General features: G+C 34.6%; 111 protein-coding genes, 1 pseudogene, 1 riboswitch and 1 other annotated feature (2 of these 114 running past the window's edge). Of the genes and pseudogenes, 21 read left to right on the forward strand and 91 right to left on the reverse strand.

All coding sequences use genetic code 11. The annotated features are described in order from the left end of the window. Both ACK3CR_RS02925 and ACK3CR_RS02930 read right to left on the reverse strand, forming a co-directional pair. On the reverse strand, positions 1-1,131 hold the 5' portion of the coding sequence (locus tag ACK3CR_RS02925; protein ID WP_243520238.1) for an acetate--CoA ligase. It extends 837 nt beyond the left edge of the window; the window shows 1,131 of its 1,968 coding nt (coding positions 1-1,131); it begins with the start codon at positions 1,129-1,131; its stop codon lies off the left edge, out of view. A gap of 46 nt (positions 1,132-1,177) precedes the next feature. After that, a complete protein-coding gene (locus ACK3CR_RS02930) occupies positions 1,178-2,317 on the reverse strand; it encodes an acyl-CoA dehydrogenase (protein ID WP_243520236.1) in 1,140 nt (379 codons plus the stop codon). A 782-nt stretch (positions 2,318-3,099) separates the two neighbouring features. On the opposite strand from ACK3CR_RS02930, the gene ACK3CR_RS02935 reads away from it, so the two are divergent. Continuing rightward, on the forward strand, positions 3,100-3,546 hold the full coding sequence (locus ACK3CR_RS02935) for an RDD family protein (RefSeq protein ID WP_243520234.1): 447 nt from the start codon (positions 3,100-3,102) through the stop codon (positions 3,544-3,546). A 292-nt stretch (positions 3,547-3,838) separates the two neighbouring features. Here the strand turns inward: ACK3CR_RS02935 and ACK3CR_RS02940 are convergent, their stop codons facing one another. From ACK3CR_RS02940 to ACK3CR_RS02990, 11 genes are all read right to left on the reverse strand, one after another. Next, positions 3,839-4,435: a class I SAM-dependent DNA methyltransferase gene (locus tag ACK3CR_RS02940; protein WP_488974726.1), complete on the reverse strand. Its 597-nt coding sequence runs from the start codon at positions 4,433-4,435 to the stop codon at positions 3,839-3,841. Positions 4,436-4,824: 389 nt separating this feature from the next. After that, positions 4,825-6,393, reverse strand: coding sequence for a 2-isopropylmalate synthase (locus ACK3CR_RS02945; protein ID WP_243520229.1), 1,569 nt, complete (start codon positions 6,391-6,393; stop codon positions 4,825-4,827). Positions 6,394-6,450: 57 nt separating this feature from the next. Next, positions 6,451-6,685: a binding site (T-box leader), on the reverse strand. A gap of 308 nt (positions 6,686-6,993) precedes the next feature. Continuing rightward, on the reverse strand, positions 6,994-7,818 hold the full coding sequence (locus ACK3CR_RS02950) for an STAS domain-containing protein (protein ID WP_328123746.1): 825 nt from the start codon (positions 7,816-7,818) through the stop codon (positions 6,994-6,996). Between the two features lie 827 nt (positions 7,819-8,645). Continuing rightward, on the reverse strand, positions 8,646-9,311 hold the full coding sequence (locus ACK3CR_RS02955; RefSeq protein ID WP_488974727.1) for a cyclase family protein: 666 nt from the start codon (positions 9,309-9,311) through the stop codon (positions 8,646-8,648). A 290-nt stretch (positions 9,312-9,601) separates the two neighbouring features. Further along, entirely contained in the window at positions 9,602-10,888 is a 1,287-nt protein-coding gene (locus tag ACK3CR_RS02960; RefSeq protein WP_488974728.1) for a four-carbon acid sugar kinase family protein, read from the reverse strand. 175 nt (positions 10,889-11,063) lie between these two features. Next, positions 11,064-11,726 (reverse strand): class II aldolase/adducin family protein, encoded by a 663-nt coding sequence (locus ACK3CR_RS02965; RefSeq protein ID WP_488974729.1) that lies wholly within the window; start codon positions 11,724-11,726, stop codon positions 11,064-11,066. Positions 11,727-11,832: 106 nt separating this feature from the next. Beyond that, a complete protein-coding gene (locus ACK3CR_RS02970) occupies positions 11,833-13,149 on the reverse strand; it encodes a CitMHS family transporter (protein WP_488974730.1) in 1,317 nt (438 codons plus the stop codon). Positions 13,150-13,483: 334 nt separating this feature from the next. Then, complete coding sequence (locus tag ACK3CR_RS02975; protein WP_488974731.1) at positions 13,484-14,248, reverse strand: SDR family NAD(P)-dependent oxidoreductase; 765 nt, start codon at positions 14,246-14,248, stop codon at positions 13,484-13,486. Between the two features lie 45 nt (positions 14,249-14,293). Continuing rightward, a complete protein-coding gene (locus ACK3CR_RS02980) occupies positions 14,294-15,481 on the reverse strand; it encodes an iron-containing alcohol dehydrogenase (RefSeq protein WP_488974732.1) in 1,188 nt (395 codons plus the stop codon). Between the two features lie 12 nt (positions 15,482-15,493). Next, on the reverse strand, positions 15,494-16,942 hold the full coding sequence (locus ACK3CR_RS02985; RefSeq protein ID WP_430238361.1) for an aldehyde dehydrogenase family protein: 1,449 nt from the start codon (positions 16,940-16,942) through the stop codon (positions 15,494-15,496). Then, a complete protein-coding gene (locus ACK3CR_RS02990; protein WP_243520213.1) occupies positions 16,939-17,619 on the reverse strand; it encodes an aspartate/glutamate racemase family protein in 681 nt (226 codons plus the stop codon). Before ACK3CR_RS02990 ends, ACK3CR_RS02985 begins: the two co-directional genes overlap by 4 nt. A gap of 202 nt (positions 17,620-17,821) precedes the next feature. Between ACK3CR_RS02990 and ACK3CR_RS02995 the strand changes: the two genes are divergently transcribed. Together ACK3CR_RS02995 and ACK3CR_RS03000 are read left to right on the forward strand one after the other, a co-directional pair. Next, the gene (locus tag ACK3CR_RS02995) at positions 17,822-18,685 is read left to right on the forward strand and encodes a LysR family transcriptional regulator (protein ID WP_243520211.1); all 864 of its coding nucleotides are present in this window, start codon (positions 17,822-17,824) and stop codon (positions 18,683-18,685) included. 369 nt (positions 18,686-19,054) lie between these two features. Beyond that, entirely contained in the window at positions 19,055-20,134 is a 1,080-nt protein-coding gene (locus ACK3CR_RS03000) for an isocitrate/isopropylmalate dehydrogenase family protein (protein ID WP_488974733.1), read from the forward strand. A gap of 227 nt (positions 20,135-20,361) precedes the next feature. Here the strand turns inward: ACK3CR_RS03000 and ACK3CR_RS03005 are convergent, their stop codons facing one another. From ACK3CR_RS03005 to ACK3CR_RS03045, 9 genes are all read right to left on the reverse strand, one after another. After that, positions 20,362-20,685 carry a helix-turn-helix domain-containing protein gene (locus ACK3CR_RS03005; protein ID WP_243520207.1) on the reverse strand — a complete coding sequence of 108 codons (324 nt, stop codon included), beginning with the start codon at positions 20,683-20,685 and terminating at the stop codon, positions 20,362-20,364. A 350-nt stretch (positions 20,686-21,035) separates the two neighbouring features. Beyond that, positions 21,036-22,013 (reverse strand): zinc-dependent alcohol dehydrogenase family protein, encoded by a 978-nt coding sequence (locus ACK3CR_RS03010; RefSeq protein WP_488974806.1) that lies wholly within the window; start codon positions 22,011-22,013, stop codon positions 21,036-21,038. 596 nt (positions 22,014-22,609) lie between these two features. After that, on the reverse strand, positions 22,610-23,314 hold the full coding sequence (locus tag ACK3CR_RS03015) for an MBL fold metallo-hydrolase (protein WP_488974734.1): 705 nt from the start codon (positions 23,312-23,314) through the stop codon (positions 22,610-22,612). 204 nt (positions 23,315-23,518) lie between these two features. Further along, complete coding sequence (locus tag ACK3CR_RS03020) at positions 23,519-23,974, reverse strand: VOC family protein (protein WP_243520202.1); 456 nt, start codon at positions 23,972-23,974, stop codon at positions 23,519-23,521. A gap of 319 nt (positions 23,975-24,293) precedes the next feature. Then, positions 24,294-24,659 (reverse strand): cupin domain-containing protein, encoded by a 366-nt coding sequence (locus ACK3CR_RS03025; RefSeq protein ID WP_488974735.1) that lies wholly within the window; start codon positions 24,657-24,659, stop codon positions 24,294-24,296. 78 nt (positions 24,660-24,737) lie between these two features. Continuing rightward, positions 24,738-25,505: an ABC transporter permease gene (locus tag ACK3CR_RS03030; protein ID WP_488974736.1), complete on the reverse strand. Its 768-nt coding sequence runs from the start codon at positions 25,503-25,505 to the stop codon at positions 24,738-24,740. Next, positions 25,505-26,428 (reverse strand): ABC transporter ATP-binding protein, encoded by a 924-nt coding sequence (locus ACK3CR_RS03035; protein WP_488974737.1) that lies wholly within the window; start codon positions 26,426-26,428, stop codon positions 25,505-25,507. The genes ACK3CR_RS03030 and ACK3CR_RS03035 overlap by 1 nt, the downstream gene beginning before the upstream one ends. Before the next feature lie 11 nt (positions 26,429-26,439). Further along, the gene (locus ACK3CR_RS03040; RefSeq protein WP_061804144.1) at positions 26,440-26,754 is read right to left on the reverse strand and encodes a DUF1048 domain-containing protein; all 315 of its coding nucleotides are present in this window, start codon (positions 26,752-26,754) and stop codon (positions 26,440-26,442) included. Next, positions 26,747-27,076, reverse strand: a complete 330-nt coding sequence (locus ACK3CR_RS03045) for a PadR family transcriptional regulator (RefSeq protein ID WP_243520194.1) — start codon at positions 27,074-27,076, stop codon at positions 26,747-26,749. The genes ACK3CR_RS03040 and ACK3CR_RS03045 overlap by 8 nt, the downstream gene beginning before the upstream one ends. Before the next feature lie 432 nt (positions 27,077-27,508). Here ACK3CR_RS03045 and ACK3CR_RS03050 point away from each other — a divergent pair, with 432 nt between their 5' ends. Further along, positions 27,509-28,312 carry a glycoside hydrolase family 16 protein gene (locus ACK3CR_RS03050; protein WP_488974738.1) on the forward strand — a complete coding sequence of 268 codons (804 nt, stop codon included), beginning with the start codon at positions 27,509-27,511 and terminating at the stop codon, positions 28,310-28,312. Between the two features lie 395 nt (positions 28,313-28,707). Here the strand turns inward: ACK3CR_RS03050 and ACK3CR_RS03055 are convergent, their stop codons facing one another. Further along, entirely contained in the window at positions 28,708-29,232 is a 525-nt protein-coding gene (locus ACK3CR_RS03055) for a GNAT family N-acetyltransferase (protein ID WP_488974739.1), read from the reverse strand. A gap of 134 nt (positions 29,233-29,366) precedes the next feature. Then, positions 29,367-29,903: a hypothetical protein gene (locus ACK3CR_RS03060; protein ID WP_488974740.1), complete on the reverse strand. Its 537-nt coding sequence runs from the start codon at positions 29,901-29,903 to the stop codon at positions 29,367-29,369. A 301-nt stretch (positions 29,904-30,204) separates the two neighbouring features. Between ACK3CR_RS03060 and ACK3CR_RS03065 the strand changes: the two genes are divergently transcribed. Then, on the forward strand, positions 30,205-30,453 hold the full coding sequence (locus ACK3CR_RS03065) for a hypothetical protein (protein ID WP_488974741.1): 249 nt from the start codon (positions 30,205-30,207) through the stop codon (positions 30,451-30,453). Positions 30,454-30,628: 175 nt separating this feature from the next. Here ACK3CR_RS03065 and ACK3CR_RS03070 read toward each other — a convergent pair whose 3' ends face one another. Further along, entirely contained in the window at positions 30,629-31,747 is a 1,119-nt protein-coding gene (locus tag ACK3CR_RS03070; RefSeq protein ID WP_488974742.1) for a GerAB/ArcD/ProY family transporter, read from the reverse strand. 361 nt (positions 31,748-32,108) lie between these two features. On the opposite strand from ACK3CR_RS03070, the pseudogene ACK3CR_RS03075 reads away from it, so the two are divergent. Continuing rightward, positions 32,109-33,187 (forward strand): annotated as a pseudogene (locus ACK3CR_RS03075) (helix-turn-helix domain-containing protein). A 63-nt stretch (positions 33,188-33,250) separates the two neighbouring features. Here ACK3CR_RS03075 and ACK3CR_RS03080 read toward each other — a convergent pair. The 3 genes from ACK3CR_RS03080 to cuyB all read right to left on the reverse strand — a co-directional run bounded on the left by ACK3CR_RS03080 (position 33,251) and on the right by cuyB (position 36,334). Further along, positions 33,251-34,423 (reverse strand): sulfite reductase subunit alpha, encoded by a 1,173-nt coding sequence (locus ACK3CR_RS03080; protein WP_488974743.1) that lies wholly within the window; start codon positions 34,421-34,423, stop codon positions 33,251-33,253. 268 nt (positions 34,424-34,691) lie between these two features. Continuing rightward, a complete protein-coding gene (locus ACK3CR_RS03085; protein ID WP_488974744.1) occupies positions 34,692-35,561 on the reverse strand; it encodes a LysR family transcriptional regulator in 870 nt (289 codons plus the stop codon). A gap of 80 nt (positions 35,562-35,641) precedes the next feature. After that, entirely contained in the window at positions 35,642-36,334 is a 693-nt protein-coding gene (gene cuyB, locus ACK3CR_RS03090; protein ID WP_243520186.1) for a cysteate racemase, read from the reverse strand. A gap of 406 nt (positions 36,335-36,740) precedes the next feature. On the opposite strand from cuyB, the gene ACK3CR_RS03095 reads away from it, so the two are divergent. Further along, positions 36,741-37,076 (forward strand): thioredoxin family protein, encoded by a 336-nt coding sequence (locus ACK3CR_RS03095; RefSeq protein ID WP_243520185.1) that lies wholly within the window; start codon positions 36,741-36,743, stop codon positions 37,074-37,076. 584 nt (positions 37,077-37,660) lie between these two features. Here ACK3CR_RS03095 and ACK3CR_RS03100 read toward each other — a convergent pair. Together ACK3CR_RS03100 and ACK3CR_RS03105 are read right to left on the reverse strand one after the other, a co-directional pair. Beyond that, positions 37,661-38,218 carry an HPP family protein gene (locus ACK3CR_RS03100; protein WP_488974745.1) on the reverse strand — a complete coding sequence of 186 codons (558 nt, stop codon included), beginning with the start codon at positions 38,216-38,218 and terminating at the stop codon, positions 37,661-37,663. A gap of 554 nt (positions 38,219-38,772) precedes the next feature. Then, positions 38,773-38,967: a hypothetical protein gene (locus ACK3CR_RS03105; protein WP_243520183.1), complete on the reverse strand. Its 195-nt coding sequence runs from the start codon at positions 38,965-38,967 to the stop codon at positions 38,773-38,775. A 342-nt stretch (positions 38,968-39,309) separates the two neighbouring features. Between ACK3CR_RS03105 and ACK3CR_RS03110 the strand changes: the two genes are divergently transcribed. Next, positions 39,310-39,960, forward strand: a complete 651-nt coding sequence (locus ACK3CR_RS03110; RefSeq protein WP_488974746.1) for a DUF6198 family protein — start codon at positions 39,310-39,312, stop codon at positions 39,958-39,960. A 341-nt stretch (positions 39,961-40,301) separates the two neighbouring features. On the opposite strand, the gene ACK3CR_RS03115 is transcribed toward ACK3CR_RS03110, so the two are convergent. Then, positions 40,302-40,859: a helix-turn-helix domain-containing protein gene (locus ACK3CR_RS03115; protein WP_488974747.1), complete on the reverse strand. Its 558-nt coding sequence runs from the start codon at positions 40,857-40,859 to the stop codon at positions 40,302-40,304. Positions 40,860-41,232: 373 nt separating this feature from the next. On the opposite strand from ACK3CR_RS03115, the gene ACK3CR_RS03120 reads away from it, so the two are divergent. Continuing rightward, complete coding sequence (locus ACK3CR_RS03120) at positions 41,233-41,712, forward strand: GNAT family N-acetyltransferase (RefSeq protein WP_243520180.1); 480 nt, start codon at positions 41,233-41,235, stop codon at positions 41,710-41,712. A gap of 222 nt (positions 41,713-41,934) precedes the next feature. On the opposite strand, the gene ACK3CR_RS03125 is transcribed toward ACK3CR_RS03120, so the two are convergent. The 5 genes from ACK3CR_RS03125 to ACK3CR_RS03145 all read right to left on the reverse strand — a co-directional run bounded on the left by ACK3CR_RS03125 (position 41,935) and on the right by ACK3CR_RS03145 (position 45,864). After that, positions 41,935-42,273, reverse strand: a complete 339-nt coding sequence (locus ACK3CR_RS03125) for an antibiotic biosynthesis monooxygenase family protein (protein WP_243520179.1) — start codon at positions 42,271-42,273, stop codon at positions 41,935-41,937. A gap of 514 nt (positions 42,274-42,787) precedes the next feature. Next, the gene (locus tag ACK3CR_RS03130; RefSeq protein WP_243520178.1) at positions 42,788-42,946 is read right to left on the reverse strand and encodes a hypothetical protein; all 159 of its coding nucleotides are present in this window, start codon (positions 42,944-42,946) and stop codon (positions 42,788-42,790) included. A 426-nt stretch (positions 42,947-43,372) separates the two neighbouring features. Beyond that, positions 43,373-44,506: an NADH:flavin oxidoreductase gene (locus ACK3CR_RS03135; RefSeq protein WP_488974748.1), complete on the reverse strand. Its 1,134-nt coding sequence runs from the start codon at positions 44,504-44,506 to the stop codon at positions 43,373-43,375. Between the two features lie 163 nt (positions 44,507-44,669). Beyond that, the gene (locus tag ACK3CR_RS03140; RefSeq protein ID WP_243520176.1) at positions 44,670-45,101 is read right to left on the reverse strand and encodes a VOC family protein; all 432 of its coding nucleotides are present in this window, start codon (positions 45,099-45,101) and stop codon (positions 44,670-44,672) included. A gap of 298 nt (positions 45,102-45,399) precedes the next feature. Beyond that, entirely contained in the window at positions 45,400-45,864 is a 465-nt protein-coding gene (locus ACK3CR_RS03145) for a YoqH family protein (RefSeq protein WP_328123769.1), read from the reverse strand. A gap of 215 nt (positions 45,865-46,079) precedes the next feature. On the opposite strand from ACK3CR_RS03145, the gene ACK3CR_RS03150 reads away from it, so the two are divergent. Further along, positions 46,080-46,388, forward strand: coding sequence for an RNA polymerase alpha subunit C-terminal domain-containing protein (locus tag ACK3CR_RS03150; protein ID WP_488974749.1), 309 nt, complete (start codon positions 46,080-46,082; stop codon positions 46,386-46,388). Positions 46,389-46,639: 251 nt separating this feature from the next. Here ACK3CR_RS03150 and ACK3CR_RS03155 read toward each other — a convergent pair whose 3' ends face one another. The 7 genes from ACK3CR_RS03155 to ACK3CR_RS03185 all read right to left on the reverse strand — a co-directional run bounded on the left by ACK3CR_RS03155 (position 46,640) and on the right by ACK3CR_RS03185 (position 51,817). Next, on the reverse strand, positions 46,640-47,083 hold the full coding sequence (locus ACK3CR_RS03155) for a cell wall hydrolase (RefSeq protein ID WP_243520173.1): 444 nt from the start codon (positions 47,081-47,083) through the stop codon (positions 46,640-46,642). 189 nt (positions 47,084-47,272) lie between these two features. Next, entirely contained in the window at positions 47,273-47,950 is a 678-nt protein-coding gene (locus tag ACK3CR_RS03160) for an alpha/beta fold hydrolase (RefSeq protein WP_488974807.1), read from the reverse strand. Between the two features lie 372 nt (positions 47,951-48,322). Next, the gene (locus ACK3CR_RS03165) at positions 48,323-48,832 is read right to left on the reverse strand and encodes a DoxX family protein (RefSeq protein ID WP_328123772.1); all 510 of its coding nucleotides are present in this window, start codon (positions 48,830-48,832) and stop codon (positions 48,323-48,325) included. A 569-nt stretch (positions 48,833-49,401) separates the two neighbouring features. Further along, a complete protein-coding gene (locus ACK3CR_RS03170; RefSeq protein ID WP_488974750.1) occupies positions 49,402-49,716 on the reverse strand; it encodes a DMT family transporter in 315 nt (104 codons plus the stop codon). Then, a complete protein-coding gene (locus ACK3CR_RS03175) occupies positions 49,716-50,057 on the reverse strand; it encodes a DMT family transporter (RefSeq protein ID WP_488974751.1) in 342 nt (113 codons plus the stop codon). The genes ACK3CR_RS03170 and ACK3CR_RS03175 overlap by 1 nt, the downstream gene beginning before the upstream one ends. Before the next feature lie 60 nt (positions 50,058-50,117). Further along, positions 50,118-50,219, reverse strand: a riboswitch (guanidine-I (ykkC/yxkD leader). Positions 50,220-50,484: 265 nt separating this feature from the next. After that, positions 50,485-51,483, reverse strand: coding sequence for an HAAS signaling domain-containing protein (locus ACK3CR_RS03180; RefSeq protein WP_488974752.1), 999 nt, complete (start codon positions 51,481-51,483; stop codon positions 50,485-50,487). After that, a complete protein-coding gene (locus ACK3CR_RS03185; protein WP_243520167.1) occupies positions 51,470-51,817 on the reverse strand; it encodes a PadR family transcriptional regulator in 348 nt (115 codons plus the stop codon). Before ACK3CR_RS03185 ends, ACK3CR_RS03180 begins: the two co-directional genes overlap by 14 nt. A gap of 224 nt (positions 51,818-52,041) precedes the next feature. Between ACK3CR_RS03185 and mleCBF the strand changes: the two genes are divergently transcribed. Together mleCBF and ACK3CR_RS03195 are read left to right on the forward strand one after the other, a co-directional pair. Continuing rightward, complete coding sequence (gene mleCBF, locus ACK3CR_RS03190; RefSeq protein WP_488974753.1) at positions 52,042-52,881, forward strand: CBF family alpha/beta fold macrolide esterase; 840 nt, start codon at positions 52,042-52,044, stop codon at positions 52,879-52,881. Positions 52,882-53,063: 182 nt separating this feature from the next. After that, positions 53,064-53,459 carry a DUF3224 domain-containing protein gene (locus ACK3CR_RS03195; RefSeq protein WP_243520165.1) on the forward strand — a complete coding sequence of 132 codons (396 nt, stop codon included), beginning with the start codon at positions 53,064-53,066 and terminating at the stop codon, positions 53,457-53,459. Positions 53,460-54,084: 625 nt separating this feature from the next. Here the strand turns inward: ACK3CR_RS03195 and ACK3CR_RS03200 are convergent. From ACK3CR_RS03200 to ACK3CR_RS03225, 6 genes are all read right to left on the reverse strand, one after another. Beyond that, entirely contained in the window at positions 54,085-54,381 is a 297-nt protein-coding gene (locus ACK3CR_RS03200) for a hypothetical protein (protein WP_243520164.1), read from the reverse strand. A gap of 590 nt (positions 54,382-54,971) precedes the next feature. After that, positions 54,972-55,490, reverse strand: a complete 519-nt coding sequence (gene speG, locus ACK3CR_RS03205; protein ID WP_488974754.1) for a spermidine N1-acetyltransferase — start codon at positions 55,488-55,490, stop codon at positions 54,972-54,974. Between the two features lie 100 nt (positions 55,491-55,590). Next, the gene (locus ACK3CR_RS03210; protein WP_243520162.1) at positions 55,591-55,905 is read right to left on the reverse strand and encodes a DMT family transporter; all 315 of its coding nucleotides are present in this window, start codon (positions 55,903-55,905) and stop codon (positions 55,591-55,593) included. After that, positions 55,905-56,240: a DMT family transporter gene (locus ACK3CR_RS03215; RefSeq protein ID WP_124050794.1), complete on the reverse strand. Its 336-nt coding sequence runs from the start codon at positions 56,238-56,240 to the stop codon at positions 55,905-55,907. Before ACK3CR_RS03215 ends, ACK3CR_RS03210 begins: the two co-directional genes overlap by 1 nt. Positions 56,241-56,320: 80 nt before the next feature. After that, positions 56,321-56,905 (reverse strand): TetR/AcrR family transcriptional regulator, encoded by a 585-nt coding sequence (locus ACK3CR_RS03220; protein WP_328123773.1) that lies wholly within the window; start codon positions 56,903-56,905, stop codon positions 56,321-56,323. 181 nt (positions 56,906-57,086) lie between these two features. Beyond that, positions 57,087-57,242, reverse strand: coding sequence for a DUF1540 domain-containing protein (locus ACK3CR_RS03225; RefSeq protein ID WP_082023575.1), 156 nt, complete (start codon positions 57,240-57,242; stop codon positions 57,087-57,089). A gap of 299 nt (positions 57,243-57,541) precedes the next feature. On the opposite strand from ACK3CR_RS03225, the gene ACK3CR_RS03230 reads away from it, so the two are divergent. Both ACK3CR_RS03230 and ACK3CR_RS03235 read left to right on the forward strand, forming a co-directional pair. Continuing rightward, complete coding sequence (locus ACK3CR_RS03230; RefSeq protein ID WP_488974755.1) at positions 57,542-58,546, forward strand: DUF3231 family protein; 1,005 nt, start codon at positions 57,542-57,544, stop codon at positions 58,544-58,546. Between the two features lie 66 nt (positions 58,547-58,612). Next, on the forward strand, positions 58,613-59,083 hold the full coding sequence (locus ACK3CR_RS03235) for a hypothetical protein (protein WP_243520159.1): 471 nt from the start codon (positions 58,613-58,615) through the stop codon (positions 59,081-59,083). 158 nt (positions 59,084-59,241) lie between these two features. Here ACK3CR_RS03235 and ACK3CR_RS03240 read toward each other — a convergent pair whose 3' ends face one another. The 8 genes from ACK3CR_RS03240 to ACK3CR_RS03275 form a co-directional block, all read right to left on the reverse strand. Next, positions 59,242-60,747, reverse strand: coding sequence for a subtype B tannase (locus ACK3CR_RS03240; RefSeq protein WP_488974756.1), 1,506 nt, complete (start codon positions 60,745-60,747; stop codon positions 59,242-59,244). Positions 60,748-61,131: 384 nt separating this feature from the next. Beyond that, on the reverse strand, positions 61,132-61,788 hold the full coding sequence (locus ACK3CR_RS03245) for a 2OG-Fe(II) oxygenase (protein WP_488974758.1): 657 nt from the start codon (positions 61,786-61,788) through the stop codon (positions 61,132-61,134). 157 nt (positions 61,789-61,945) lie between these two features. After that, positions 61,946-62,818 (reverse strand): alpha/beta fold hydrolase, encoded by an 873-nt coding sequence (locus tag ACK3CR_RS03250; protein ID WP_488974760.1) that lies wholly within the window; start codon positions 62,816-62,818, stop codon positions 61,946-61,948. 227 nt (positions 62,819-63,045) lie between these two features. After that, positions 63,046-63,624: a TetR/AcrR family transcriptional regulator gene (locus ACK3CR_RS03255; RefSeq protein ID WP_488974761.1), complete on the reverse strand. Its 579-nt coding sequence runs from the start codon at positions 63,622-63,624 to the stop codon at positions 63,046-63,048. Between the two features lie 115 nt (positions 63,625-63,739). Then, positions 63,740-65,386, reverse strand: coding sequence for an amidohydrolase (locus ACK3CR_RS03260; RefSeq protein WP_430238324.1), 1,647 nt, complete (start codon positions 65,384-65,386; stop codon positions 63,740-63,742). Between the two features lie 52 nt (positions 65,387-65,438). Then, positions 65,439-66,794 (reverse strand): APC family permease, encoded by a 1,356-nt coding sequence (locus tag ACK3CR_RS03265; protein ID WP_488974762.1) that lies wholly within the window; start codon positions 66,792-66,794, stop codon positions 65,439-65,441. Between the two features lie 470 nt (positions 66,795-67,264). After that, entirely contained in the window at positions 67,265-68,383 is a 1,119-nt protein-coding gene (aguA, locus tag ACK3CR_RS03270; protein ID WP_488974763.1) for an agmatine deiminase, read from the reverse strand. A 104-nt stretch (positions 68,384-68,487) separates the two neighbouring features. Further along, positions 68,488-69,885, reverse strand: coding sequence for a sigma-54 interaction domain-containing protein (locus ACK3CR_RS03275; RefSeq protein WP_328123780.1), 1,398 nt, complete (start codon positions 69,883-69,885; stop codon positions 68,488-68,490). Positions 69,886-70,043: 158 nt separating this feature from the next. Here ACK3CR_RS03275 and ACK3CR_RS03280 point away from each other — a divergent pair, with 158 nt between their 5' ends. The 4 genes from ACK3CR_RS03280 to ACK3CR_RS03295 are packed head-to-tail and all read left to right on the forward strand — an operon-like array spanning position 70,044 to position 75,519. After that, on the forward strand, positions 70,044-71,291 hold the full coding sequence (locus tag ACK3CR_RS03280) for a M20 family metallo-hydrolase (protein ID WP_328123781.1): 1,248 nt from the start codon (positions 70,044-70,046) through the stop codon (positions 71,289-71,291). An 18-nt stretch (positions 71,292-71,309) separates the two neighbouring features. After that, positions 71,310-72,680 carry an aminotransferase family protein gene (locus ACK3CR_RS03285; RefSeq protein ID WP_488974764.1) on the forward strand — a complete coding sequence of 457 codons (1,371 nt, stop codon included), beginning with the start codon at positions 71,310-71,312 and terminating at the stop codon, positions 72,678-72,680. Then, a complete protein-coding gene (locus ACK3CR_RS03290) occupies positions 72,640-74,163 on the forward strand; it encodes an aldehyde dehydrogenase family protein (protein WP_243520149.1) in 1,524 nt (507 codons plus the stop codon). Before ACK3CR_RS03285 ends, ACK3CR_RS03290 begins: the two co-directional genes overlap by 41 nt. Before the next feature lie 15 nt (positions 74,164-74,178). Beyond that, positions 74,179-75,519, forward strand: a complete 1,341-nt coding sequence (locus ACK3CR_RS03295) for an APC family permease (RefSeq protein ID WP_488974765.1) — start codon at positions 74,179-74,181, stop codon at positions 75,517-75,519. Between the two features lie 348 nt (positions 75,520-75,867). On the opposite strand, the gene ACK3CR_RS03300 is transcribed toward ACK3CR_RS03295, so the two are convergent. Then, positions 75,868-77,481 (reverse strand): FAD-dependent oxidoreductase, encoded by a 1,614-nt coding sequence (locus ACK3CR_RS03300; RefSeq protein ID WP_488974766.1) that lies wholly within the window; start codon positions 77,479-77,481, stop codon positions 75,868-75,870. Between the two features lie 440 nt (positions 77,482-77,921). Between ACK3CR_RS03300 and ACK3CR_RS03305 the strand changes: the two genes are divergently transcribed. After that, positions 77,922-78,917 carry a DUF3231 family protein gene (locus tag ACK3CR_RS03305; protein ID WP_488974767.1) on the forward strand — a complete coding sequence of 332 codons (996 nt, stop codon included), beginning with the start codon at positions 77,922-77,924 and terminating at the stop codon, positions 78,915-78,917. A 171-nt stretch (positions 78,918-79,088) separates the two neighbouring features. Here ACK3CR_RS03305 and ACK3CR_RS03310 read toward each other — a convergent pair whose 3' ends face one another. The 28 genes from ACK3CR_RS03310 to ACK3CR_RS03445 form a co-directional block, all read right to left on the reverse strand. Further along, positions 79,089-79,979: an AraC family transcriptional regulator gene (locus ACK3CR_RS03310; RefSeq protein WP_488974768.1), complete on the reverse strand. Its 891-nt coding sequence runs from the start codon at positions 79,977-79,979 to the stop codon at positions 79,089-79,091. A gap of 673 nt (positions 79,980-80,652) precedes the next feature. Next, positions 80,653-81,294, reverse strand: a complete 642-nt coding sequence (locus tag ACK3CR_RS03315) for a restriction endonuclease (RefSeq protein WP_488974769.1) — start codon at positions 81,292-81,294, stop codon at positions 80,653-80,655. Positions 81,295-81,839: 545 nt separating this feature from the next. Then, a complete protein-coding gene (locus ACK3CR_RS03320; RefSeq protein WP_488974770.1) occupies positions 81,840-82,595 on the reverse strand; it encodes a type IV secretory system conjugative DNA transfer family protein in 756 nt (251 codons plus the stop codon). Between the two features lie 18 nt (positions 82,596-82,613). Next, positions 82,614-82,871 carry a helix-turn-helix domain-containing protein gene (locus tag ACK3CR_RS03325; protein WP_488974771.1) on the reverse strand — a complete coding sequence of 86 codons (258 nt, stop codon included), beginning with the start codon at positions 82,869-82,871 and terminating at the stop codon, positions 82,614-82,616. 322 nt (positions 82,872-83,193) lie between these two features. Further along, positions 83,194-83,820, reverse strand: a complete 627-nt coding sequence (locus tag ACK3CR_RS03330; RefSeq protein WP_019391033.1) for a response regulator — start codon at positions 83,818-83,820, stop codon at positions 83,194-83,196. 5 nt (positions 83,821-83,825) lie between these two features. Then, positions 83,826-85,190 (reverse strand): sensor histidine kinase, encoded by a 1,365-nt coding sequence (locus tag ACK3CR_RS03335; RefSeq protein ID WP_243520141.1) that lies wholly within the window; start codon positions 85,188-85,190, stop codon positions 83,826-83,828. Then, entirely contained in the window at positions 85,187-85,822 is a 636-nt protein-coding gene (locus ACK3CR_RS03340; RefSeq protein ID WP_488974772.1) for an HAD-IA family hydrolase, read from the reverse strand. Before ACK3CR_RS03340 ends, ACK3CR_RS03335 begins: the two co-directional genes overlap by 4 nt. Positions 85,823-86,299: 477 nt before the next feature. Continuing rightward, the gene (locus ACK3CR_RS03345) at positions 86,300-86,470 is read right to left on the reverse strand and encodes a glycine zipper domain-containing protein (protein ID WP_328123790.1); all 171 of its coding nucleotides are present in this window, start codon (positions 86,468-86,470) and stop codon (positions 86,300-86,302) included. A gap of 171 nt (positions 86,471-86,641) precedes the next feature. Beyond that, entirely contained in the window at positions 86,642-86,959 is a 318-nt protein-coding gene (locus ACK3CR_RS03350; protein WP_488974773.1) for a YfzA family protein, read from the reverse strand. Positions 86,960-87,485: 526 nt separating this feature from the next. Beyond that, positions 87,486-88,643: a UxaA family hydrolase gene (locus ACK3CR_RS03355; protein WP_243520135.1), complete on the reverse strand. Its 1,158-nt coding sequence runs from the start codon at positions 88,641-88,643 to the stop codon at positions 87,486-87,488. A gap of 53 nt (positions 88,644-88,696) precedes the next feature. Further along, positions 88,697-89,017, reverse strand: a complete 321-nt coding sequence (locus ACK3CR_RS03360; protein ID WP_243520133.1) for a UxaA family hydrolase — start codon at positions 89,015-89,017, stop codon at positions 88,697-88,699. 21 nt (positions 89,018-89,038) lie between these two features. Then, positions 89,039-90,163 (reverse strand): UxaA family hydrolase, encoded by a 1,125-nt coding sequence (locus tag ACK3CR_RS03365; RefSeq protein ID WP_488974774.1) that lies wholly within the window; start codon positions 90,161-90,163, stop codon positions 89,039-89,041. Between the two features lie 70 nt (positions 90,164-90,233). After that, a complete protein-coding gene (locus ACK3CR_RS03370) occupies positions 90,234-91,364 on the reverse strand; it encodes a 2-keto-3-deoxygluconate permease (protein ID WP_488974775.1) in 1,131 nt (376 codons plus the stop codon). 119 nt (positions 91,365-91,483) lie between these two features. Further along, positions 91,484-92,425, reverse strand: a complete 942-nt coding sequence (locus ACK3CR_RS03375) for a fumarylacetoacetate hydrolase family protein (protein ID WP_243520127.1) — start codon at positions 92,423-92,425, stop codon at positions 91,484-91,486. An 87-nt stretch (positions 92,426-92,512) separates the two neighbouring features. Next, complete coding sequence (locus ACK3CR_RS03380; RefSeq protein WP_243520125.1) at positions 92,513-93,460, reverse strand: U32 family peptidase; 948 nt, start codon at positions 93,458-93,460, stop codon at positions 92,513-92,515. 180 nt (positions 93,461-93,640) lie between these two features. After that, positions 93,641-94,423: an IclR family transcriptional regulator gene (locus ACK3CR_RS03385; protein ID WP_243520123.1), complete on the reverse strand. Its 783-nt coding sequence runs from the start codon at positions 94,421-94,423 to the stop codon at positions 93,641-93,643. Positions 94,424-95,486: 1,063 nt separating this feature from the next. After that, a complete protein-coding gene (locus tag ACK3CR_RS03390) occupies positions 95,487-95,744 on the reverse strand; it encodes a ferredoxin (protein ID WP_243520121.1) in 258 nt (85 codons plus the stop codon). An 88-nt stretch (positions 95,745-95,832) separates the two neighbouring features. Further along, positions 95,833-96,627, reverse strand: coding sequence for an alpha/beta fold hydrolase (locus tag ACK3CR_RS03395; RefSeq protein ID WP_243520119.1), 795 nt, complete (start codon positions 96,625-96,627; stop codon positions 95,833-95,835). Positions 96,628-96,736: 109 nt separating this feature from the next. Beyond that, complete coding sequence (locus tag ACK3CR_RS03400; RefSeq protein ID WP_328123797.1) at positions 96,737-97,525, reverse strand: SDR family NAD(P)-dependent oxidoreductase; 789 nt, start codon at positions 97,523-97,525, stop codon at positions 96,737-96,739. Between the two features lie 42 nt (positions 97,526-97,567). Beyond that, positions 97,568-98,077: an aromatic-ring-hydroxylating dioxygenase subunit beta gene (locus tag ACK3CR_RS03405; protein WP_328123798.1), complete on the reverse strand. Its 510-nt coding sequence runs from the start codon at positions 98,075-98,077 to the stop codon at positions 97,568-97,570. A gap of 22 nt (positions 98,078-98,099) precedes the next feature. After that, positions 98,100-99,401: an aromatic ring-hydroxylating oxygenase subunit alpha gene (locus ACK3CR_RS03410; RefSeq protein WP_243520113.1), complete on the reverse strand. Its 1,302-nt coding sequence runs from the start codon at positions 99,399-99,401 to the stop codon at positions 98,100-98,102. Positions 99,402-99,430: 29 nt separating this feature from the next. Further along, positions 99,431-100,216 (reverse strand): aspartate dehydrogenase, encoded by a 786-nt coding sequence (nadX, locus tag ACK3CR_RS03415; protein ID WP_243520111.1) that lies wholly within the window; start codon positions 100,214-100,216, stop codon positions 99,431-99,433. A gap of 16 nt (positions 100,217-100,232) precedes the next feature. Beyond that, on the reverse strand, positions 100,233-101,678 hold the full coding sequence (locus tag ACK3CR_RS03420) for an aldehyde dehydrogenase family protein (RefSeq protein ID WP_243520109.1): 1,446 nt from the start codon (positions 101,676-101,678) through the stop codon (positions 100,233-100,235). Between the two features lie 14 nt (positions 101,679-101,692). Further along, positions 101,693-103,381 (reverse strand): thiamine pyrophosphate-binding protein, encoded by a 1,689-nt coding sequence (locus ACK3CR_RS03425; RefSeq protein ID WP_488974776.1) that lies wholly within the window; start codon positions 103,379-103,381, stop codon positions 101,693-101,695. A 31-nt stretch (positions 103,382-103,412) separates the two neighbouring features. Next, on the reverse strand, positions 103,413-104,222 hold the full coding sequence (locus ACK3CR_RS03430) for an SDR family oxidoreductase (protein WP_243520105.1): 810 nt from the start codon (positions 104,220-104,222) through the stop codon (positions 103,413-103,415). Positions 104,223-104,383: 161 nt separating this feature from the next. Continuing rightward, a complete protein-coding gene (locus ACK3CR_RS03435) occupies positions 104,384-105,307 on the reverse strand; it encodes a VOC family protein (protein ID WP_488974777.1) in 924 nt (307 codons plus the stop codon). 119 nt (positions 105,308-105,426) lie between these two features. Further along, positions 105,427-105,960 (reverse strand): cupin domain-containing protein, encoded by a 534-nt coding sequence (locus tag ACK3CR_RS03440; protein WP_243520101.1) that lies wholly within the window; start codon positions 105,958-105,960, stop codon positions 105,427-105,429. 463 nt (positions 105,961-106,423) lie between these two features. Beyond that, complete coding sequence (locus ACK3CR_RS03445) at positions 106,424-107,221, reverse strand: IclR family transcriptional regulator (protein WP_019391008.1); 798 nt, start codon at positions 107,219-107,221, stop codon at positions 106,424-106,426. A 739-nt stretch (positions 107,222-107,960) separates the two neighbouring features. Here ACK3CR_RS03445 and ACK3CR_RS03450 point away from each other — a divergent pair. Next, the gene (locus ACK3CR_RS03450; protein WP_243520099.1) at positions 107,961-109,265 is read left to right on the forward strand and encodes an MFS transporter; all 1,305 of its coding nucleotides are present in this window, start codon (positions 107,961-107,963) and stop codon (positions 109,263-109,265) included. Between the two features lie 424 nt (positions 109,266-109,689). Beyond that, entirely contained in the window at positions 109,690-109,869 is a 180-nt protein-coding gene (locus ACK3CR_RS03455) for a small acid-soluble spore protein H (RefSeq protein ID WP_019391006.1), read from the forward strand. Between the two features lie 168 nt (positions 109,870-110,037). Here the strand turns inward: ACK3CR_RS03455 and ACK3CR_RS03460 are convergent, their stop codons facing one another. From ACK3CR_RS03460 to ACK3CR_RS03480, 5 genes are all read right to left on the reverse strand, one after another. Beyond that, positions 110,038-110,526: a hypothetical protein gene (locus ACK3CR_RS03460; protein ID WP_243520097.1), complete on the reverse strand. Its 489-nt coding sequence runs from the start codon at positions 110,524-110,526 to the stop codon at positions 110,038-110,040. A gap of 48 nt (positions 110,527-110,574) precedes the next feature. Further along, positions 110,575-111,243, reverse strand: a complete 669-nt coding sequence (gene fsa, locus ACK3CR_RS03465; RefSeq protein ID WP_488974778.1) for a fructose-6-phosphate aldolase — start codon at positions 111,241-111,243, stop codon at positions 110,575-110,577. A gap of 45 nt (positions 111,244-111,288) precedes the next feature. Continuing rightward, positions 111,289-112,182 carry a phosphogluconate dehydrogenase (NAD(+)-dependent, decarboxylating) gene (gnd, locus tag ACK3CR_RS03470; RefSeq protein WP_243520093.1) on the reverse strand — a complete coding sequence of 298 codons (894 nt, stop codon included), beginning with the start codon at positions 112,180-112,182 and terminating at the stop codon, positions 111,289-111,291. A 365-nt stretch (positions 112,183-112,547) separates the two neighbouring features. After that, positions 112,548-114,035 carry a glucose-6-phosphate dehydrogenase gene (zwf, locus tag ACK3CR_RS03475; RefSeq protein ID WP_243520091.1) on the reverse strand — a complete coding sequence of 496 codons (1,488 nt, stop codon included), beginning with the start codon at positions 114,033-114,035 and terminating at the stop codon, positions 112,548-112,550. 479 nt (positions 114,036-114,514) lie between these two features. Further along, positions 114,515-115,343: the 3' portion of an NADH:flavin oxidoreductase/NADH oxidase gene (locus ACK3CR_RS03480; RefSeq protein WP_243520089.1), read on the reverse strand. The gene runs 200 nt beyond the window's last position; 829 of the gene's 1,029 nt are visible here — the last part of the coding sequence; its start codon lies beyond the right edge, outside the window; the stop codon is at positions 114,515-114,517.

Raw genomic sequence — 115,343 nt, forward strand, 5'->3', positions numbered from 1 at the left:
TTCTAATGGTTTTTCTCCCATACTTTTTAACATTCTCAATGCAGTTGGAGCGGTAAATAACTTATTCACCCGGTATTTTTCAATAATTTGATAAAAGCGATTTTTTTCCGGATAATCAACTGCTCCCTCATAGACAACGGTTGTTACACCATTCGCTAAAGCACCAGTAATACCCCAAATATGCATCGTTAACCACCCAATATCAGCAGTACACCAGAAAACATCATCATTGTGGTGATCCATATGATACTTGGCATATGTGTAATTTTGAATAACAAAAGCCATTCCAGAATGGACGACACCTTTAGGTTTTCCTGTCGTACCACTTGTATAGAACACAATCCCACTCTCATTCGCTTCTATTCTCTCAGGTTCACAAACGATGCTTGCTGTTTTTGTAAGCTCGTGCCACCAGTAATCACGCCCTTCTTTCATTTGAACCTCTAAACCTAAGCGGTTGACAACAATGACTGCTTCAACAGATGGAATAGTTGGTACAACTTGATCAACTTTTTCTTTTAATCGAAGGGCTTTGCCCCGACGTTCTGTTGCATCCGCAGTTACCACTACTTTTGGGCCAAAGCTGATAAGACGGTCTTTCAATGACTTTTCGGAATAACCTGAGAAAATAGTATTGTAAATAGCACCAATACGAAAACACGCTAATACGGCAATAAATGCTTCTGCCAGATTTGGAAGAAAAATAGCTACACAATCACCTTTTTTCACCCCAAATGAACGAAGAACATTCGCAAATCGATTCACTTCCGCAAGAAGCATATTGTAGGTATAAAATTTTGTCTCTCCGTTTTCACCCTCCCAAATGAGAGCTGTCCGGTTACCTGCTCCATTAACTATATGCCGGTCAAGTAAATTGATACTTGGGTTGCTAATGCCGTCGACAAAAAAACGAAAATCAGGGAGTTGTCCACTAATGGTTTCTTTCCAAGGTTCATACCACACAAGGTCACGGGCTGTGCTATCCCAAAAGGCAGCAGGATCTTCTTGGGATTGTCGAAGAAGTTCTTGAAAAGCTTCTATGCTTCCAATGGAGGTAGAGCGTACCTTTTCTTTATTAGGAAACATAAGTTTACTGTTTGCAACTACTTGTGAAATTCCATTGATATCCATGGAGTTACTCCTTTATCATTTTTTGAAAGTCATTACAAAAATGGATTTAGCATCCTAGTTGTTTTGCGATTACCATACGCTGAATTTCAGATGTTCCTTCCCCAATTTCCAGAAGCTTCGCATCACGGAAGAACCGCTCAACTTGATATTCTTTCATGTATCCATAACCGCCATGAATTTGAACAGCTTGATCACATGCGCGCATGCATATTTCGGAAGCAAATAATTTTGCGTATGCTGCCTCTTTTTTAAAGATTCGGCCTTGCTCCTTCAACCAGGCTGCTTTGTAAACCATATTCCGGGCAATTTCAATATTCATTGCCATATCGGCCAATTTAAATTGGATTGCCTGAAAGTTCGATAGACTTTTTCCAAACTGTTTCCTTTCCTTTGCATACTGAAGTGATTTTTCATAAGCGCCCTGTGCAAGTCCAACGGCCATTGCCCCGATTCCAATTCTTCCGCCATCAAGGGTTGCTAAAAATTGCTTGAAACCCTCTCCTTCTGTTCCCAGCAGATTATATTTGGGAACCCTTACATTTTCCAAGATTAATTCTGTTGTATTTGAAGATTGAAGACCCATTTTTTCGTAATTATTGATAACAGTAAATCCTGGTGCGTTCGTTGGAACGATAAATGCGCTAATTCCATTAATTCCTTTTGAGCGATTTGTTACGGCCGTAACGGCAAGATGTTTGGCATAGCTTGCATTAGTAATAAAACATTTTGATCCATTAATGACCCACTCATCCCCATCAAGAACTGCGGTTGTTTGTGTTCCCCCAGCATCAGAGCCTGCATTTGGTTCAGTCAAACCAAATGCTCCAAATGACTCTCCTGTACAAATTGGCGTTAAGTATTTCTCTTTTTGCTCATGGGTACCAAACAAATTAAGAGGTTCTCCCCCTAATGAAATATGAGCTGAATATGTGATTCCTGCTGATGCACAAACACGGCTTAACTCTTCAACGACAATGGCAAAGCTGATCGTGTCAGCATCACCACCACCGTATTGTTCTGGGAATGGAAGACCCATGATTCCTAACTCTGCTAATTTTGAAAACATTTCATAAGGAAATGCTCCCGTCCGATCTCGTTCATCTGCTCCAGGAGCAACTTCTGCTTCCGAAAAATCCCGAATTAACTTACGTATCATCTCTTGTTCTTTCGTTAAATCAAAATTCATTTTTCAACGACCTCCATTTATTGTCGTAACATTCCGGTTATTATTGATGAATTTTTTCGCCTTCAAAAATATACATAATCGACTTTCTATTTTAATAACTATCAAAATAACAACAAAACTTTATGCACCGACCTCCTTTCGTTATTTTTTAATATTTATAATTATCAATATTAAAAAAATATAAATCTATGTATACTTCTATGAAAAAATTGTGTGTTTTACACCAATAAACATAAATATAATAAGTTCTAAAAGTAAGAATAATAAATGAGGCAAGATACATGAACTCACCGGAAGCTAAAATTCCTCACTAGATATTGATACGAGCTTTGATTCTATCAATAAATGAAACGATTTCTACCATAGAAGTTGCAGGCAGGAAGGTCTATTTAGATATTCGACAAAAATCAAAATTGATGAATTATGAAGTCAGCTTAATGATTATTTTATCCATATATTTTTAAATCTATTAAACTACATAGTAGTGAATCAATGACTAGCATGACTTTTACTGCAAAAAATGTCTTATTTTTTGGGATGAGAAGGAAATAAAACAGCCCTAGATACGTTAACTTTATATAATAGAGCCTTATTAGACAGATCAATATCAAATAACTTTCATTTTACATCTGTCATTTCTTCACCCCTTTTACAAAAGAGAAAATATGAATAAATTTTAAATATTTTATATTTTTTATCTACACGTATATCCATGTTACGATCATGTACGAGCCTATTTATATTGATAAATGGGTATTGTACAAAAAAGGAGGAAATATGAAATGAATGATGTGATAAAACCAGCGGGATTTTGGATACGCTTTTTAGGCAACCTATTAGATGGTGTAATTGTCAGTATTCCTTTAACCCTTATTGTTTTTTTACTTACAGGAGAATTCAATGAAAATGACCCTGTTATCTCAATTTTAGGGGTTATCTATACCGTTGCTGTACCTATTTTATGGTCAGGGTATACAATTGGAAAACGAATCGTTGGTGTTAGAATCGTAAAAGTAAATGGAAAGAAGCTTGGAATTGGAGCGATGCTATTACGAGTTCTTGTAGCCGGAATTGTTTATAGTCTTACCTTAGGTATTGCTTTAATTGTGAGTCTTTTTATGGTTGTTTTCCGTCAAGATAAGAGAAGTCTGCATGATTTGATGGCAGGTACCTATGTTACATATGCACAACCTGACGAAATGGAAGATAAACATACAGCTGCAAGTTAAGCAGGTACCAATTCTAAGGATCACAAAATGGAGGTTTTTACCTTACTTAATCTGTACAATTCTGATGCGGAATTTCACAATAAGAACACCAAAAAAATAAGACTCCCTCACAAACAAGGGGCAGTCTTATTTTTTTGATGGCATATATTATGAAGTTTTATTTCCAACATCCTTTAGGCGCTCAAGGGAATTCATCTTTATACACATAGATAAAAAGTGACTTAATTCCTTAATATGACTGCTTCCTTTACTAAGCGAGATTATATGAACTAAGAAATTTAAAAAACAAAAATCACTTTATACTGCTAGATATAAACATTGAAGCATCTTGATTCATAAAGATACGATTACCGTGATAGAATGTCTTAATTTTAATTGATTTAAATCCAACTTCGGATAACATTTTTTTCAGTTCTTCATGTAAAAAACCGTTGTGAACTTTCGGATGATTTATCTTATGATTTTTATCAAAATCAATAATGATTAGCTTGCCCTCATCATTTAAAACGTTAAACAATTCTTGTAAAATTTTTTTAGTATCTGGAATATGAAGAAGGACTAGTGACATTAAAACTATATCTGCTTTGAGGTCAGGAGTTCCTTGAGTAAAATCTGAATAAAGTACTTTTGAGTTAGTAATTTCTTTTTGAGAAATTTTAGCTTTCGCAACCTCCAACATTTGTTTTGATGAATCAACCAACAAAATAGAATCTACTAAATCTGATAATTCTAAACCAATTAGACCAGTACCACTCCCATAGTCTATTAAAGACTTTGATTTACTATTTGGTAATTCTGTTCTTACTTCCTTAACTATAATTTTAGCTAATTCAATTCTTTTTTCTGTATCATATCTTTTTGCCATCTGTTCAAAAACATTATTTTCCATACCTCACTCTACTTTCCTCTTTATTAAAGAATAAGATCTACATAGTGGTCATTATAGCAAAAAACAAAAACCTTAAAAATCACAAAACAGTTAAAAGAATATAAGGTAATCTAATTGTTTTTCTGTAAAGTAGCTATTGTATCATATACATTAGATCAAATTATTCAAGGGGCCACATAGTATCATTGGACTCCTATTTTAGTGAATAGAAAAACCTACTAAATATAGGAGTAGGTTTTCCTGTTCATGAATGTATACGATACCCAAAGTTAGTTGTTAAATATTGCTTAATTATTCTTTATTGGTAATAGTTTAAGCAAAAATATAGTATGGACCTACATTTTACGGAAAATTAAAAGAATCTATTTTGAGAAAATTTTATTAAGTCTTTAGTTAATTGGAAGTAAACTATCAACCTGAATAATATTGATTACATTGATATATGCTAACGCGCTTGCTTTCATAATATCCGTGTCTGTTGCCTTGGCAGTATATTTCTCCCCTTTATATTCTACCTGAATTTTTACTTTCCCTAATGCTTCTTTACCTCTTGATACACTGCTAATATTATATTCAATCAATTTAATATCTAAATCACTAATTTCTGTAATAGCAGAATATAAGGCATCAATAGGACCAGAACCAACCGCACTACTTTTCAGTATTTGATTAGCCTTTTTAATTTTCACACTTGCAGACGGAAAAATTGGATTGCTAATCACTTGTATATCCATTAGTTCATAGAAATTATCACTATACTGTACCATACCTTGATTGTGAATATTGTGTCTGGTGTAATAGTTCTCAACTAAGACATATAAATCATGATTATACACTTCTTTTTTTGTGTCCGCTAATTCAAGAAAAGCTTCAAATATTCCTTCAAATTGTGTTTCGGTCAACTGATTAAAACCTAATTTCTTGAGTGCATTTTTTACTGCATGGCGACCAGAACGAGCCGTTAAAATTAGTTCCATATTATCTAACCCCACTTCACATGGAGATATGATTTCATAGGCATCCCTAGATTTCAATAAACCATCTTGATGTATACCCGAAGAATGTGCAAAAGCATTATCTCCTGTAATTGCTTTATTTACTTGCACATCAAGACCCATAAAGCTACTTACCAATCTAGACGTATTCATAATCTCTTTTGTATTTATATTTGTAAATGCCTTATAGACTGATGAGCGTGTATTGACCGCCATCACAACTTCTTCTAGGGCCGCATTACCTGCACGTTCACCAATCCCATTAATCGTACATTCAACTTTATCCGCACCATTTTTAATTGCAGCTAACGTATTGGCAGTCGCCATACCAAGATCATTATGACAATGGACGCTTAACAGTACTTTATCATTCAAATTTTTCAAGCGATCATTTAGTTTAAAGATTAATTCACCAAACTCTTCTGGCTCTGCATATCCTACTGTATCCGGTACATTAATAATAGTCGCTCCTGCTTTTACAACGGCTTCAATCGTCGACCATAAGTATTCAAAGTCAGAGCGAGACGCATCTTCTGTTGAATATTGAACATCTGGTAGTAATGTTTTGGCGTATTTTACTGCATCAACACCAATATCCAATATTTCACTTTTCGATTTCCCAAACTTCTTTTCTACATGAATATCTGAAGTACCTAAAACAATGTGAATTAAGGGATTTTCAGCATATTTCACACTATTATAAACAGCATCAATATCAGATTTTACTGCCCTAGCTAAAGCTGTGATCATCATTTCGTCTGTATTTCCTACTTTCATAGCAATCTCTTTCACAGCATTAAAATCACCAGTGGAGGATGAAGGAAAACCGGCTTCAATAATATCGACTTGTAGCCTCTTTAGTTGCTGTGCTACCTCAAGTTTCTCATATAGATTTAACTTTGCTCCTGGAACTTGTTCTCCATCCCTTAAAGTCGTGTCAAACACCAAAATTTTCTTCATCATTTCAGAAACACTCCTTTATTATATTAATTAATAAAAAAAGCCTCGTCTCTATAAAAATATAGAGACGAGGCTTTGCTCGCGGTACCACTCTAATTGACTAATTGATTAATCCACTCTTTTTCGGCAGCTATCACCACCTATCCTTGTAACGGTAGAAAACCGACGTCCCCTACTTGTTATGTTCAGGGAGTAGCTCTTGGATGAGTTCAAAGGGAATAACTACCGGTTCTCACCAACCACCGGCTCTCTGAAAGTTTATAAACCTTCTACTATTTCCAATCTTTGCTTGCTAGTATTTGATTGAGGATAATAATATACAGAAAATTCATATTTGTCAATAATTAATTTCGTTTTCAATATGGTTAATCACATCATTTTTTATAAAGAAATAAAATCCTGTTTAAATTTCCACTTAACTATATAAGCATTTATTTAAAATATTATTACTACAAAAAATTATAGTGTTTACATAATGTTGATTATAAGTAAAAAAACCTTATTAGTATCAATAAGTTTAAAGCGTCGTAACTTATTTTCAAACGACACAACTTTTTATAAACATAACGACTTTATTTTAAATCTACAGTAGATGATTAAATGTTACAGTAAATAGTCCTTTAAAGATTGCTGTAGTGTTCCTTTTGTTATTGCCTTTTGATTGAAATTAATGTCAAGATGAATCATCTCTCTCACCAGTTCCGGTCTCAATCCGGTAATAACCGCCTTACATCCCATCATATTAATTCCATCCAGTACCTTATGAAAATGATCGATAACAACCACTTCCATATCAGTAATACCTGATAAATCCATAATTAATGTATTAATACGAGTTCTTGCAATATCAGTTAATACCTTTTCTTCAATCGTGTCCATTCGATAAGAATCAATGGTTCCTATTAAAGGGAGAATTGCAACGGTAGGACTAATTGGAATAATAGGTACAGATAGATGTTCAACATTTTTTCTTTGCCTATGGATTAATTGGTCTTTAAAATCCGAATAGCTTAGGAAAAATGTATTTAGAAACTGATCAATATTATTATTAATTCGTTTCTCTAACTCAAAAAAATCTTCCCTAATGCTAGGTAAATTTAATTCAGATTGGTATTCATATATTGTTTGCCATAATGATCTTCTTATTGCCTGAACCCACTCAAGTTTAAAAGCTAAAGTAAGCGAATGTTGCGCCCAAGCAACACCTTCCTGTCTAGCGAATGCAACAATATCTTGATCGTTGTTTTCTAAGATATAAACAACTAGTTTTTCAGCATTCTTTAAGAGATCAATATTACCTTGCTTTAGAATATCGTTAATAACCTCTGCAACATTTACTGCTTCTGATAACAACTTCTGTTGAAAAACTTCTCTCTTATCCTTAACATAGTGAATCATCTCTTGAATATCATTATTGCTATTCTCCATTAAATGTAACCCCTTTCAGAATAACCTTATAATATCCCTCTAATTCGGTATTATAACTCGAGTATACAAGATACTGCTAATTCTAACCTGCTCCTATAGTAGAAAAAATCCTGATAAACATAATTTTTAATCAAACATTATTAAAAGTTATTATTCTTTCTACATGGAAAACAGCCTCACACTTACCTCAGCTACCCTTGTCATACTTTTAACAATGATTCAACTATATAAATCATTTCTTTTTATCGCAGGAATTTCACCAGTGATTAGTTACCATATTGGAAGAAGGGCTGTTTTTTGTTAATTTAGACATAATCCCAACATAAATACAAGGTGAAATGCAGTTATAAAATCAGATAGGAACAAAATCCAAGAAAAATATAGAAGAATCATGAAGAAAAAAAGAGTAGAAGAAGATAACAAAAATCACTACAAGACCGCAATATTAGTCATATGGTTTTAAAATAAATATTAAGGAATAAGGGAGGATTCCATGAGGGAGTTCTTATCTAGCTTTTTACTTATAACAAGTTGGCTTATATTTGCTATAAGTGGATATCTGCTGTTTTGGACAATATTAGCCCCATATTATATGTTCATTCCATTTGCCATAATGTTGAGCACGGGATTACTATGCCGTTATCTATCAGAGAAACTCAATTCAAACCCAAAAACCACCTGATGTTTAAGTGTATACGAGATACGAAGTCATTCTACATAAAATCTATTGTCATCACTAAAATCAAAGAAGAACCCTCTATTATCACGGGTTCTCCTTTGTTTTTAAAGATATTTCCAATATAACAAACTATGTTATATAACTATAGTTAATTTGAAATTTCTACAAAAGCTCTAACTGGAAAAGTTCCAAAGTCCTTGATTTTTGGGGAAACAGCATAAAATAAAAAGTTTTCAGTTGAAATTTGTTTTAAGTTGCATAAGTGTTCAACGATGAGAATTTCTTGCCCTAATAAAGTGGTATGTACAGGACGATCTTTACCTGACGTATCATCTATATTTACAGAATCAATCCCAACTAAAGCAGCTCTTTTATCCACTAAATATTGTGCAGCTGTCTCCGTTAAATATGGATGATTTTCAAAGTATTGATCTGTATTCCAATATTGATCCCAGCCTGTGTGAATAAGGACGGCTTTTCCTTCGATATCAAAATCATAAAACACATCTTCATTAATCTCTTTTTTATTTTCATCAATATGAACGATAATTCCTTCTAGACCAGCCATCTTATCAATTGGTATTTCCGATAGATCTTTTCCATTAGCATACCTATGAAATGGAACATCAATATAAGTTCCTGTATTAGACACCATTTCTATTTTTCCAATTTGAAATTCTGTTCCTTCTCCGTAATGTTTTCGAGATTCTTCTCGACTTAAATAATCACAAATGATTGGAGCAGGAAGCCCCTTATAAGTTATAATTCCATCTTGAATCGTATGGCTCAAATCAATATATTTTTTCCTCTTCATATTATAATCACACTCTCCTTTTATATTAATAAAAGTGATTTACATATGGAAATTTTATCATATTTTTTTCTTTTTAGAATGTATACTATATATAAACCTAATCTACATAAATCTTTTTAAGGAAGTAATAAAAGCACAAACCCGTGATTAACAACGAGTTTGTGCTTTTTCTTTTCCTTAAGGTAAATTTTTATGGACGGTAATTAAATTAAAAAGTCTTAATATGCTTTTTGAGATTCTGTACATAAAGATATATTAGAAAAGAAAATTACTATCTCCTCTCCTTCATTTTAGTGTGAGAGATTTTTTAGGTGTTTAATGGCAAGAGACAGAAATTCTTCCCCTCCAAAACTACCTGATTTCAAAACTATTAACATATGGCGTCCTATGGCAAGTCCTGATGGTAAACCTGTTTCAATCTCTTTCAACACATAGTTTCCCTTGATGTCCAACTTTCTACTGACTGTTCCAGCAGTATCTCCACCTGCTACAATGAGTCTTTTTAAATCAACTTGATCTACAATAATCTTTGTGACATTTGAGATTGCGGCAGATACCATCTTGCTAATTGAAAGAGGATCAATTCCTAATTTTTTGCCCATCTCCTTAGTCTCTAAGATAATGTCTTTGTTGTTGTCGGCCATGATTAAAACATCTTCTCCTTGAATTAACAGCTTTTGAGCTTCTAAGGAAACACGCATAACTTCTTTATCATATTCAACAGGTGAAAATACTTTTCTAGAGTCGAAAACTTTACAAGGGACTCCAGAAGAAATAAGGTGTGCTGTTTGCGCTCTTGTTTGAGGAGTTAAACTTCCTGAAACAACAAGTACTCCATTTTGATCTTCAATGTTTAAATCGGTCACTAAGTTATTTGTAAATCTTTTTCCTAAAAATTTAGGCAACTCTTCGGCGATAGCTGAACTTCCACCTAAAATTTTGTAATCATGGATTGCTTCAGCTACAATAGTTAAATCTGATTGAGTTTCACTATCAATAATACAATAATTAAAATGCTTTCTTATTTCTTCAATTGTCCGTCGTAAAACTGTTGCTCCTTGTCTTACAATAGATAAATCTACATATGTTACTTTTCTAAGGGTTTGCTTTTGTAAAATGGATACTAAATCTGATTCCTTCATAGGATGCACAGGATCATTAGCAAATGCTGAACATTCTAATGGCTGTCCATAAACAGTATGCATTCCTCCTATTGTTGTTCTCCCATTCTTCGGGAATGCTAAGCTGATAATAGCAAATTCCTCACCGAGCGCATCTAACATAGCATCAAACTCTTTGCCAATATTCCCACGGAAAACTGAGCACGTCTTCTTGAAAAACATAGAACACCCAGTCTCTTGTAATTTCTCTGTAGCTCCATACACTTTTTGATAACTTAAATTATCCGAATCTAATCGACTATCTGTATCTACAATAATGACATCAGCATCCCCTTTAATATTCATTTCTTCTTCAAATATTTGAACTTTAGCTGTGTATCCCTTATTACTAAACATAATTCCTATATCGTTTGCTCCGGTGGTATCATCAGCTACCACTCCTATTATTTGTCCCATTACTATCCCTCTTTTCTATCTTTCGTCTGTCAACAACATAGGCAGTATCTAATTTAAAACTTATTGGTACTGATGGATATAAAATCCTCAATAGATTACGTAAAAGGGTTTTTGATAACGCAATAAAGACATCTAAAACAGTTTCTTTAGTAACCGTCTTCTTTTGCCCCATTTTTCAGCTAGACTCAATGGGGTTATTCAGTTTCTTTCTCGGTTTATAAAATGAATCATTTAAAAAACTTTGTACTGTTTTCTGTGGAATCAAGCTAAGTTTAATCCCTGATTCTTTTGCTTTTAAAATCATACGACATGCCATCTCTAAAGTTTGTAGTCTCATTTGAGCTTCTAATAATGAATCATCCAATACTGCTACTCCATGATTTCTCATGATAATTATATTAGAATGAGATGATTGAGTAGTTACGGCCTCAGCTAACTCTTGTGAACCAGGATGGAAATAGTTTATATAGGAAATATCCTCTAAATAATACATTGTTTCCACGAATAATTCAGAAAGTATTCCTTCATTACTACATGCAAACAGAGTTGTATAGAATGGCGAAGAATGTAAGATAGCTTTTATGTCTTCACGCTTCTGATAAATTCCCAGATGCATGGGGGTTTCTTTGGAAGCTTTCCTCTCACTGTAATTCTGACCTGTAGAAATATTAAACTTTACAAAATCATTTTCCGATAGATTAGCCATATACGTGCCAGAAGCCGTGATAAGCATTTCGTCAGAATCAGTCCTAACACTTATATTTCCTGATGTACCCCATGCTAGCTGATTTGAAATAAGATACTGTCCTGTATTCATTAATTGCTGTTTGTAATGCATAAAAAAACTCCTTTAATGAAATAAATTTTTAGATTGAACACTTTCAGCAATATATTCATTGTTTAATTTTGAAGTCATACTACTGATTGTGCAGATGACATATTTATTATGACGCAATTGAAATAGCTCCTGTAATTAAGGCAAACACGATTAACATGAGGGATAAAATAATAACTGGAATCAGCGCATAACGTTGAAATGCTCCTAAATCTCTCCTGACAAGCTCTAGTAATACCCATAATGGGGCAGAAGTTGGACCCATAGAATGTAAAGGCTGCCCAATCACTCCTGCCCTTGCTATTTCTATAGGATTTATTCCATATTCAGAAGCTGATTGAGCCAGAACAGGCAAGGCGCCAAAAAAGAATGCATCATTTGACATAAGAAAGCTTAATGGCAGACTAATTAATCCAACAATAATGGTGAAGAAAGGTCCTAAGGATTCTGGAACAATTCGGAGTAAATCAGATGCCATTGAATCTACCATTTTTGTTTCAGATAATATACCTGTGAAAATTCCAGCTCCTAACACTAACATGACGACTGGCACAGCATGACTAGCATTTTCTTTAATCACGCTTTTTTGTTCTGTAAGATTAGGGTGATTAACAGAAAGGGCTATTACAAAGCCTATAATAAATAAAATAGGAAGAGGTGCTAGACCTAAGATTAGGGCTAGCATAAGAGCAAGCGTTAATAAAAAGTTAAACCAAATTAACTTGAAATTCTTAGGAAGATTGTCTGCAACAGTTGCGGCCATTTCATTGTTGCTCTCCATACTTTTATTGATTCTCTCTAAATGTATAATTCCAATCCTTTTTCTCTCCATTCTCCCCATTACATATGCGGTCAGAATAATCCAGGCTGAACCACATAGAATGGCAGGAATTAACGGTGTAAAGTACTCTGTAGAATCCAGTCCTAAGACACTTATTGCCCTTGTTGCAGCTCCTCCCCACGGTGTCATCCCTGAAACAGTACCTAAAGCCATAACAGATATCGTAGCTAATACTAGTGGATTAATACCTATTTTTTTATAAATTGGTAACAAGGCGGAGCAGATAATCATGTAGCTAGTGGTTCCATCCCCATCTAAAGCCACTAATAATGCTAAAATAGCGGTTCCTATTACAATTTTTACTGGGTCACCTTTAGCTAGTTGTAATATCTTTCTAGAAATCGGATCAAATAAACCTGCATTCATCATAATTCCAAAATATAAAACGGCAAATAAGAGAAGGATAGCTGTAGGTGCTACAAGCTGGATTCCTTCTAGCATCATGGAACCTAGATTTTTACCAAATCCTCCTATTGTAGCAAATATGATAGGAGAGACAATAATCGCAATAAATGCGGACATACGGTTTGTCATCACTAAAAACATAAAAAGTATAATAGTAGAAAATCCTAATATAGATAACATGATTAACCTCTCTTTTAATTAATTTTTGTAAATTACTCCTAAACTTTGAGTCTCTACTAAAAAATAAAGAGCTAATCTATAAAATATATGGTTATATTCTCTTTTATCTACATAAACTGTTATCTATTTCTGCTATCTTTGTAAGGATAAATAGCTCAATATTATTTTCTTGACATTTTGTAAACGTATTCAAAGAGGTCCATAAAGATTTTATACACTATTTGAAATCCCCTTAAAATAAACAAAAGGGGGATTGTTCATCTAAGGGGGAAATCAAATTATGGTTTCTATGTTTTTATTAATCAAGTCAGTAATAAAAGATATTATTAGAAATTCAAATCGCAGTCCATCCACCATCAACACGAATTGTTTCTCCAGTGATAAAGTTGGCCATATCGGATGCTAAAAACAATACAGCACCTGTTACATCACTAGGTTTAGCGAGTTCCCCTAATGGAATTCGGCTTAGTACATCTTTGTAGAAGTCTTTATTGTCAAACATTTGTTTTGTGAAATCTGTTTCTATAAAGGTTGGAGCCACAGCGTTCACTTTAATTTGTTTATCAGCCCATTCAATGGCTAGTGCTTTTGTTAATTGCACAGCGCCTCCTTTACTTGAACAATAGGCTGCACGTTTAACGTAACCAACAAAAGCCATTTGGGACACAATATTAATTATTTTTCCTACTACTCCTTTCTCAATCATATATTTCCCTGCTCGTTGAGAACAAAAAAAAGTGCCTTTTAAATTTGTATCTAATACTTGATCCCAATCTTCTTCGGTAACTTCAAGCGCTGGTCTGGGAATATTAACTCCTGCATTGTTAATAAGAATATCAATTCTTCCTAAACGTTCATATGCCTGATCGACCATAGTGTAAATTTGTTCAACGTTTTGGATATCAGCTATCAGATAAGAACATTTAGAATTGAATATGTTAAGTTCATCCTTCGTTCCCCTTAAATTCTCTTCATTTCTGCCAGTAATAATCACCTCTGCGCCTAGTTGAACGAAAGCAAGTGCTACGTCTTTTCCAATCCCTTTACTTCCACCTACTATGAGGACTTTTTTTCCTTCAAGTTCAGAAAAATAGTTCATTTCCTTACCTCCCCTTTTGATAGACTGAGAATTTAAGGTGTATTGTTATGTTGTGGCTAAGGATGGAGATTCTACTGTTCCATATGCTTCCTCATAGATGTTCTTAATTTCTTTAACTGTTAACCATCTAGGATTATTATAAAGCAGTCGGTCAATTTTGCTGGCTTCTTCTGCTAGATTTGAGATGTCTTCAGCTGTAACTCCTACATCTTTGAGGCTTGTTGGAATCCCTACATCCTGAGCTAACTTAGCCATTGCTTGAACAGCACAATCCGCAGCTTCACGTAAAGAAAGTCCCTCTATATTTTCACCCATCGCTTTAGCCACTTCTGAAAATTTTCCCAAATCAGCAACAGCATTATATTTCATTACAAACGGAAGTAAAAGAGAGTTTGCAACTCCATGCGGTACTTTAAATTTCCCACCCAGTGGGTAGGCAAGGGCATGAACGGCACCTACGCCAGCATTTCCGAGCGAAATACCTGCAAGCAAACTTCCCATTGCCATGTCTTCACGTGCTTTCAAGTCCTTACCATTGTACACAGCTTTACGTAAAGAACGAGAAATGAGTTTAATAGCATGTAGGGCAATTCCATCTGTTAGTTCTCCAGCACGGATAGCTGTATAAGATTCGACGGCATGAACAAGAGCATCCATTCCCGTTGCAGCTGTTACGGATGGTGGGACAGTTAACGTCAGTTCTGGATCTACGATAGCCACTTTAGGAAGTAAATAGGCACTTACAATTCCTTTTTTAACTTGATCCCGAAGATCTGTGAAAATAGCATTGTATGTTACTTCAGATCCTGTTCCAGACGTGGTAGGTACTAAAATGGTAGGCACTCCTTCATTTTGGACCTTTTCAATTCCTACGAAGTCTCGTACATTTTCTTCATTGGTTAACATAATAGAAAGGACCTTCGTAATGTCGAGGGCACTTCCTCCTCCTACACCCACGAGGAGGTCATAATCTTTTCCTTGGAGTCCGGTAATCATTTGTTCTAAGTTTTCAAAAGGAGGTTCTGGTACTACATCATCCATGATATCTGTGACCAAACCAGCCTTTTCTAAAGGGTTTATTACTTTAGAAAGCAATCCTGTCTGACGAATGACCTTGTCCGTTACCACCATTACCTTTGTTGCCTTTAATTTTTTAGCTTCTTCTCCTATCTTTGAAATAGAACCTGTTCCCGTAACTAACGTTTGGGCTGTACGAAAATAAGAAACCGTCATGATACTTCCTCCTTAGCCTAATTTAATTCCAACAAATTTGATTTCAGTCATATCTTCAATCGCATACTTTACGCCCTCTTTTCCAATGCCACTTAGTTTTACACCACCGTATGGATAATTATCTTGTCGATACGTAGATGTTTCATTAATCCATACGCCACCTGTCTCCATTTCTTCCGCTACTCTCATCGCGCGATTAATATCTGACGTAAATACGCCTGCTTGTAAACCAAATTTTGAATCATTAGCCATTGCAATGACTTCTTCTTCCGTATCAAATGGAATAACGGAAACAATGGGTGCGAACGTTTCCTCACATACTACTTTCATATCTTGATTTACATTTACAAGGATTGTCGGTTCAAGCAATGTTCCTTTGCGATTCCCTCCTGTCACAATATTTGCTCCTGCTTTTACTGCTTGTTCAATCCATTCATGTGCTCTGATTGCTTCTGCTTCGCTAATCATAGGACCTATATCTGTCGTCTCTTCTACTGGATTACCAATGACTAACTTTTCGACTAGGGGAACATATTGTTCTAAGAAATCCTGATAAACGTCCCTTTGTACATAAATCCGTTGTGCAGAAATACAGACTTGGCCAGAAAACGCAAATGCCCCCCGTACTAATCCTACTGCTGCTGCCTTCACATCCCCATCATTAAAAATAATATTTGGAGAGTTTGATCCAAGTTCTAATGTTACCTTTTTCAGTTCGGCTTTCCTACGCAAGTCAATTCCTACAGAAGGACTTCCTGTAAATGTTATTTTACTAATACGTGAATCCGTTACTAAAACATCGCCTACTTCTGATCCATTTCCAATAACTAGATTTAAAGCTCCTTGGGGAAGTCCAGCTTCCTCAAAAAGTTTAACCAGCATGTATGCGGAGAGTGGTGTTTTTCCAGCTGGCTTTAAAACCACTGTATTTCCTGCAGCAAAGGCCGGAGCCAACTTATGTAGTGCTAGGTTCAACGGAAAATTAAAAGGAGTTATCGCTGATATCACGCCAATAGGATGACGACGAACTATACCAAGTCGATTCTCTCCTCCAATTGCCGCGTCCATCGGAACCATTTCTCCTTCAATTTTTTTTGCTTCATCTGCTGCAAAACGGATAACCTGAACTGCACGCCCTACTTCACCTCTACCGTCGCGAATAGGCTTTCCAGCTTCTAATACAAGAACTTTTGCAAACTCTTCTGTTCTTTCTTCTAATAAATCAGCAGCTTTACTAAGAATCTCTGCACGGCGGTAAGCCGGCATTTTTTTCATTGTTTTATGGAAAACCTGATGTGCTGATTCAATCGCCTTTTTAGCATTTCCTTTTGAAGCTAAACTTACTTTTCCTACTGCCTCCCCGTTAAAAGGGTTGATAACTTCCATTGTTTTTTCTTGTTCCTGGGTAACGGATTTTCCCTCTATAAGTGAAGTAACTCTCATTAATTCAGTATTTATCATAAAGCTATCTCCCTTTTTGATATTTCATTGACAATCGCTTTTACACTTATTTGTGGACTTGTTAGGATAGGGGGTGTCATCCTATCTATACTTTTCAAAGCTCTTGCCATACTAAATTGAGCAAAAAGAATAACGTCACAATCTCCACTCAGCTCTTTTACCTTTTCATGGATTAGTTCATCATGCTTGATAGGGTTTCGATCCTGTAAGGCCTGGAATGCTTGTGGGATAACCTCTGTTTTGACAGAAATTTCTTTTCTCTTTTCAAAAGATATCTTTTCTAATAATTTTGTTGTGGTTGGGCCAGCTGCCTCTACGGTAGCAATAACCCCTATTCGATGTCCTATCTCTATTGCACTCTCTAACATACTTAAATCTGCACTTAGTACGGGTACGTCAAATAAATGGCTAATTTCCTCCACGGCAGGAGTAAAAGATGAGCACGTTAGTAAAACACCATCTACGTCACTTTGTACCGCTTTTTCTACCAAATTTAATAACCGTCTTTTCATATCTTTTGTGACAATGCCTGTTTCGTTTAATTCCACAATAAGACTTTCATCCATAAAGTTTATTAATCTAACTTGGGGTTCATAAACTTCAAAAGCCTTTAAGATAGGCTGAACTGAGTTCATTGTTGCATGGACAAGCCCAATTTTATAATCTTTACTTGCCAACTTATTACCTCCTAATCAATTATTGAATTCGCTTTCAAAAGGTTTCCAAGAAAATAAAGTTTATAAACTTTTTCTGAATACAACTGAAAATAAAAGTTGTAGTAGTGATAAAACAAATGTATTACAATGATAGAAATTAATAAAATATTAAATTTCTATAAAAATCAATCGAAAAAATTAATTACAGAAAAGAGGGTTACTCATGGATAAAAAGGATTGGCGGATTTTAGAGGCCGTTTATGCAGAGAAAAACATTACAAAAGCTGCTGAGCGTCTCTATATTTCTCAGCCTACTCTCACATACCGTTTGCAACAAATTGAAAAAGAATTTGATATTAAACTTTTCTATCGAGGAAGAAGAGGAGTTGATTTTACGGATCAAGGAGAAATGTTAGTGAACTATGCTAAAGATATGCTAAAGCAAAGACAAAAAATAGAAGAATTACTTTGGAACTCAGGTAACGAAATACGTGGAACTTTACGATTAAGCGTTTCAAGAACATTCGCCTTCTATCGGTTACCGCAAATCTTAAAAGCTTTTAATGAGAAGTTTCCTAAAGTTGAATTCAATGTTAATACGGGGGTAAATATTGAGGTCCTTCACTCTATATACCAACAAGATTCACATATTGGGATTGTAAGAGGCGAGCATAGTTGGCCAGGTAAAGCTGTGACATTAATGCAAGAGAACATCGCCATTTTATCTTCAAAAAAGGTTAATTTAGAAGACCTTCCGTCTATGCGTAGAATTAGCTACAAAACGGATCCCACCTTAGAAATGGTCATTGATAATTGGTGGAAAGATAATTTTTCTACTCCGCCTATTAGTCATATGAATGTTGACAATGTAGAAATAGCTAAAAGAATGGTTTTTAATGGATTAGGTTATTGTATTGCTCCAAGTATTGTACTAGAGGACCATGATGAGCTACACAAAATTCCCCTTAAAGATGCGAAGGAATCCCCAATAATATGGAATACACGTATCTTATATAGGGAAGAACTTCTAGAATTAGAGATGGTAAAAGAGTTTGTTCGCTTTCTTCAAGAGTACCATCAATATTAAATTCCTATCTAAGTTTATTTTATGTAGAGGATGATTACTAGTTTAAGTTCATTGTAGTGTTTGGTATATACTTCATACTTTGAAATATAGAGAGCCTGCTTTCTTATTAACTTAGTTTATAAAATTCTAAATATCCCCCTGTTTATTTTTAGGTTCACCTACGTAACTAATATGATGTTTATTTTTTAATACCCTATATTTTTCATTAAAGTCCTCCCTTCAAAATTAGAGATTAAAAATTTCTATTTATAAACATAAAAAAATAATATTTTATTAATTTCTATATTCATATTACATTAATAGTATAAAGTTCAAGTTATTACAGGACTATTAAATTACCCTACTATATAGTGAAAGGATTGTTAAAAAATGACCACTTATCGTTTGGGAGTACTAGCTGGAGATGGAATTGGCCCTGAAATTGTAAGCGCTACAGTTGAGGCGTTTAAAACAGCCGCAGATAAGGTTGGAGTAAATATTGATTGGATTGATTTACCGATGGGATGGGAAGGAATAAAACAATATAATAATCCCCTTCCAGAATTCACTACAAATGCTTTGAAGGATACTCATGGATGGATACTTGGTCCTCATGATTCCGCTGCTTATCCACTAGAACATAAAGTGAAACTTAATCCAAGTGGGGCCCTTCGTCATACGCTAGATTTATTTGCCAACATCCGCCCTGCTAAAACAATGCCAGGGATTAAAAGCGTAGTAGGAGAAGCGGATTTAGTTATCTTCCGTGAAAATACAGAAGGTTTTTATGCCGATCGAAATATGTTTGCAGGACATGGGGAATGGCAAATTACAGAAGACGTTGTGGTGACTTCAGGTGTCTTCACAAGAAAAGCTGTGGAACGAATTGCTCATGCTGCCTTTAAAATGGCGATGAAACGTCGTAAAAGAGTAACCATCGTTCATAAAGCCAATGTTCTTCGATTAAGTACAGGGTTATTTTTAAACGTTTGTCGTGAGGTCGCAAAACAGTATCCTGAAGTCACTGTAGATGATTACCATATCGATGCAATGGCCGCTCATTTAGTACGTCGAGCGAAAGACTTTGATGTAATTGTGACAGAAAATATGTATGGAGATATTCTTTCAGACCTAGCAGGTGAACTTGTTGGAAGTCTCGGATTAGCTCCTTCCATTAATGCAAATGCAACTGTAGCTATGGCACAAGCAGCCCACGGTTCTGCCCCAGATATTGCAGGTTTAAATATTGGAAATCCAACAGGTATGATGCTTTCAACTGTCATGTTAATGGAGTGGCTCGCTGAACGGCATAATGATAACAATCTTGAAGAAATAGGTAAATTGGTTGAGCAAAGTCTTTATCAATCACTTAAAGACGGAATTAAAACGAAAGATTTAGGAGGCAATGCTTCAACTTCAGAATTTGCAAAGGCTATCTCAGAAAGAATTAACCAAATCTTTGTAAATTAATATAATCCCTGTCTGATTCACAAGTTAACTTTTAAATCAGACAGGGATTACTATTTATTATGTATTACTACTGAGGGGTTCTGATTTATATTTTTGTCCCCTATTTTTTAATTACTATAGTGGTCGTTATCAATATTAAAAAACTAATTCTTAGTTTGAATCTGATTTAATTAAAGCTTCTGTTATTTTTTAATACTGATTTAACACTTCTAGAGAGAAATTTATGATTAACATAATACCTGAATCAAAAAAAATTCAACAAGCAAGATGATAAAACCTATAATAAAGGGTAAAAGAGAAAATTCTTCATCCTCTTCGTCTATAGCAGTTTTGTTCTGAGATATCTGCTCTTCTTTAACCAATTCATCTGGTGTAATAGCATAGATTTTACTCAGTTTAATCAAATTATCCATATCAGGATAATTCTTATTTGTTTCCCATCTGTAAATGGCTCGCCTAGATACATTCATTTGTTGAGCAAGGTTCTCTTGAGACATATTTTTCACTTCTCTTAACTTTTTTAACCGCTTACCCAAAGCCACTTTAATCACCTACCTTTCCCTATTACTCTATAACAGATAAGTGAAATTATCTATAAACCCTTTGTAATAGGCATAAATCTTTAGTTAACAAGGAAAATGTTAGATATCAAAGATGTATTTTTTAGTTTATAGAGAAACAATTCAAGGAAGTTAAGAAAATTTAATGTATTCCCCTATCCTTAATAAATAAGAAAATTCTTTGCAATTTATGGGCAAAGGATTCTTTTTTATTAAGGGCTAGTCATTATAAGTAAGTTACCAAGAACCCTAATCATTTACAAAGCAATAACATATAATAAATGTTATTGCTTTATACGATAGAGAGGACCTAAATCTTTATTTATGTATCTATATCTTTATTAGTTCATCGTTAGAAAAACTTTTCTTGATTCAGTGAGAGCTCTATGAACGTTTGCTAACGAAAAGGATTGAGAAATTTGGCTAAGTTGTAGAGTGTCATCTCGAATCATTTGTATAAGTTGATGAAAAGTAGCGTGCCATTCTTTTACAGAGATATTTTTATTCCAATGACGAAGATGAAAGATTTGTGCTTGTGTTTGTGTACGTTCCATAATTTCTCGATAATTCAGAGGAACTCCTGACAGCAACCCTATACTTAAAAGGATTCCTTTCGGTTGTAAGCAGAAGGCTAGATGAGTTCCTTCTATTCCTCCAATAGAATCAATAGCAGCTGTAGCTCCTCTTCCCCGTGTTAAATCCATAACAGCTTCCTTTAGAGTTGTCTCTTCTGTGTTAATAACATAGGAAGCTCCTAGCTCTAACAAGGAGTCTGTGTGTTTATCATTTCGAGTAATAGCAATAAGCCGGAATCCTATAATCTGAGAGAATTGGGCAAATATACGCCCTATAGAGGATCCACACGCATTGACAAGGAGGATATCATCTGGTTTAAGTTTTAACACTTGATTACAAATGACCCACGCTGTAATTGGATTAATATATAACTGTGCAGCTATATGATTATGAATATCTTCAGGCAATACAATCGCTAATTCTGCTGGCGATGTCACAAATTCCTGCCAAGTCCCTTGTCCTCTCAAGGGAAGAACTCGTTTGCCAATAAACCACTTCGAAACGGAAGGTCCGATATCCTCCACAATTCCTACTCCTTCATAACCAGGTATGCTTGGCACCGTGATTCGGTTAGCGTATGCACCTGTAATCGGAATAATATCTGATGGATTGATAGGACTCATCTCCATTTTCACTAATAACTCTCCCTCTTTAGGGAAAGGAACGTTTACTTCCTCTATTCGCAAAACATCTGAGGGGTTTCCAAACTCATAATACTTAATACATATACCTTTTAAAGACATCATGTCCCTCCTTGTTAAAGTTCTCTATTGAATTGAAAATACTTATCTTAGATTAAGAATATGATATCTTTACTCCAAAGACAAAAATTTAAAGAGAGAAATAATAATATGAGGGAATGTTGAACTAATATATAGAACTAGTTAACATAAAACTATTATCAGTAGTAAATGAAAGTTGTTTACTTCATTATATATTCAAACTTAGTTGATGAAATAGGAAGCATAATTGATGATATTTGGGATTACAAAACTACCGATAGCAAATAATAATAATATAATGATTATAAGTGCGAGAACATATTTTTCCATAACTAATTCCCCTCCCCAGTACTACTATTAAGTTTTTACTAAATGTCTAAAATTCTTTTTTATATCCTATACACTCATAGTTAACATAACTTTATTATTGGAAACAAAAAGATGTAAACCTATTGTATAACAACACGTTTACGCCTTTCCTTTATGTGTATTTTATCGAACCCACTAAGTCGTAATTACTACTTTTCTTTCTATGCCTTTTTCATCCTCGAAATTTAATTTGAATAAAAAGCAATTAATTGCTTTTATCGAATAGCATTCAATATATTTAAAGAGTATCATCGTTTATTCTTCGAATATAACGTGAATTTCCCACCATGATAGCAATAGTAATTTTCAGCTTTAAGATTTTTAATCTTTATCAGAGACTGTTCAGCTTTCTCAACATTTAAACAAAACTTTGGATTAGCAATGACTAATTCATGATTCTCTTTAACAGCTGCATCACCTGTAATTATACTTTTTAACCTTGGAAAATATAATGAAATATGCCCTGAAGTATGCCCTGGTGTTGCTACTACTCTACATTCATTATCTAAAATCATATCTCCATCATGTACCTTTTTATTAATTAAAACAGGCTTCAAATTCTTTAGTTGTTGTATAAACCATTTACCAAATTCCATATCTTCATTTGACATATTTTCTAGCAGTTCTTCAGCTTGAACCAATCTTTCTGCCTTCAATTCACCACTAATGTATTTTGATTCAATTTCACTAGCTATAATAGTAATCCAAGGATACTTTTCTTTAAATTCATATAAGGAACCTATATGATCATCATCATAGTGAGTAATAATTATATTTTTTAAATCCTTCATTCCATATCCATTTTTTAGAATTTCATTTTCGATTAAAGTTAAAAAATTGGTATAGCCTGTATCGACCAAGGTTAGTTCCTTATTCACTATAATTAAGCTAGGATAAATACAATTTTTTTGTCTATTAAATTCATATTTAATTGGTAATTCTATTATCTTCATTTTTCTTCCTCCATTCATTTCTTACTTAATTTTACTATTCACTTTAATAGAATTTTTACATAATCTCATTACTTCACTATGTATAGATTATTCATTTTCAGTTCACATATGTTCGCTATAGTTATCAGATAGTCCTGTAATAATCAACTTTACCAAAAACGGAATGTCTATCAAATAGACATCCCGTTTTTCAGGCACATGCTCTCACTTATTCATTTCTTCCCATTCACTAAAGGAAAGTTTGTTAGTTATATGTCTTAAATGTTCAGGTACTTCTACGTAACACATTAACTCTAAACTGTTTCCATCTGGATCATTAAAGTAAACTGTACCGTTACCTTGATTTGGACGTATAAAAGGATCTATCGGTTGATTTGGATTAACAGGTCCAGCTTTAATTCCGAGAGTATTTAACCATTCTACTGAGGTCTTTAAATCCTCATATGTTACTTCAAAAGCAATATGACGCAATGCAGGATGATAAGGAGTCTTATATTCATCCCCTTCCCATAAACCAAGCCAACTTCGTCCTTTATCAATCCAAAAGAAAGCTGTAGATTCATCGCGCCAAGCAAGTTCCAAACCTAACCTTCTATAGAAATTTATTGAATTCTCCAAGTCTTTAACAGGTAAATGTGCCTCATATATTCCTTTTATCAAATTACATCACCCTTATTTTTAATGATATACCGTTAAATTCATAAAATGGTAGATTACACACAGATTTTTACTGGGTAACTATGCTTACCTTAAATTGCATACCATATACAAGTTTAGTTTATATAAAGGATGTTCAAGGAAGTAAAAAAGCGCCACTCGTTATCGATTAATGAGTTTGCGCTTTTCCTTTAGCTATATCTTTAACGAACTTTTTTGTCAGATGAAAATAAAGCATGATTAAAAAGGTTCAACATCCCCATATTTTACAACATAAAAAATTGATTATTTCACCTTGAATTAAAGCTATTTCTATCAACATTTAAATCCAGACGTCATTTTCTGCCGTTTGCTCTGTTCTTTCTTGCCCAGTATTTACAACACCTTTAGGTTCTACAAGCATAATTTCACACTCTTCTTCTGCATAAGGTTTATGTTCAATATTTTTTGGAATAACAAACATTTCCCCCTCATTTAATGTCACTTTTCCATCACGAAATTCAATGATTAAATTACCTTTAAGGACAATAAAGACTTCATCTGTATGTTCATGCTTGTGCCAAACAAAATCGCCTTGTACTTTAACCAATTTAAATTGATAATCATTCATTTCAGCAATTACTTTTGGAGACCATTGATCTTGGAATTTAGATAATTTCTCTTGTAAATTAATCGTTTTATACTCCATTCTCTTTCCTCTCCCTTTTTTATTGATAAATGAAGTCACATGCACTACGAGTGAATTTAAATAATTATTATTAGGGGCTTATACTCTCCTATAAGCTTTCATTCCAAATATACATGAAATCATGATGATTAGCACCATCCAACCAATTGACACCCACAAATCATTTCCAGCAGTTTGGGAATTTAATAGATTCCTGATTGTTTGAATAATTGGTGTCATCGGTTGATTTTCTGCGAAGAGGCCAACTATCTTAGGCATTCCATTGACAGGAACAAATGCGGAACTGACAAAAAGCATCATCAAGAGGATATAAGAGAAGGAACCAGCTCCTTCAATACTTCCAGCAGCCAACGCAAAAGGTACTGAAAGCCACGTTAATGCAAGAGAAAATAGAATAATCATAACCCCCACAAGAAGCCATTCTGAAAATGTTGCATTACTTCTAAATCCAGCTAGAAACCCTACTAGCAAAACGGCAATAATAGAAACTAACATAAAGACAACTGACGCTAAAACATGACCGCCCAGTACGGATGACTTTGATATCGGCATTGACTTAAATCTGTCAAACATCCCTGAAGTTTTGTCCAAGTTTATCCGCAATGAAGTATAAGCTGAGCCAGTGGCAATCGTCATTAATAAGATTCCTGGAAGCACATAATTTATATAATCCTCTTGAGACACCCCTGGAATTTGAATGGCTCCTCCAAATATATAAACCATCCCTAATAACATCATAACAGGCATAGCAATAACAGTAATAAGCGTATCGATACTTCGCAAATTGTGTTTAATAATTCTATTGGCAAGTGCTAGTGTATCACCCACATTTTGTCTTATTTTCATTATTTTCTTCCTCTCGTAAGTGTCATAAATACATCATCAAGGGTTGGGGTAATCATTTTGAAAGTCTTGAGCTCAATATTTTCAGTTGTTAGAGCATTCAACACGTTTAAAGTCGTTGTGATGTCCTCTGTTAAATCAATAGAAAGCTCACAATTGTCTTTTTTTTCAGGGGAATAGGATTCTAAGAGTTTTAAAGCTATGTCGATGTCTTCATTACGATTAAATACAAGAAGTAATTTATCTGCTCCAGCAATACGTTTCATTTCATCAGGGGTTCCACTGGCAACAATTTTTCCTTCACGTAAAAAGCCTATCTGATCAGCTAAATAATCTGCTTCCTCTAAATATTGGGTCGTTAAAAAGATTGTTTTCCCTTGTGACTTCATTTCTTTAATCGTCTCCCAAAGATCCTGCCTACTTTTAGGGTCCAATCCAGTGGTAGGTTCGTCTAGAAAAATGATTTCTGGATTCCCAACTAAACTCATAGCTAAGTCAAGACGCCGTCGCATTCCTCCTGAGTAATTTGAAACAGCTTTATCTTTGGCTTCAGTCAGATTAAACTTTTCTAACAAACTTTCGGCAACTTTTCTCGGATTGCGTTCATGTCGCAATTTTGCAATCAAATGAAGGTTTTCATATCCAGTCAGTATACTGTCAACGGTGGAATTCTGAGAACTAAAACTAAAAAGCTTTTGTGCTGCCACAGGATTGTCAGCAATATTAATATCTTGAATTGTTACCTTTCCATCATCGCTATTAAGTAACCCAGTAACAATTTTTAACAGGGTACTTTTCCCAGCCCCGTTCGCCCCTAATAAGGCATAAACAAAACCATGCTTTAAAGTGATATTGACATCTTTTAAGACCTCATTCCCTTTAAAGCTCTTTTTTACATTTTTGATTTCAAGAACAGTTGAGTTCATGGCTCGCTCCTTTATTTAATAGAATTTCTTAATTTATTTCTTAGTTTGTCAATCCATGTTTCTTCAGGAAACTCAGCTAGGAATGAGTCGGCAAATTCTGCAATATCATTTCCTACTACTTCTCGTATACTTAAACCATCACTGGCACTGCTCTCGAACATCTCTAAAATATTGGTTAAAACCTCAAACATACCTGATCCCTTAGCAAAGCTCCACATATAATTTTCAATTGCTTTCATTGCCTTTCTGTATTCTTCAGGTAATTCATTCACTCTTTTTTTATATGCACGATATTCTCGTTTTTCTTGAATCATCTTTTTAAACATCTCTTTTCTCCTTTATTCCATTCATTTTTTCAGCCAAAAATGACCATCTTATCCAGAAATCGTTTAATTCTTGTTCTCCTTTGGCATTCAGTGTATAGAATTTTCTCGCAGGGCCAAGCTCAGATTTTTTCTTCTCAATCTCCACGAGTCCTTTTTTCTCTATTCGAACAAGAATGGTATAGACTGTTCCTTCCACAATATCATCAAAACCTAACTCATTTAGATACTTAGTAATTTCATAACCATAGGTTTCTCCTGTTTGAATTTTTTGGAGCACCACACCTTCAAGAACTCCCTTAAGCATTTCCGTTAAATCTTTCATATGTCCTCCTTACAAGCTACTCAGCATTACTTAGTACCACTATATAGTATTACGAAGTAGCGCGATGTGTCAAACAATTTTATTCATATTATTTATTTGGGCAGCTTTACTCTTGCTAAGTCTAAGCATTTAAGGCAGATTTTATGAATAATAAAAAACCGATTTCTCAATACAGGAGAAATCGATTTTCTCAAATCTTAGAATTTGCTTGATATAAATTTTCAAAAGCATGATTTAGTTCAGTATAAAGCCCATCCCTGTAAATATTATCACTCCAAAGTTCAATAACTTGATCTCTTAATGAAATAGCCTAACTGTCGATTTTAGACATCTTTATTACCTCTCAACAGGCATAAGATTAAATCTCCTCTTCATATATTAAGTGAGAGTGAAAATGGTATATAAAACGTGCATTCTAAAGGGAGTACAGTGTTGAAACTATTTATTTTTATCCTTATTATCGGTGTAATTGTGTGTTCTACTATAAGTTTACCTATAATACTACAACAGAAAGACAACAATCATGTTCAACCAATTAAAAAGAAAACAGGTAAAAATAAAAAAGAAACCCATAAATTATGGGAAATAGTGTGGCATGAAGATTTTCAAATGTTTGATTCGTCAAAATGGACTAAACTTCAACGTAAGGGAAATATCGATGAATTGCAATTTTATCTACAAGAAAATGCATCATATAGAGATGGAAAGCTTTATATAATGGCAAAACAAAAAAAGCACTATGGTCAACAATACACCTCATCCAGAATTACAACAAAAGGAAAATTCGAAGTTAGATATGGAAAAATTGAAATTATAGCTAAAATTCCAGAAGGTAAAGGATTATTCCCTGCTTTTTGGATGCTTCCATCAAGTGGAGATGAATTGCCGGAAATCGATATTTTAGAAGCTATAGGAAGTAATCCATATAAGGTGTATTATGTTAACCACTGGGAAGAAAAAACAAGGTATCGGTCTTATGCTACATTTGAAATTGATAATGTCGCCACTTTTCATAAGTACTCCATTATATGGACTAAGAATTCAATTCATTGGTATGTTGATGGTAAACATATTTTCACTTCTAAACAAGGTATTCCACAAGAACCAATGTTTTTTATTTTAAATTTGGCAGTTGGAGGTACATGGCCAGGAAATCCAAATAAATATACTAAATTCCCTAGTTACTTTATTATTGAAGATTTAAAAGTTTATAAACAGATTAAAAGTAGGGGTTAAACAAGTGAATCTAAATGTATATCATATGCATTTAGATTCACTCAACATAAGGTATCTTCAAGAAATTTAGTAAGCCAAGGTCTCCTTATTAATAAAGGACTCCTTGGCTTCTTTCTTATTTATGTAAATTTTATATATTATCGATATATATAGCTTCAAAAAAATCAGGACCTGTCCATTCACCGTTGGTTTTGTATCCCATAGTTTCGATTGCCCGTGTATCACGCTAAGCTGCAGCCTCGCTTAAATTAAGGTCAAGAGCTTGTAACAGCAGTCTATTACTTTTAAGCTTTATATTTGGTTCCCCTTTCTTTTAGATAGGAATTCAACGTAAAGTTTCATAGATAGGAAATAATAAAACGTGCCTACTGTTTCTCATATAAATGTTATAACTGTCAATGTAGTAATGAATTATAAATGGAATAATCTACTTCACCTGAAATATTTCCCAGTCCATTTTCACACAACTCCATAGCCATTAAATTCTCCACAGAAGATGGAAGATTTTTCAGGGATGCATAGATACCGAATTCAGTTGATGTTCTAAATCCAAAGTGTTGATAGTATCGATAATCTCCTTCAACAATAATTCCCTTATACCCCATTTTAGTAGCTAATTTAATACCTTCCTGCAACATATACTTACCAATCCCTTGGCGTTGTTTATTAATTGCCACTGAAACGGGTGATAACATTAATATTTCATTTTCAAACTTATTACTAATCGGGAATTTTGAAAGTATAAAGTGTCCTATAATAACTCCTTCTTCCTCAACAACTAAATCAAGCTCAGGAATATAAAAGTGTTTTTCTCTAATTTCTCTCACCAAAGCTTTTTCAGCTACTCCATTAGAATAGTTGGTATTTTTGAATATTTCATATACAAAGTCATCAATAAAACTATATTCTTCTTTTTTCACGACTCTTATCTCCATTAATACACCTCCAATGCCCAATCATTTTTTCATTTCATCACATTTTTAAATATCCTTATATCAATATAAAACTTTAATCATACCTTATTTTAAATAATTGAAATGTTCATTATAAGAACCTATTCTTCTACCAAAGCATGAAGAATATGAAGCTCCTCTCTTAAGTTACTTTTTTCATCTATTGTTATTATCTCTTTACTTTTCAAAAAATCTTTTAGTTGTAAATAACTGCTTAATGGGAATTCGTGCATACCCCATAAATTGCGGTAACCTAAGATGCCATTAGTAATTAGTAATTGATCAGCTTCCCTTACTACTTCCTTAATAAAATCTATAAAAAGACAATCGATATCTATCAAGGCTTCTCCCTTTTGCTTACTCCTGTCATAAGCATCTTCAACTTCTTCATATATAGTGATTTTGATAGATAACGTATCATTGTTTTTACGAACAAAAGTCCATTCCACTCCGCGTGGTTCTTCATCCCAAATAAACGTTTCTAATTCCTCTTCATGTGTTAGTAAGGAAACGAGACTGCGTAATACATCTCCAAAAGCATCTGTTACATAACTTGGACTAAACTCAAACCTTTTAGAGTTAATTTCAATAAACCCATTGGCCCAACCATGACCACTTAAATCATAATTAAATTTCATACGCTCTCCCTTTTTCTTTCATATATCATTTCACTATTCTCTTTAATAATTAAGAATTGGATGATTTCAAAACATCAATGAATTTTATCTTTATAATACACAGATCCAGTTAACTTTTACTTGTATTATTTACTATACTACCTCCACTGGGATTTTATAGGTTCATTTTTATAACTTTACGAACTTTTTTCAATCCCTATCCGTCTAACTTATATAAAATTTTTCTTTCTAATATTCATTGGGAAAGGAGGAATAAAATATTTTTGATTTCTTATCTATAATAAGCCTAATCGTAGGATGGATGATGGTAAATTTCATTGTAATCAAGGTTTCTTTGAAGGATCAAAAAAGATGGATAGTCTCAGGTGGTGTAGTGGTATCCTTACTATGGGCTCCTATAGCCACTACAATGAGTATTCTTATTATTGTGTATTACACTAACAATCCTTTTGGTGCTGGTGCAGCAGGGGTCGCTTATGGCCTCCTTCTTTTTGTGAACGGCATCGTCTTTCTTATCACGGCCCTCTTTTCTAATACAAAAGGGAAGTAGCGTTTAACTCCCCATTTTTAATACATAAAATAGGCATCTTCCGTTCATATAATCTACTTTATGCGAAGAAAAAAGGATTCCCAGTTGGAAATCCTTTTTATCATTTATTCCTGACCATCAAAAAGTCTTTGCCTTCGTTTAAACACGAAGGCTTTGGAATATAACATAGAGGTTATTATGTTCCATTTGATTTTAATCGATCTTTCTTCTTGAAACGGTTACGAATTAGGGTAACAAGCAGCATTAGCAATGGAATAATAACATGGAAATAAACAATAATATAACGGGTGAAATAGATACCTTCCTCTGTGTGTTCTGAATAACTGGAGGCCATAGCCATTGACAAAAAGATGATAATAAAAGCAACGGGTAAAATAATCTGCTGATGATTTTTTAATTTGAACAAATCTACGATTCCAATTAGGGCACCATAGAAGAAGATGGATGCTTTGAAAAACACCGTAATCAACAAAGTAAATACAACAATCACATCTAGGCGTTGGATAAATTCAAGAAGATTAATCTTTCCAACGGTTAACAACAAAGGAAAAGTAGATTTCTTTACTTCTTCAACACCAATGATAGCGATATTTAAACTTGCTGTCCAAGATAAGATAAGCCCGCCTGAAATCAAGGCAGACAACCATACTTTTTTTATTAATCTAGGGCGATTTAAATAAGGAAGTAACGTCATAAAGACAATCAATTGATTAAAAGGAAAATTGCTAGTCTCCAGAAGGGCCGTCGTTAAGATGGGTGTCCAGCCGTTTTCCAGAAAAGGCTGGACTTTATCTAAGTCAATATCGCCTGAAATAAGAGCAAGAAAATTTCCAGTTACCCCAAATAAAACTAATATGACAATAAATACTTCCGCTGTTCTCCCTACTACTTCAATCCCTAGATAAAGTACATAACACATGGTGAGAACGAATAGGATAATGATGGCTAGTAATGGGGTTTGCGGTAATATCGATGAAAGCAGCAAATCCCCGAAACTACGGATATTATCGGCAGCATTATACAAAAAGTAGAGAACGTATAACAAGCCAACAATCCACCCTAGGTATTTACCGAATATTTTTCTAGTATGTCCAGTAAGAGGTAAGTTGGGATATTGTCGAAATAAAAAGTAATAAACGAAAAAAAAGACTATTCCTACAAACATTCCTAAAAGAATGGCCAGCCAGACATCTTTTTTCGCATTTATTCCATAACTTGTGACAACTGCAGTCCCCATCTCAAATATAAACATCAAGGCAAATAGCTGAATAACGCTAATTTTGGCTTTCTCCACTGCCTAGGAACTCCCCCCTTTACCCAATGATTTAACCTGCACGCTTGTATATCTTATCTAGTCATTCATCTATCTTCTCCTACTTTCCTATTTTCAATACTTTTACGGACGTGTTGTAATGTGAAATAATCAAATAATGAAAGGATTTCATAAAGATCAAGAAGACTTTTTCATCGATCAACTAGATACCTTTAGATGATTTAGAACAGAAAAATAATTTATTGAGAAACTAATGGAAGAACAAAATCTTGAGAAAAACTTTGTGTTTCAAGCTTTGTACCATTTTAAATTTTATAAATCACACCAAATATCAAAAGGAAGAACTTGATACTTCTTATAATTTTCTTGAGGAGTGAGATAAATGAATGAACATATACAGCTTATGATTGATTGGATTGAAGACAAATTAAAAAATGAATTTTCGCTAGATGAATTATCTCATTATATCGGTTATTCTCCTTAATTATTGTTCTTTTAAGTTCCATCAAGTCACAGGTATAAGTATTAGACGTTATATTCTTCTTAGAAGATTGTATTTATCTATAGTAGATTTGGTAAAGGATAGAAAGATCATTGATATTGCCTTTGATTATGATTATTCTTCACAAGAAGCATATAGTAGGGCTTTTAAAACCGTTTTTGGTGTAAATCCAAGAGAATTTCAAGTTAACAAGATGCCTGTTCAATCATTTGTTAAACTTACTATAAATAAAGACAAGGAAAGGTGTAAAATGAATATTTCTAGAAAAATGGAGATTGAACAATTACAAAATGAGAAGAGTGAGTTTTTTGACAAAGATGTACTCAACATATTGAATGGGCAGGTTATGTATGAAGAGTTTAAAGATAAAAAACTAATGGGAGATGCTGATTACGTTCCATTTAATGAAGCGATGTGTGTAAACGCGACTACTAAACATGTTTTTAATGAAGAGTTTATAAAAAACACGAGCATCGGGACATCATGAACTAGTAGAAAAGTATATTAAAAAGGTTATCAACCCATTAGACAATCTTTTTAATAAAGAGTATACATGTATTGTTTTATGGTTTGGTGAAGACATGTTTTGTCAAATGAACCCACTTACATTACTTTCCTATCTTGAACAATCCGGGTATGATGGCAAAGTGTTCTTAAATAGCTTTAGAGAAGATGAATTTAAAGTAAGCCAAACTGAACTTGAACTAGGTAATTATTATTCTGTATACAACGAAGTATTGGTAAATCATAAAAAACCATCAAATGAACTACTTCCAGTCATGTATCAGGCAATAGATATATATTTAGATATGCTGAAAGAAAATAATGCAGTAGCAAAGTATATTTCTAAAAATAAAGATTTACCAACACCAGAATTAATAAATAGGTTATTTAATCTTTTCCCAACAATAGGATATGGAGATTCACAATACATAGAGCTTATTAATAAAACGAAATAAAAAGAACAACCCCTTTACACATACCTAAGATGAAATGGGGTTGTTCTTTTTATCTAATCTATCTTAATATACATCACGCTGATAACGTTTTTCTTTTTTCATAGCTGCTAGCTGTTCTTCGGCTTCTTCACGACTCATGTTTCCTTCTTTTTCGATAATGGAAATCAATGCTTCGTGAACGTCTTTTGCCATATATTCCTTATCTCCACAAACATAGAAATAAGCTCCATCTTGTAGCCATTGATACAATTCCTTGCTGTTTTCAAGCATTTTATGCTGTACATATACCTTTTGTTCTGTATCACGCGAGAACGCCGTGTCTAACTTTGTAAGTACGCCCTCTTCTTGATACTTCTCTAACTCGTCTTGATAAAGGAAATCTGTTGCTGAATACTGATCACCAAAGAATAACCACGACTTCCCATTACCTTTATTTACTGCACGTTCCTCAATAAATGAACGGAATGGTGCAATCCCAGTTCCTGGACCAACCATAATAATATTTGTTTCTTCTGATTCCGGCAGATGAAAATGTTTATTTGGTTGAATAAAGATTGGAAGTGTATCACCTGCTTCTGCACGTTCTGCGCATTGAACCGAACAAACTCCTTTTCGGTCCCTGTCATAAGATGTATAACGTACAACACCAATTGTTAAATGTACTTCATCCGGATTTGCAGCTAAACTGCTTGCAATTGAATAAAGGCGTGGTGGAATTTTTCTTAAAAGAGATACGATTTCTTGGGCAGAAGCCTTCCACGGACCAAAGTCACGTAACATATCAAGTAAATCGCGTCCATAAATATATTCCTTTACTTTACTTACATCTTCAGCATCTAAAAGCGTTTTTAGCTCTTCGCTTTCTGTAAACTGTGCTGCTTGTTGTAAAATCTTCTTTGTTAGTAACGTAATTTCGAAATAAGTTGTCAACGCTTCCTTCAGTGGAAGTGTATCACCTTTCTTATTAATTGTTACAACTTGCTCTCCATCCCATTGCATTTCTGTCAGAAGTTCAGCTACTAATTCTTGATCATTTTCAGGTACAATACCTAAAGCATCACCTGGAACGTAAGAAAATCCTGAATCTTTTAAAGATAATTCAATATGTCTTGTTTCTTTATTAGATCCCTCATGATTTAAATTAATATTTTTGAGCACCTTTGCTTGAAATGGATTTGTTCTTGAATATACTGGCACTTTTTTTTCTCCCTTTGTTTGATCTGTAGTAAGTTTCATATTGTTCACCTCACTAAGTTTATCACATAATTATACCATTGAAATAATTCCCTATGTGAAAATAAAATCTAAGTTTCTTAATTTTTTTCTGATAAATTGAATAAAGCTCTTACTCCAAAACTCTTAAAGTAAAGCGGCAGAAGCTCGTTCATTGAAGAGTAATTATATTAAAGGATCAGTTATGTAAAATCTTTGCTCAGCATGAGCAAAGGCTTTCTTTATGAGTGTAAAATAACAATAAACCGGTTGATAGTCAACCGATTTATTGTTATTCAAACATTTTCTTCTTAAAAAAATCCATAAATACAGACTCTGATTTTCCTTTTAGATATATAAAATCAATACTAATATTAGTCTTTATATCTGGAGCCATTTCTACTCTGAATAATTTATTATGTTCGATCTCTTTTTGCACACAATGCGCAGGCAAGAAACTAATACCTAATCCTTGTAGTACTAGATTTTTGGCAGTTTCCATATTATCTACTTCTAAATATATATTAGGATTTATTCCTTTGCTTAAGAATAATCTATGAATAAAAAGCCAATCCATAGAGCCGTAATCAAATAAGATAAGGGGGTGATCTCCTACGTCTTCTATTGTTACTTTTTCTTTTTTTAAAAATGGATGATTCGGTGGAACAAAAAGGCCTATGGGGTCATTATAAAGACGAATAGATTCAATTTGAGAATGAGCCTCCGTTCTTATAATTCCGAAGTCAACTTCTTTGTTAATGACCTTACGTAGAATATCTTTAGAATGCCCTGTTAAGAGTTTTATTCTAACATCCTTAAATTCAGATTTGAAAGCTGGTAGGATATTTGGCAATACATTGTTTGAAATTGATAAGGCACTCCCAATCACTAACTCATAAGGAATAAAGACTTGTTGCAACCCATATGTTGCTTCTTGATAAGATTGAAGAATTTTCTGAGCATGAGGTAAGAAATACTCCCCTTTTTCCGTTAATGATGTTTTATTTCCGGCTCTATTAAAAAGTTTTATATTCATCTCCCGTTCTAATGACTGGATACGAGCTGTAACAGAAGGCTGAGTTAAATAAAGAGCTTCTGCTGCTTTGTTGAAACTACCTAGTTGACAAACATATAGGAAAGCTTCAATGTTTTCAATATTCATTTTCTAAGTGCTCCTTATTTATACATAATGGGTGGATCTATTTTATTATAATGAATGTCTATTCCTAATATTAACCTCCATCAACACTTTATCAGATCATTGGCATTTTTGATTACAACTCGAGCTAAAATCTCTGTTGGATCAATAACTACAAAAGCTGAAGATGATTTAAGAACTAAAGGAATTTCCGTGCATCCTGCTATAATTGCTTCTGCTCCTTCTTCAATTAAGCTTCTCGCAACTTTTGAAAGGTAAGAACTACCCTGTTCTAAATTTCCTCTTTTAATGGCATAGATCCCCTCCATTACTTCCCTTTGCCTTCGTATAGTTGGTTCAATAACTTCTATTTTATAATGATAGCAACTATGTTGGTACAGTTTTGTATTGATGGTTCCATCCGTAGCTAATAATCCTACTTTTTTAAAATGACGTTTCTTTAAAAACTTAGCCGTCTCTAATGGCATATGCAAAATAGGGATACTAACAGCATTTTCTACTGATTTAACAAAGAAATGAGCTGTGTTGCACGCTACTACAAGAAAGTCTGCTCCTGCAGATTCTAAACGGTGTGCAGACTCAATCATAAAAGGAATTGGATCTGTTCCTTTTCCTAAAATAGCTGTTGTTCGATCTGGTATTTGAGGGAAATTATCCGTTATAAGGTGGAGATGATCTTGGTCTTTCTCAGCAGGGGTAAGCGAGATTATTTTTTGCATTAAGTCAACCGTTGCTAATGGACCCATTCCACCCATAATTCCTACTACTTTCTTCACTATATTCACCACTTTTATGTTATTTTGAACCTTGTATTTCTAATAAGTGAAACTATTTTCTTTATTATAGTTTTAGTTTCAAGGTGTGAATTATAGAAATAATCTATATAGTAATAGAAACTGTATATTGATAGAATTTTTAAAATATGCTAAGAATAAAAAATTACCAATATGTGCTGATAACATCAATTTACATAACGTGAATTTCAGGAAGTGAAAAGGATAAATCTCAAATAACGATAGGTTTTGAGTTAGTCCATATATTAACTGTTTGGTAGGAAACTTGTTCAGTCGTTAAAAAATCGCTGTTCACCTTTTATAAAATATAAAGCAGATTTATAGACATGAACAAGGTGGATCTATTATATTTCAAGTCAGATACATTCTAATTCTAAGGAGGAATTGGATGAAAGAAGTGACAGAATTAATTTCATTGGATTCAATAGGTACTTTTATAAATAATCACAAGTTAAGTTTCTTATATATCTCAAAACCGGAATGCGTAGTATGTCACGCTGTTCTACCACAACTAAGAGTATTGTTAGAACAGTTTCCAAGTATCAAATTGGGTTATATAAACGCTAACAATGTAGAAGAGATTGCTGGCAAATTTTCAGTTTTTACCGTTCCAGTACTTCTTTTGTTTATTGAAGGAACTGAATTTATAAGAGAAGCTCGTTTCGTTCATTTTGAACAGTTGGAACAAAAATTAAAAAGAATCTATCAGTTATACAAAGATTAATTTATGAATTTTGCGTATGGATCTCTTTACATAAAAATAGCGCCCAATTAATTGGGCGCTATTTTTATGTAAAAAGTCATTTTAACTATTTAAACAGTCGTTTCGATCCTAATAGCACTCAATCTTTATTTGAATAATGGAATAAACCACCTTTATTCAAATAAAAAAGGACATTCCTTATATGTCCTGTTCCCTTGTATCAGCCCCACCTACGCTAAATACTGTGACAGCCACTCATGCCATCCTGCCTACTCTCAGCATAACTGAAAGCGGTTACAAAGTAAAGAGTTATTTAAATGTTATATTTTTGAAATGTATATCCTATTCCTTCTTAATCAACATTAGTAACCTAAAAGAAAACTCCTCACTATCTAGGATGTAGGGAATTTTCCTTTAGATGAATAGATTTATCACTATGTGATTATACATCCCTTAATTATGTAAAAAGGATTTTTATTGAATTGTAATTCTTATTAAAGATCATCTACGAATCGGGAAAATGGGGGATATGGTTTATCCTATCCTTTTGGCTTTATCCCTCTGTATTGAAAACTAATCTCTTATTCTACTTCCTACTTAGCGTTTTATAACCAGTGTTGAGGATATTGTCGTTTGGAAAATAGATTATTGTAAAATATTGAAATGAAAATCAATAGTAGAACTCCTAAGAAAATAGGAACTAGAAATCCCCACCCTGTTTGATTGTTCACTACAACAAGTGCGCTAGCTGCTGCAGGAGGATGAAGAGTGTTAGTAAGAGCCATTAAGATTAACACAATAGCTAATACTATGCCTATAGAGAACAAACTTTTACCTAGTAAACTCCAAATAATAAGGGCAGAAGTAGTAGAAAGTAAGTGTCCTCCTATCACATTTCGTGGTTGAGACCATGCACCTTTATGAGCCTCAAATATGAGTATACAGCTGGCTCCTAAAGGTGCTATTGCCATAGGGTAGCCTAAATGAAGAGTCATAAAACTAATGATAATAATAGCGATAAGTACACCTGTAGCTGAAACAATAGAATCCCTATAGTTAATTTTAATTTTTCCTCTACCCTCTCCCTTCATTTTTCTTAAGTATGTGTTTACCCCTATACTTACCCCATTACTTACATTCTTTTCAAGTTTCTTTTCCATCATAATCTCCTGCTGTCCTTTCTACCTCTTTTATAAATACTATGTTAGATTTTCTGTCATTTAGAGTTATTCTATATGAAAACTCTGAGTATTTAAAGATATATTCTAAATAAATCTTTTGCAAACTTAAAAAATTAGGTTGAGTAAGGGTTTTTTTTAGAGGAAACAGCGAGACTTTTAGCAAAAGTGATAAGTTATTGAGTAATTTTGGTCGATTTCAATAACCTTTACCCTCATTCTCTTTTAGCTGATACATATACTATATCTCTGTTCTAAAATACTAAACAATCTAATCTCTTCTGAGAGTGGTGCATTCATCGCAATTAGAAATGATTTGCAGAGCTCTCCAACGGTCTATTCTCCATGTATCTTTACCATAGACAAACGATAGATGAATTTGTGAGACCGCTTTTGTAATCTAAAGCGATATATTGATGCAAATTTTTCTGTAACAAAGCTCCATATTGTGATGCGCCTTCCTGTTGACATAAAATAAATTATTGGCAAAAAAACGCTTGAATCAAATGATTCAAGCGTCTTAAAACATTAACCATAGATTACTTAACATTAGTAATACCTTTATTTCTCAAATTCTTTCCTATGTAAAAAGAATTAACTATAAATATAAATGTTCCTAGAAACCAGCCTACAATAGGAGAATACTCAAACACATTTTGTAAGGCCATGCCTAAAGAAATAGAGGCTAACCCTAACATTAACAAAAGTATAGTAATACCTTGTTTTTTTTGCATACACGACACCTCTTTCTAACTAAATTTTACCACAAAGTAACGTTTTACAATATAAGTAACTGCTTTACATAATGTGAATGATCGGAAATCACGTAAAAAGAAGCCTTCTTTCTAAAAGAGTTCTTTTTAATATTTTTTATCTATTAAGGGTTTCCTTTTTACGAAAAATCGTATAAAATTCTAGAATCTATAGCTCACATCGCAAAAAGATATTTTCTTTTTTTTACATAGTGCCCAATGATTAGATTCTTGATGGAAAGTATAATTACTTCAATTGTCCCTTTGCAGCATAAGGATAAAATTTTTTATGATAAACAAAAAATAGCTTGAAAATTGGAGGTCATGATGAGAAATATTCCTGTAAACTTATTATGGTTTATTTGTTCCATTATGTTAAATGCTTTAGGAAATAGCTTTATGATCATTTCCAACCTAGGCAGCTCCCCATGGGCAGCTGCCGGGCAAAACCTTGCATTCATATTACCGTTATCCACTGGTGCTTGCATTATTATTTTAAATTTCTTTTCGTTTATACTTAGTTATTTAATAAAAACAAAATTCACCCTTGTTAGGATTATTAAAAGCATGGCCCTCACCTTCGTCTTTGGAATGTTTATTGATTTGTTTGTGTACGTACATCACATTATATACGTACCGGAGAATCTATGGATCCGTGGTTTATATTCATTAATAGGACTCAACCTTATGGCAGTCGCTGTATGCATTTATTTTCAATCAGGCTCAATATACTTACCGTCTGACTATTTGTTAAAAGCATTTGGAAAGCGAATGAACAACTATACAGTCGGAACAATGATTTGTACGTCGATACCATTATCTATTAGCATTCTGATTATTCTTTTTCAACATCATATAACTGGTTTGGGTATAAGCACCTTCCTATTTATGTTCGGAATAGGATTTTTAATTGATCTTTATAATCGCTGGATTGTGATCAATAAAGTTCCCCAACAAAATATGTACTCAGCATAAAAGATATGCAAACTAATTAGATAGTGTAATAACTATCAAGATAGTACAAAATCCTTCCTATAACGATGTTATTATAAATATTCCCTTCAAAAAAGCATGTATAAGATATTCTATATTCAAACAAGTAAAAGAGCCTAAACGCATTGAGAAACAATGCGTTTGGGCTTTTCTTTTCGATATCCTTTTACAAATAGCTCAACTTCCCTATCCTTTCTCTCTACGTACTAAAAAAACTCTTATAAATTTTATAAGGATCCCTAAACTTACCATCACTTGTTATACCCGGTCTTTTGCATAATCAAGTAATCTTAATGTGAATTCAGCCAATTCTTAAATTCATTTTATCGATTGTGATAAAACAATAAGACGAACGTAGATACTGTGTTTTCCCCTACATTCTTGTAGGTATGATATACATCTCCAGGAAAAACTACGGCTTCTCCACCAGAAGCTTTGTAGACTTTATCTTCTATTTCAATTTCTATATTTCCAGTAGAAACAAAAACATACTCTTTAATCCCTTTAGAATGCGGGTTAGACCTATGTATGCCCCCAGGTTTTAAATCCATTTTATAAACCTCAAATTTTGTTTCTTCATCAAAAGGTATAAATGGACAAGTCATATACTTTCCATCATCTTCAATTAAATAGGGAGAGTTGTCTACTTTCATTATTTGTACAGATGGCTGTGGTTCCATCATTAGCAAAGAGAGAGAGACGTTTAGACCGTTAGCTATTTTCCAAAGGGTAGTTACGGTAGGCGTTTTTTTCCCTTTTTCAATTTGAGCAAGCATGCTCTTACTTACTCCAGTAAGTTGAGCTATTTGAGCAAGAGAATACCCCTTCTCCTTACGTATTTTCCCTAAATTATTGCCAATTATGTTAATTAGATTATCCATAAACCCTCCACAACTATTGTTCACCATAGAGATATATTGTATACTAAAGTGCACAAATTAGTCTTTAAAACTTTTTTCATATTATAAATTTTATCATAAACAACCATCCTCAAATATTAAATGAAGGAGAGATTAGCTGAGAGAGGTGGTAGAGATATCTATCCTTTAAAGGAAAGGATGGGCACTTTTGCTTTAACAATGGTTGGATTAAGTTCCATTATTGATTCAGGTTAGCTATTTGATACATGGATAACTACTCAAATGGCTGATCTATTGCTATGATTTCATGCATTATGAGTAGAGCATGGTTATCATCCATTTTTTTTAAAAATAGAATCTAACCATTAAACTAATTAAATGTGAGGATAAAAACATGCAAATTCGTGAAATGAAAGAAAAGGATAATCAAAGAATGGAGCAAATCATTAAACGTTCTTTGGAATCATTTGACTTGAACATCCCAGGAACAGCCTATTTTGATCCCCAGCTGAGCAGTTTATCACAATATTATCAGAAACAACCAAATGCGAAATATTGGGTTGCAGTGAATGATCAAGATGAAGTGATAGGTGGTGTTGGAATTGCACCATTTGGACAAAAAAAAGGGATCTGTGAGCTGCAAAAGCTCTATATTTCACCCGAAGCTCAAGGAAAAGGTCTGTCGAAAGAATTGATGAAAGTAGCGCTCGTCTTCGCAAAGGAACACTATACATGCTGTTACCTAGAGACATTTAAGGAACTCCAAGCAGCTAATTTCCTTTATATTAAATTTGATTTCCGACAACTCGAAAAACCACTAGAGGAATCAGAACATAATGCCTGCGACGCTTGGTATATAAAAGAATTATCATAAAGCTCCTGAGTATGATACTAATTAGCTATAAAAGTTCAGGGATTCTATATATGTAGGGCAATCTAAGACACTTGACAAACTATTAACGTATTCCCCTATAATCATATATTCAAAAAACCTTTGCTCATCCTTAGCAAAGGTTTTTTACTACAAGAAATTTAACATTAATTAGTTACCATAAAATCCATTCTCGGTAGTTATTCTAATTAAGTAATTATTACTTCATATATTTTCTATTACTCTAGCAACACGATAACTGTTAAGTTTTAATGTTTTAGCTTCACAGCGATTAATAATTTCATCATTAGTAGTTTGGACTTCATCACGCCCTGAAGCTTGAAATGAATTAGACCAAGCTTCTTCCGATATCCACTGGGCATAGTTAATAACTCGCTTACCGTCTTCACTAGCATGGAAACTTGATGAAATAAACCCATCGTAATCCTTAAAATATGTTTCAATTTGATTTGTAAGACCATTAATTAAGTCTTGCTGATATTTTGGATTAACTTCCCATTCAATAATTACCGTAAACAACTGATTTTCTTCAATTTTTGGCATATGAACTCTCCTTTATTAATTCCGATATTTATAGTGTATTTCAATAAAGTTATTCTAGCGTCAATAATATGAATCCTTCTATAACTTTAGTACAGTTAAAAATGTGTACAATTATATACTAAGCAATTAATTAACTAATACAGAAGATATAAGTGTGGGGATTAATAAAAGTAATTCCTTATGAATTCAAGATTTATAAAACATGATTTTCCCGATACAACCTTTTTAATCAATAAATATCTTAGTTCCTACAACCTTGATTATGAGACACAAAACCACTCAGGAGAACTTTTTAAACTATATATGTATATGAATCTATAAATTTGGACAAACTATTCATGTATTCCCCTATTCGTATAAATAAGAGAACCCTTCACTAACGATAAGCAAAGGATTCTCTTATTAAAAGTAATTCCCGATAAATTAGTTAACATAAACAATCTTTTTCACATAACTACTTTGTTACGTTTACCCTGTTTTTTACGGACACTCTCACGGTTAAAAAAGATCTCACTTAAACCGTAGATGAAGCAAGATAAGGACTATTAAAATAGATAACCTCGGTAAGAATCTTATTTCCTTCGATGTCTTTAAAAGCTTCCCTTGCTTCCTTCTCTGTGTTAAATTCAAACATTTTCGTGTTCTTCCTTGAATGAACCGTAATCACCCACATGAACTATTCCTCCCCCATTAAAAATGGTCCCTCGTACATGTCCTCACTCATGTACAAGGAACACTCAAAGACATTATGAACAATATCATACAAAATGAAAACCCTTTCTACAAAAAATATCAAAATATTACAAAAAAATAATCACCTCATAGGAACTGGTTAACATAAAACAAATCCTCGGAACAAAGAAAGAATTAAATAAAAAGTATTATTCATCTTCAAAAGAAAACTTGTAGAACAAAACTAGTTATCTAAAAGAATACCAAGCCACCCTATATAATCGTGAGGCTTGGTATTTTATAATATTCCTGTAAAGTCTATATCCTTTGTTACTTGTAGAGCAGCGTAGATAACAAAGCTCATTAAGATTAACTCTAATGTTATTATGATTATTTCTAAATCAAAGCACTTGTTAGATCAAAAGTTTTAAACTTCAAAATCTTTAATTTTAGCATCTGGGCTTAACACTTTTTCTTGATCAAACTCTACTAATGGCTCCCCCTTTTTGACTCTATTAACCCAATCATGATTAGCAAGAGCTCCTTTACCTAAGGTAATCAAATCGGCTTCCTCTTTTTCAACAATTTCTCTCGCCTTAACAGGATCCTCTAAATGCCCGTTGGCTATCACAGAAACTCCCCCATACTTTTTTGCAAGAGCCGCAAGCGATGCCCCGCCGTTGTCCAAGGCTGAATTAGCTGCACTGATGGATTCGTCTGTTGGAAATGCAGGTTGCCATGCTTCGTACTCCGTAACATGAATAAAGTCAAGACCTGCGCGCCCTAACTGACCAAAGATGATTTCAGCATCTCTTTCTTTTCCTTTCCACTTGTGGTTATAATCATTCACCTTTCCTTGTGAAATCCGAATACCAATAGTAAAATCTTGGCCAACAGCCTCTCGAACCGCCTTCGAAACTTCAACTAATAACCGGACTCGGTTTTCAGTAGAACCACCGTATTCATCTGAACGTTTATTGCTATAATCAGTAAGAAACTGATCAAGTATGTAACCATTGGCCCCATGAATTTCAACTCCATCAAACCCAGCAGTTTTTGCACGTTTAGCCGTGTTAACAAACCCGTTGATCACTTCTGTGATTTCTTCTTTTGTTGCTTCTCTTGGAGTTGGGTACAGGCCTTTCCCTATATAGGCTTCCATTTGTTTTCCTTTTGGCTGAACGGCGGAAGGACCAATTGTTTCTTGAACAAAACGATTTCCTTGCGAAAGGGCTCCCGCATGCATTATTTGGGCAAACATTTTAGCACCTGCTTGATGGACAGAATCTACTACTTTCTTCCACGCTTGTGTTTGTTCCTCATCAATGAGACCTGGCTTATTAAAATACCCTTGACTATACTTGTCATCAGTATACATTCCTTCCGTAATAATGAGTCCAAATCCTCCACGAGCAAATGATGTGTAATAGGATACCATCTGCTCGGTTGCCACTCCTTCAAAACTTGCACTTATACGCGCCATTGGGGCAACCCCTATCCGGTTATCTAATGTTATATTGCCTAATGTAACAGTTTCAAATAACGATTTTGTATTAGTCACTGTGAAGACTCCTTTCTTTTTTAAACAAAAAAACCTGTATAAAAACTTCATTTATACAGGTTTAGGTTACTTTAAAATACAATTTCAGTGGACCTTATTGAAATGATGCAGCCCTTATTTCAATAAAGTATTTAATTTAGCTGCGCAAAAAACTTTTCATATATTACTTGTTATCAGCAACTTGTGTTGAGATTTGCCAAGTTACACCGAATTTGTCTGTTACTTGTCCATATGATGGACTCCAAAAAGTTTCTTGAAGTGGCATATTTACCTGACCACCCTCTTTTAGTTTTCCGAACACTTCTTCTGATTTCTCTACATTGTCTATTGTAATGGATACTGTCACTTGTGATCCAATTTGGTATGGTTGACCTGGGAATGTATCAGAAAGCATCAAATCATTATTTCCAATTTTCAAATGCGCATTCAATACACGATCTTTTGCTTCAGCAGGAACAGAAAATTCAGGGTTTTCAGGCATGTCTCCGAAAGTTTGAACTCCAACAACTTTTGCACCCAGTGCATTCTCATAAAATTTAACAGCTTCTTGTCCATTACCGTTCATAACTAAATAAGGATAAATTCCTAAAATCATAAAAAACACCCCTTTTAAAGTTTTGTTTAACAAACTAAAAGTTATAATTAATCACAAAAAGAACATACGTTCTTTTTTATACTAACATGCACTATATATCTATACAACAACTTATTAAACTATCCTGCTGCATAATTGATTTTCAGGTACTTATAGATAAAAAAAGAAGAACATCTAATTAAATGTTCTTCTTTTTTTATAAAATTAACCTATATTACCTTAAAACTGTGTTTTTTTATAGGAACGAATAGAGAAAAAGAGTCCTTATCTATCAAGAACTCTTTGCAATGTAGTTAAATTATTCTTCTCTTTCTTCACAAGATTTTAAGTTACCTCTCAATATAGCTGGCCCCATCTTTTGAGTTTTGGAATTAGAAAGCCGTACTTCTACATTAACATTTCGCATTTCTGCTGTAATTAAATCAAATCTTCCAGCCCAAGTAGGACTGTCTTCTTCAGCCGTGGGATAAAGTTTAAAACGCCAACTAATTTCATTAGGTATTGAAGAAAAACCTTCGTAGCCATCATAATTACCAAAAGAAGAAGGATTAGGAAGGTGCACAGCTAAGATACTTATATTAGTTCGAGCAAAACTCGGTGGATTCAATTGAACTTTATAAACTAATCCTACTCCTTTAGCGTTTTTTAAATTTTCATCTACAGGTTCTAGAATTAAACTACACGGCATTTTACTAGCATTTGTTTCAGCTGGATAAGCAATTACAAGAATGGATAAGAAGATAACTAAAATAATTTTTTTCATCACATGTCCTCACAGTTTTTAGTTACTATCCCCCATTGATTGCTAAATTATTATAGTTACTTAAAATTAACCAGTAATTTATACTTCCTACATATATAATTATCATAATGTTGATTATCTACAGCTTTTATATAGAAGTTTTAATCATTCACCTGTTGAAAGTGATAAAGTATAGAAAGTAAAAAATAATTCTTAAGAAAAGGAGCCGGGGAGAAATGGCAACTTCAGAAAAAAAATTAAAAATTTGCAGCAAAGGACATAAATATTATAAAAGTAGCGACTGTCCAACTTGTCCGACTTGTGAGCAAGAACGTAAACCTGCCGATGGATTTCTTTCCCAACTATCAGCCCCAGCAAGAAGAGCATTGGAAAACAACGGGATAACTACTTTACAACAGCTATCAAAATTTAGTGAAAAAGAGATTTTGCAATTCCACGGGATAGGACCATCTTCTTTACCTAAACTGAAGGCCGCTTTAAAAGAAGAAGGGTTATCCTTTAAAAAATTGACTAACGAGAAGTAGTATAGTTACAGAATTATATTTTAAGCTAAGTCCATTAATACATGAAAAATCTCTACTTCTTGATCACAAGTAGAGATTTTTCATGTGTGAATTTATTAAAGTATTCCAAAGAACCATAAATACTATATTCACGTAAAGTTCACAGAATCAATATTATCGCCAGAAAAAACTTACTCCATCTTGGAGTAAAGCTCCCTTTCGTTTATATAAATTATTCTAAAAATATAAAAAAGCTTACTCAAAGAGTAAGCTTAAGTTCCGCTATAAACACTATCACATGTTCCAGGTTTTGGTTCATAATAACAATGATTTTTAAATTGACCAGCTAAAGGTTGACCGTACCATGTTGGAGGGCATGGAGCATAGGGGTTAAAATACCAAAGAGCATATTTCCCCGGGTGTTCCCTCCAATAATCCAAGTTCTTTTTTGCTAATCTTTTTTCAACAGGTCTCGCTCGTTGATAAAATTCATTACCTTTTTGAACTGCTTCAAAAGAATAATTTCCTCCTTGGACTTGGAAAATGACTTGTCGAATTGTTCTTAAGTCTTTAAAGTCTAAACAATTTGCTTTAAGACGATTAACAATTACATTTCCGACATATAACATTCCTTGTTTTCCTTCACCTACAGCTTCTGCTCTCATCATCCTTGCCATTAAATTAACGTCTGCATCTCGGTAACTTACTCTTGGCATTTTCTCACCTCAAAATATAGTATGAAAAAAAGCCTATATTGATGTTAGCGTTTATAAAATAAGTGTCTAACCAAATCATTACCACAATAAAGAGAAAAATCAGTTCGCCTAACACGGACTAGAAGAATTCAATACGAAAAGGGAGACTAATACACTTCTTTAATCATTCTAAAAGCACTATTTAGAAGCTCATGGATTAAGAAAACTTCTTACAGCACCTAAAAAGGCTGGTAAATTCCCTGCGTGCACATCATGCCCAACATCCTCTATCGTCACCAATTGACAATTTGGAACAATCTCTGATACTTCCCTCAATTTATCTTGAGGAATATGACTAGATCCCCCTCCTATGATAAGGGTAGGTGCCACGATATCTGTAAGATTTGCCCACCATTGAGGATTAGGGTTATTTAATTGTCTTAGAATTGAAGGTACAACCTTCCAATCAAAAGATAGAGGACCAGGAGGTTTAGAAGGAACTTCGAACTGCTTCCCCGAAAAAGGAGGAGGTGTATCTTCAACAATCAAGCGTTCTATCCTTGAGGGGAATGTTTCGGAAAAAAGATAAGATACCGTTCCTCCCATAGAGTGCCCTATTAACGTAAAATGTTCCAAATTCATAGCATTTACAAACTGAAGCAAGTCATCACACATTAATTCGAACGTATAAGTGCCAGTTCTCGCGCTCCCACCGTGACCTCGTTGATCTAAAGCTAGAACCCGATATTTTTCTCCTAATACAGCTGCTACTTCGTCCCAGGATTCTGCATTCATTCCCAAAGCATGAAGTGCAACAATTGTCGGTGCTGAAGCTTCCCCAGTTTCGCGATATTGAAAAGTTAAACCGTTTAATTCTATTTGATTCATTCGTATTTCCAAATAAAATCATCTCCCCGTTTAGATTTTATTCATTGAAATCTAAATTATTTAAGGTTCATGTATATATTAGACAAGAAGTGAAAATCCCCTTTACATATGCCAAATCCTCCTTAGATCTGTTGCAGCATATATCATTACATCCATATATATTTTATAGATAAGAGAAGTCCTTCTTCTGCCAAGATGTCACTATAGATTTAAGCTCAATATTTACTATTCTTGAAGGTTCTCTTAAAGCTGCTGTAATTTCATCACTAGAATAATACTAAACCTAACTTGATCGTATAATCTACGACTTTATGTTGTGTCAATAAAAAAACAACCATCTGAAATGGTTGCTCATATAACATATATTAAAAACTAAGCAATATCTTTTACCTCTTTTGTTTTGTTAAGTACTAGCTTTTCTTTAAGGGGAGGAATAATCATACCATCTATACCATATCTTCCTGCATTCATAGCAGACACAAGAATAAACAGGGATAATAAAACAAGTTGTGGATTTATGCTTATAGCACCACTAAACATATAAGAAAAGTTCATTGTGATTCCAAAAAACACGGCTGTTTTTGTAAAACAACCTACTAAGAGACCTAGACCTACTAATAGCTCTCCCCAAGGTACTAGGAAGTTAAATAACTCTATATTAGGAACAGCTATATTTTCTAGAAATACCCCCCACCATTCTTGAACAGCCGGCTGTTCTCCTGTTGTTTTTGCCAAAGCCCCCTGTATAAACCCTGAAGTATCAAATGATCCACCTGTGATTTTTCCTAAGCCAGCCACAAACCACGTATATCCGAGATATACACGTAACACAGCTAAAAGTATGGAAACTCTTTTATCCCGTCTTAAAACATCAATAAACATACTTCTCCTCCTAATCAAAATAAGAATTATTAGAAATATAATAGCATAGTTGATAATGATTTTTATTATCAATTATGTAACAAATATGTAAAGAATTCGGATTACACGCAAAACTAATGTACATAAACTTGATTCTAAGTAATAAAATCAACAAAATTAATGAACATTTATATGTAATAAATATCTTTGAGAAAAATATTTTTATTTAAGAACTAGGAAAGAAAAAACGTGAATAATAAGAATGGGTCTATATTTGGTATTGGACTTCTCGCCCTATTATGAACAACCATTTATACAGCAATACTTTCATCACAGCTAGTGGCTACTAAACATAGAAAAAAATAAAAACTAGTTCTGCTGAGAGCTAATTATTATATTTTTTTCTTAAAGGAATTTTAATATTTGATTCACAAGATTACAGAGCTTTTTTCTGGCTAAACTTTTAATATTTAAACAAACTACTCAACAAACCTTAGGATGAATCTAAAGAAAAAGCTATTGTTGAAATCAATAGCTTTTTCTTCTTTAAATTTATATACTCGGTGAAAATCTATTAAAGTAATAACACTTTAAGAAATTAACTTTAACCCTACAGCTGCTCCCAAAATCATCGCAATAAAGAGAATTCTTTTCCAATCTTTTGATTCTCCGTAGAAAATCATCGATAATAAAGCTCCTCCTGAAGCTCCAATACCAGTCCAAACTGCATAAGCAGTACCCATAGGTAGTGTCTTCATTGCATAGGCAAGGAAGATGAAACTTGCACCAAATCCAATAATTAAAAGAACAAGTGCTTGCCATGTGCGTTCTTTATTGACTTTATTGATCATCATGACACCTAACATTTCACATATCCCGGCCAATACTAAGGAAATCCACGCCATTATGCCTTCCTCCCTTCTTTAGACTTATCTTTGGTAACGAGCTTTAATCCAACTACACCCATTAATAACAATAGAATTAAGAAAATTTTAGATACTTTAAATGCTTCTCCGAAGAAGAAAATTTCACATAACACAGTACCCGTTGTACCCAGTCCTACAAAAACAGCATAAACAGTACCTACCGGAAGCTTTCGTCCTGCTGTTATCATCAAATAAAAACTGATGAAAATAGCGATTGCTGTTCCAGACCATGTCCAGAAATCAAAAGCATGTTTTAGTCCAACAACCCAACCTACTTCAAATATTGCTGCTACAATGACTTTAATCCAATTTTTGTCCATGTCAATAAACCTCCCCTTTTTAATAAAATAAAAAAGCCTGAGAGACAACTGATACACAGTTTCTCCCAGGCTTTTATCCTTCCGTGGCATAGTTTAATCAACTATGAGTTTTCTCTCGGACCAGGCTAACGTATTCGTTACGGAACCCTAGAAAACATGTTTCTTATTTAATTATCTTATAGTATACACACATAAAAAAATTATTCAAGGATATCGTGTTTTTCTGATTCATACAATACATGTTAATGGGCGTAATATATATGTTTACCAAGTATTGTTTCTATACTCAACTAAGAAACAAAGAATATGAATCTATGTTGAGTATAGATAGTTAACATAACTCGGATATGGATACTGTACTGGAACTGGAAAAGGACCTTCAAATGAAGATTCTTTTATACTAGTTGTTTTAATAAACAAATATGAATTAACGAATACTAGCCTTGCGAAATCCATCAAATACACTAATTGCCGCTGAAATCATAAAGAAGAAAACCCCACCGCTAATTATCCATGTTTTAAATTCATTACCCGTAATAGTAAATAAATCCGTTATATAAGCAATAAAACCTTGGTTGAGTAAATTTGAATTTATTAATATGACAATAAACACAATGGTGCCAATTATCTGAAGGATAGTATTGGAAATTGCTATTCTTTTCGTCCACTGTCCTTTTATTAATTTATAAAGGGATAATGCTATTTCGAACACAATGACAATAACAACGACTGGCCAATACCCCATTAATACTTCTTGATTTAAGGCTGGCGTTACAAATTCAAGTCCGTTTCCACTGTCTCTATATACCCCTACAAGATGATTCGCATAAAAATAAAGGGTTGCCCAGACCGTGGTCCACATTAAACTTCCAAATACTTCGAACTTTGAAATAGCCTTTTTCTTAGGGATATAAGGGATGTTTTTTAAATCATCAGGAGTCCATTTTTGTAGGCTTGCTGTTAATAGCTGCTCACCTTTTCCTTTATCCGTTCGTTCCAAAATGGAAAAAACGATTGTTAGCCAAAAGAACACTTGGATACCTACTTCAATGATTCTCCATATACCGAAACCAACAATATCTAAGACTACATTTATTACAGCTTCCTCGCCCCCATACCCTACAAAGTATTGGGAAATCATTGAAATCAATGAAATGACAGCAGCAATCGGTAAAATCATTTTTAGCAATGTGACATATATATCAAAATAGCGGGGGCCAATTAAGTGCATTGGACGATCTCCATAACCACTAGCTAATGTGGCTGGATTCCCCAATTTTTTAAGAACTACCTTTACATCTTTTTCACTGTAATCATCAGGTAACATATCCTCAATAATCGACTGCAACTCAAGTGCAATATCCTCACGATTTTTTTCAGGCAGCCTCCGAGTCACTTCATGAATATAAATTTCAATTAAATTCATCCTCTTCATCCCCTTTTAATAAGTCACAAAGCCCTTTAGAATGATTGATCCATTCCTTCTTCAAGTGTAAGAAAATCTCTAAGCCATATTCACTTAAAACATAATACTTACGGGGTCTACTCTCAGATTTATCCCAGCTACTTGTTACCAATTCTTGTTTTTCTAAACGACGAAGCAACGGATATAAAGTACTTTGATCAATAACAATTCCTGATTTCTCGAGTAATTGAACAAGTGAATACCCATACTGAGGTGTTCGTAATTGACTTAAAACAGCTAAGGTCAATGTCCCTCTCCTAACCTCTGTCATTAATGAATTTAATAAAGTGTTCATTTATCCACCTCATTTCCACTTATACTATATGTCATACAGTATATGAGTTATACTATGTATCATACACTATAATTGTTACAAAAATCATTAATTCATAGTTCGGATAAAATACCTTATAGAAAATAAGGTGAGAATTTTTTGAAAAGGAAATAGTCCTCTGTTAGAGAAAGGAATATAGGAGTAATTTTCATTTCTCTAATATAAAAAAAGGTGGGAAACCCTTAATGAATGAACAAATACTAAAAATGGACAAAGTGGAGATTTGTACTGAAAGTTTTGGAAACCCTGAAAAACCTGCTGTACTTTTAATTATGGGAGCGATGTCCTCGTTAGACTGGTGGGATGAAGACTTTTGCATCCGCCTTGCTGAACATGGAAGATTTGTAATTCGTTACGATCATCGTGATTTAGGTCGATCTACAACTTATACGCCTGGTACTTCAAACTATACAATAACAGACCTTGCGGATGATGCCATTGGAGTCCTAGATGCTTATTCTATAGAACAGGCCCACATTGTGGGAATGTCTCTTGGAGGAATGATAGGCCAGATTCTTGCTCTTAGATATCCAGAACGCATATGCTCCCTTACTTTAATCGCTTCAAGTGTATTTGGAACTGAGATGGAAAAGTTGCCTCCTATGGATCAGTGTATACTCGATTACCACTCAAAGAGTGCCTCCATAGACTGGTCAAATCGTGAGGAAGTAGTTCACTATCTTGCAGGTGGATGGAAAACGTTAAGTGGCGCAAAACCTTATGAGAAGGAAAGAGTATATAAACTAGCAGAAAGAGAAGCCGATCGTGCAAAACAACTACCAAGTAGATTTAACCATGCTTTGCTTCAAGGTGGAGACCAATACTATGATAGATCGAATGAAATTAGTATACCTGCCCTTATAATTCATGGAACAGAGGATCCAGCACTATCTTACGAACATGGGCTTGCTCTTGCAAAGGCCATTCCCCATGCTAAATTAATAACTCTTGAGGGCACAGGACATGAAATTCATAGTGAAGATTGGGAACAAATGATCAAATCAATTGTAGAGATTAGCTCGTAATAAAGAATAACTAGTTCATGTTTTAGAATTCAAAAGAGTTGAACACTTTATAAGAATTAACTGTTTTCAGAAAGTAGTCTTAAACCTGCTTTTTCATCTTATAGAAAGGTGTATTATGATACTTTTTGAGTGTTATACCGAAAGTAGATTACTTATCTAATAATTAGGGGAGGTCTATGCAAATGGAGGTAACATTTACAGTAGACAAATGGGATGAAAAGCCAATTGATAACACTAGACAAGAATTCCCTATTAATATTGCTCATGTTGAATATGATATTGATGGTGAATTAAAAGGAAAAGCTTTTGTTGAATATTTACTATATTATTTAGACTCAAATGTAGATGATGGTCACTTGGCCACGTCCAAAATCTCTGGCTTTTTGCATTTCGAGGGAGCTTACAAGGGAAAACGAGGAACATTTACAGCTATAGAGCAAGGAATATTTGATAAAGGTAATTTAGATTCTCCAGCAACAATTATCAAAGCTACTGGTGATTTAGAAGGTCTAAAAGGGACCTATAATTATAGATTTGCAGGTCAAACTAGTAAAATGATTCTAAACTTTGAGTTCTAGCAAAACACTCTATAGTTTAGTAAAAGGAACCTTCCCTATAATATTAAAAATATCTTTTCCATCGAAAGAGCTCATTCAACTTTCCTATTATGTTAATTACACACAATCGTAGATAACCAATGAACACTTTATATAAATCTAGTTACCATAATATTGGTTCAAGAAAGAAATAAAAGAGCAAACCCATTAAGTAACAATAAGTTTGCTCCCTTTCTCTTAGGTATACTTTTATGGATAGGTTTCCAGTCTATGTTTCTGTAAAAACTTCTTAAAAAAGAGAACGAAAAGAACTCATGTTATGAAGACTAAAAGTCCAACAGTTGTGGTCACTATCACTTGTTGTATGATAAAGACTAATTATAAGGCAAGGAATCCTATATAATATGTTGCCCTTTATCTACCTTAAAATGTCTCCTCTACCTTTAAACAAGTGATGATATTCCTTAGATAAATAAAGAGTGAGAGATTGGCAGCTGCATTAGGTTTTATGGCGCTATCTCCTATTTTAGTTGTGCCTCCTTCCCGCTGATTGTATAATTAATTCTTGTTCCATTTTAATATCAACAACGTTAGGACGACATTTCATAGTAACCATATCTTTGAATTTCTTACACCGCCCCCATAATTACTGTTCTTTTGAAATATTATTATTTCTTTTTACTAAGAGCACGATAGCAATGACAAAAGCAATTACACTATATATCCAGGTAAACATAAAAGCTAATCCTAATCCGATATTGGCATCCACATAATGATTGTTCATATCATCTATGGCTAGATAGAGAAGTGGTGCGCCTCCAATAATCAGCAAGGGTATTAAGAGAATATTCTTTTTTGTCTTTCTTGTTGTGAGAAAAATGATCAGGAAAGACGCCAAAAGAAAAAATTCCGAAGCTATTGTCAAAATTAACAGTTTGTTCATACTAAATTTTCTCCTTTTCAATAGACTTTTTTATAAAAAACATATGAAATGACCCAAACTTATTTAAAAGACAGACAAATGAATGATCCCCCTTTATAGGCATTAGACGATGAAACCGTTAAATAGGTTTTTCTCTTTTGGAATATATTTTTCAAAAATGCAAATGACATTGCAAAATGAGTTAACATAAAACATGCTCTAGGAATTTAAAAATTGGTTTCTTTCATTAGCAGTTAATTATGACTTAAAGATTTCATATAATATACATTATGAGCAGGAAAAGCCCTTGGATTCTCATGGAATCTAAGGGCTTTTTCCTATAACTACTTTGTTATATTCCCTCTTTTCTTTACAAACAAAAAGACCTCACTTAAACCATAGGCAAAGCAAGATAAGGATTATTAAAATAGACAACCAAAGATACTTATATTAAGAGAAATAAAGAATCCTTAATAATTAGTTTATATAAAATCGATAGTAGTCTTTAAACAGTAAAAAAACAAGCAGCACTTTTATCGCACTGCTTGTTTTAGAGAAAATTACTGGTGAATCTTATAGTTTTACTTTCTGCGTAACACTCTTTCGTATATTCATTGTTCTATTTCTAAGTATTGCTTTTGAAACATACACATTCTTATTGCATTATGATAGCTGCCGTCAACGAAAAATTCATCTTCTAACTCCCCTTCAACTGAAAAACCAACCTTTTTGTAAATGTGAATAGCCTTAGCATTTTCTTTATCTACAATTAAATATAGTTTATGCATATTTAATACAGAAAAGGCATATTTCATAGCTAATTTAGTGGCAATCATTGCATAACCATAGCCTTGATGCTTAGGATCAATGATAATTTGAAACTCTGATCTCCGATGAATATAATCAATTTCTACTAATTCAACTAGCCCGAGCATTTCACCATCTTTTTCGAATATAAAACGACGCTCACCTTGATCATGAATATGCTTATCATATAAATCCTGTAACTCTACAAAAGCTTCATAAGGCTCCTCAAACCAATAAGACATGATATTTGCATCATTATTAAGTTCATGCACAAATTTTAAATCTTCGCGTTCCAAAGGACGTAATTTAAGATCCTTACTCATTTTTTATTTAACCTCCATAAATTTGTGGTAGCTATAGTTTTTTGAATTGTACCTTTCACTTCTGCTCTCCTTTTCCGGTTCTAACTTTATAAATTCATAGTTATGAAGTCACTCCAAGACCAATAACTCCTATTAAAATAAAAAGCAATGATAAATACTGAAAAATGTTCAATTTCTCTTTAAACCATAACATCCCAACTAGCGCTATTCCAATACTTCCAATCCCTGTCCATACTGCATAAGCAACCCCAGCCGGGATAACTTGCATAGCCTTTGATAGACATAAAAAGGATAAAATAAAACCAATTGACATTGTAAGTATGGCCCATTTTTTTCTTTTTCCATTTATATATTTCATCGCAATTGTAGCGACAATCTCTTCAAGTCCAGCCAATAATAATAATCCCCAAACCATTACTTTTCACCTCTAGCTTCATATGTCTCTTTTCCTGTGAATACTTTCATTCCTATTATCCCAACTAATAAAATAGCTAAAAAAACAAGTTGTTTGATTGAGAAAGAATCTCCTAAAATAATTCCTACAAGATATGTTCCAACTGTACCCATCCCAACAAACACAGTATAAGCAGCTGCAATAGGAAGTGATTTATACGAATAAATCAGAAGTATAAAGCTTACTAGAATGAGGATAAAAGTCCCACCCCATTGAAATCCTGTTTCAGCATGTTTCAATCCTGAGGCCCATACTACCTCTAAAAGTCCTGCGATAAATACAAATAACCAATTCATATTCTTTCAACTCCTCTTAAAAATGAATGAACGTCATTCATTTTTCGGGAATAAAAATTACTGGGTATTCCCAATAATTTTCATTCCTCAACTAGTGATCTTTTAATAAAATTAAACAACTCTGCCTTGTACTTTTCTAGAGATTGATCTTGTTCTTGGCCTATGTAATATCTTTCAGCTGCATTTTCAATAAGATTAATAATCGTCTTGGAAGTCCATTTGACGTTTGTTGTACTTCTAATCTCATTTTGTTTAACAGCCTTCTCCATTACATTTCCAAGCCAGCTGTAATAAGGTTCGTATACTAACTCCCATTTGTCTAAAGAATGATTAAAAGCAAGCCCAGAATAAACAAGCACAATGATATCCTTATGCTTTTCGGTAATCTTAAAAGTATCAGCAATTAGGACTTTCAAAGTATCCCAGAAGCTCTCTCTTTCCTTTACCTCTTCTTGAACGCTTTTCAAAGTGAGAGTCAAAAGGTAATCTGCAATAGCAGGTATCAAGTCATGTTTTGATTTAAAGTATAAATAGAAAGTTCCTTGTGCAATTCCAGCTTTTTTAGCAATCTCTGATATAGATGCTTTATGAAGACCTTTCTCAGATATAACCTCTATAGAAGCTTGCAAAATTCTTTTGTATTTATCATCTGATTTCTTTTGCATAAGGCATCTCCCTTTTTAAATGAATGACGTTCATTCATTCTAACACATTTTTTATAGAATTTCTAGGTAGTAATGATACAGAAAAATTTAGAGTTATTACATAACATGAATGAAAATCATTTTCATTACTAATAATATAAATCATAAAAGGTAACCAGACTTCTGGTTACCTTTTAAAAAATTAATGCTGTGGTTTAAATGTTTTACAGTCTGTTTCTTCACTATTTGATGCTTCTTCACCCTTATGACTTACTACATAAATCGCGTCTGCTTGACACTTGTTTCCAGAACCCCAATACGTACAATTGCTGACTTCACAAAGAACATCTTGAGCCATCGTTCACACCTCCTTTTTTGTTATTATTAACAGATATAATATAGTCAATACTATTTGTGTATCTTATACAAATCTAATTACCATAATGGGATGTATTAGAAGTATCCCTTTGGAAGTAATTATTACAAAGGATTTTGGATTAAAAATGGTCAATAAATTTTTTCTTATAATTGTGCTAGTTATTGAAGAACAAAACGATTGTAGCTAACTCATACGATGTCGATCAGTAAAAATATTTTATTGGATAATTAATAACCATTTGAAGCACAATTTAATTATAGAAATGGAGGTAGAGTATTGTGAAAAATAAAAATCCCATAAGTGCATCAGAGATCGGTACCCTTTGGCTTACATATCAAGAAAAAACCATGATCTTAAGAATATTAGAGTATTTCATTGAAAAATCTGATGATCAACAAGCTAACAATATAATGGGAGGCTTATGGCAAGAACTAAGTTACTATGTATCAAAGATAAAGAACATTTTTCAAGAGCAAGGTATAACTATACCTATTGGATTTACTGAAGCAGATGTTAATTTAGAAGCCCCCAAGTTATATGACAATGGATTTGATATTATGTTCGTACGTATTTTAAAAGAAATTAGTATGGGCATGTACACCCTTAATATGAATATGTCCTATCAAGATGAGGTTATGGAAATTTATGAAGGTTTGACTTCTACCACCCAAAAAATTTATAAATCATCTACTATTTATTTACTCGAAAAAGAGATTCTTACCCGTCCACCTAAAGTGACAATGCCTAAGTCCTCTGAGTTTGTTGAAAGTAAAAACTATTTAAATGGATTTAATCCCTTTAATAAAAAAAGAGCTTTGAATGACATTGAACTAGGTTATCTTCATCATGGAATCGAGACAAATAATATTGGAATGCAATTGATTACTGGATTCGCACAATGTGCAACAAATAAAGAAGTTAAACAATATTTTGTGAAAGGAAAAGAACTGGCTAAAAAACAGATAAAAGTATTTGAAGACATTCTTCTTCAAAATGATGTTCAGTTTTCTGCAACTTCTGGAAGTACTGTAACAACTTCTAAAGAGGCTCCATTTTCACAAAAACTTATGATGTTTTGCATTTACCTTTTAAATGGTTTTGGCCTTGTAGGAAGTAGTTTTGGAACTATTTTCAGTCTGAGAAAAGATGTATCGATGAAAACGGTATTAATTGCAAAGGATATCTACTTCTATGCTGATGATGGAGTTAAAATTATGATTGAAAACGGTTGGTTAGAGGAACCACCACAAATGGAAGATCGAACAAAATTAATGAAGGATTAATCATAACAAAATTAAATCACATATGAATTGAGCACTCTAGAAAAATAAAAAATAGAAGTGAAGAAAATGACCAAAAAGGGATTAGAAAGTATTTTTTGGAGCATAGCATTACCAGGTTTTCCTCAACTAATGAATGGAAAACTTATAAAAGGAATTCTATTTATTGGATTAGAAATATTAATCAATGTTCAGGCTAATTTTAATACAGTTATCATATTAAGCTTTCAAGGAGAAATTGAAAAGGCAATTGAGCAAACCAATTACCAATGGTTAATGTTTTATCCCTGTCTTTACTTTTTTGCGATGTGGGATGCTTATAGAGATGTCGAGGATGAGCGTTCTCCTTTTATGTTTATTCCATTCGTATTCTCTGCCTATTTTGTTACAGTTGGAGTCATTTACTCCTCTACGTTTACCATAAAGAATCTATTATTAGGACCAATATGGCTATCCTTTCTTTGTCTACCAATTGGCTTACTAGTTGGAATGATTATAAAGAAAATAATTCTTTGGAAAATAGAACACTCCAGCTCATAAAAAAACTCTTTTTCACAAAAAAGAACAGACAGTGAAAAATTCTGTCTGTTTCTCAAATTCTAGCATTTGTATTAAAACTAAAAGGTGGACTTCTTCTTTGTATGATAGTCTATTGAACATAATCAAGAATTTTTCGCGTTCTTACTTACATTGCTACCCTATCCGTTATTGGATGTATTAGCTATCTTTTTACCATTAGAAGATGGAGAAGCTTTTGATGATGCAACAATATTATCTGTCCACTCAAACAGCTCATCTAAGTCATAATCTCCGCCGTGTGATTGGTCCCAAGGCATAGAGAAATCAACATTGAAGCCGCTGTTTTCCAATTTTGCTGATAAAAGAGTTGGAACGGCGAGAGAAGTATCATTATCTACTGTCCCCTGACGGATACGCCAATACGAAGAAGTAGTAGTTCCCTTTGTTCCGATATAGTATAGCGGGTTCATCATTTTTATTAGGGAAGCGTCCGCAAGTGTACTGCTCACTGTGCTATTTTTTAAGCCATACTGAGTAAAGTGCTGGGCCTTCGTAGTTGACGTACCAAACAGCTCGTTCTCAGCATTGGTTAAATCCAATCCATCAAACGCAGACGGAGTCTTCATTCTGCCGACATATTGGACGTATTGATCAAAATCAAGATCAGTCACTTTTCCATCTTTAATTGTAATCCATGTAAGAGAAGATAAATCGGTACCGCTGTCTAGTGCTTTTTGCGCGGAATCCATGACAAAGGATTTAACGTACTCTTTAAACGTACCGTTCCCGTTCTTATTTAATGTTAATGGTGTGCCATTAGAGTCGGTAAGCTTTAGACTATTCAAATAGTTAGGGAACAGAGCACTTAGTTCGTTTGAGACTTGAATTTGATCTTCAGTCAACGTTCCTTCCACCATTTCTCTTTGAATGTGATAGTCAGTATCGCTAGAAATGACAAGCTTCTTATAATCATTAATACCATTAAACAGCCACTCATAGGCCATATCAGCATGATCTAAATCTGTGATTGCAGCGTAGGAAGATACGGCAAAGATGTCGTCGCGCTCATTTGCTGCTCCAAGTTTCTTTAAATAAGAGTTGTAATCCTTACTATTCCCAGTAGCACCAAGCAAAGCAGAGAGTGCACCACCTGCGCTTGTCCCATTTGAAATAATTTTCTCAGCATCACCAGGCATAATTTTATCGTTATAACGTAAATAACGAACCGCAGCTTTTAAGTCCACAATAGCCGCAGGAGCTTTACCCGTGTATTCTCCACTTTCATTTTGTGTTGTTCGACCGCGTGCACCAGGCTCTGCTACCACATATCCTTTTGAGAGTGCTACAAGTGCCGCATTTGGTTCCCCACTTCGTTCATCTAGACTAGGACTTCCAGGCTCTGCAGGCATATAACCCCCAACTGTATTTGGAAAGAAGATAGGCGCGGTATCTGCATTGTAGCTACCAATGGATGTTCCCTCATAATACTCTTCAGGCACATAAATATTCATAATTTCATACTTCGTGTCAACAGGATTCTTAACATAAACGATTTTTTCGTAAGCACGATAGGTAATCGTTTTTCCGTCTACTGTTGCCGTCTCTTCTGTGTAGTTATTCGAGTTAAATTTTAAACTGTACTTTGTAGTTGTATTAGTATCTGAATTAGCAGCAGAAACATTCATCAATGGTGTGCTTAGGAACCCACACACTAAAACAGAAGTAAGTATTTTTTTAGCTTTCATTTTTTAATCTCCTTCTAAAAAACTATACTTTTTCCTTTTAAATGGGCTTCCTATATTAAAGGTGTATAGTACATCATCTTTGTACCCTCTAATATAGATAGCTTATGTCAAATTTCTCTCCCATCATTACTTGTACTAATAAAAATATTGAATTTAAATGGAACTAAACAAAAACTCAACTCCCTTCTTTCATGTGAAACAACACCTCTAAATTTAAAATTTATTGATTACACGTATTATTGCGAATAAACCTTAAGAAAACCTTAAGATTTTTCTTTTAAAAATTGAAAGCAAAATAAAAAAATCACGCTCTGCGTGATTTTTTTATCGAACTTTTTGTTTTCGCATCCACTGAGTAGCAACCCATTTTTCTCCTTTAACGACAGGCGCTCCACCGTGAAGGGTGAGTTCATTAAGTTCAGTATTTTCATAAAAATATTCAAAATACAAGGCCATTCCTTTTTTTGGAGATACGGAGAAACCTAGCTTAGGAAAATAAGTTTCCCCTCCCTCTTCAACATCGTTTAAGTACATAATTAATGTACTAATGCGATTGTTTTTAGATGCTTTGCTGGTAGAAGCAAAATAATCATGATGTGCTTTATATTCTTGATCAGGTAAGTATTTTAAAATTTGGAGGCCTTCAGCATGCTCAATAGATGGGCCCATGATATCGGAACTTCTCATTTCAATTGCATGTACAAGTTCGTTTTCGCTTTCTTCAAAAAACATTCCGCTACTTGTTCTCATATTATTTACTTCACGTGCAGCACCAATTCTTGAACGTTGCATTTTATCTTTCGATAGTTGTATGAGTTCATCACATTCTTCATTACTTAGGACATTCCCTAACACTAGAACAAGAGGCTCTTCTAAACGAGTGATAATATCAATCTCTCTATCTTTTAATTTAATTTTGCTCCCCGCATGGTTAAAAATTGTTTGTTCTTTAGTTATTAAAGATGTATGATCTAGCTTCATCTTTCACCGGCTCCTCAAAAGAATTATTTTCCTGAATCTTCACCTAACTATATGTAACCGCTTACCTATATGGATTATATCATAAAAGACAAGTGAATTCTGCTAGTAAAGTAAATAAAAAGACCGCTCTCATTTTAGAAAGCAGCCTACAGTCTATTCATTCATTTTTCTTTAAAAAGTTTCTTAGAAAGCGATTAACTTCTTCCGGTTTCTCATGTTGAGGTGCATGTCCTACACCCTCTAAGCGGTGAATGGTTACATCACGCACATACTCGTTTATCCCATCTAAATTGCTATTTTCAAAAGCCGAATCCGCATCTCCCCAAATAATAAGCGTTGGAGATTCAAACATTGTATGTGGAAGATTAGGCGGAGTTTTTGTACTTGCCTTAAAAGGATAAAGGGAACTAGCACGATAGTAATGAAGCATAGATTTCATTGCTTCAGGCTGTGTCCAAGCCTCCACGTATTTTTTCTCATCTTCCTTTGTTAAATACCCTTTTTTTATCCCTGGCTTAGTTAGTAATTGTTTCATGTTCTCACAATTATTAGCTAAAAAGTATTCATGAGAATGAGGTTTCTGGAAGAATTCCATATAGCTACTTGCTTTTCGCTGAGCTGGGTTTTCTGCTAGTTCTCTCTTAAATGTATAAGGATGAGGCGCGTCAAACATAATTAATCTTTTTACATATTCAGGATACGTGTAAGAAAGGGCCCATGCAACCGCTCCGCCCCAGTCATGTGCAACTAAAATACATTCTTTTTCTCCAAATGCTTTAATTAATCCTTTCACATCTTCTAGTAAAATATCTATTTCGTAAGATGAAACTTCTTCTGGTTTATCAGATAAGTTGTACCCTCTCATATCAACAGCTACTACACGATAATCTTCGGCAAATTCTTTTAATTGGTGATGCCAGTTGTACCAAAAGTAAGGGAATCCATGTAAAAATAACATGAGTTCACCTTCTCCTTCTGTTACGTAATGAAGATTTATTTCATTCACTTTCATATATCCATCTCTTAACATTCCATTCATCCTTCCCATCTAAACTTTTAATAGTTAGTCATTTTACCCCTACTAGTTTATTTTGACAATTAAGTAGATTTACAAACTTAATAATTAAGGAAAAAGCCTTATAGAATAAAGACGTGAAGTATTGATGGGAAATGAAAGACGAGATAGAACATATTTTTGGAACTATAAATATTACAACATTCCATTATTTTTATATTCTAGTACAGACCTTTATCATCTTATTCACCTACACCAAACCAAAAATTATCCCATATATTCTGTATTCTTGATTCCATCTTTTCAGTACCATAATAGGAAAATTCAATAAATATTCCGTCAATTAAACATAAATAAGACATAATTAGGTTGTCAATATTTCCTGGACGTATTTCTTTCTTTTCAATACCTTCTAAAAAAATAGCATGTAAAATAGACGAAAAAGAAACTTCAGACGAGAGAAATTTTTCATTTAGAATATGTTTTAGATGCTTTGGCGGAAAAATCATCGCTCTTTTCAAAAAAGTTGATTTATTTTCATGGTGTTTATAATATTTACATGTATCAAGAAGAATGTACTTTAATTTCTCTTTAGGAGCTAATTCATGGATCTCTTTTATAAGTTGATTTATTTTAGAGATATGCTCTTCAAGAATAGATTCAAAAAGGCATAAATAAAGATCTTCTTTACTCTTAAAATGATTATATATTGATGGCTTCTGGATCCCTACTATCCTCGCAATTTCTGATAAGGTCGTTCCATCATATCCATACTCAGTAAAAAGTTTTAAGGAAACGGCTTTAATTTTATCCTTTGTCATTGTTACCCTCCATAAATTCTAATGTCACTATATAAAATTATAAACACGTTTCCCTTCTAAATCTAATTCTTTTCATATTCTCGCTCATTATAGAGAGCGATCATACATCATCTCATTACGAAGATGGTTTAGAAATCGAGACTTCTTTATTTTCGTAAACAATATTTCCATCCTTTATTGTAAGTTGCACTTTAGTCTTAAGAATCTCATGTGTTGGCACTTCAAAAAGATTCCGATCCAAAACGATAATATCAGCAAGTTTTCCTACCTCAATTGTGCCTAACTCATGTTCCCTAAAACATCCATATGCTGGTCCTGCTGTGTAGGCTTTTAGTGCCTCACCAATCGTCAACTTTTGTTCAGGAAGCCATGTATGATGTGGCTCCCCACTATTATCAATTCGGGTAACTGCCGTATATATTTGTCTCATAGGATTTAGTGATATAGAAATGGGATAGTCTGTTCCCAAACATAAATGAGCTCCAGATCTTAGAAGATTTTTTGCCTGAAAGATATTTCTCTCCCTTTTAGGACCGATAATAGCAGAATACACATCTCTTGATGAAGCGGCCATATGGTCTGGTTGCATGGAAGCCATAACCCCTAACTTTGAGAAACGTTCCGTATCCATAGGATCAAGGACTTCGATATGTTCTATTGTATGCCTAGAATCTCTTTTCCCATTCTTTTCGATAGCCTCTTCAAAGGCATCTAAAGCTAAACGAATTGCAGCATCTCCAATAGCATGAAACCTTATTCTAAAACCGAGTTTGTCTGCCTCGATAACTCTATTAACTAAAATTTCCGCATCTAGAGCTGGGTGTCCATAAGAATCTGGTTGATCAGAATAAGGTTCTAGAAAATAAGCTGTATGTCCTGTTACTGTTCCATCCACAAATTGCTTTAGACCTGAGAATTGAAGGCTTTTTGATTGATATTTATCACGGAGAACCTTTGCTTTCTCTAAGTCACCATCTAATTCAGGTGTAATATGAAATCGAGTTGTTAATTTTCCTTGTTGGTCAAGTTTTTCATAGAGGCTGTAATCTTGAATAAAATCATCTATTGGAGCGTATAGGTCGTTAACAGAGGTAATGCCATATTGAGCAGTCATTTCTAAAAATTTTTTTAGTAACGTTTCTTTTTTGCTTTGCGTTAATTTTAATGCTTCTTTTAGAACTACCTGTTGAGCTTGTTCATATAAAACCCCTGTGAGTAAACCGTTTTCATCTCTTTCAAAGCGACCAAAGCTTGGATCATCTATATCTTCGTTAATTTCTGCTAAACTCATAGCCTTACTGTTTACCCATGTATAATGACCTTCAGCATGAAAGAGAACAACAGGTTGATTTGGAATCATAGAATCAAGGATTTTGTAATGTGGTTCTTGTTTATCATCCCAATAACCAGCATCCCATTGCATCCCTATAATCCATTCACCTTCATCACATTCTTTTGAGAATTCCCAAACCTTTTTAGCTACATCCTCAGCTGACATAGCGTCGGATAGATTAACACTATTTATACTTAATGAACCAAACATAATGTGAAGGTGAAAATCATGAAATCCAGGCATAATGAGCTGATTTCCATAATTTAATATTTTAGTCTCATTTCCAATAAGATGTTCAATTTCAGTTTTTGGCCCTACCCCTATAATTTTATTATCTAAAACCGCAATTGAGCCTGAAGTTGGTTTCTCCGTAAGTCCTGTAAATAGAGCATCACTTGAAATCACCATATCTGCTTTTTTCATACCCATATAAATTACCTCTTTCCTTATAAGATGATGAATAAATGTCTATATATAGGCTCTACATAGAGCTTATATTTTTGTTTTGCAAATCAAATTCTGGAGGACCCTTTTGAAACATTTTGGTTAAATATAGTAAATAAACAAAGCCAACCAGTAACCAAATCCCTCCTAATAATAGAGAGTACATATTTAACTTCGTTATAAACAGCAAAATAATAACAGCACCTATTAGAGGAATGAGTAAATTAAATATGCCACTTCTCAGAGTCCTTTGCTTTCCTCTTATAAAATAGTGAACAATTACAGCGATATTCACAAACATAAAAGAGAATAGAGCTCCAAAGTTAATGAGAGAGGTAGCTGTTTCTATACTTAGAAATATGGCACTTAATGCAATACAAGCAATTATTAATAAGTTATAGATTGGTGTTTTAAAGGTTAAAGAAATATAACCAAACACTTTTTTAGGAAGAACATTATCCCTCCCCATCGCATACAATATCCTCGCTCCACTAGTACCTGAGGCTATGGCAGATGAGATTGAAGAAGTTAATACAACAGAAACAAACAGACTATTCAGAAAATTACCTCCAACATATTTTATGACATCTACTATAGCTGTATCAGGATTTTGAAACGTACTAAACTTTGGAAATATAGCCTGTGCAAAATAAGTTGCGATGACGAAGAGTAGCCCTCCTATTAATGTAATAGCGAAAATAGCCTTTGGAAGTGCTTTTTTAGGATTTTTAGTCTCTTCAGCCAACGTAGTAACCGCATCAAATCCAAGAAAACTAAAACATAGGAGAGGAACAACAGGTAGAATATTATTCCAATCAACACTTGAACTATAAAAAGGTTCTCTCGTAAATAGTTCCCCTGCCCCCTTTCCTGCCATCAATCCCTGTATACAAAAGAAACTAAAAATGAGAATGAAAGAGATTTGGAAAAAGACAAGAAAGGTATTTACATTTGTGGCAATTTTAATTCCCAAAATGTTAACTACCGTCACAACTATCACAAAAAATACAATGCAAAGTTCAATTGGAACTTTTGGAAAATACGCATTCAGCATAGTTCCAAAAAGTAAGGAACTAATCATAGGGCTAAACATATAATCTAGCAAGATGACCCACCCTACTAGAAAACCAAGATGTGAATTGATCCCTTTCTGAACAAAAGCATAAGCAGAACCAGTCGCAGGATAAACTTTAACCATTTTGGCGTAACTATAAGCCGTGAATAAGATGACCGTTAAAGCAATAATATAAGCTGTTGGCACCATCCCTTTCGTTTGATTAATAGCGATGCCATATGTGCTAAAAACAGTAATAGGAGCCATAAAAGACAGACCAAATAAAACGATATGCCTTGTATTCAACAAAGGTTTCAGCTCAGATGTTTCTTTTGTCATAACACTCTCCTCCTTCATACGGTAATGTCTTTAAATCTATATAAATCTCTTTTTATGTAAAGACTAAAATGACATCCCCATGATTATCAAAACGATGATAATTATTTATATACTACGAAAAAAATGAGAGTTTTTTAATAAGGAAGCTAGAATATGCTTGTTTTTACAGGATAAGATTTTATAAGTAGGTGTATAGGCGTAGATCATCATTTATTTTTGTTCTAGACATAACACCCTACCTCATATTAACTACCGTTAGTTAGTATAGGCAGGATGTTGATTTATGACTAATCACTTAATTGAGTGTATTTAATTAAGAAATACTATTGTAAGGCATTTAAAGAGAAATACAGCTGGTTGTTTTGCTGTCTTCCATTCTAAGAATAGCATATAGGGATATTTTATGTTGAAATTTGTCATCTTGCCTTACATAGATAAGATGACAAATTAACTTTTAATATGGTTTTTATTTAATAATTTTTCTGAAACATAGATGCAGGTTGTTGTTGTGTAATACAATGAATATTTCCTCCAGCTATCGGAAGCTCACGTGTATCTATTAAGATGACTTTTCGATCTGGATAAATTTCTTCAAATTTCTTTCGAGCTTTATCATCACTTGGATCATCAAATGAAGGAACAATTACAGCTCCGTTGCATAGATAGCAATTAATATATGTGGCGACAAAAGGCATGCCTTCTTCACGTTTATAACTAGATGATGCAAAATCGATATTCTCACTTGCTTCTTTTGAGAGAATGAGTTCATTAGGTAATTCAATTTTATGAATGGTTAAAGATCTGCCCTTTGCATCTGTAGCTTCTTTTAGTATTTTATATGCTTCCTGATGAACATGGTATTGAGGATGATTAACATCTTCTGTCCAGCCGATAGCAACTTCTCCTGGACGAACAAAAAAAGCCAAGTCATCTACATGTCCATCTGTTTCATCTCCTATCAGTCCATCTTTAAGCCATATTACTTTTTCAATGTTTAAATACTCCTTTAATTTATCTTCAATTTCACTTTTAGAAAGATGTGGGTTGCGATTTTTGTTTAATAGACATTGCTCTGTTGTAATTAAAGTTCCTTCTCCGTCTACAGTAATAGATCCACCTTCTAAGATAAATTCTGTACATTCATAACAGTCTTTATTTTCGATTTCAAGAACTTTCTTTTTTACCATTAAATCAAGATCCCATGGAAAGTATAACCCTCCTTGAAGTCCTCCCCAAGCATTAAATCCCCAGTTTATTCCTCTTACTACTCCCTCTTCATTCTTTACAAATGTAGGACCAATATCTCTCATCCAAGCATCATTTGAAGAGATTTCTACAACTCGAACATGATGAGGAAGCATAGCTCTTGCATTTTCGTACTGTTCCGCGTTCACACCTACAGTAACAGGTTCAAACTCAGAGATAGTACTTACTACTTTAGCGAAAACTTGTTGTGCAGGTTTTGCTCCATTGCGCCAAGTGTCTGTTCTGACAGGCCATAACATCCATGTACCTGCATGTTGTTCAAACTCTCCAGGCATTCTAAACCCGTCCTTTTTAGGTGTACTATTTGTAATTGATAAACTCACTGTAAATTCCTCCTTAAACCTTTCAGTTTGTGACAGTTATTTATAATGCAAGTTTTGTGCCAATTCATTTTCAATTTAATATTTAGAGATTAGTAAATAAAAAGTTATGAAATATCATATTTTTTCATTCGACGTACAACAGCAGACTGAGTCAAGCCAAGCTTTTCTGCCATTTTACGAGTAGATTTATATTTAGAATAAGCTTTTAAAATCATCTTACGCTCTATACTATCTAAATACTCAGAAAGGCTTTTTCCTTGTAACTCCTCTTCCTCTGCTCCTAATGAAGCTGGTTCATCGTTAGTTTTTAGCATGTGGTATGGCAAGTCATTTTCTAAGATTTTTTCTTGCCTTACTGTAATAACAAGTCTTTCAATAAGATTTTCTAGTTCACGGATATTTCCGGGCCAGTTATAACGATAGAAAAAAGGTTGAACTTCTTTTGATAGTACGACATTTCTTTGATATTTATAGTTATAAGTTTGAAGAAAGTGATGCGCAAGTGGGAGAATATCTTCTCTTCGTTCTTTAAGGGAAAGAATCTCTATAGGAATGACATTTAACCGATAATACAGATCTTCTCTAAAACGTTTTTCTTTTACAAGCTGTAGTAAATCCTGGTTTGTTGCTGTAATTATCCTTGTATCAGAGTGCTGTAAAACTGTAGAACCAATCGGAAGAAACGACTTGTCTTGAAGAAATTGAAGCAGTTTAGGCTGTAGTTCTAGGGGGAATTCACCAATTTCATCTAAAAATAAGGTTCCACCAGATGCTTCTTCTATTAAACCTGTTTTTCCTCTGCTGTTAGCCCCTGTAAAAGCTCCTTTCTTATAACCAAACAATTCTGACTCAATTAAATTAGCTGGAAGAGCTCCACAGTTTACTTGAACAAATGGCTGATTTCTTCGGTCACTTAGAACATGGACTTCTTTTGCGAACACGCTTTTTCCGACTCCTGTTTCTCCTTGTAATAGAATAGTAGCGTCAAAATTAGCGACTCTTCTTAGAAGATCCATTACTTCATTATGAGCGTCACTTGTTCCAATAAGTCTCTTTTCTCCTGTTTTATCTCTTTTCTCACTTTTCATTTTCTGTATTTCATTCCAGTATTGACTCATAAGAGTTTCTGCTTTTTTAAGTTTAAAAGCATTTTTAACCATCTCAGAAATATCTTTAACATGCACAATTACGTATTCTTCTCCTGTTTCCTCTAATTCAATTAAACTACCTGTAGCTAAATATTGAATTCCTTTTGAAGTTTGAGCTTTCGATATTGTTTTTCTTTTCTTTAGTACAATTTTTGTTACGGAAGGAGTAAATAAATTTCGTGCTTCTAGTTCATCAGCTGTTTTCCCAATAATATCTTTTCGCTTCACACCTAGTTGTTTTTCACTTGTTTGATTAATCCATAATGTTACTCCATTTTTGTTAGCTATATAAATACCATCTTTTAATTGATCAAGCATCATTTTTATTTCTGAGCTTAAAAAGACAGGGCTCATAGCTTTCCCTCCAATCCCATCTGAGTCGATATCGATTTGTATTTGAATCAGTATCGATTCATTTTAAAGTATTATTTTGAAAATTTCAATTAATCCTTAACTTTTTATGTTGGCACGATACTTGCATCTAATTACAGTACGGAGGTGATTTAACAAATATGAATGGTTTAAATATTAATCAACAAAGACTGCTCCAGTCTATAAAAGAAAGTTCAGCAATTGGAGCAACTCCTAATGGAGGCCTACATCGTTTAGCTTTATCAATAGACGATAAGCAAATGAGGAATCTACTAATCAATTGGTTTAAAGAAGAAGGATTATCTATTAGAGTAGATGATTTTGGCAATATGTATGGTAGACGTGAGGGAAAATCTCATCATCAAATGCCTATTGTCATTGGATCACATCTCGATACTCAGCCTTGTGGAGGGCGTTTTGATGGGATTTTAGGTGTATTAGCAGCTTTGGAGGTTGTTCGTTCTCTGAATGAGGCAAATGTACAAACAGATCATCCAATTGAGATTATTAATTTTACGAATGAAGAAGGAGCAAGATTTGAACCACCAATGCTAGGATCTGGTGGAGTATGTGGTGTATTTGAGAAAGATTTCATTTATTCTCGCCAAGATAAAGACGGAATAAAGTTTCATGATGCACTTTCAGGTATTGGTTATAAAGGACTAAAAGAGAATAGGTTACAAAAAGCGGAATACTTTATAGAACTACATATTGAACAAGGTCCTATTCTTGAAGAAGAACAATTAGAAATTGGAGTTGTCGAAGGAATCCAAGGAATTAGTTGGATTAGTATTACAGTGGAAGGTGAGATGAATCACGCTGGTCCAACACCAATGGAAAACCGTAAAGATGCAGTTGTAGCAGCAGCTAAGATGATAGAAAGCATAGATAAATTAGCACAGGAATATGAAGGTTTAAAAACTACAGTTGGACAATTAAATGTCTATCCTAACGTACCTAATGTTATTTCAGGAAAAGCTGAATTTATTGTTGATATTCGCCATGAAGAAGATGAACAGAGAGAAAGAGCTCTTGAAGTAATGAAACAGCAATTGAGTACAATCTCAGGTTTATGCAATGTAGAACTCACTTTTCATACCTCATGGGAAAATGATAGCGTTACTTTTTCTGAAAAAGTGATTGAAACAATTAGCAAATGTGCAGAGAAGAGAAATTTATCTACTAAAAGAATGTTTAGCGGCCCTGGGCATGATGCCAAGTATATGGCTGAAATAGCTAAAACAGGGATGATATTTGTTCCAAGCCATCGCGGCATTAGTCACAATGAAGAGGAATTTACGAGAGATGACGACTTAGTAAATGGCGCTAATCTTTTGCTAGATGTTGTGTGTCAGTTATCTGGGGCAAAAATCCCAAAAACTATTTAATGAATAGGAGCGATATCAATGAAAAATCAAACTGTTTATACACTAGCTGAATTAGATAAACAACATATTTTACATCCTTCTACGTCCCCTGCCTTTAATCGAAATAATGGACCTACGATTATTTTTGAGCGAGGTGAAGGACTTCATATCTTTGATATGGATAACAACAAATATATTGATGGTGTGTCTATGCTATGGAATGTAAACGTAGGACACGGTAATAAAGAGTTAGCACTAGTTAGCTTCGATCAAATGCAAAAGCTAGCTTACAGCTCAATGTTTTATGGATATTCAAATGAACCGGCCGTGAAACTTGCCGAGAAAATTACTTCGATGACACCAGGTGACTTAGACAGCGTATTCTACACCTCCGGGGGTTCTGAATCTAATGATACAGCTTTTAAATTGGCTCGTTTTTATTGGGAAAGAAAAGGATTAGCAAACAAAAAGAAAATTATTTCATTAAAAAGAGGCTATCATGGTGTAACAGTTGCTGCTCAAAGAGCTACAGGTATTGAAGTATATCGTGCATTTTCAGGCTCGGGAGATCCCGACATCATAAATGCAGAACCCCATTTAACTTCTTGTGAACTTGGTGATATTAATCATCCTTCTTATCAAAATAGTATTCGTGGCACTATTGAGCGAGAAGGCGCTAATCATGTAGCAGCTGTTATTATAGAACCTATTCAAGGTGCTGGTGGCGTCCACGTCCCTCCAGAAGATTATTTACAGGCTGTCCGTAAATTGTGTGATGAGAAAAATATTCTCCTTATTGCTGATGAAGTCATTTGTGGATTTGGTCGTACTGGTCGTTCCTTCGGTGTAAATCATTGGGACATTGTTCCTGACTTCATGTCTGTAGCAAAAGGAATTACAAGTGGATATGCTCAACTTGGAGCGGTTGTAATGCGCACCCCTATTATGGATGCTATATGTGAAGTACCAGATATGCTTGCCCACGGATTTACCTATAGTGGTCATCCTACAGCATGCGCAGTTGGCTTGAAAAATCTTGAAATTATTGAAAGGGAAAATCTCATTGATCAAGCTGATCAAATGGGGAAACTTCTTTTAAAAGGATTTGATTATCTCAGTGATAAATATCACTTCTTTCATAATGGTCGAGGACGAGGGTTGTTAACAGGATTTGATTTAATGAAAGATCCTGAGCAAAACATCACCTTTACACCAGAGGAAGCTGCCGCAATGAGTATTGTGGAAGAATGTAAAAAACGTGGATTGCTTATTAGAGGATTTGATTTCGAACCTGGGATGAACATTGTAGCTATTGCTCCCCCTCTTATCTCACAACAAGAGGATATCGAGACAATTATCTCAATTGTAGATGAATCACTCTCTGCTTATTCAAAACGACTTGGTCTATAAGGAGGAAACACTCGTGTTGAACATAACAAAAGAAGTATTAGATTTCTTAGAAGAACCTAAAACACTTTTTATTAATGGGGAATGGTATTCTTCCCCTATGACTGGTACTTTTGAAACATTTAATCCAGCTACCGGAGAACTTCTCGCTCGGGTTGCTGAGGCAACGGAAGAAGATGTAGATCGAGCTGTTTATGCAGCTCGATCTGCATTCGAAAACGGAGAATGGGCTCGGATGGATGGTTCAATTCGTGGTCAATATTTATATAAGTTAGCAAACTTAATGGAAAGAGATATTCGTATTTTAGCAGAAATCGATACATTAGATAATGGGAAACCTATTGCAGAAATGCTAGGTAATGACTTACCAAACGCTATTGAGCAGCTTCGTTATTATGCAGGATGGACAACAAAATGGGGTGGACAAACGATTCCTATGTCTCCTCAATATTTCACTTATACACAGCATGAACCAGTCGGCGTTGTCGGACAAATTATCCCTTGGAACTTTCCTATTATGATGGCTATTTGGAAGATTGCACCTGCTTTAGCTACTGGATGTACGGTCATATTGAAGCCTGCAGAGCAGACTCCCCTTTCAGCTTTATATCTTGCTAAATTAATTGAAGAAGCTGGTTTTCCAAAGGGAGTTGTAAACATTATAAATGGAAAGGGTTCTATCACAGGTGAAGCACTTGTACAGCACCCTGATGTCGATAAGATTGCTTTTACAGGCTCTACCGCTGTCGGGAAAGCAATTATGCAGAAGGCCGCACAAACACTAAAGCGCGTAACATTAGAATTAGGAGGAAAGTCTCCTAACATTATCTTACCTGATGCAGACTTAACAAAAGCTATACCTGGTGTATTTTCTGGAATTATGGCTAACCAAGGGCAAGTTTGTTGTGCCGGGTCTAGAGTCTATGTTCAAAAAGATTCTTATGACCTCGTTGTTCAAGAGTTAAAACATTATGCTGAAAATGTGAAATTAGGAAATGGTTTAGAAGAAGATACGGAGATGGGCCCCTTAGTATCGAAAAAACAACAAGATACAGTTCTTTCCTACATCGAGAAAGGAGTTAATGAAGGCGCAACACTATTAGCTGGTGGCCAAAAGTTAGCCAAAGGTTGCTTTATTACTCCTACTGTTTTTACTGACGTAGATGATGAAATGACGATTGCGAAAGAAGAGATATTTGGTCCTGTTGTTGTCGTTATCCCTTATGATACACTAGAAGATGTTGTGTCTAAAGCTAATAACTCAATTTACGGATTAGCAGCTGGAATATGGACAGAAAATGTAAAAAACGCCCACCAATTAGCAAGTAAATTAAAGGCCGGAACCGTATGGGTCAACTGTTATAATCTTACGAATGCAGCTGTTCCTTTTGGAGGTTACAAACAATCAGGATATGGAAGAGAAATGGGATCGTATGCATTAGAAAATTATACAGAAGTTAAAAGTGTTTGGGTAAATTTAGATTAGAGAGGTTATCCTTGGATGAATAATTCAACTAAACAAGTAGCTCCGGATCGTCAATTGAGGATGAAACATGTAGTAGCAATCGGTTTTGCTTATATGGCTCCTTTTGCCGTATTTGATACTTTTGGTATTGTCTCACATGTTACAACTGGACTTGTTCCCCTTGCTTATTTTATTGTGTTTATCTCCATTTTATTTACAGCTCTTAGTTATCGGAAACTTGTGCAAAAGTATCCAATAGCAGGTTCTGTGTATTTATATACAAAGAGAATTATTCACCCTTATGCCGCAATCTTGGTTGGATGGGTATCCTTTATCGCTTATTTAGCCTTACCTATGATTAATGCTTTACTAGCTAGCGTTTATTTATCATCAGGGTTTCCAAATGTTCCAAAGTGGGTGTGGATCATTTCATTAATTACTTTTATTACTTTAATGAACTGTGTAGGAATCAAAATAGCGACAACCCTAAATACTTGGCTTGTTATCCTACAATTCATTGTTGTAATAGTTTTTATAGGTCTTTGTCTCAAAGATTTATTAAATACATCAGCTCAATTTATGCCTATTCATGATTTATTGCCAACACCTAATGAATTTCCTACTCTACTTCCTGGAGCAGCTCTCCTTACGTTATCTTTTGTAGGCTTTGATGCCATCACAAATCTATGTGATGAAACAATCCGGCCAGAAAAAACGATTCCAAAAGCTATTATCTTACTAGCAATAGGTGGACTAGTCTTTTTCGTTACTGTTACCTATCTTATGCAATCTCTTTTTCCGAATGCTAGTCAGTTTAATAATTATGAAGCAGCTTCTCCCGAAATTGCCGTTCATTTAGGTGGGAACTTGTTTCTTGCTTTCTTTTTAGGAGCAGCTTTATTATCTTGCATTGCTTCTGGATTAGCATCACAGTTAGTCGCATCAAGATTTTTATATGCGATGGGACGAGATGGGGCATTGCCTAAGAGAGTATTCTCTTATTTGCACCCTCGTTCTAAAACACCCCTTTTTAATATTCTAATAGTGGGATTACTAGCAGCAACTGCGCTTTTTTTAGATTTAGAAAAGGCAACAGCACTCGTTAATTTTGGAGCTTTCTCGGCTTTCACTTTTGTTAACATCTGTGTTTTATATGCATATTTTAAGAGGAAAAAGAAACCCGCTTTTTTGGAGAATTTCCTATTCCCTTTCCTTGGCCTAGTTTTTACTGGTTTTCTCTGGATAAGTCTTAACCCTTTTTCTTTACTTATCGGAGGCATTTGGACTTTGTTAGGGGTAGTTTATCTAACTAGTACAACGCGTTTCTTTAAGAAAGCACCTGTTGAGCTTCACTATGATGAACTAAGTGGCATGTAGGATCAATATGTATACATTCTTTAAAACGGGTTTCACATTTAGCTAATGGTGGAGATTCTAAATCACTTGTTATCCAACATTAACAGGTCACTGAAGAACAGCAAAGGGCTTCTGGTGTAAGACCCCGCCTATCCACTGGTACAGAAGCTAGTGATGATCTCTTATACTTGATTTAAATCAATCGTTAGAACAGCATAAGTAGAGAATACTTCAAAATAGAATGATTGCTTTATTAACTTACGGTGTAAAAAGCAGGCAGTATCTCTAGGAAACTGCCTGCTTTTTCTAATTTATACTGAGGAAGCTTATCAGTTTCCTATTGTGTAGGACCTATATTGTTTCACTGTCTTACCCTAGAATTGTAGTCATAACTTGTTTAAGTATTAAGTTAGGATTCACTATTCCCTCTTCTGTACGCCATGCTACAAAACCATCTGGTCTTATTAATACAGCCCCTTGAGAGGAAACATTGTACACTGCTTCCCAATTCCCCTCATACTCAACCAAATCACTCTCTGAACCAATGCCATAAACATCAATACAAATACCTAGGTGAGAAGCTACATTCTCAGCAGCAGTGCGCCAACATTTATTATCTTCGCCCGTTAATAGAACAAAATTTTCACCTATTAAATCTAAGGTAGATATATACTTATCTCCATACTTCAACCACATATGAGGAGCACGTGTACCTGGTTGTCCTTTTAGCTCTAATCGATCCATTCTATGTGGATTGAGTTTTTCCTCACTGATGGCTCCTGAGCTATATTTATATCCTACTGTAATTGCAAGATGATCCATATTATTAAGATTGCTTACCCCTTTATTCACAGCACTAAATAACAAATCACTGGCATATTTCGTTGTTTCTTTTACAACATGATATCTTTCATCATGATAAGTTTGGAGCAATCTTGGATGTGCTTGTTTTTGGATGACTGCTGCCAGTTTCCAAGCTAAGTTATGAGCATCTTGAATCCCTGTATTTGAACCAAACCCTCCGGTAGGCGGCATAAGGTGCGCTGCATCTCCAACTAGAAAGACTCGCTTATCCTGAAAACGAGTAGCTGTCCTTTCTACAGCTGCCCAAGGTAAAATACTTAAAATAACAATATCAAGATTTGAAACTCCTATAGCTTTTGTTATAATCTTATAGCACTCATCTTCGGAAAAATCCTCTGGGCACTGTCCCTTTGAAGGATCATAAGCTACATGGTAAATCCATTCATCGCCATTATTAACTGTAATTAGCGCACCAAATACTTCTGGATTTAGAATTTGATAGAAACCAAACTGGCTACCTTTCAGAAAATGACTGAGATTCGCCTGAAAATGGATATTCATATAATGGCCGCCTATTACTCCTCTTCCCGTTGTTGGAATGTTCGTATGTTTACGAATTGAGCTTTTAGCACCATCTGCCGCTACTAAATAATCACTTCGAATTACTTCTTCTTTTCCTGTCTCTCGATCCCTTATAATCGCGGTAACCCCTAAATCATCCTGTTGGTATTTTATAAGTTCAGTATTAAAGCGTATATGCCCTTTTCTTTGTTCAATAGCTTGAAGAAGGATAGGCTCTATCTCTGTTTGATAACACGATGCTGCCTTTGAAGGACTAATTTTTTCAATACTTTTAGCTACTCTTTCGTCAGTTGCCTTTTGTACACTCTCTACCTTTTTCAACTCCGCTAGGTCTATATTTTGGAGTGTTTCCACAGCAATCCTTCCACGAATATGATCTAACGGTTTACTAGCAGTACGAATAGCTGACTCTAATCCAAGTTGTCGAAATAACTCCATCGTACGAAACGTAATTCCTCCAGCTTTTGGATGTATAGCCGTACTAGAATGCTTTTCAATGAGTAAATAATCAATGTTATAACGTGCTAAAAAAAGAGCAGAAGTGAGCCCACTGAGGCCTCCCCCCACTATTAAAACAGGAGTATGCTTGTGTGTCATAGACAAATTCCTTTCAATCTTATATTTACCCATGGGTACCACTGAATTCAGTAATCAAACTATAATATAAAAAAATATAGAATTGTAGACTTTTATTAGATTTTGTTTTATTATATAGATAGAGTACGCCCCAAATAAGGTGTGCTTTTTTTAACTTCGGCAAATAACTCTTATGTACTACTCGGTCTCATAAAAACGTGAACGAATATATATTCTAGATAAACTACTCAAAGGCTCTGTGAGACCTCGACTAATCACATGAATATCTAAAAATCCCCTCCTCCTCCTAATAAGTTTCTTCTTTTTTAGATGTCCACCTATAGGCTTTTAGTTACCATAACCGCGATAATCAGACATGTTATCAAAAAAGCGAATCTGTATGAAAGCTCAAAAGGAGGGCAAACTATGAAAAAACAGTTTTTATACGGAGGAAAAAGAAATTGCAAGAGAATAACCATTTAACATCGGCTGAAATCGCAAATTTGTGGGCCCACTATATCCGTGAAACCTTATCTGCATGTGTAAATAAATACATGCTTCAAACAATCCAGGATCCTGAAATACATCAGCTCTTTCAATTAGCCTTAAAAATTTCATCTCAACATATCGAAACCTTAGAAAATTTATTTAACCAAGAAAAATTCCCAATTCCTAATGGATTTACAGAAGAGGATGTAAATCTAGATGCTCCTCCTCTATTTACAGACGTTCTGTGTCTTAAATACCTTCATATAATGACTACTCATGGTCTTAACGAATATAGTTTATCGTTTACAGCTTCCATACGGGAAGATATCGTCGAATTTTATCAACAATGTAATCTTGATGCGATGGAGATTTATAAAAAAGCGAAAGATCTTCTTATCTCAAAACAACTTTATCAACGACCACCTACATATGTAACACCAAAGAAAGTTAAGATTATAAATAACTACAAGTATGTCACAAATATCTTAGGTAAACGTAGACCTATGAATTCCATTGAAAGCGGGCATATTTATTATAATTTAAGCAAAGCCATAACTGCAAAGGCCCTAATATTTGCTTTCAAACAAGTCGCTAAAGACCCAACAGTACGTAACCTATTGGAAAAAAGCCTACAAGTAAAAAATAAACATATCGAAGGATTCTCATCGTTACTAATCAAGGACAACCTTCATCTTCCTCAATCATTGGAGACAGAAGTTACAAATTCCACGGCGTCTCCTTTTTCAGACAAACTGATCCTTCTTCAAACTGGGTTCCTTTTTGGAGTAGCCGTAACTTACTATAATGCTTCTGTCATTTCAAGTATGAGAGCCGATATTTCAGCACACTGTGAAAAGGCTGGACTGAATAGTTTATGGATATATAGTCGTATTGGAAAAAGTATGATTGATCATAAGTGGATGGAAGAACCACCTAGAGCAGAAGATCGTAAAAAATTAGATGGTTAAATCTTTTTAAGGTCTAGTACCTTGAGAAAATTCTTCAAGTTGCTATAGGCCATCTTTCTTTACATAAGTGTATACCATTTACAATTTTAGTTCATATCACGCTGCTTACAGAAAGCTATAAATTAGAAGAGAAGATTATATTCGTAACCTTCTCTCTGTTGAAAATATTTATTACACGCCTCTATCATCCTTATTTTTTAACACAGGTATCCATATCTCACTTTTAAAAGTGGGTGACGTTACATCTTTATGTTCATTCCATAAAATTTCTGGTCCTTCTACTTGTTCATAATTTGAGGATGGAAACCATTCAGAATAAATTCGTCCCCATACATCTTGTAATGTCCTTGGGAATGGCCCAACTGCTTCGAACACCGCCCATGTTAAAGCAGGTACTTCAAGTCTTGTCAGATTATCTAGACATTCCTTTGTTGTTGCCACACCAATATAATGGTCAAGCTCTCCTTTTTCCTCCATTCGCCCCTCAGAAAAATTCATGGATGCGCTAAGCAGTCCTAATGGTTCGACATTAGAAAGGTTTTTGAGTTTATTTATCGTTTCTTCATTTAAACTTTCCCACATAGCAGCAATATGTGGGTTAACTCCGTGAAATATGATCGGGACTCTTTCCTTAATACCCACTATACAAAATGCCTCTTTTTCTTCAATTCGATAGTTCATTTCATTTCCTCCTTTAATTGATAACTCGAAGGTCATTCGTGGATAGGCTTTAAGTGAATGGCCATTCTTTTTAGCTTCTGAAGGAGTTATACCATGTAAGTTTTGAAAAGCTCTTGTGAAAGAATCCGGTGAATTGTATTGGTATTTTATCGCAACATCAATAACTTTCATGTTACTATTTTTAAGGTCGAATGCTGCAAGAGTAAGGCGTCTTCGGCGAATGTACTCTGACAACGTAATGCCCGCTAGGAAAGAAAACATTCTTTTAAAGTGATATTCAGAACAAAAAGCCCGCCTTGCTACTTCTCTAAAATCCACATCGTTAGTTAGGTTCTCTTCGATATATTGTAAAGCTCCATTCATATTCCTAAGCAAATTCATTTATATGACCTCCTTATGATCAGAATAGCAGGATTTAAAATGAGCTATCCGACATTTTGTGCCCCATTATGTAGGTTTCCTCTTTCTATTGCTCTTAAGTAGCCTTTCGTTGTAGCTTTCCTCTATTACACCTGAAAAATAATCACATGGTGAAGTAAACCCAACACATGAATCTCACCTTTCTAAATTGAATTTCAGCACAGAACTACTTTGTTCATAACAAGGCTATTTCACCAAATATAGTAAGGGATACATATAACAAATCTATCATTTCATCTATTTAAAAAACAGAAAAAGGAGGCATACGAGATAGAATTTTAGTTTACATAAATCTTTTCTTGAAGTTAAGAAGGTCCAGTCCCTTAAGCAACAAGGGCTGGACCTTCTATTTATTCTTCTTTATACAGATTTTTATCCATCTTAGTGTATCAAGCTTCCTCTAGTACTTCGCCATAAAAGACTGCATGATAACAAATGAGTTTATCCATTTTTCGTGAGATATAATCCCGAATCCTCTTTAGAAAACGTTTCTGATTTTATATCTCTTATATTATTCTAAGCGAAGAACTACTGTATATGTAATCACATTGCTTTGAAAAGCCCACCCTTCTCCCCTAAACTCAAACCTACTTTAGCATCCTTGCACACCTTTAATATGATCTATGCATGTAGGTTATTCTTTATTAATCGCCTCTGTATGGTCACATTGAGGAAAAGAAACACATCCAAAGAAACGTTCTCCATTTCTATGATGTATGACTAGCGAGCTCCCGCATACAGGACATGTTCGAGACTCTGGCTTAACCTCTCGATAAATATCTTCGGCTGTATGTATAGGATTCACCTCTAAAATCAAAGCTTGAAGAGCATGACGGTCAAATAATTGCACATGACACACTTCGGCCAACACTTTAGCTTGCTTTGTAAAGAAACTATTTGTCATCACCCATGCTTCATCAGCTTCATAATAGGCTTGAGCGCCATAGACTTCCCGAACAGCCGACTGGCTAACCTTGTTTTTAACACCGTATCGCTTAGCTTGAATGACAACCTTCTTTTTCCCTTTCATAATTAAATCTGCTCCAAAATCTCCTGATTGAGGTGTAAGCTGTGCCTTATATCCTAACTGCTGAAATAAAGCTTTTAGATACATCTTAAATTGAAATCCGTCCATCTGATCAATGTAAGGAATCCCTGATTGCATTAAACGCTTCAATGCTTGTCGTTTTAGTACCGTGCGATAGACATAGCGCATCAGTTGAAATAATACAATCAGGAGAAAAAAAATGATAAAGATAAATATGCTGTTTGCCATTTTGCGCAATCTCCTGTTCGTGTATAGATTTATCCCTTCTTCTCATTTGATGAAAAAGTTCTTGTTATCGTCTTTAAATGCTCTTCTTCAACTCCTCATTTTCATCTTTTTTAGGAGAATAGTAGATTGAAGCATGTAATTTTCTAATGATACCAACTTTGTAGTGCCTCTGGATTGATAATCTCCCTGAATCTTCTTCATTACAACTTAAATTTGAACAAACGTTGTATGTAAATTCATTAAGAACTACATTTCCTTTTCTTGTGCCTTCCTCCATATACGGGAGATGGGAGAAGATGCATTCTGAACACATTCTTTAACGATACATAAAAAATGGAGGATAGAGTACATCACTAGAACTCGCCTTTATCACATCTAGTACTATATTGAATCCAAAACGGACGCTGAACATAATAGCTAAAAAAACAAGCATTCAAGGAAATGAGTACTTGTTTTTCAGCAACCTTCTATTTGATTGACGTGAATTTGTTTATATTCTTTCCACACCTTCGGAATCTTTGTATCCATAATCTGTTCTCTTAATGTTAATGGGAAGAAGGAAGGAGCCATACAGGGACCTCTCTTGGCAGTGATAAAAGATAGTGTGCATTGCATTCTTCTTTCGTAAAAGGCCCTTCAATAAAAGAAGCAAAGTATTCGGCATCTTCCTGACTTCTCGTACCAAATAACCCTTTAACACTATACTTTATCATCTGTTGTGTAGCTTCTTCGCCGTATAAGTGCTGTAAAGAAGATAAATGAAGCACCGTAAGAGAGAAATTTACATTATATTTTCTTCCCGCTGCTAGGAATAAAGGGAGATGGGGAACCTTGTAGGCTTGAGCTTCATCCATTAAAACATGGATGCCCTTATGATAGAATCCTTGTGCTTCAATCTCTTCGTATAATGTATTTAGCAAGCTGGTAAACGTTTCCTCTCTCTCTTCCTTTCCCTCTCTATGATCAAAATGGAGATAAACTACTGTTTTTTCTTTAACTAGCATCTGTGCTATATGTTTTATTGTTTCTTCATCTAACGAAAGAACACGATAATCCATTACAATATACCCCTGTTCTTGCTTTTCCTCCTGTGTAAAATGATATCTTGTACCCCGAGGATCAAATACAAGTAAGCTTTTCTCTTTTTCTTCGAGAATATTTGGTAAAATATAAGTAGAAGTTTTTCCTGTACCTACTTCTCCTATGACCAAAACATGTTTATTCTCTTCTAGTGAACAAGAAGTCTCTTTCTCTGTTACTCCTAATGTAATAACTGATTTCTTGCTTTTATCAGTCTTCATTTTATTCTCCTCCTTATATCATAGAAGGGCAGTTGCTTTGCCCACTTCCTCTTTCACCACCTCTTTTTCTTTGTGATCTTTTAGAAGGTAGATTTCCTCCAGCGTCAAATCCAATGCTTTGGCAATTTTCCGAATCGTTTCATACGTAGGGTATTTTCGATTTCCTCTTTCAAGTTGAGAAATCGTACATTGAGGAACCCCTGACACTTTTGCTAGTTCTAACTGAGTCCATTTTTTTTTCATTCTCTTTGCTCTGATAATATTAATCTCTTCCACCCCCTTAATTTAGACCGATTATCTTTAAGAACATTGAATATGTAGACTCTCTAGTCCTTGCCTACATGCTTTTGTTGAAGAGTATGGATGAATTAGATTCTACTCAAAAGAACCTTTTTTTAAAATTTATAACGAGTAACAAGGCTTAACTATATGGTATAAAGTTTATGCACTTTAAGGTAGTGTCATTTTTTAAGGCTCTACTTTCCAAAGGAGGGTTATAAATGCTCACCCCTTTTTTAGAGAAAGGGCTATAAAAAGTAGTCCCTTTCTACATGAAATTATCCCAAAATAAAAAAGGTGATTACGCTTCATCGCGTAATCACCATAAACCTCCTGATTTCACTTTCCTTATCGCCTCTTTGGAATTAGAAACAGACATTTTTTTCAGTATATTTTTAATTTGGTTTTTTAGCGTATTATCTGATTTCATTAATTTCTTTTGGATATCTCTTCGTGAGTGGCCTTGTTCTATCAATTTATAAACTTCTCGCTCTGCATTAGTTAGATCTTTGAGCTGCTCTTCACTCTTCATACGTCGATAGTCTTGTAAAATAACTTCAACTGGATTAGATGGTTCATGATAAATGGAACGGATAATATGTGGTATTTTATGTACATCTTTTTTAAGAATATAATCTGTTGCTCCCGCAATGAATGACTTTTGAATGATATCTTCATCAGACATTGACGTTAACATTAATACTTTCCAATCACCACTACTCTTTAACTCTAATGCTGTGTAAATTCCATCCAAGTTATTATCCGTTAGATTAATATCGACGAGGAAAATATCAATATGGTCAAGAGCCTTCGATAAGTTAATAGCTTCTTCCTTTGTAGTGCCACACCCGACTAAAACGATATCATCTTCATTTCCTATAATTGTTTCCATAATATTTAACCAATCAATATCATCTTCAATAAGAACTACTCTAATGGGATTCATAAGCATCATCCTTTTAACGGGAACGTTAGCGTTACAGTTGTTCCCTTATTTAGTTCACTCTCAACGTGTAGATTACCATTACTTTTCAACATTACATCATAGCAATAATGTAAACCTAATCCAAAGTTAGTCCCTCTTCTCCCTTTTGTGGTAAAAAAGGGCTCTGTAACATGTCTTAGATTTTCTTCTGATATACCACTACCATCATCCGTGAAAGAAACCGTAACCTGATTACCAATGCCTTTAGTCATTACTACCCTTATATTACCACGTTTATCCATTGACTCTATGGAATTTTTAATTATGTTTAAAAATACCTCTTTTGTATGGGTGCCATCACAATAAGCATAGACATTGGATTCATACACCTTTTCTACAGTTATACACTTTGCTTCCATTTCTTTTTGCACATAATTTAAAATTTCATCCATTAATTCACTTAAATCGCAGTTACTTTTTTTAACTTGAATCTCTTGAGTTTGACTTTGCATTCTATCGACCATTTCGATTAAATGGTTAGAGCTTTTATTAATAATCTCAACTGCCTTTTGACACGAGGCATCAAGATTGTGACTGTGAGGTTGTATAATTTGCAGGCTTGAGTTAATTTTATAGATTTGGTTTTTAATAGAATGATTTAATAAGCTTGTGCCTGAAGTAACGGCTTTACTTGTTTTTTCTCTTGCTTCTCTTTCATAGCGTAATTTAATTCCATTTAATGAGCCGCTCCCTAGAGCTTTCCATATAAAAATAAAAAATGAAATGACAAGAAAAAACACAACGTATCGCCAAATTTGATTACTACTATTAAAAGCTCGTACAATATAGTTTAAAATTAAGGCCGTTAATATAACGGGAAACATGAGAGACAAGGTGATAAAACGACTCTTCTTCTTTTTTTCATCTTTCTCCGTCATATATGTGTAAATGTGAATAATACATGCAATACATATATAGGGGACTGCCCAATAGAGCATAGAATCAAAATCAGGGACAATGTCCGGAACATATACAGTAGTCTCAACCATGAAAGGGATTGGAATTAACAAAATATATTTCAAAGTTCTTACAACTTTAGATGTAAACCTCCCACTATAAACAACTGCATGCATTAAAATTCCATAAGGACAAAAATAAATAGATACAAAACCCGTGAAAATCCTTAGACTATACAAAAAAGTATTAAGTAAATCAAAGTTCATGCCATTCTTGTTTAAGGCCGGGATAAATGATTCTACAATTGCACGCGATAAACCAGCTAATGACGAACATATTAGCAAAAATACGACCCATCTTAAAGATGGCGATTTAGGATCATAGCGATAACAAAGGATAGCAAATATAGCACTAACCAAGAATAAAGCAATCATTTATTAATTCCTTCAATAGTTCTTACAATGTCCAAAGGTTCCTTCACTATATAATCCGGTTGGGCCCCTTGCAATAGCACCTCAAAATCATACCCCCATGTAACAGAGATAATTTTAATATCGCTCTTTTTACAAGCTATAATGTCCCGATGTTCATCACCAACAAATATAATGTTTTCTCTTTGAACACTATTACTTTTTACGTAACTATTAAGTGTGATATGGCGACCGAAGAAGCGATGAGATCTCAGAATTTCATCAAAATAATCCATGTCATTTAATTTTAGAAATTTTTTAATGTTTTCTTGCGAATTCGCAGAAACTAATATTAACTGAAACCCTGATTCTTTTAAGGTTTTCAAAACAGACTTTATGTCATCAATGGGTTCTAAATGTGGAATTTCTTCTTTATATTTCTTCACGATATCAATTGTTAACATCGGAATCTTCCATAAAGGAACATTAAATTTCTTAAATCGTTCTTTAAAAGTGATAGTACGGATATAATCACTCTGTTCTTGAGGCATTTTAGTGTATTTATATTTATCTGCAAAACTATTAAAAAGATCAAACACTACTTGCCCTGATTCTACAATTGTTCCATCAAAATCAAAAATTACTGTTTTAATCATTTTTCACATCCACTTTCATAATTCTTCTATGTTTAAACAGAACTTACATTATATATTTATAATACCATATTCTCCTTTTAATTCTGTTAAAATAATCTATTATTGTTTTGAAAAATCCTTTTAACACATTTTAAAGTTCTCCCCTCTATAGGCAGTTAAATAAAAAAGATTCATTAGCCAAATTGTTCACCTAGTATTATAAGGAAGAATTATTTGAAATCCCATCTGATTGGACCCAATCTTTTGGTTCGGAACTAGAAACTATAGAACAAATGAATATATTACAAAAAGAACAAACAAATGGGACTACTTTTATACCTTAAATTTATAGATTTTGTAGGCTGTATTTATGTTGTGAAGATATACTAAAAAGCCTTGGTTTTTTTAAACCAAGGCTTTTATCACATAAAATTAGTGGGAAGGATAAGCATGCTTTTTAAATTACCTATCATTTAATGGTTAAAACACACACTACTTCTACTTATTCTTCTTCTCAAGACTTAAGCCCATCGCTACTCCAAAGCAAAGGCCCATTCCAATACCTAAACCAATATTATGAAATAGTGAGCCATATAAAGAGCCAAAAGATAAACCAATTCCCAACCATAGTGCTAAATAATTTGTGCTTTTCTTTTTGTCTTCAGACAAAAAATCGCTCCCTTATATTATCATTTTTTTCTTATAGTTACTAATACGGAGCAAAGTGATATAGGTCTCATAGCTTAAAATGGATAGCATGATTTTTTAAGTCTTTATTTTGAATATAGTCCGTATAAAGAGCTAGCTCATTCAGTAATTACGCTCTTAAAGATACCACTATTATCCTGCGTGACGCTTAGTTTGTTTTCTAGAAAACAAATCTTTGACCACCCCTATAATAGTAGCGGGAAGTAAAGTAATAAGAAAAACTGCTGTGAATAAGTTGAATGTTGGATTTTCATATGGAACGAATTGTTCGGTGAAAAATTCAGCTTTAGAGAATCTACCTAACACTGTTCTCTCATCATCCCTGAAATTCATTGACCATCCATTCTTATCACAGACAAAAAAGATTAATTGCAAAAAGAGTAATGCTATAAGGGGGCGTATCCATTCTCGTTTTAAAATAGAACGTCCTTTTTTTGATTTATTTTTCATTAAACTAATTCTCCTTTTCATAATTTAAAATGAACTAACTCCCCCTTCTTCCATACGCCTTATAATATTTATAAATTATAACATTTATTACAAAAAAAGTAATATAAGATCTAGAATAAAACTTATATATCTCACACACTGACTTAACTTCTTTCCCTACAAATGTAGCAATAAGGAGCCGTTATTCTGTTTTAAGGAAACAAGAGAAATATAGTAAAAAACTTAAAAGTATAAAAAACATAAAAGCAAAAGCCTCTTTTATCAAAACAAATAATCATCTTATTGTTATATTTCTTAGTCAACTTAAAAACCTTTCCTCTTCAGCCTCAACTATCACATGACTGAAGGGGAAAGGTTCCTTCAATATTTAATTCTGACTCTACAAATTGACAAGCTTGGTAAAAAATTAGACCTTTTCTATTATTTCAGTAAGTCTAACTTGTTTTTTATTTATAAGTGATGGAGGGGATGCATATTATCCGTAAACAAATGTTCTTATAATATAAGCAGGTAGAAAAAAAGGTGGCTACATCGTTTCTGCTAATCTCCAAATTGCAAACTCTTGATTTTTATGTTTTTCAGCAGCCGTTAAATCCCCATTTGCCGTATCAAGAACTCGTCTATAAATTTCTGTTCCTATCTCTTCGATAGTATTAATCCCCTCTACAATTTTCCCTGCATTTACATCAATATGTTCAGACATAATTTCATACAACTTAGGGTTTGTACCAATTTTTATAACAGGTACAATAGGGGATCCTGTAGGAGAGCCTTTACCAGTGGAGAATAACACAACTTGAGCTCCACCTGCTGCAAGGCCTGCCACAGATTCAACATCATAGCCAGGTGTATCCATAAAAATAAATCCCTTTTGAGTTGGAGGTTGCGCATAATTGACAACTTCCATTAGGGGAGAATCTCCTCCTTTTTTTATACAACCTAACGATTTTTCTTCTAAAGTGGTTAGGCCTCCAGTCATATTTCCTGGCGTAGGATTTGCAGATCTTATATCCTCCCCTGTGTCTTTAATTCTCTTCTCGTAATCTCTTACAATTTTAAGGAAGTCTTTTGCTACCTGGGGTGTGACCGAACGATTAGCTAATATATGTTCCGCTCCAATCGCTTCTGTTGTTTCCGCTAGAATACTAGTTCCACCATCTCTTACAAGGGCATCTGAACAAACTCCTATTGCAGGATTTGCCGTAACTCCTGACCAAGCATCAGACCCTCCACACTCAAGCCCAATCGTTAACTCCGTAATATTGATGATTTCTCGTTGTTCCTGTTTACTCTGTTTGACTGCTTCTTCAAGCCATAATTGTCCTTCTTTAAGAATGTCAGTAATTGTTTTATCTCTATAGAAATAAATAGCATGAACATGATGGCCCTCATCTTTTAAAAGCTCAACCATTTCTTCAGCAGGATCTCCTTGCCCCATTCCTAAAAATAGGGCGGCACTTACATTCGGATGACCAGCGGTTCCTTTTAGAGTTCTCAATGTCTGTTGAAGATCTTCTGGAAATTGCGCTTTTCCCGTTTGATGAGCTACAGGAATAACTTCAGGTACAAGCTGTGCTAGATTTTTTGTAAAGCTAGCTAACTCTCCTACCGTATTAATCACAATAACATGATTTCGAACTCCTATTTTACCGTTCTCTCTTCTATATCCTTCAAATGTTTTCACAAATTTTTACCTCCTTTATAACATCCTACCTAGTTGATTAGATCCTTACCTTTTTATGCATTAAAAGAAGACGATTGTTTGAGTATATCTACTCGCTCTTCTTCCTTCAGTCCTCGAACATTTGATATATGAACATGGCGTCCTTGATAAATGGCTTCCGTCGAAATCCCCATACATTCTCCATATTTCATAATTTTCTCTTCTTTATTAATAAAAACAGTTGCGATTTTATGTCCATAAGGAATGTTTTCCATAACTTGTAATCTCTTGTCGTCTCCTTTAATAGAAAGATACTCTCCTTGTTTAATATTCGTTAGCGCCACAGCAACGTTATCAGCTTCATTTAACTTAATTGCATTAAATGTTTGATTCACTATATTCCCCTCATTTCTCTGTCAAAATGTAGTTCCTATATGAGGGATAGCAAACTCACCTAAGCCGAACTTTTCAAGACTCGTTTGCTTCCCAGAGCAAATATCTATTATCATCTCAAGCACTTTCTCCACGTGATTAACATTCATATTTTCTGAAATAGTATAGTCTGTCAGCTCATCAAAAGGCGCATGAGAATTCTGTGGGGTGATCATCATACAAGGAAGTGCAATGGAACTGGCGAGTAAACCTCGATTACTTACAATCATCACCATATTACAGCCACTTGAAGCCATATTTGATAAGGCTTCTACTAAATTGCTTGGAACGGTTAATAGATAAAGACCTTTTTGATTAGGTTGTTCCGTATAACCCAGCCAATTGCAAATAGGCTTAGAACCTGTTAAGTGAGATTCAACAGCGGCATAAGATTTCTCCGATAGCAAAAATTTGGCACATCCACTTGACGTGTTCGTAATTTCTTTCCATCGCCTCCGTTTTAATCCCTCTCCTGCTTCTTGAAGTCTTTGTTGTAACTTTTCACTTATTGCCCGTTTAGACAAGAGAGCACCTGCTGGTTCTAAAGATTTTGACATTCCTACAATCACTGTTGCCTTATGGTCAACTAAGGTATCTACAACACTTCCAATAACAGGGGTTATTTTAGTTAATGATTCCTCATCTATGTCAATAGCTAATACACCTACTGTTAAGGAAGATAGAGGTACCTCTACTCTTTTTTCTTTTTCTACTTCTTTTGCCCATTCTTCCACAATTGTTTTTCCTTTAGTTACGGTATTCCTACCTCCTGATAATTGTTGAATTCCAATTCCTTCAATAGGTTTTGTTTCAATGGCGCTTTCAAGAAGTCCGCTCACTTGGTTTGTTTCACATCCTAATCCTATAAAAAGTGCCGAATACAGATTAGGATTCGCGGATACACCTAACAACATATTTTTAGTTAACTGAAAATCATCTCCTAGTTGAGCACATCCGTTTGTATGAGTAATAGGGATAGCTGCAGGTACTTTGTCTGCAATTTCTTTTGTAATAACACTCGAACAGACGACTGAGGATACCACCCCAATATAATTTCTGATTCCTACCGTTCCATCATTCCGTGCAAACCCCTTAAAAGAATAGCTCATATTTAGATCACCTTTCTTTTATAAAAAATAATGAAATTTTAATTTAAAGTCTCTTTTCATCATTTGAATACTAACTGAGATCAGTTGGAGGCATTTTATCGCTAACTTTTAATCTATTGATAGAATGATTTTCTACTTTTCCATCAATCCCTCTTTTTCGTTGATATTTATCAGCTAAAATAACAGCAATCGGGACAAGGACGGCTGTGCTAATTGAAGCAATCGAGATTTGTGCTGTAGCGACACTAGCTATACTTTGGTAGGTTTGAGCTTCTGTTGCTGTCATTAACCCTGTACTACTTGCTACACTAGCTGCTGCTGCGATAGCCGCTGGTGTTGCTACTGCATTTCCAGCCGTTGATGCTTCTGCCCAAGGTGCAATAACGCTTTTTTCTCGGAATACTTTAAAAGTAAGAGCCATTACTCCTCCTGAAATAAATACTGTCATGAGAGCTAAAGCAATGCCAGCTCCTACTACTTCAGGATTGAAAAAATTAGATAGATTCATTCCTGCTCCTAATGTAAAAGCAAAGAATGGAATAACAAGTGATTCTCCAGCAGATAAGAAAGTGCGAATTTCACTATCAAAATTTCCTAATATCATCCCTATTAAAATAGGCAAGAGAACGGCAATAAAAGCGATGATCGGAAAGTTAGCTCCCATCATCCCAAGTGCCATTAGTGTAAAAAACGGGCCATCATTAAGTGAGAGAACAGCCGTCGCTCCTACATCAGAACGATTCCCATATTGTCCTGTTAAAGCAGCGAACATTCCGCCATTTCCATTTGTCATAGCTGCAATAATTGCCATTGTGGACAATCCAAGGAATCCATTGACTGGATCGGACATATAACCCCAAAGTAAACCAGTTCCAAGTCCAGCTAAATATTTAGAAGTAGTCAATAAAACCCCTTTTTTTAAAGCTCGCCCTCCCACCTTAAGATTCATTTGGCTACCAGCACAAAACAAAAACAGTGCACATAATGTGAGGGCCCCATCTTTAAATAGAGCTTGTGAAAACCCCCCTATTTTTAAAAATTCATAGTGGCCCTCTTCTGTAGGAGCAACACCTAGACTCTTTAATAAATTCATAATAAACGGTAAGTGAAGTTGATCAATTGTATTTATTAAAGCACCAATAAACAGCGGAACAACCATCAAACCACCAGGAACTTTATCAATTCTTTGCTTGATTTTCATCGCTTTAATCAATCCTCCAATTTATAAAATCCTTCTTTCGAACTCGAGGCTTAAAGCTTAACCAGTTGGCACAAATTGATATTTGTTAACGCTTACATATTGACCCTTAATAAACCGAATTATTGCTTACTTGCTGTTGAATTTACATAAGAGGGGTGCTTTTTCACAGAATTGTTCAGGGTTCCAACATTTTCAATTGTAATCGACAACTCATCTCCTTCTTTTAACCATACTTGTGGAGTTCTCCCCATTCCTACTCCAGGGGGCGTACCTGTTGCAATTAAATCTCCAGGCTTTAGTGTCATTGATTGCGATAAATAGGAGATAATGTATGGAATCGTAAAAATTAAATTTTTTGTATTTGATTTTTGCATTATTTTTCCATTTAAAGTTAGCGAAATGTCTAAATTATGAGGGTCCTCTACTTCATCTTTCGTTATAATATAGGGACCGATTGGCGCAAATGTATCAGGTGATTTTCCACGCGTCCATTGATTATCTGCAAACTGAAGGTCTCTTGCGCTTACGTCGTTCATAATTGTATAGCCAAAAATATACTCATCTGCTGTTTCTTCTGTAACACATTTTGCCTTATTCCCAATAACCACCACTAATTCTGCTTCAAAGTCCACTTGATTTGAATTAATAGGGAGTTCAATAGGGTCGTTATCTCCAATAATTGCATTTGCATATTTTGAAAAAGTGACGGGTGTTGGAGGTGGATCCATCCCTGTTTCTTTGCAATGATCAAGATAATTTAATCCAACACAAATGATTTTTTCTGGCTGTGAAACGGGAGAAATGATTTCTACTTCTGAAAGAAAAAATGTAGTTTTTATATCGTTTGTTCCGTGGTTTTTATGATATTCCATCAGCTCTTTAATATAAGGGATCATAGTATCATGATGTTGAATCAACGTCTCCAGCGTATCCGGAACAGCAGAACAGCTTGCTACTTTATGTTGATACAAATCATGAAGGTTTGTTAAATTCATAACCTTATTGTCTTGTAAAACACCTACATACGTATGGGACTGAGAACGAAATGATAGAAGTTTCATATTTTTCTCTCCAACCTTTAATTTTTTTAAATACCGCTCTGATATTTCCGCAGAGTATAAAAACTCGTAAATTACTCTTTTATGACTTTAAACTATAGGAGAAGAAACTAGTGTTGGAATACCGAGGTCTTTAGTACCGAGTTTGGATGTTTTTGCTTCTGGGCAATAGCGCTCAATCATTTGTATCCCTAATGCAGCACGGTGGACTCGTTCTTGCACTAATGAAATGTTTGTTGCTTCCCATTGCTTCCCTGAAGGATACACATCTGGATGATTACGAAGCCCAAATTTAATATATACAGGGGCCAAAACACGAATAATTTCAGGTATTTCATAGTATCGTAGGAACCCACCAAAGTTATCTGGAACTTCAACATATAGATCAATTGGTATATCAATAGATTGACGAATGGAGGCAAGTTTAGCTAAGGTGAGGGCTGGTGGAACATTATAAGTGTCTGCCCCTAAGTCCTGCATCAACTTTACGGAAACTGGATTTGCTGATCCCATTTGAACTGAAACCTTTACAACAAAATCTTCTGGAAGGTGACCTTGCTTTTTCATTTCTTTTGTAAGCAATAAAAGTCCTTCATCTGCAATAAGAGCGCCACGAAGCCCAAGATTTGCTCCCCTTTTCAAATCTTCCATTGCATAAACTAGCTGATCAGCTCCTTCATGACGTAAACCCTGTGTCTTACCAGCAGATGTTAGAGGACCTGCGCTAATATCCCACGTTCCCCTTGGTCCAACAAACAAGCTTAATTCCATTCCTCTTTTGGCAGTTAGTTCACACATTTGTTTGATTTCATCATCTGTAAGAAGCATAATTCCGCTTCCTTGTGAAATACGATGAATCGTTAATCCATAACGATCAATCTCTTTTAACATCTCCTCTAAAGCAACAGGTCCTTCTGTACTAGGAAGTTCTATACGATATTGAGCACCGTCTGGAAACGTCTTTGTAGAAGTGGGAAGGTCTCTTAGATCTGTTGAAGGATAACCTAAACTTTCTAATAATTCCCGAGATTCTTTCATATCCCTATTCCTTCTTTCTTTTTAAATTTTTTAGAGATAATAAGAAGGTTCATTTTTATAATGTGCTTTATCTAAATAATGTTTGCATAGCAATGTTCCTCTTCTTTAACTTCTGAATCCGCTTTCATCTTCTAATCTAGAAATTTAATAAGTCTCTTAAATTTCTAGTAAAAAGCTCCATTACTCAATATTTTGTCTTGCCTTTCCTGTATAGCCCGCAAGCTGTGATAAACGATAGGCTAGTTTTATAATTTCTTCTTGTGCAGCGTCTTTTTTTACATTCCAACTATTCTCTAACATGGTAAAGCTCACACCGGCAATTATCTTGTTTTCAAAATTATAAATTGGTGCAGCTACACAATGAAATCCGATTGCTGATTCCTCATTCTCAGTAGCATACCCTCTCTGTTTTGCTCTTTGAACATTATCATAAAGTTCGTCAATGTTTGTAATTGTATTTGGTGTCTTTTTCTCTAAGTTATGAGAAGCATAAATTTGTTTTAGTTGCTCTTTGCTATATTGGATAAGCTGTATTTTACCGATAGCAGATGCATAGGCAGGAAAACGCATACCAGGGTCGGTTACAAGACGGACTCTTGAATCTCCTTCCATTTTTCCTAAATACACCACATCCCCTTCTTTTAGAATACCTAACTGGATATGTTCATTAATACTTAGAACAGATGAACTCGCCTCTTTATAAAAAGATTGCAGAATATCAAACTGGTGAAAGTATCCTGCACTAAGTGCTCCTAATGAATGTCCAAGGGAATAGGTATCTCCTTCTTCTTTAGTAATCCAACCTAAAATTTCAAGCGTGTTTAATAAAGAGTATAATGAGCTTTTACTAATTTCTAGCTTTTTAGATAAATCAATTAAACGTAGCTTTTTTGGATGTTCACTAATTTCTTCTAGTACTTTGTGTGCTCTTTCTATTGCTGGGACCCAATACTTTTCTTTCATAAATTCTTTTTCACCTTCTAGTTTAGTTATAATTAAGTTCTGTATACGGAACTAAGTTCTCCATTAAAAACTAAACTCATTATAACATAATATTTTTAATTTTCAATTAATTAATATTGTTTTTCTTAAAATAAAAAAACAAGCAATTCCTATCGTGTAAAAGAAATTTGCTATCCCTTCCCTTTTCTTTTATCACAACTGCATAGAATAATTTTTATCCTCTTACAGATAGAAGGGTGGCGCAAATAATAAAAAAAAAATAAATAAGGAATAAGGAAGGATTTGGCATAAGGGAAACTGGCGGAGCTATGTCATGTCAGTAGACAAATGATTAATGCAATTGAAAATAATAAGTAGGATTCTAGCTTACAGTTAGCATTTGAATATCACTAAGTATTTTAGGGGATAATGGAAGAGTTATTTATCCCATTGAAGAAGGGGAACAAAAAAGTGAATAAATCAAAAAACAATTGAGGTACAGTTCACAGTAGGAAGTTTTTTCTGTTTTTTAGCTGTATATAATATCGGTTTCTAGTTTATGTAATCTAAGTTATCAGAAATGTATCGTTAAAATATTCTCTAATTCAAACAACAGCACCTACTAAATAGGTGCTGTTGTTTGAATTTTAGGCTCATTTCTTCATATTTATACTCTTTTTGTAGAAATTCCACTGCAGCCCTAGCATGAGTAGTAGGTATATACATAGGGATTTTTCGGTATCCTAATCATCCTGAAAATTACTCCCTCTATCTATTCCTAAAAAGAATTCTATAAAGGGTATAGAAAAGATTTATCAAATATTTTAAAAAAGAAAATAGAGAGGTCATTTCTAACATAAAAAGCAGCCAAGACTTTTAAGAAGCGCTTGGTTGCTTGATTAACCCTCGATATACTTATTGAACAAAACACAATCTATTAGGAAAACCCTTCCGAATGCAAATTCATTTTACTTTTTGGGGGTATTTATTACTGATTAGAGGCTAGTTAAATAATGTTTTAATTTCAACGAGGCATCTTAATCTAACATGCTTTGCAAATATCCTCTAAAATATATAAAGATTTTTATTCAAATTTATGAGGATTACAATTGAAAGTCTTTTCAGCTACTTTAATTGATCCTGTTGGGCATCCTTCTAAAGCATCCATCATATCATCTACCAATTCATCAGGTATAATAGCTGTTCCTTCATTATTATCTAATGTAACAGATGCAATACCTTCTTCGTCATAATCGTAAATGTCAGGGGCAGCAGCCCCACATGCTCCGCAACCAATACAAGTTTCTCTATCTATAATTGTATACTTTTTGCACACCTTCATTTTCCTTCCCCTCTCTCAGCACCCCATTTATTAGGAGGTCTTTCTAAATAAGATTTAGAAATCTAAGATAATGTCGATAGTTTTTCATTTATCTATTTTCATTGAGGAATTCCATAATTCTTGAATTAAACACTTTAGGTTCTTCTTGATAACACAAATGTCCAGATTTTGGAATAATCACAAACTTGGAGTTTATTAGTTCCTCATGAATAGCCTTTGATTCGTTTACAGGAGTAACAGTATCAAGTTCGCCACAAACAACAAGAACAGGAACTGTTATATGAGATAACAAACTCATTTGATTTAGATGATAAAGCGAATATGCTACTGAACGATATCCTGCCTGTCTTACTTGTGACATAATCTCTTTTACTCTCTTATACACTTCTTTTGAAGCATAAGGAGATAACAATGCTTTTATTCTCTTGTCTGCTATCTCCTCTGGAGAAAGATTTCCAATGGAAAATAATCGATTTTCTAACTTCCTCTTATTCTCTTCTTCATTCAAAGCAGCAGCCCCTCTGGTCGGGTCCGCTATAATAAGTTTTTCAATTCTATTAGAATAAAAGTTACAAAATTCTATTGCAATGGCTGCCCCCATTGAATGACCGAGAAGATAGATTTTTTCTAACTTTAGCTCATCTATCACACCTTTCAGAATGTGGGCAAACTCTTCAAAAGATCTCAATTCTTCAGCTGGATCTGAACTTCTCCCATAACCTGGAGCATCCCAAGCAATCACCTTATAATTATTTTTTAATTCACGTATTTGTTCTTTCCACGACTGTGAATTGTTGCTCATTCCATGAAGCAATACTAATGGCTCTCCATTACCTTCTATCTCATAATAAATACTTAAGTCTTTTACTTGTACATAAGGCATAATACAAGTCTCCTCTATTCATTCTAAATTTTAAGAAGGATATTTAATTCTTAATTTTCAGAATCCAAATTCTTCCCTTTTCTATAAAAAAGGCTAACTCCCATAATATTTAACCAAGTCCCCGTACTGACAATCCGCCATCACTAGAAATGACTTCACCTGTAATTGCACGTGATTCATCAGATGCTAATAACACATATGCTGCAACGTGATCTTCTGGTAGCTGAGCAAGTTGAAGTGGGTTTCGTTTTTTTATGTTACTTGCTTTAGTATCATTATCTATAATTTTCACAAATGGACTTAGCGGTGGAATGACTGATAGTTCTGTCAGTGTGCCCCCTGGTGCTACTGCATTAACTCTTATATGAGGGGCAAGTTCGAAGGCAAGCTGGCGCATTAGTCCGATTTGGGCGTGCTTGCTCACTGTGTACCAAACGCCACCACCGTCAGGATAGAAACTTGCACCAGACACAGAAAAAATAATATTTCCATTTGTTTTCTTCAACTCTTCAAGCGCTGCTTTTGCTCCAAAAAAAGAACCTTTAACATTTATATTAAGAAGAAAATCATATGCTTCAGAAAGTGCATGAGGAGGCACATCGGCAAATTTAGCAAATCCGTCGAAGACACCAGCATTAGCAATAAAAACATCTAGCTTTCCAAATTGGTTAACAGTAGCTTGAACAGCTTGATCATTGTCTTCGTATTTGCTTACATCTCCTTGATAAGTAAGGATGTTCGTTCCAAATTCTTCTTTCATTTTCGCTAGCTTTTCTTTAGAGCGGCCCATAATGCTCACTTTTGCTCCTTCTTGTATAAAACGGCGTGTGACAGCTTCCCCTATTCCCGAAGCACCACCAGTAATCAATACTACTTTATCTTTTAGCATCATTGCCATTGGACACGACCTTTCTTGTTATCTTTTATATATAACAAACTGTTATACAAAGATGGCAAGGTTTCTTGTATTTATTGTTGTTTGATCTACAATGAATACACGCTTTGAAAGTTTCCATTTTCCATCTTCAAACGTAAATTCATCATTTCGTTCACCAGAGATTAAATCATGGTGAATATCTTTGCTTCGGCTTCGATAAATAAGTAAATAGCTTTTTACGACTGCTTTTTCTCCTTCAACAAAATCTTTAACACATACATTACTAACAAAACGGCGTGTTCTTGAAGGAGGAATTTCCGCCCATGCATAGTCCGTTTTTAAACGTTCTACGCGAAGCTTTAGCAACTCAATATCATCATTAAATGTGAACATATCTGTTGAATAGTCTGGACGTTCTGTTCCTTCTTTATTGACACGTACAGGCATTTGATAACGCAAACTAGAATGCATTAAACTAAACCAGTCATCAAATTCAATATCATCCAGTAATTGTGCTTCATGATATAACCATTGTTCAAACTCACATTTCACTAACATCTTTTCTACATTCATTTTTCCCTCCTCCTCCCGCTTATCACTTTGTCATTAATTCCATCCAGTATTTGTAGAAATTACGTTGATTTGCTTCTGTAAATTTGTCATCATAAGTAACACCTGGACCGATAAATTTAACAGGTTCACGATGCAGTCCCATTGTGTAATTGTAAGTTAACTTCTTTTGAAAAGGCATAGCGCCTTGGGCAGCTTCTGTAATATCTGTAAATACTTCTGTATCATCTTGTTCAAAAATTCCGGACGGACTAAATGTCAAAATAAACGAATCTCTTGAGCGCTCTTTCCACTCTTTTGGGGCATTCTTTTCAACAAACATCCAAGCGATTACTTCCATCTTATTAAGACCAATTGGCCGCCACATTCTTATGGAAGTATTAGAGATTAAATGATCTTTTATTTTTGTATGTGAAATTAAAAACGATAAGTTTGGAAAAACATTTCCAATCATATTTTTTAAGTTTGATAGCACTTCATATTGTTCTGGGGACAAATTTCTTTTATATTCATCTTTTAATTCTTCAGGAAAAGCGAAATCCGGGTTAGGGGTTCCGAGGTTTAGACCATGTCCGTTTTCTGTATGAATTTGAAAACCGCGTTTGGAATACGTTGCATTTGGTACCATTCCTAATTTTGCAATTGAACCATGTGTAACCATCGTATGGTAGGAATCACCAACAAAGTTATCAGAACCAACTTTCCAGTTAGAATGAACAACAAATCGTTGCGGAGCTCCTACTACTTCCATTTCGGCACGTCCTACTAGGATATCTAAATACCATCTGAAGTCACCTAGAAAATCTTCAAGCGGTTCTGCATGATCATTCCATGTTCCAAATAAAAGCCCTTTATAAGATTCAAGCCTCACTTGGTGGAGCCCCATTTTGGAACGGTCTATCTTTCCGCCATAAGTATCTTTTTGAAGAGGAACCCCAACAAGATCACCAGTATTTTTAAAACTAAATCCATGATATGGACATGTAAATAAAGACTTGTTCCCTTTATCAGCTCGACATAATTTCATGCCACGGTGAGTACACATATTATAAAAAGCATGAATTTCATCATTACTATCACGTGTAATAATAATGGAATATCCGGAAAGTTCACGTGTCATAAAGTCGCCTTTATGAGGAACTTCGGATTCATGACCAACAAAAACCCACGTTTTTAGAAATACTTTTTCGTGCTCTAAATCATAAACCGTTTGATCACCTAAAAGGTAAGCTGGAATAACTCCTTCCTCAGGTTTGACTGTCTCATACAGATAGTCAATAACTTGCTCTTTTGACATTTCCTCTAAAGGTCTATCTGTTTTAATCATTCTTATCCTCTCCCCCTCGATGAGCTTCATTATCCAATTTGAACCGTTCTCTCTTTGTTTTGCAACGTAGCTAATATACTTAATGAGGCTAAATAACTTGTTTTTGGATTATTTGGCATTGGATCATTTTCAATTTCAAGCTTAAAGTTTCCAAACGAACCCCACGCTTCAATAAGATGATTATTTTTCACGACATTTGGGTCAGCAATAATAGTCACTTTTGTGTTTTCAACACCAAGACCAGCCAAAGATAACACAATCGCAACATTAATATTTCTCGGAAACTGCTTAATGGCTTCCGCTGCAGAGCCTTCAAATAAAACCGTTTCTTTTTCTAATGAAACAGCTTCTCTTAAGGCACTTGGTGGTTTTCTTGTTGTAAGAGATACAGACTTAAGCCCGTTCACAGCTTTTGCGGATTTAAGGATATCAAGTCCTCCAATTGCTCCAGAAGGAAGAAGGACCCTTACCTTATTTTTTCGACAAAGTTCTCTTGCTTTCTCTTCAAAAGTAGCATCTGCCATAACTCCTACGCTACTTAATAACAAATCTTTTCCAGCTTTAAGTGCTTTCAATGCATATTCCTCAGCAGCTTCAATCGTCGCTACCTCAATAACTAAGTCGATGTCAGAGGTAAGAAATGACTCAATATCACCATAAAACTCAGCATCAAATTCTTTAGCTAGTTGAGATGAGCTTTCTTTGCGGCGTGTATAGATTGAACCAATTTTCCCACCGGGAAGAAGTTCATCCTTATTTATGGCCTGAAGCAGAAATTTACCAATATTCCCGCATCCAATTAACCCTAATTTCATGTTCTTTCATCCTTCCTTAATTAGCAAACCCATAGGAGTCTGTGAAAAATTCCAGTCCGCAATGTCTTGTTTCCCGAGAAACACCACTTTCTTTTAAACCTGGAAAATCAAGAGCCAAATCGTTAAAAATAGTATGATTGTTATGGAAAACCGCTCCTGCTTCAAGACGAGCAGCTATCTCAATAGCTAATTCTTCATTTTCCGTCCACACAGAAGCTCGCAGACCAAATTTGCTATCATTCGCTAACTTTATAGCTTCATCAATAGTAGTGAAAGGCAAAATAGGGATAACTGGTCCAAACTGCTCGTCCTGCACGACCTCGCTTTTTTGATTTACTCCTGTAACAATAGATGGAAGCATATAATAACCTTTATCCCATGTTTCTGGATTAAGTTGAATACCAGCAGTGACCACTTCTGCACCTGAAAGAGCTGTACGTTCAATCAACTCACTCACATAATCAAACTGTGCTTTATTATTTAATGGCCCCATTGTTACATCCGGTTGTATCCCATCACCTACAACAACTCGTTCAAATTCTTTTGTTAATTTTTTCACAACCTCATCATAACGTGATTTGTGGACATAGACACGTTTAATAGCTGAACATACTTGGCCTGCCGCTCGTAAAATACCCGTTTTGAGACGTTTGATTGCTTCTTCATCAAGGTTAGCATCGTCCAAAATAATGGCTGGATCATTTCCCCCTAGTTCCATATATACTTTTTGGAGGTTTTCAGCAGAATTCTTCATAATTTCTTTTCCTGTTGTTGTACTGCCAACAAAAGCGATGGTACGAACACGGAAATCAGAGCAAAGGGTATCACCAATTACTTTTCCTGAACCTGTCACAATATTAATGACACCTGGGGGAAAATGTTCGGCAACTACTTTTAAACAGCTCATAATTGTTAAGGGACAATTCGTAGCGGGTTTTACAACAACCGTATTACCAGCTAAAATGGCTGGGATGACTCGTTTAAATGTTAAAATCATAGGAGAGTTCCAAGGGGTAATCACGGCTGTAATGCCCCTTGCTCTTCGTCTGATTTGGACTTTTTGGGTTCCTGTAAGTACTTCTGGGTTCCACCAGTTCAACAGTTCTGCTGCCCCGCCTTTCATAATCTCAACACAGCGTAATAAATCTTTCTTAGCTTCTACAAGTGCTTTGCCATTTTCCCTCACAAACAAGGTGACATTTTCTTCGATAATATTCGCTAGTTTTTCTGCCGCTTTGTTCATTAGAGCAGACCTATCTTCTACATCAGAACGAGACCACATTTTATAAGCTTTCTCTGCTGCTTCTATGGCTTCGTTTACAATTTCCTTAGAACATAGTGCAACTTCCCCGACTACTTCTGACGTGTTTGCAGGATTGATTACATTGGCTGTTTCTCTTATTTCTTTCCATTCTCCGTTAATAAGGTATTTCCCCGAAATAACTGGATATGTCGAAATCATTTTTATGTCCCCCTTTATAGTTTTTTTGGTTTAAATGCTTCCGCTGCTCCTGGGGGTCCGCCGAACGGCTTTGCCATTGGCCCAACAGCTTCCATATCAACTACAATCATTGAAGGGTTACGTCTTTCTTGGGCCTTCTTTAGTTCGTTGACAAATTCATCTCCAGAGCCAATTCTCACCGCATCAAAGTGCATGGACTGAGCAAGCTTCACAAAGTCTGGGCTTAGTAAATCAACAGCTACTTGTCGTCCATATGCAGCATCTTGAATATTACGAAGAACTCCGTACCCTGAGTCATCAAATAATACAATAATAAGGGGTAACTTTTCTTCTGCTGCAGTAACCATCTCTCCAACATTGAGCATAAAGCCTCCGTCCCCAGCCATTAGTACAACTGTTTGATCTCGACAGCCTATTTGTGCACCGATTGCTGTTGGAAGGCCTTGGCCAATTCCACCTCCTGATGCATGAATAGAAGTTCTCGGTTCGTAAATTTCAAATAAGCGACTTCCCCAAACATTTGCCTGTACAGTTACATCTCGAACTAGAATCGTATCTCGTGGTAATATGTCTCTCATTCCATCTACAAATTGCTCATATGGTCCAAGCGTTTTACGAAGTTTGCCACGAACTTCATTTCTAAGAGAACCTATTTCTTCTATATAAGTAGAAACTGGCGAAACCGATTTTTCTTCAAGTTTTTGAATAAGAGCCTTTAACATTTCTTTCGCATCGCCAACTAATCCAAATGTTGCTTTATAGTTACGATTAATTGCTTGAAGATCTGCATCGATTGCAATATGTTCTTCTGGCACTATCGCTTTCCAGTTCGACGTTTCATTGCCTCTAAATCGCACTCCTACACTGATTAATAAATCTGCATTTCGTAAAAACTCTCTTGTAGACTCATATGCCATAAAATGTCCTATGCATTGCTTATGATCTTCTGGAATTGAACCTTTTCCTGATTGACTTGTTATCACTGCCGCACCAAGCATCTCCGCTAATTTTTGCAATTCTTTTGAAGCATTAGCAGAAATCACACCGCCTCCTGCCCAAATTACCGGCCGGCTTGCTTCCCTAATTTTTGTCACGGCCTGTTCGGGAATTAATGCTGATACTGAGGATTCAGACGCTACAAGCTGTACTTCCTCAATAGAAAGATCTTCAATAATTGCTGATTGGAAATCGATCGGGATTTCTAGCGATACTGGTCCCATAGGTGCAGTTAGAGACTCTTTAATGACCTTTCTCACTACTGCAGCTGTTTGTTCAGGCTTTCTAAGTCGAACTGCCTTTTTACATGCACCGCTCATCATCGAAAGTTGATCTTTGCACTCATGTATGTAGCCTCTCCCTGTACCAAGATACGTAGAGGCTACTTCACCAGTAAGATGAAGTAGTGGAACACCGGCAGACCAAGCTTCTACTAATGAACCGGCTGCATTTCCTGCCCCTGTTCCCGTGCTTGTAATTACTACACCTAACTTTCCAGTCGCACGAGCATAACCATCGGCCATATTAACAGCACCGCTCTCCCCACGCGAACAAATCAGTTTAATGCTTCCCTCTCTAAGAATGGCATCATAGATAGGCATATTATGAATACTGACTACACCAAAAGCAGCTTCTACGCCTGCTCGTACTAATTCTTTTACAATGGCATCAGCAGTTGTAAACTCTCTTATTTCTTGTTTTTTCATTTTCATATCCTACCTTTATTCAGTGATATAATTAAAGGGCTTTGCCAATTGCTCCTGCAGTTTCAATTGTTGAACCAGCTACATAACTTGCTTTATCTGAACCGAGAAATACAATAACACTAGCAACTTCTTCTGCCTCTCCGACACGACCAAGTGGAATATTTCGTTTTTCCGCAAGCTCTCTGTAATACCTCTCCGGATCCATATCAGGCGCATTTTTTAACCTTCTGCGTTCCCACTGATCAGTCCGAATTAATCCAAGGCTAACGGAATTCACTAAAATATTGTCTGTGGCCAGTTCTTGAGAAAGCGTTTTGCTTAAATTCAAAAGACCAGCTCGAGTAGCTGCTGTAGCAACCATATGACGCTCAGGTTCTTTAGCAAGTGTAGCGTTAATATTAATAATCCGTCCTCCACCTCTTTTAACGAGATGTGGATGAGCAGCACGAACCGCATAGATGATAGCAAAATACTTTAATTGAATTTGTTCTTCCCACTGTGCATCCGTAATATCGAAAAAGTAACCCATCACACTTTGTCCAGCTGCATTTACTAATATATCGATTCCACCAAATCTTTCGGCTGCACCGTTAATAAATGAGTCAACGTCTGATTTCGAAGTAACATCACAAGTTGATGTAAAAATATCTTCTTTATCGCCAAATGAAAGCAATTGACTTTTTGCCTTTTCCATGCGTTCTTTGTTTCTTCCACAAATCGCTACTTTTGCTCCTTCGCCCAAAAACATTTCTGCAGCTTTTAATCCGACACCAGATGTGCCACCCATAATAACAGCTACTTTTTCTTTTAAACCTAAGTCCATCTCATCATTTCCTTTCATAAGCAGCTTCTCTCTAAACGTTATATTGCTGGAAAATGAACAAGATGCGAAGTCTTACTTACCACTATAACGTCTTGTTTAGATGATAATAAGGTGAAGCATTTTTCTAAATTGTTTCTTTATCAATCCTATTTTTCAGTTATTCTTTTCCTTTCGTTTCATTAATGAACGTCAACTGTTTCATCTGCCCATCCTGGATCCGGATCTCCCTTCATTGCTTTACGGGCTTCGGGTTTTGGTGGCCCTGCAATTCCCCACTGATCCATTAAATGAGGCACACGTTTCCATACACGTGCTCTCCACTCAGACTCATCTTCAATTGTCTCAAGATAGCACGTATACTCCATAACGAAACCACCTGGATCTTGAAAATAGCAGAAGATGTTGTCTCCTGGTCCATGACGTCCAGGTCCCCATAGCTCTTCTAGTCCTGCTTTTCGAACGTTGCTTATACCACGCATTAGTTCATCAACTGAATCAACCTCATAAGCAATATGATTAACTGAAGCATGCTCATCTTGGTTGAATGCAATGGAATGATGTTTTCTATTGCATCGTAAGAAAGACATTTGGTGCTCGCTCCAGTCTGTTACTTTAAAGCCAAGTACACTAGTATAAAATTCTACAATCATATCTAGGTCTTTTGTGTTCATCACAACATGATTCAACTTCACAGGATCTACATTTTTCTTATTCCAAGTAGACGTTTGAACTTCCACCCAAGCTGAAAGTTCTATTACACGGTTTTCTGGATCTACAAATTGAAGACCATATCCAGCTCCTGCTTCATCCAAATAACCTGGTTCTTTGATAATACGTACACTTTTTGATTTTAATATTTCAGCTGCACGATCCACGGCATTCTTATCGACCATTCCAAATGAAATATGGTGCAACCCGCGCTTTTCTCCCTTATGGAGACTTACAATGTGATGTTCTGGTCCTGCACCGCGAAAGTAAACAGTATTTTTTTCTTCCGGAACATCTACCCTATCTAACCCCCAAATCTTCTCATAAAAATTTGCTTGTTCATCAAAGTTCGGAGTAATCATACTAATATGTCGCAAATGAGTAATTCCAAGCACTATTTATCCCTCCTACTAGATGGATTCCTTTTCATAGAAAGCGCTATCATTTATCATTCTACTTAAAAGGAGTACTGCATTATTTTCATAATGCAGCCCTTCCTCCTCTACTTCTCTCGTTAATCTTTAATAATGGCTTCTCTTTCTTTAGCACGTTGTTTACGGAGTTCTTCAAGTTCGCTACCTTCTGGATATGTTGGTAGATTTGGTTTTATCGCTCCAAGCATAACGAGCATACGTGCTTCTTCTTTTCCATCGTTTCTAATGCCGCGATATACTCCTGGCGGGCTGCTAATGCAGTCTCTCGCACTTAGTTTAATTTCATGCACTTCACTGTCGCTATCTTCCTGAATCAATGCTGTAACTTCTCCCTCAAGGATAAAGAACACTTCTTCTACATCATCGTGAAGATGTAATGGTCCAATACATCCTGGAGGAAGAACCATTGTACTTAGAGTAAAATGTTCTCCTGTAATAACGTTTGAATCATTGTTAGCTGTAGCGCCGCGGCCAATATACCGCATTTGTGCACGTCTATAAGCTGGATCAATCTCTTCTTGGAACTTTAACACATTCCAATCAAGTGTACGATCTTGCAAGCGAGCCACATATTTCTTTTCAAATTCTTTTACGGAAAAAGTTGCTTTTGTCATTTTAAAAATCCTCCCTTTATTAGCTATATATAAAACTCTATTTTGTTTTATATATAAAACTATGTTTTATCTTTGAGTTAATTCTAAAATGAAAATATTCCATTGTCAACAAAACTTTCAGATAATTTAAAATTTTATTTAGATAGATCATTTTTGAAAAAATCTAAGTAGCTAGTTTAAACTGTTAAAATACGATCAAGCAGCTTATTATCTCTAACAAGCATAAAAAATCCATCTAGAAAGTTGCTCTTCAACCTTCTAGATGGATTTACGAACTGATAAATATAAAAAAAGGCACAAAGCTCGTGATCGTGAAATCTTCATGCATACGTAAATTTATCCTCTTTTAAACAAAACAAGTGTGATTCCCCTTAACAATTGAGGATTCACACTTGTTGAAAAAAGATGATGATTTTTATAAAGACGATCTGCTGCTTTTTTAGTAGTCTTTTTAAATAAACGATTATAGCACCGTTTTACCTCCACTGTAGCCCATATAATCTGATAGTAAGTGAGCCACTTCAAGCAATTTTGGCAATGCCACTTTATCAATAAAGTCTTCCTGGTAAACCGATTCTACTGCTACGACATTTAAAGCAGCTACAACTTTCCCTGTCCGGTCAAAAATTGGCGCTGCAACAGAGTAGATATCAGGAAGGAATTCCCCACTTGTTATCGCATATCCTTTTTGACGAATAGATTCCAAATGCTGCTGAAGCTCACCTGGGACTGTTGGAGTTTTATCCGTATAAGGAGTAAGATTTGAAATATGAAACATTTCCGTTACTCTCTCTTTCGGTTCATATGCAAGTAGTAATTTTCCATTGGCTGTTGCATGAGCTGGGAGCCGTAAGCCAATGTTCACATTAACAACAGATATTCCTCTAATCGGAGCACTTCCTACATATACAACTTCCTGTCCATCCAAAATGGATAAATGACAAGAGGCACCGATTTCATCACGTAATGTTTCCATATAAGGCTGAGCAATCTCTGGGAATTTTAAACTATTTAAATAACTAAAACCTAATTCAAGTACTTTTGGCGTTAGACTATAACGCTTTGTATTTTCATCTTGGGAAAGATAACCAAGGTTTTGAAGTGTAAATAACAAACGATATGGGACCGTTCTGCTTACACCCAAGTGTTTGGCTATTTCTGAAAGTGACAAACTAGGCTGCTCTTCATTGAAAAGCTTTATAATTTCTAATCCTCTTGTTAATGCGTTAGCGCTATATTTTTCTTTCTCTACGCTTGCCATTTAAGTACCCCTCCTGTTGTTTATTATTCTAACTTTCTGCCACCTTAAGCTTATTATAGAAGTAAACTATCTTCACCTTTCTTTCTCTAAAAAAGGTAAAAGCACCCCTGACAGCCTTTTTTTATCAGACCATCTATTGTCACTATAAATAAAAGTGAAAACTAAGTGACTCTAACTTCAATATGCTTTAGTTAATCATTTTTCAAAAGGTTTATATTAAAGAGTTATGTACAACATTTCTAGTTTTCTTTGCTTAAACCTCTATTTAACCTCTGATTATACAATAATTTCATAGTTAATCGTTAATCGTTTATATCCAAAACATTATTTATATGTAAATTATAGGTTTTTATAAGTTTGAATTCAACACGAATAAATAAGAATCCTTAACAACTTATGGATTCCTAACAGTCTTAATATTATTTTTTGTAATTACAAGAAATGAAGTTTTCAATGACATGAATTTATGTAAAAATAGGATCCCCAAAGATATTGAATTTTCAAAATATTAAATTGACAAATGATCTTGGTTATTTTATTGTTAAAAAATAAAAACAAAGTTTTATAAGTAAAACACAAATAGATCTCTACTTATCGTGTTTTCATAGAAAAGTAAAGAATGAGGAGAATTATTACTTTTGCTGAAGAGAATAAATCTTTCTTTAGTGAATTCTCCTCCATTCATTTGCTTTTCGCTTTATATCATAAGGAATTTAATATTTAATAGGGAGAGGATAAGATGTTACAGGGACAAAAAAGATGGTTGTATATTATCGTACCCGTTTTCTTTTTTTGGTTCTTCGGACAAATCGACAAAGTTGGGATTTCTGTCATTCAAACAGACCCCGAATTTTTAGATGCACTTGGGATAACAGGTGAAAATAAAAATGCAAAAATTGGCCTCCTTTCATTTGTGTTTACTATTGCATATGGGGTGTCAAATCTCTTTTGGGGCTTCATTATCGACAAATTAGGTGCACGAAAAACTGCTATTGCCGGATTATGTGTTTGGACGCTTACTATGATTTCGTCAGGTCTCAGTACTTCATATGAAATGTTTTTAATAAGCCGAATTATTCTTGGTTTTGGAGAAGGAATGATGATCCCTGTATCTGGTAAGTTTATTTCTGCATGGTTTAATAAAATTGAATTAGGACGTGCTCAGGCCTCATGGCTTACAGGAAACTATTTAGGGCCTGCTATTGGATCTGTTGTACTTGTACTCGTTATTTCATCATTTCACTGGCAGGCAGCTTTCTTTATGTTAGCAGCCTTTAACTTATTTATTAATATCCCCATGTTTATCTTCCTGACAAGAAATACACCAGAAGAACACCCGGGAGTTAGTAAAGATGAACTAGCTTTTATCCGTCAGTCGGATTATGAGACAGAAGAAAAAATAACCGAGAATAAAAATTTTGCTCAAGATTACCGTTTTTGGCTTGTCTGGATTGGGATGCTAGTAAATTCTTTTCTCTTCTTTGGGATTAGCATTTGGCTCCCTACATATCTCATAGAAGCCAAAGGATTTGAGCAAGAAGGCATGTCAAGCATTACTTCACTTTCCTGGTTATTTGCGCTTGGGTTTGTTTTAGCATGTGGTTTTCTTGCCGACAAAACAAATCGTCCAAGTTTAATGGCAACCATTTTATTTTCAATGACAGCCGGCTTTTTAACACTAGCTGTTTTTATCCCTAATCCAATTTTAGCGGGAGTTTGTATGGGTCTAGCAATGGGCTGTCAGGGAGGAGTTTTCCATCTAAGTAATATGCTAATAGTAAAATATTCAACGCCTAAAACAGCTGGACGGGCAGCTGGTTTGCTAGGTTTTGCAAATATTATGGGCGGCTTTTCAAGCTATATTATGGGATGGCTTCGTGATCTATCAGATGGTGACTTCAGTACATCAATTGCTATGTTAATTTTCGCATCCCTTCTAGGTGTAAGCGCTTACGTGTTTACTATTAAGAAAGAATCTACTGAACTTCATGAAAATTACTTGCCTATTCAAAAAGCGAATGGTCCTGATTCTAAAACTCTTTAATAGCACTACAGAAACTTCATAGTCTTCACAATGACAAATCATATCCAACATAAAATGAGCCCCTTTTTTAATAACACAATTATTATTATAGGTACCTTATTCGTCTAATCTTTCATCTTTTTAAGATTTCACCTTTTCCTCTTTTAACTGTTTAATAGTTAATCATTAGACTCTTATTATGTCTAATAATAGGTAAGAAGTAGAATGACGAACAGCCAAGGCTATTTTAAAAAAGCACTTGTCTGGCTAGGTATCACTAGATTTATCTACATGAAAGGCAACCTCTTTTGTTCTTGAATAAACGAACTGATGTAAATATATTAGGAGGTAATGAATTGTGTTTCGTTTTACATTCTTTTTATGTATATAAAGCAGCTAAAAGTAAATACTGTAACTGTTATAAATGAAAAAGGAGGCTGCCAACATGGATGCACAAAGAGCACAAGAAATTTCTAATTCAACGAACATGGCTAATATAATGTATAATGGAAAAAATGTTTATATCGAACATGTAGATCAAGAAAATGGAACAGCTACAATTCATAATATTGATGAACCAAATAATAAACAAAGTGTTTCTATATCAGATTTAACAGAACAATAAATCAGTTAAAAAAGATATATAAGACAATGCTTTTAAGAGCGTAGACAAACCCCATCCTAATCTAAAGTTAGGATGGGGTTTATTTGTGTATCTGCTAAAAGTCTCTGGTGATTAGGCTGGGCATGTCCCTCACCATGTGCAATTAATCATTTAAGAGTAAATTGGCCTCTATATGAAAGCATTTACGATATCTTCTGTCTTTAGTTCTAATAATTTCTTCAGAAATTGTATAGTTTTCTTAGTACTTTCGTTTTCTTCCATATTCGGATTGTTTTGTTCAAATTCAGTAAGAATTTGAGTAATTGCTGTTTTATAACCTGTTGTTTTGATAAACCATTCACCTAAAAGTTGCTTAGTAGATTCTCGTTCTTCTTCATTTTTAACAGCAAATAAACTTTCCATCTCAGGTTCTTTTAATGTAATTGAACTGAGGTTTTCGTCCATAACAATCCAAAAAGAATTTTTTTGATGTTCATAATGATGCTCATAATGTTTGTGTTCTTTTAATAACAAATAATCAATTTCAAGCTTAACCCCATAAAAAAGATTATCTACCGTTGGAATAAGAAGTTCTTTAATATTAACGTTCTTTACAAGGTCCACATATAGTTCTACACCATGTATAGTCTGAATTCCTTTAGCATCTAACAAACTCATCACCTTACCCCCAGTCCTATCAAAATAAAGTATATCCATTTAATCAATTTATTTTTTAACTGCTTTTTCCCAATCAGCTGCAAATTTTTCAATTCCTTGCTCAGTTAAAGGATGCTTCACTAATTGCTCAATGACAGCATACGGGATTGTTGCAATATGAGCACCTGCAAGTGCTACACGTGTGACATGATCGGGATGCCTTACAGATGCAGCAATAATTTGAGAATCTATATTTTGAACTCGGAATAATTCGGCAATTTTAGATACTAAATATACTCCATTTTCAGAGATATCATCTAGGCGTCCTAAGAATGGGGAAACATAAGTTGCACCAGCACGAGCTGCTAAAAGAGCTTGGTTCACTGTAAAAATAAGTGTTACGTTTGTTTTTACACCTTTCTTAGAAAGATAACGTGTCGCCTCTAATCCCTCTAATGTCATAGGAAGTTTAATGGTTATCTTTTTATCTCCATTGTTAATTTTAATTAATTCTTCAGCTTGAGCAATCATTTCTTCGGCTGTAACAGCATCTGGAGTTACCTCTGCAGAAACGGATTCAACCTCTGGTACTATTTGACAAATTTCTTCAATACGGTCTTCAAATTTTATGCCTTCTTTTGCAACTAAAGATGGGTTCGTTGTCACCCCAGATAAAATACCAATTTTGTATGATTTCTTAATATCCTCGAGGTTTGCAGTATCAATAAAAAATTTCATAATTTTATTCCTCCATTATTTTAAAATTTATATGGGTTTATCTTTTTATTTTTTTTCTACAGCATGTCCGCCAAATTCGTTTCGAAGAGCTGCTACAACTTTTCCTGTAAATGTGTCGTTTTCTAATGAGCGATAGCGCATTAATAGAGACATCGCAATAACTGGAGTTGCTGTCTGCAAATCTAAAGCTGTTTCAACTGTCCATTTTCCTTCACCTGAAGAATGCATAATACCTCTAATACCATCCAACTTGGCATCTTTAGAAAAGGCATTTTCTGTTAGTTCCATAAGCCATGAGCGAATAACCGATCCATTATTCCATACTCTTGCTACTCCTTCATAGTTATAATCAAATTCACTTTTTTCTAATACTTCAAATCCTTCACCAATTGCTGCCATCATTCCATATTCAATACCATTATGAACCATTTTCAAGAAATGCCCACTTCCCGCTTTTCCTGCATAAAAGTATCCATTTTCTACAGCCGTATCACGGAATATAGGTTCGACCAAATCCCATGCTTCAGGATCTCCACCAATCATATAACAAGCCCCATAACGAGCCCCTTCTATTCCCCCTGAAGTTCCCACATCCATAAAATGAATTCCTTTTTCTTTTAACTGATTATAACGATTAATAGATTCTTTATAGTGAGAGTTACCTGCTTCGATTACAATATCCCCTTTTTCTAACAGAGGCGTAATTTCATCAATAACTGAATCCACAACAGTATGGGGAATCATCATCCAAAGAACTCTAGGTGTTTCCAATGAGTGAATGAGTTCCTTTAAACTAGATGTACCTGTACCTCCATACTTTCTCATTTCTTCAACAGCATCTGTATTTACATCAAATGCTACAACCTGGTGACGTTGGTCTAGTAGATTTCGACCTAAATTTATACCCATTTTCCCTAAACCAATTAACCCAATTTTCATCATGATTGCCTCCTACCATTAATATTTAGCTAAATAAAAATTGTTGTTTTCTACTTAACGGTCTGGCTTTTTCTATCTTCAAATACTTGGTATAGAAAAGTTGTTATGCTTCTTGTCTTTACATGATTTTGATTTAGGCATGTATTATACTTTTATTAATGTGAAAAATATTTTCAAATGATTCACCTATAAAGTCTATGTCATAGGCTTACCACCAATAGAAATCCAGGATAACCAGATTTCTCCCCATTAACGGTATCGGTAGATAAAGTTCGAATGGTATTTATAGCAAGTGTTTCAATGTTAGTATTCATAGATATTATTCCTTCCTAATCACTTTCTTATTTTGTTTTAAAGCGGTCAAACTAATTTTTACGTTCCGAGTATTCTTCATCAAACCACCATTTGAATCCGTTCTCTTCTAGTAAACGATTAGCTTCATCTGGGCCATGGGAACCTGATGAGTATGAATAAAGAGGCAAAAGATTTTCTTCAAAGGCTTCTAGTATTGGCTGAATCCATTCCCAAGCTAATTCAACTTCTTTCCAATGAGCAAAGAAGGTGGAATCACCTGTTAAAGCATCGAAAATTAGACGTTCATAAGCTTCAGGTGCCCCTTTTTGATCTGCTGCAAATTCCACTCTAACCGGTTCGATTTTTCCATTTTTTAATGGGTTTTTACTATTCAACTGTAAGGCTACATTTTCATGTGGGTTAATTTCAATAATTAAGAGATTTGGTTCAACTGTCTCATCCTGATTTTCGTACAGATCTTTTAAGTAGTTTTTGAATTCAATGACAATTCGAGTTGACTTATCCTTCATTCTTTTTCCAGTCCGAATGTAAAAAGGTACTCCATTCCAAAAGGAATTATCAATCCATAAGCGTGCAGCTACAAATGTATCATTTTGAGAAGAAGAATCAATTTTAGGTTCATCAGTATATTTCACAACGGGTTGACCATGAATTTCACCTGCATCATATTGACCTCGTATAATATGCAGCCCTACATCTTCTTTCTCTATCGAACGAAGTGACTCCATCACTTTCCTCTTTTCATCACGGATTTCATGTGAACTAAGTTTTTTAGGAAGGTGCATAGCAGTCATCATTACGAGTTGTAGCATGTGATTTTGTACCATATCCCGAATTGCGCCTGCTTGATCATAATAATCAGCTCTTTTTTCTACTCCGACCGTCTCACTTGCTGTAATCTGAACATTAGCAATATGTTGGTTATTCCATAATGATTGAAGAATAGGATTGGCAAATTCTAAAGCCTCCAAGTTTTGAACCATCGATTTTCCAAGATAATGATCAATTCGATAAATTTCATCTTCTTTGAAGGCTTTACTTAATTTTTCGTTTAAGTCTTGCGCAGATGCCAAATCATGCCCAAATGGTTTTTCAATAATGAGACGCTTCCATCCTTTTGTAGAACCTAATCCACTTTCTTTGATGTTTAATGCAATAAGATCGAAAAAATCTGGTGCTACTGATAAATAAAACATCCGATTTTCCGGAATCCTTAGTTCATCTTCACGTTGTTGAACAAGCTCTAATAAATCTGCATAGTCTTTATTATTTGTCGCATCTAAGGCTTTGTAACAGAAAGAGCTTATAAAATCCTCTATTTTTGAATGATTATTTATCAATCGTCGAGAAAAGGTTTCTACTGATTGTCTCACCTGATTTTGAAAATCTATATCAGACATTTCTTCTATACCTGACCCAATAATAGAAATAGATGGAGGTATTTTCTCATCTAAAAACAAATTATATAGAGCAGGGAAGATTTTCCTTTTAGCCAAATCCCCTGTCGCTCCAAATAAAACAAAAGTCATCGAGTCCATTCCACAATCCTCCTTTTAATAAAATTCTTTATTTGGTTTTTCACATTAACTACAAAGAACTATATTTAATTTTGATTTCGTTTAAATATTTATTTATTGATTTCACTAGAAACGATTTCACGAGAGGATACCAATAACCGATAAACAAAATGCCCTTGTTTTTAGGAAGTTTTCCCACTTTGAAAAGTTTGTCCTTTTGCTTTATCAATTATGTACATGATAGTAGGATGGACAAATGATATCAGCAAAATAAGAGAGTACTTCTTTCCCTTCTAGGTCTATAATCAAAAGATTTTATAAGAAGCAGAAGATTTTTTTCTTACTGAACTGAAGGACATTAATGTAACCAAATAGCAAAAAAGGACCTTCGACTGAAGATCCTTTTTCTCCCTACTAAATATTTTATGATTTAATTCTGCTTATTTACTATTTATCATAGTGACAAGCTTTTCTTAGATAGATACCATTTGAATGTAAGCTTAACGTCTAAAACCATCCGCGTATTGTTTTGGAATTTCAGTTTCTTTGTTTAATTTTTTCGATGCTTCTAATGGCCAGTAAGGATTTCTTAACATGCCTCGGCCAACAGCAATAAGGTCTGCTTCCTCATTTCCAATCACGGCGTTAGCAAGTGTTGGTTCATCTAATCTTCCTACAGCAATAACAGGAACATTAAGCGCTTTTTTTATTTCTCTTGCAAGAGGCACTTGGTATCCTGCGTGTGTTCCAGGACGTCCCCCTGCCCCGATTGGACCTTCTCCACCTGAAGAGATGTCAAAGATATCAACGCCTTCTTCCTGATATTTTTTCGCAAATTCGATGCTTTCTTCGATATCATACCCATCTTCTACATATTCTTTTGCAGAAATACGCATCATTAATGGCATCTCTTCTGGCATTTCCCTTTTAGCTGCGCGAAGAACTTCACAACCAAACTTCGTTAAATCTTGTCCATACTCATCGTCACGTTTGTTTGTTAATGGAGAATGGAATTGATGAATTAAGTAGCCATGAGCACCATGAATTTCAATTGCATCAACGCCTGCTTTTACTGCACGTTGTACCGCTTTACGGAACTTTTCGACCATCTCTTTCACTTCTTCAGTTGAAAGTTCACGCGGTTGCTTATAATTCTCGTCAAAAGCAATGGCAGATGGTGCTACAGGAACTTCGGCATCTTCTGCTTTACGTCCTGCGTGGGCAATTTGAATACCTACTTTTGCTCCATATTGGTGACAAGCATCTACAATGCGTTTGAGTGCTGGGATTTGATCATCAGACCATAAACCTAAGTCGTAATCTGAAATT

The sequence above is a fragment of the Priestia sp. TRM10 genome (assembly GCF_057808375.1).

Bases quoted from the DNA above. Each gene is read 5' to 3' on its own strand.
- ACK3CR_RS02940 (WP_488974726.1), bottom strand. From the start codon at position 4,435: ATGGAAAATAATGTTTTTGAACAGATGGCAAAAAGATATGATACAGAA.
- ACK3CR_RS03025 (WP_488974735.1), bottom strand. From the start codon at position 24,659: ATGGAGTATAAAACGATTAATTTACAAGAGAAATTATCTAAATTCCAA.
- ACK3CR_RS03120 (WP_243520180.1), top strand. From the start codon at position 41,233: ATGCAAATTCGTGAAATGAAAGAAAAGGATAATCAAAGAATGGAGCAA.
- ACK3CR_RS03095 (WP_243520185.1), top strand. From the start codon at position 36,741: ATGAAAGAAGTGACAGAATTAATTTCATTGGATTCAATAGGTACTTTT.
- ACK3CR_RS03240 (WP_488974756.1), bottom strand. From the start codon at position 60,747: ATGAATGTTTCTGCTGCTAATTCAGATACTAATACAACTACAAAGTAC.
- ACK3CR_RS03365 (WP_488974774.1), bottom strand. From the start codon at position 90,163: ATGAGCTATTCTTTTAAGGGGTTTGCACGGAATGATGGAACGGTAGGA.
- ACK3CR_RS02935 (WP_243520234.1), top strand. From the start codon at position 3,100: ATGAATGATGTGATAAAACCAGCGGGATTTTGGATACGCTTTTTAGGC.
- ACK3CR_RS03175 (WP_488974751.1), bottom strand. From the start codon at position 50,057: ATGGACAAAAATTGGATTAAAGTCATTGTAGCAGCAATATTTGAAGTA.
- ACK3CR_RS03185 (WP_243520167.1), bottom strand. From the start codon at position 51,817: ATGAACACTTTATTAAATTCATTAATGACAGAGGTTAGGAGAGGGACA.
- ACK3CR_RS03250 (WP_488974760.1), bottom strand. From the start codon at position 62,818: ATGTTAAGAGATGGATATATGAAAGTGAATGAAATAAATCTTCATTAC.
- ACK3CR_RS03085 (WP_488974744.1), bottom strand. From the start codon at position 35,561: ATGAATATTGAAAACATTGAAGCTTTCCTATATGTTTGTCAACTAGGT.
- nadX (WP_243520111.1), bottom strand. From the start codon at position 100,216: ATGAAATTAGGGTTAATTGGATGCGGGAATATTGGTAAATTTCTGCTT.
- ACK3CR_RS03330 (WP_019391033.1), bottom strand. From the start codon at position 83,820: ATGAATCCCATTAGAGTAGTTCTTATTGAAGATGATATTGATTGGTTA.
- ACK3CR_RS03410 (WP_243520113.1), bottom strand. From the start codon at position 99,401: ATGATTAAAACAGATAGACCTTTAGAGGAAATGTCAAAAGAGCAAGTT.
- ACK3CR_RS03395 (WP_243520119.1), bottom strand. From the start codon at position 96,627: ATGCCTTATGTACAAGTAAAAGACTTAAGTATTTATTATGAGATAGAA.
- ACK3CR_RS03170 (WP_488974750.1), bottom strand. From the start codon at position 49,716: ATGGCGTGGATTTCCTTAGTATTGGCCGGGATATGTGAAATGTTAGGT.
- ACK3CR_RS03160 (WP_488974807.1), bottom strand. From the start codon at position 47,950: ATGAATCAAATAGAATTAAACGGTTTAACTTTTCAATATCGCGAAACT.
- ACK3CR_RS03030 (WP_488974736.1), bottom strand. From the start codon at position 25,505: ATGAAAATAAGACAAAATGTGGGTGATACACTAGCACTTGCCAATAGA.
- ACK3CR_RS03180 (WP_488974752.1), bottom strand. From the start codon at position 51,483: ATGAATTTAATTGAAATTTATATTCATGAAGTGACTCGGAGGCTGCCT.
- ACK3CR_RS02960 (WP_488974728.1), bottom strand. From the start codon at position 10,888: ATGGGACAAATAATAGGAGTGGTAGCTGATGATACCACCGGAGCAAAC.
- ACK3CR_RS03035 (WP_488974737.1), bottom strand. From the start codon at position 26,428: ATGAACTCAACTGTTCTTGAAATCAAAAATGTAAAAAAGAGCTTTAAA.
- ACK3CR_RS03060 (WP_488974740.1), bottom strand. From the start codon at position 29,903: ATGAAATTTAATTATGATTTAAGTGGTCATGGTTGGGCCAATGGGTTT.
- ACK3CR_RS03235 (WP_243520159.1), top strand. From the start codon at position 58,613: ATGACCAAAAAGGGATTAGAAAGTATTTTTTGGAGCATAGCATTACCA.
- ACK3CR_RS03275 (WP_328123780.1), bottom strand. From the start codon at position 69,885: ATGAGCCCTGTCTTTTTAAGCTCAGAAATAAAAATGATGCTTGATCAA.
- ACK3CR_RS02980 (WP_488974732.1), bottom strand. From the start codon at position 15,481: ATGACGGTTTCTTATTTTCGTACAGCCCAAACGTTAGTTACGGGAACA.
- ACK3CR_RS03390 (WP_243520121.1), bottom strand. From the start codon at position 95,744: ATGAAGGTGTGCAAAAAGTATACAATTATAGATAGAGAAACTTGTATT.
- ACK3CR_RS03220 (WP_328123773.1), bottom strand. From the start codon at position 56,905: ATGCAAAAGAAATCAGATGATAAATACAAAAGAATTTTGCAAGCTTCT.
- ACK3CR_RS03140 (WP_243520176.1), bottom strand. From the start codon at position 45,101: ATGATTTTAGGAATTTATCCTTATTTAGTTATGAACGGTAATGGACAA.
- ACK3CR_RS03040 (WP_061804144.1), bottom strand. From the start codon at position 26,754: ATGTTTAAAAAGATGATTCAAGAAAAACGAGAATATCGTGCATATAAA.
- gnd (WP_243520093.1), bottom strand. From the start codon at position 112,182: ATGAAAATTGGGTTAATTGGTTTAGGGAAAATGGGTATAAATTTAGGT.
- ACK3CR_RS03320 (WP_488974770.1), bottom strand. From the start codon at position 82,595: ATGAAGACTGATAAAAGCAAGAAATCAGTTATTACATTAGGAGTAACA.
- ACK3CR_RS03150 (WP_488974749.1), top strand. From the start codon at position 46,080: ATGGCAACTTCAGAAAAAAAATTAAAAATTTGCAGCAAAGGACATAAA.
- ACK3CR_RS03265 (WP_488974762.1), bottom strand. From the start codon at position 66,794: ATGACAAAAGAAACATCTGAGCTGAAACCTTTGTTGAATACAAGGCAT.
- ACK3CR_RS03315 (WP_488974769.1), bottom strand. From the start codon at position 81,294: ATGGCAAACAGCATATTTATCTTTATCATTTTTTTTCTCCTGATTGTA.
- ACK3CR_RS02955 (WP_488974727.1), bottom strand. From the start codon at position 9,311: ATGAAGAGGAAAAAATATATTGATTTGAGCCATACGATTCAAGATGGA.
- ACK3CR_RS03255 (WP_488974761.1), bottom strand. From the start codon at position 63,624: ATGACAAAGGATAAAATTAAAGCCGTTTCCTTAAAACTTTTTACTGAG.
- ACK3CR_RS02970 (WP_488974730.1), bottom strand. From the start codon at position 13,149: ATGTTATCTATATTAGGATTTTCTACTATTATACTTTTTATGTTTTTA.
- ACK3CR_RS03115 (WP_488974747.1), bottom strand. From the start codon at position 40,859: ATGGATAATCTAATTAACATAATTGGCAATAATTTAGGGAAAATACGT.
- ACK3CR_RS03065 (WP_488974741.1), top strand. From the start codon at position 30,205: ATGATGGTAAATTTCATTGTAATCAAGGTTTCTTTGAAGGATCAAAAA.
- ACK3CR_RS03045 (WP_243520194.1), bottom strand. From the start codon at position 27,076: ATGAAAGATTTAACGGAAATGCTTAAGGGAGTTCTTGAAGGTGTGGTG.
- ACK3CR_RS03215 (WP_124050794.1), bottom strand. From the start codon at position 56,240: ATGAATTGGTTATTTGTATTTATCGCAGGACTTTTAGAGGTAGTATGG.
- ACK3CR_RS03370 (WP_488974775.1), bottom strand. From the start codon at position 91,364: ATGAAAATCAAGCAAAGAATTGATAAAGTTCCTGGTGGTTTGATGGTT.
- ACK3CR_RS03260 (WP_430238324.1), bottom strand. From the start codon at position 65,386: ATGGGTATGAAAAAAGCAGATATGGTGATTTCAAGTGATGCTCTATTT.
- ACK3CR_RS03405 (WP_328123798.1), bottom strand. From the start codon at position 98,077: ATGAATGTAGAAAAGATGTTAGTGAAATGTGAGTTTGAACAATGGTTA.
- mleCBF (WP_488974753.1), top strand. From the start codon at position 52,042: ATGAATGAACAAATACTAAAAATGGACAAAGTGGAGATTTGTACTGAA.
- ACK3CR_RS02985 (WP_430238361.1), bottom strand. From the start codon at position 16,942: ATGATAAATACTGAATTAATGAGAGTTACTTCACTTATAGAGGGAAAA.
- ACK3CR_RS03460 (WP_243520097.1), bottom strand. From the start codon at position 110,526: ATGAGTTTGTTAGATGCTAAAGGAATTCAGACTATACATGGTGTAGAA.
- zwf (WP_243520091.1), bottom strand. From the start codon at position 114,035: ATGGACTCGATGACTTTTGTTTTATTTGGAGCGACAGGGGATTTGGCT.
- ACK3CR_RS03105 (WP_243520183.1), bottom strand. From the start codon at position 38,967: ATGCAAAAAAAACAAGGTATTACTATACTTTTGTTAATGTTAGGGTTA.
- ACK3CR_RS02930 (WP_243520236.1), bottom strand. From the start codon at position 2,317: ATGAATTTTGATTTAACGAAAGAACAAGAGATGATACGTAAGTTAATT.
- ACK3CR_RS02995 (WP_243520211.1), top strand. From the start codon at position 17,822: ATGGATAAAAAGGATTGGCGGATTTTAGAGGCCGTTTATGCAGAGAAA.
- ACK3CR_RS03100 (WP_488974745.1), bottom strand. From the start codon at position 38,218: ATGATGGAAAAGAAACTTGAAAAGAATGTAAGTAATGGGGTAAGTATA.
- ACK3CR_RS03380 (WP_243520125.1), bottom strand. From the start codon at position 93,460: ATGAAAGAATCTCGGGAATTATTAGAAAGTTTAGGTTATCCTTCAACA.
- ACK3CR_RS02950 (WP_328123746.1), bottom strand. From the start codon at position 7,818: ATGGAGAATAGCAATAATGATATTCAAGAGATGATTCACTATGTTAAG.
- ACK3CR_RS03080 (WP_488974743.1), bottom strand. From the start codon at position 34,423: ATGAAACTTACTACAGATCAAACAAAGGGAGAAAAAAAAGTGCCAGTA.
- ACK3CR_RS03350 (WP_488974773.1), bottom strand. From the start codon at position 86,959: ATGAAAAATAAATCAAAAAAAGGACGTTCTATTTTAAAACGAGAATGG.
- ACK3CR_RS02945 (WP_243520229.1), bottom strand. From the start codon at position 6,393: ATGATGAAGAAAATTTTGGTGTTTGACACGACTTTAAGGGATGGAGAA.
- ACK3CR_RS03310 (WP_488974768.1), bottom strand. From the start codon at position 79,979: ATGAATTTGCTTAGGAATATGAATGGAGCTTTACAATATATCGAAGAG.
- ACK3CR_RS03245 (WP_488974758.1), bottom strand. From the start codon at position 61,788: ATGAAGCTAGATCATACATCTTTAATAACTAAAGAACAAACAATTTTT.
- ACK3CR_RS03420 (WP_243520109.1), bottom strand. From the start codon at position 101,678: ATGATTTCGACATATCCAGTTATTTCGGGGAAATACCTTATTAACGGA.
- ACK3CR_RS03295 (WP_488974765.1), top strand. From the start codon at position 74,179: ATGAATAATTCAACTAAACAAGTAGCTCCGGATCGTCAATTGAGGATG.
- ACK3CR_RS03125 (WP_243520179.1), bottom strand. From the start codon at position 42,273: ATGCCAAAAATTGAAGAAAATCAGTTGTTTACGGTAATTATTGAATGG.
- ACK3CR_RS03210 (WP_243520162.1), bottom strand. From the start codon at position 55,905: ATGGTTTGGGGATTATTATTATTGGCTGGACTTGAAGAGATTGTCGCT.
- ACK3CR_RS03290 (WP_243520149.1), top strand. From the start codon at position 72,640: ATGAATCACTCTCTGCTTATTCAAAACGACTTGGTCTATAAGGAGGAA.
- ACK3CR_RS03425 (WP_488974776.1), bottom strand. From the start codon at position 103,381: ATGAAAAAACAAGAAATAAGAGAGTTTACAACTGCTGATGCCATTGTA.
- ACK3CR_RS03280 (WP_328123781.1), top strand. From the start codon at position 70,044: ATGAATGGTTTAAATATTAATCAACAAAGACTGCTCCAGTCTATAAAA.
- ACK3CR_RS03430 (WP_243520105.1), bottom strand. From the start codon at position 104,222: ATGAAAGGAAATGATGAGATGGACTTAGGTTTAAAAGAAAAAGTAGCT.
- ACK3CR_RS03155 (WP_243520173.1), bottom strand. From the start codon at position 47,083: ATGCCAAGAGTAAGTTACCGAGATGCAGACGTTAATTTAATGGCAAGG.
- ACK3CR_RS03015 (WP_488974734.1), bottom strand. From the start codon at position 23,314: ATGAAGATAATAGAATTACCAATTAAATATGAATTTAATAGACAAAAA.
- ACK3CR_RS03110 (WP_488974746.1), top strand. From the start codon at position 39,310: ATGATGAGAAATATTCCTGTAAACTTATTATGGTTTATTTGTTCCATT.
- ACK3CR_RS03335 (WP_243520141.1), bottom strand. From the start codon at position 85,190: ATGATTGCTTTATTCTTGGTTAGTGCTATATTTGCTATCCTTTGTTAT.
- ACK3CR_RS03145 (WP_328123769.1), bottom strand. From the start codon at position 45,864: ATGAAAAAAATTATTTTAGTTATCTTCTTATCCATTCTTGTAATTGCT.
- ACK3CR_RS03440 (WP_243520101.1), bottom strand. From the start codon at position 105,960: ATGACAAAAGCAACTTTTTCCGTAAAAGAATTTGAAAAGAAATATGTG.
- ACK3CR_RS03455 (WP_019391006.1), top strand. From the start codon at position 109,690: ATGGATGCACAAAGAGCACAAGAAATTTCTAATTCAACGAACATGGCT.
- ACK3CR_RS03375 (WP_243520127.1), bottom strand. From the start codon at position 92,425: ATGAAACTTCTATCATTTCGTTCTCAGTCCCATACGTATGTAGGTGTT.
- ACK3CR_RS03200 (WP_243520164.1), bottom strand. From the start codon at position 54,381: ATGAACAAACTGTTAATTTTGACAATAGCTTCGGAATTTTTTCTTTTG.
- fsa (WP_488974778.1), bottom strand. From the start codon at position 111,243: ATGAAATTTTTTATTGATACTGCAAACCTCGAGGATATTAAGAAATCA.
- ACK3CR_RS03010 (WP_488974806.1), bottom strand. From the start codon at position 22,013: ATGTCTTTAAAAGGTATATGTATTAAGTATTATGAGTTTGGAAACCCC.
- ACK3CR_RS03165 (WP_328123772.1), bottom strand. From the start codon at position 48,832: ATGTTTATTGATGTTTTAAGACGGGATAAAAGAGTTTCCATACTTTTA.
- ACK3CR_RS03450 (WP_243520099.1), top strand. From the start codon at position 107,961: ATGTTACAGGGACAAAAAAGATGGTTGTATATTATCGTACCCGTTTTC.
- ACK3CR_RS03340 (WP_488974772.1), bottom strand. From the start codon at position 85,822: ATGATTAAAACAGTAATTTTTGATTTTGATGGAACAATTGTAGAATCA.
- speG (WP_488974754.1), bottom strand. From the start codon at position 55,490: ATGAGTAAGGATCTTAAATTACGTCCTTTGGAACGCGAAGATTTAAAA.
- ACK3CR_RS03000 (WP_488974733.1), top strand. From the start codon at position 19,055: ATGACCACTTATCGTTTGGGAGTACTAGCTGGAGATGGAATTGGCCCT.
- ACK3CR_RS02975 (WP_488974731.1), bottom strand. From the start codon at position 14,248: ATGAACTATTTTTCTGAACTTGAAGGAAAAAAAGTCCTCATAGTAGGT.
- ACK3CR_RS03300 (WP_488974766.1), bottom strand. From the start codon at position 77,481: ATGACACACAAGCATACTCCTGTTTTAATAGTGGGGGGAGGCCTCAGT.
- ACK3CR_RS03445 (WP_019391008.1), bottom strand. From the start codon at position 107,221: ATGGCAAGCGTAGAGAAAGAAAAATATAGCGCTAACGCATTAACAAGA.
- ACK3CR_RS03130 (WP_243520178.1), bottom strand. From the start codon at position 42,946: ATGTGGGTGATTACGGTTCATTCAAGGAAGAACACGAAAATGTTTGAA.
- ACK3CR_RS03195 (WP_243520165.1), top strand. From the start codon at position 53,064: ATGGAGGTAACATTTACAGTAGACAAATGGGATGAAAAGCCAATTGAT.
- ACK3CR_RS03285 (WP_488974764.1), top strand. From the start codon at position 71,310: ATGAAAAATCAAACTGTTTATACACTAGCTGAATTAGATAAACAACAT.
- ACK3CR_RS03225 (WP_082023575.1), bottom strand. From the start codon at position 57,242: ATGGCTCAAGATGTTCTTTGTGAAGTCAGCAATTGTACGTATTGGGGT.
- ACK3CR_RS03385 (WP_243520123.1), bottom strand. From the start codon at position 94,423: ATGAAAGAAAAGTATTGGGTCCCAGCAATAGAAAGAGCACACAAAGTA.
- ACK3CR_RS02965 (WP_488974729.1), bottom strand. From the start codon at position 11,726: ATGCATTACAAACAGCAATTAATGAATACAGGACAGTATCTTATTTCA.
- ACK3CR_RS03400 (WP_328123797.1), bottom strand. From the start codon at position 97,525: ATGGCAATGATGCTAAAAGATAAAGTAGTATTGATTACTGGTGGTGCT.